We start from the raw sequence: 115,343 nt of genomic DNA on the forward strand, positions 1-115,343 counted from the left end.
CGATCATTTTCTCCACTCTCGGATATTCCAAAATGCTCTAAATATGCAATTTTGTCACCCTGCCGAATTAAAAAATCCGGTGTATATGGTTTTTTCGCATATGAAATATTATATTGATAAATAGGTTCATAGTCATAATCAATATTATTCAAATACAAAAAATTAGCAATTTCCACCTCTTGATGAGACCTTAAAATCTCATTTTGTATTGTCACTGATTTTTTTGTTCTTGTATCAATAACTACTCTTTGAAAATTCTCTAGATCGCTTCTCATCGTTGAAAAATTAGATTTGGCAATATCATTAAAAAAAGCATTTAAATCATCCCCTTCATAAGGAGCATTAATATATGACGAAAAAAACATAATCAACTTATTAACAATGCTTTCATTTTGCATAATTGAGTTACGAAAATAATCCCTGATAACAAAATACAATTTAGATTTATCAACTATATTCATTTTATCTTTTGGAGAACTCTTTTGAATTACTGCATTTCCCGTAGAATGAAATGTCGCAATAGGACATTCAATTCCCAATGCTCCCTGAATCTTTTCTTTTAGTTCTTTTACTGCTTTATTAGTAAAAGAAACTACCAAAATCTGCGAAGGATCAATCTTCTTTTTATCCACAAGATATTTAACCTTTGCGGCTACCGTTGTCGTTTTTCCCGCTCCTGCTCCTGCAATCACTAGACAATAATCTTCATCTGCCAAAACAACTCTGCGTTGGTCTTCATCAAGTAATATGGTTGGATCAATTGATTTCAAAATATTATCTAAATATTCTTTTTCGGCAATCAATTTTTCTGATACATATTTTTCATTATGTTCATCAACCAATGTTTCCAAATTTTTAAAAGAATCAACTACATACTTTGTTTCTAATAAGGAGAGATTATTACGAGAACAAAAGTCGTTTAACATTCCACTTTGTACAAGCACATCAAAATAGTTAATTACAGAATCATAATTTTTAACTTGATGCATGTAATCACTTTTGGCCAAGTATTTATCGCTATATAACAATGTGTTAATCAATTTCTTAAGTTCCAATATCTTAATAACATTGTCATCCTTTAATCTATTTTCATTTCCATTGTTCACTTGTCTCTTATTTTTCCAAAAAAATTTGTCAAATATTCCCATGTCTTCTCCTATGATGATCCTGTATGACTTCATAACACATCATCGTCATATTGATCATTACAAAGTAATATAGTATATTTGTATTGTACCACAAAATAAGGCTAATGCATATCCCCTATACATTAACCTTAATAGCTTTAACTCTCTATCATTCTCTTTTAACATTTCCTCTCGAAGTGTACATTCCCTCTACCAGATCTCCTCCTCGATCCGCAGCAGCCTGTTATATTTCGCGACGCGGTCAGTCCGGCTTGGAGCACCTGTTTTGATCTGTCCGGCATTGACGGCAACGGCAAGATCCGCAATCGTAGTATCCTCCGTCTCTCCGGAACGATGCGATATGATCGCACGCCATCCGTTTTCTTTAGTCATACGGATCGCATCCAGAGTCTCCGTCAGCGTACCGATCTGATTTACCTTAATCAGCACGGCATTTGCAGCATTTTGCCGGATTCCTTTACGGATACGCTCTGTGTTGGTCACGAAAAGATCATCCCCCACAAGCTGCACACGGCTTCCCAGAGTACGGTTCAACTGCTCCCAGTGCATCCAGTCCTCCTCTGCCAGACCATCCTCAATAGAATAGATGGGATAACGGTCACAAAGTTCCTTGAGGTAAGCGATCATCTCCTCCGGAGTCTTGTAAATCCCGGATTTCCAGAAATAATACATGCCATCCTTTCCTTCCCGGAGAGCCGCATCATACATTTCAGTTGCCGCTACATCAAGGGCGATCCGAAAATGTCTTCCCGGCTGATAGCCTGCCTCCTCAATGGCACGGATCAAAAAGTCAAGTGCCTGTTCATCCCGTTCAAATGCCGGAGCAAAGCCTCCTTCATCCCCTACAGATGTCGTATAATGTTCTGCCATCAGAATACGTTTTAAAGTATGAAATACTCTTGTTCCGGCTTCCAGCCTCTCATGAAAGCTCATAAAGCCCACCGGCATGATCATAAATTCCTGAATATTCATAGAGGAGTCCGCATGACGTCCTCCGTTAATGACATTCATCATAGGAATTGGAAGCTCTCTGGCACCGCAGCCTCCCAGATATCGGTAAAGCGGAAGTTTCATTCCGTTCGCCGCAGCCTTTGCCACTGCCAGAGATACTGCCAGAATCGCATTGGCACCCAGATGAGATTTATTGGCTGTGGCATCCTCTGCGATCATCCATTGATCAATCTCCCTCTGCCTGGAAGCGTCCATCCCCTTTAGTCCCGGCGCAATGATCTGCCGCACTGCCTTCACAGCTCCTCTTACGCCCATCCCCATATAACGGCTTTCTCCGTCCCGAAGCTCTACGGCTTCAAAGGCTCCTGTGGACGCTCCGGAAGGTACACTTGCTACTCCTCTTGCTCCGCATTTCAGGATCACCTCTGCCTCCACCGTAGGATTTCCACGGGAATCAAGAATCTCTCTTGCCAGAATATCCCGGATCTTCATCCCCTTGTCACCGCTGTTTTTTATTTCAGACATACTATTACCCCTTTCCATCACTGTTTTAATACTGGTATAACGAATAATTAATAATTGACGGTTCATGTATCAAAGATTTAATTTTCGTTGTATTAGTATCTGCAATGATGCAAAAAAAGATTCCAATATATTGCGGGAAAAATTCAAAAAAATAATAGCTCCACACTGATTTTCTTCCAGCATGAAGCTATCACTATTCATAAATATTTTATGCAGATCCACACATCAAAGTCTTCCTCCCTTGCAAAAGCATCCGGGGTCGGCCAAGGAATTTCAGCCTCTTAGTGTGTCTTATTTATTTTTCTTTTTCCCGAAACGGCCTTTTTTCTTTTCGGTAGTTTCTCCGTTTTCTTCCTTTTCCTCCGACTTTCCATACATTGCCTCGTCAAACTTCTTCAGAAGTTCCTTCTGCTCTCCGTTCATCTTCGTTGGCACCTGTACTACTAATGTGACATACTGGTCACCCCGGATGGACTTATTCCGTAGAGACGGAACGCCCTTGCCACGGAGTCGGATACGGGTATCTGTCTGTGTTCCCGGCTTTACGGTATATTCTACCTCTCCGTCCACAGTCTTGATGCGCACATCACCGCCCAACGCTGCCTGTGCGAATGTGATCGGTGCAGAAGAATAGATATCGATGCCCTGTCTCTGGAAGATTGGATGGCGGCTCACAGCAACCTCCACCAGAAGATCCCCTCTCGGACCTCCGTTTACACCAGGATCACCCTTTTCGCGGATCCGGATACTCTGACCATTATCAATACCAGCAGGCACTGTAACGGAAATCTTTCGCTTTCTGGTAATATAACCGGAGCCATGACAATCCGGACATTTATCCCGGATGATCTTACCGGTACCACGACAATCCGGACAGGTCTGCACATTTCTGACCATGCCAAATAAAGACTGTTGTGTATAAACGACCTGACCTTTACCACCACACTTTGAACAGGTTTCCGGCGTAGTTCCTGCCTTTGCACCGGTACCGTGACAGCTTTCACACTCATCCTGCAACGGAAGATCTAACTCCTTCTCCGTACCAAAGCAAGCCTCCTCAAAGGTAATGCGGATCGTATGATGCAGATTCTGTCCCTTCATCGGACCATTATTCTGTGCTCTGGAACGGCCTCCTCCAAAGAAATCCCCAAAGATATCTCCAAAAATGTCTCCCATATCCATACCGTTAAAGTCAAAGCCGCCGGCTCCTCCGCCTGCTCCCCCTTCAAAGGCTGCGTGACCAAACTGGTCATACTGACGACGCTTGTCAGGATCACTTAATACACTGTATGCCTCCGAAGCCTCTTTAAACTTCGCCTCGGCTTCCTTGTCCCCCGGATTCATATCCGGATGATACTTTTTGGCCAGCTTACGATATGCGGATTTCAATTCAGAATCAGATGCACTTTTACTGACACCAAGCACTTCATAATAATCTCTCTTCTCTGCCATAACTCTCTCCATCTCTCATTTTATCATAAATTCACACACGATTTCTGCGAACAACGAAACGCCGAAGAAACCCGGCCTTTTCAGGCTTATTTTCCTAATATATGAAATATCTTTTGTATGACGACAGACCATTAACCGGTACGTCTGCCTGCGGCATTCGCGCAATCAATGGTCTATCCCATAAATGATGCCGGGTTCAAAGATATTCCCCTGTATCATATTTTATTTAATTAGATCTCGCGGTAGTCACCATCTACGACATCATCAGAAGCATTTCCTGCTCCGGCACCTGCTGCACCACCCATGTTGCCCATATCAGGTCCTGCACCTGCGGCACCGCCGTTTGCCTGAGCCTGCTGCTCATACATCTTTGTAAATACAGCCTGTGCTGCTTCCATCAGCTTCTCCTTACCAGCCTTCAATGCATCTACATCTGCATCCGTAAGCTCCTCAGGATTTGTCTTCTCAACTAACTCCTTCAGACTGTCAAGCTCTGCCTGAACCTTTGCCTTCTCGGAAGCATCAACCTTATCGCCGACCTCATCCAGAGCCTTCTGTGTCTGGAATACCATAGAATCAGCCTCGTTGCGGGCATCAATGCCTTCCTTCCGCTTCTTATCCTGTGCCTCAAACTCAGCCGCTTCCTTGACTGCCTTATCAATATCCTCATCAGACATATTGGAGCCTGCAGTGATTGTGATATGCTGCTCCTTACCTGTTCCCAGATCCTTTGCAGATACATTTACAATACCGTTGGCATCAATATCGAAGGTAACCTCGATCTGTGGCATACCTCGACGTGCCGGAGGGATACCATCCAGACGGAACTGTCCAAGAGACTTGTTATCCTTGGCAAACTGACGCTCACCCTGAAGAACATTAATATCTACAGCACTCTGATTATCAGCAGCCGTAGAGAAGATCTGGCTCTTCTTGGTTGGGATCGTTGTATTTCTCTCGATCAGCTTTGTTGCGATGCCACCCATAGTCTCGATAGACAGTGACAACGGCGTAACATCCAGAAGAAGAATATCACCGGCACCGGCATCTCCGGCAAGCTTACCTCCCTGTACGGAAGCACCGAGAGCAACACACTCATCCGGGTTCAGAGACTTACTTGGCTCGTGACCTGTCATCTGCTGTACCTTATCCTGTACAGCCGGGATACGTGTAGAACCACCAACCAGAAGCACCTTACCAAGCTCGGAAGCTGTAATACCGGCATCGCGAAGTGCATTAGTAACAGGTGTTGCCGTTCTCTCAACCAGATCGTGAGTCAGCTCATCGAATTTCGCTCTGGACAGGTTCATATCGAAATGAAGCGGTCCATTCTCATTCATACTGATGAATGGAAGGTTGATATTTGTTGTAGTAGCGGAAGAAAGCTCTTTCTTTGCCTTCTCTGCTGCTTCTTTTAATCTCTGCAATGCCATCTTATCCGCAGACAGATCCACACCATTTGTCTTCTTAAACTCAGCGATCATATAATCTGTAATCTTCTGATCGAAGTCATCACCACCAAGGTGGTTATCTCCGGATGTTGCAAGAACCTCAATAACGCCATCACCGATCTCGATAATAGATACATCAAAAGTACCACCACCAAGGTCATAAACCATGATCTTCTGCTCTTTCTCATTGTCGAGACCATAAGCAAGTGCTGCTGCGGTTGGCTCATTGATAATACGCTTTACATCAAGACCTGCGATCTTACCGGCATCCTTTGTTGCCTGACGCTGTGCATCATTGAAATAAGCAGGAACTGTGATAACAGCCTCTGTAACCTTCTCTCCCAGATAATTCTCTGCATCTGCTTTCAGCTTCTGAAGGATCATCGCGGAAATCTCCTGTGGAGAATACTTCTTGTCATCAATGGCAACACGATAATCAGTTCCCATATGTCTCTTAATAGAAGAAATTGTCTTGTCAGCGTTTGTTACTGCCTGACGCTTTGCAGGCTCACCAACAAGTCTCTCACCGGATTTTGAAAATGCGACAACAGATGGTGTTGTACGTGCACCCTCTGTATTTGTTACGACAACAGGCTTTCCACCTTCCATAACAGCCACACATGAGTTTGTTGTTCCTAAGTCAATACCAATAATCTTTCCCATAGTTTTGTCCTCTCTTTCTCTATAATAATTCTTTTCTTTGCTCTATTATAATTAACTAACTACCTTTACCATACTATGGCGAACTACAGAATCCTGATACATATATCCCTTCTGCAGCTCCTCTGCCACAGTTCCGCTTTCCAGTTCCTCAGACTCAACGGTCATCACAGCATTGTGGAAATTTGGATCAAATTCCTGTCCCACTGCCTCGATCGGCTTTACACCAATCTCATCCAGTGCTCCAAGCATCTGCTTATAAACAAGCTCTACACCATCGGCAAACGGTGTTCCCTTTTCCTCCTCCGGCATAGATGCCAGACCTCTCTCAAAGTTGTCGATCACCGGAAGAATCTTTTCTACCACTGACTTTGCACCAACCTCAAACATCTGACCCTTTTCCTTTTCAGAACGCTTTCGGAAATTTTCAAACTCTGCAAGCTGACGCATTCTTGCATCCTCCAGCTCTGCGATCTTTTCCTCCAGCTTCGATTTCTTTTTGCCAAAGATTGATTTCTTCCCGTCTTTATCTTCCCCGGCTGCGGCCTCCTGCTCCGTTGTCTCCTCAGAAGCTTCCTCCGTCACCTCGCTGTCCTTCACAGTTTCTTCTGTGTTTTCTGTCATCTTCTCTTCTGTCATTTCCTGATTTGTTTCTTTCTCCTGACTCACCTTCTACCACCTCTCTAAACCTCTGCCTGACGGCTTATTTATTATCTTTAAATATGTCATCTAACTGCTCCATCATAGACTGCAGTGTAGCAACTACCTTATCGTAATCCATTCGCTTTGGTCCCACGATACCGACCTTTCCATAAACACCATCATCAATCCGGTAGGTCGCTGTCACCAGAGAACAATCCTTCATGGATTCCACCTGTGTCTCTCCGCCAATGTACACCTGGATCGCATGATTATCATCATTCTGACCCACAGGCTCCTGCTCGATCCATTGGTTTAAATCTTTCTTTTCCTCAAAGGCACTCAAAATCTGCGCTGCATTTGACTTATCCGCAAGCTCCGGATACTTCAGAATGTTTGTCGCACCGCTGGTGTAGATCTCCAGATCCTCATCCTCTGTCAATGCATTTCCAATGATCTCCAACACAGAATCAATCACACTGTTGTGCGCTCCCATCTGCTCTTTGATCTTCTGGATCACTGCCAGATTCATTTCCATTACATCGAGACCGTTTAAGGTTGTGTTCATAATGAAGTTTAACCGTAGAACGGTTTCCTGATCCATGGATTCCTTCATATGGATCATTTTATTTTTGACCACATTGTTGTCAAGCACGATCACTGCCAGAAGATCACTGTCATCCACCAGTGTCAGCTGAATAAACTTGACCTTTTTGGAGGCATATCGTGGTCCCGAAACCATCGTGGCATAATTGGTATTGACCGCCAGCAGCTTCGCAACACTCTTTAGCAGATCATCAATCTTTCCTGCCTTTTCCTCCAGCTCGACCTTCATGTCATGCACTTCCTGTGCTTTGTCATCCAGCATCGTGTCAACGTAGAGACGATAACCTTTGTCAGAAGGAATACGTCCCGCTGATGTGTGGGGCTGTAAAATGTATCCCATCTCCTCCAGATCAGACATCTCATTTCGGATGGTAGCGGAACTAAGATTCAGATCAGAGTACTTGGAAATCGTTCTGGATCCCACCGGCTCACCCGTCTCTAAATACGTCCGGATGATTGCCTGAAGTATTTTAAGTTTTCTCTCATCCAGCTCCAAACTATCACTCCCTTGTTTTTATTTGTTAGCACTCTTTGAGGTGGAGTGCTAACATCTAATTAGTAAGATATCACTATCATTTTTTATTGTCAAGATATTTTTGCTAATTTTTTCGGTTTTTTTTATGTTTCCTGCAAATATGCCGACATATATAATATGATGTACGAGTCAATGGCTTGACTCGCCAAACACCGACAAGCAGCAGATTTGTTTACAAATATGCGAGATTGGAGGTGTTTGCAGGATTGCGGAAATTGCATGGCAATGAAGCAATCCGTAACATCATATGATTATATATGACAAGAAGCACAGAAATGAGGAACATTATGGCAGATCCCATCATCACATCAACAAATACAGGAAACAGACGAAATAATATGGCTATGAGCAGCCAGCAGGCTGCTGCCCGCAATAATCCAGGGCAGATCAACCGCTCCGTTGGACAGATGAGCAGCTATGGCGTTGCCAGAAGCGGCATGAACCAGATCCATCAGGGAGATGTGATCCGCGGAGAAATTTCTGACCTTCGCAACAATGAGATTACCATTACATTAGAAAATAACACTCTGATCAAGGGACAGATTGCAGACAGCTCCTCCCTTTCTATTGGACAGACAGCTGCTTTCCGTCTCTCCTCCATTTCGCCTTCAGGAATTCTTCTGGATGCCATACCAAACAGCTATACCGAGACAGAATTAACTCTGATCAATAAAGCACTGGAGGAGGCTTCTCTGCCTGCTACGCAGCGTAATCAGTCTGCCGTCAAGGCCTTGATGGATAATCTGATGCCGATCAACAAGCAGTCGATCCAACAGCTTATGCAACAGGCATATGATCTGGGTACCGATGATATGGAGACTCTCTGCCTGATGAATCGCAAACAGTATCAGGTAACGGCAGACAGTGTAGCACAGTTCAGTGCATACCGGAACGGTGCCCATTCGCTTCTTTCCAGAGCAGAAACCTTTGCTGCACAGATTCCGCAGCTTTTGGAAACCTTATCAGAAAACGGTCCATCCAATACCGTTGCAATGTTTGGAGAGAAACTTTTAGCAATCGCCCTGCCGGAAAATGTATCACCTTCTGATATTCCAATAATCGCAGACTTATCCGAACAGGAGTTTACTGCCTTAAAGGATCTTCTTTCCGAAACGCCGATGACAGAAGAACAATTACAGCAATTCCAGACCGGTACCATGGCTCAAAAGGATGCTGCCCTTCTGATCCGGAAGGCCATTGCCGACAACACCATCACTCTGCCGGAAAGCTGTCCGGATACAGAACTGCAGGCAAAGTCAGAGGAAATCCTGCAGCTTTTACAGCCCCAGTCAGACATAGCCGGCAACACAACCGACGGCTCTGCCACACTTGGAACACTCGCCGCCAAATATGGTTATTCCGCTGATAATACAGTCAATCCGGAAGGCTCTGCTGCCACTGATGCCGGTCAGAAAACAGATGCCACCGATATATCAGGTAAGGATGCAGAAGCACTGTTGTCCGAAGCTGCCCGTGAAACCGAAAATGCAGATGCAAATACTTCCGTCCGCTCTTTCGCCGGCCGCCTCTTCCATAACCTGTCAGATGTCGCCAAAACATCCTTCCAGAACATCAATGAAATGTTAGCGGCTCCTCATGAAAGTTCTGCAAGTGTAACACATACTCCTGCCGTGATCGATACTCTGTTAAACAACATTACTTCATACGGCAGAGAACAGGATCAATTGTTTACTGTATTAAATCCACAGGAACGTACAGAGCTCGCCAGACACCTCCAGAATATGTCTGTTGACCGTGAAACCATCTCTCAGGTCCTTTCCGGAGATGCCACAGCAGAAGACACTCTTGCAGGTATAAAAAACGCCATTCCTCATACGGACTCTGCTTTGGCACAGAAACTTTTTCAGATGGAAGCTTTCCAGAAGCTTTTTCACAGCGTTCTAATGGAAAACTTTACCATCACCCCGCATAAGCTTTCCAAAAATGGCGAAATGGATTCCTTCTATGATTCTATGGAGCAGAAAATGAACTCCTTTGAGACGTTGATCAACAGCACCCTCTTCGGAGATGATTCCGGCCATCTTTCCGGACAGGCTCACGATATGCAGAGTAATATTGACTTTATGAAATCTTTAAACGAAGCCTTTGCCTATATGCAGCTCCCTCTCAAACTGCAGAATCAGAATGCCCATGGGGATCTCTATGTCTACACCAAAAAAGATAAATTAAAACAGGACCCACAAAGCTTAAGTCTGATGCTTCATCTGGAAATGGATCACCTGGGCACCGTAAATATCCGCCTTGAAAAAGATCACCAGAATATCAAGGCGGATTTCCATCTGGATCAGGAGGCATCCCTTCATCTGATCGAGCGTAATACACATCTGCTGCAGGACTCCCTTACCCAAAAAGGCTATACCTGCCAGATACAGGTACAGCCTCTTACCCGGAAGGAAGCTCCGGTTCAGGATTTTCTAAATGCAAAGGTGACTCCATCAGCTTCCCACGAAATGAAACGGTTCTCCTTTGATATCCGGGCGTGATTTTATCGTTTCGAATTCATCCCAAGCATTTTTCTATTCCCCAAACATAAAAGTGCAAAACCATTCTTCTCCTTTGATTTCCGTTACGAAATTTTTCTATAAACGAAAAACAGGCGATACCCTTTCATCAGGTACCGCCCATACATTTCAAAAACACTATAGAATTCCACAACGTGAATATGCAATATCAGACCACCGCTTTATTCTGCCGCAGTCCCGTTTGCTTCTGCCTCCGCCTTTCTATACTCCTCCTCGATCTCCTCGAAGATATAGTCAAAGACAGCAGGCATACCGGTGAATGTACAGCCGTAATGATACAAACCGTCCTCGCTCTTGCTCTGACGGATGATCTGAACTACACAGTTAATGGCATTATTGCTGTTTTTAAACTCCAGACGGGAGTTAAAATAAAACCCGATCGGAAGCACACTTGTAGTAACAAAGCCAATTCCGTCACGACAGATATCCGTAACTTTGATCGGTGCATTGATATTGCTGACCTTTACATTATCCTGTTTAAAAATATCGGAAACCTCCAGATTCATCTTCACCGGTATCCGGATATTTCTTCTCTGCTCTGTCATACAAACCTCTCCTATCTTCACACTATCCCAAAATTTCCATAAGAATCTTATTGACCTTTCCGGGATCTGCCTTGCCTTGCATTGCTTTCATTGTCTGTCCAACCAGGAAGCCGATGGCTTTCTTCTTACCGCTGTTATAATCCTCTACTGACTTTGGATTATCTGCAACAACCTTCTCGATCACTTCACGAAGGGCACCGTCATCGGATACGGTCTTTAAGCCCTTCTCCTCAACATACTTCTCCGGATCGATATTATTCTTGAATATTTCTTCGAAAACTTCCTTTGCCACAGAGCTGTTGATCTCACCGGCATCTGCCATCTCGATCAGCTTCGCAAGATTTTCCGGCGAGAAGGAAATATCCTCTGCCTCCATCTCATTTTCCTTCAACAGACGCATGGTTTCAACCATCAGCCAGTTAGAAACCTTCTTCGGCTTATTGCAGATAGCGGTGGTCGCCTCAAAGATGTCAGCCATCTTCTTGGTTCCCGTGATGATCTCTGCATCATACTCCGGAATGTCATATTCTTTTTTGTAACGCTCCAGCTTCTCGGAACGAAGCTCCGGCTGTCTGTCTTTTACTGCCTGCAGCCACTCATCGCTGATCATGATCGGCACCAGATCCGGCTCTGGGAAGTAACGGTAATCCTGCGCATCCTCCTTGGAACGCATCGCATAAGAGGACTCCTTATTGTCATCCCATCTTCTGGTCTCCTGAATAACCTGACGTCCTTCCTCAAGAAGCTCGATCTGACGTGCTCTCTCGCCCTCAATGGCATGAGAGATTGCCTTGAAGGAGTTTAAGTTCTTCATCTCGGTACGTGTACCAAACTCAGTCGCTCCCACTTCCCTGACAGAGAGGTTGACGTCGGCACGCATGGATCCCTCCTGAAGCTTACAGTCAGAAGCACCCAGATACTGAATGATCATACGCAGCTTCTCCAGATAAGCAATCACTTCATCTGCAGAACGCATATCCGGCTCCGATACGATCTCGATCAGAGGCACACCGGAACGGTTGTAATCTACCATTGAACTTCCGGTCCAGTCATCATGAACAAGCTTACCGGCATCCTCCTCCATATGGATCTCATGGATACCTATGGTCTTTTTGCCTGCTGCTGTCTCAATCTCAATGCCACCGTTCCGGCAGATTGGCAGGTACAGCTGGGAAATCTGATAGTTCTGTGGATTATCTGGATAAAAATAATTCTTACGGTCAAATTTGCAGTACTGGGTAATGCTGCAATTAGTTGCAAGACCCACGGCAATGGCATATTCTACCACCTGCTTATTGAGTACCGGCAGAGAACCAGGCATACCGGTACAAACCGGACATGTATGTGTATTTGGTGCCCCACCAAATGCGGTTGAGCATCCGCAGAAAATTTTTGTCTTTGTGGCAAGCTCCACATGGACCTCAAGTCCTATCACAGTCTCGTATTGTTTCATCTTTCCGGTCTCCTTTCTACTCTGCCAGAAGCGGGCTAAATGCCGGCTCTCTTGTCTGCTCATATGCGTATGCTGCCTGAATGATCTTCTTTTCCTGGAAGCAGTCACCGATCAGCTGTAAGCCGATTGGAAGTCCCTTGGAATCTACACCGCACGGAACAGAAATACCAGGCAGACCGGCAAGGTTGACAGAAATCGTGTAAATATCTCCGAGATACATCTTGATTGGATCGCTGAGACTCTGTCCCAATTTCGGTGCTGTGGTCGGAGCAGCCGGTCCAAGAATCATATCGTATTTTTCAAAGGCTTTGTCGAAGGCTTTTTTGATCAATGCTTTGGTACGAAGTGCCTTCAGATAATATGCATCATAATAACCGGAGCTTAATACAAAAGAACCAAGCATGATACGACGTTTTACCTCGGCACCGAAGCCTTCGGAACGTGTCTTTTTATACATGTTGTGAAGTCCCTCATACTCCTTGGTGCGATAACCGTACTTCACACCGTCGAAACGCTCCAGATTAGAGCTTGCCTCAGCACAAGCGATAACATAATATGCCGGAATCGCATATTCTACAAGACTGAGCTCGAACTCCTCCACAATGGCACCCTTCTCCTCCAGTTTCTTCGCTGCAGCAAGAACCGCATCCTTAACCTCCGTGTCAAGACCTTCTCCAAAATAATCCTTTGGAATACCAATCTTCATCCCCTTCACATCATCTACCAGTGCAGAGGTAAAATCTGTGTCATCACGTTCTACGGATGTAGAGTCTTTGGTATCGTGAGAAGCAATGGTCTCCAGGATCGTTGCACAATCTGTAACATCCTTTGCAACCGGTCCGATCTGATCAAGAGAAGAACCATATGCGATCAGTCCGTAACGGGAAACCGTACCGTAGGTCGGCTTAATCCCTGTCACACCGCAGAAGGAGCTTGGCTGACGAATAGATCCACCGGTATCGGAGCCAAGAGCATAGAAGCACTCGCCCGCAGCAACCGCAGCACAGGATCCGCCGGAAGATCCTCCCGGTACATGCTCTGTATTCCATGGGTTTTTCGTCTCTCCGAAAGCAGAAGTCTCCGTGGTACTTCCCATAGCAAACTCATCCATATTGGTCTTTCCGAGAATGACTGCACCGGCCTTTTGCAGATTAAGCACTGCCTCTGACGTAAATGTTGGTACAAAGTTACCAAGGATCTTAGAACTGCAGGTGGTCAGGAGCCCCTCCGTACACATATTATCCTTAATGGCAACCGGTACACCTGCCAGAGGTGATGTAAGCTCCCCTGCATCAATCTTTTTCTGCACCTCCTCTGCCTGCTTCAGTGCACCCTCCCGGTCCACTGTCACAAAACTGTTTACTTTCTCTTCCTTTGCCTCAATGGCAGCCAGAGCAGCTTCTGTCGCCTCCACCACAGAAACCTCTCCCGCTTTTATCTTCTTGCCCAGCTCTACAGCCGTAAGCTGCATCAATGACATCAAATCACCAATCCTTTCTTGTTGATTTCTACAGTTTTACTTTTCACACTTCACACTATACTGTTTTCGGAACTAAAAATGCATTTTCCTTTACTTCCGGTGCATTTGCAAGTGTTGCCTCATGTCCGTCTCCGTTTGTAACCACATCCTCACGGAATACATTATTTACCGGGAATACATGGGACATCGGCTCTACACCGCTGGTATCCAGCTCATTCAGCTTGTCAATATAATCCAACATCTCGCCCATATCCTTCTTGGCCTGCTCCTGCTCTTCCTTATTCAGCTCCAGCTTTGCCAGAATACCGACATACTCAATCGTCTCATCTGAAATTATATTTGCCATATTTATATCCTGCCTTTCCTCCGCCTGCCTGTTCGCAGACATCATATTCAATCTAAATCATTTCCGGGTTCAGACTAAAAAGCCTGTCCGTTTCACTGTCTATCTTCTCCTACGGTTCCAGACGGCTCATATCTCTTGGGAACAAGGTGGTCTCACGGACATTCTCCTCACCGAGAAGCTGCATAGTCAGACGTTCCATACCGATACCCAGTCCACCATGTGGCGGCATACCGTGCTTAAATGCACTGAGATACTGCTCCATGCCTTCCTCTGTCATACCACGCTCCTCCATCTTGGTCAGAAGCTCCGGATAGCTGTGGATACGCTGACCGCCTGTGGTGATCTCCAGACCATGATACAGAAGATCAAAGCTTAAGGTATATGTCTTATCCTCCGGATCATCCATTGCATAGAAAGGACGCTTCTTGGATGGATAATGTGTCACAAATACGAAATCCGCATCACATTCCTCTTTGTAATACTGACCGATCAACGCCTCTTCCTCCGGCTCCAGATCATATGGGTTACGGATCTCTCTGTTATATTTCTCTGCAACCTGCTTCTTTGCCACATCAAAACGCACACAAGGAATCTTGTCTGTATTCGGAAGAGTTACTCCGAGAATCTTTAACTCTCTGCTGTACTCCTTCTGCAAAAGAGCCATGGTGTACTGTAAAAATCCTGTCTCCATTGCCATAATATCCTCAAAACCGTCAATATATCCCATCTCAAAATCCAGAGAAGTATACTCGTTCAGATGACGCTTTGTGTTGTGCTTCTCTGCACGGAATACCGGAGCAGTCTCGAATACGCGGTCAAATACGCCAACCATCATCTGCTTATAGAACTGCGGACTCTGCTGCAATATTGCCGGTCTGTGGAAATACTCCAGCTTAAACAGATTGGCACCACCCTCGGCGCTCTTTGCACCAAGCTTCGGTGTATGAATCTCGGTAAATCCCTGCTCATACAGGAAATCGCGGAATCCTCTTACAATGCCCTCCTGAATACGAAATTTGGCACGCTCACGCACATTACGGAGTGATACCGGGCGATAATTCAGCTTTGCTTCCAGAGATGTTTTTAATTTCCATTTGGAAATCTGCAGAGGCATCTGCTCTGTGGGCTCAGACAGAATACGGATGGTATTCAGACGAAGCTCCACACCGTTCGGCGCACGATCCTCTTTTGCAAGAACACCCTCTACCTCTACGGTCGCTGCTTCCTTTAAAGTTTTCAGATCAAACTTGGTGACTCCTTCCTCATATACACACTGTAACAGTCCCTCTCTCTTACGGAGAACGACAAATGCCACATCACCCATATCACGGATCGTATGCACCGCACCATTGACCTTGATCGTCTTTCCTTCATAATCTCCTGCGAGAATCTCACTGATCTCCAGCGTATCCTTCTTCGCTACTCCAGTTATAAATTCCATAATAAAACCATGCCTTTCCGTATCCCTTCCGGATACTATTTTTAAAATTAAAAAGGGCAAAAAGCATTGTGCCCTCCGGGTATCGCTTTGCAATTCCCGTTGATCTTCCCTTGCGTTGCGGACATTTTCCTATACACGAAAAAAATCCCCGGAAATGATATGACATCATATCACTTCTGGGGACGGATCTTCTTCCGCGGTACCACCCGCAATTCACAGACCATCTATGATACACCTGAAAAATGATCTGCATCTCTTCACATAACGCCGTGTCCGCGCACAAGCCTACTCATTGATACCTGTTCAGCCTATGGACTCCGGAGTGTTCTCCATTCTGTCCTCTGCCGGTCATGTGCTCTCAGTCGGTGGCATCATGTTCCTGTCGAAAAGCATGGTTTCAGAACTTCGTCTCCTTCATTGTCTGTTTCATAATTCAATTAAACAATCATATATCTAAGCATACCACATACATTTTATGATTGCAAGTGGTTACTAAAAGTTACTGCCATTCCAGCCCCAGTCATTGATTCCCTGATATGTTACATAAACTGCATTTCCGGGAATTCCAAGCTCCTCCTGCAGAATATCACAGATTTTAGCCGTCATACTGTCACATGCACCGGACTGCAGGCTGCCAAACACCTTAACAGAAACAAATGCTCCTTTATCCAGCTTGTTTCCTCCCATATACAGATCATATTCATCCTCAAAGCCTACCATCAGAAAGTTCTCGGTTTTTCCCAAAAGACCAATAGCCTGACCAAGCTTAGCCTTGATCTGCTCCTTTTTGTCCTCACTCATTTTTACCGTTACTTTTGAATCAATAAATGGCATAATCTCATTCTCCCTTCAATAAATCTGTTTGTAATGTCCAAGATGTATTTTGTCCATACGTTCCGGAAAGGATCAGATCTCCGTGACGCTGTCCTTTCTGGCGGTATGGAATCCGGTCCTGCTGTGGGACAAGCTGCAGATATACCAGCTCGTCTGCCTTTAACATAATATCTCCGGAAATCTTCTTCCACTTTACTCCATCTGTGCTGTATTTCTCTGCGGCCAGCGTCATCTCCAGAAGCTTATCGTCATTTTTTCTCTGATAACGGTAAGTAACCGCCAGAAGCTGCTCCTGTGAGATCTTCAATGTCTGGTTACCGCTGTAACGGCTTAACAATCCAATACGGATCTGATCACTCTGCCCCTTTGTGGCAGACTCTGTCCATATCTGATAGCCTCCATCTGACGACAGATCCTCCATAAACGCCTTCTGCCCTTTTACATCCAGTTTCATCAGATGCTTTCCTTCATTATATCTTGCCTGGAAAGAAATCTCCTCCACAGACAGATTTGCAGAAGCCAGGAGTGTTTGACCGGATGCTGCCGGTGATAATTCCAGATAAACAGTTTTTTGCGGATCCAGTACAATATCCCCTGTCACGGACTGGAAATACCTTCCATCCATGCTGTAACGGTCTGCCTTTAGCTTCATTGCCTGATATGGCGGCTTTTTCGCCTGCTTCTGATCTGATGAGCGGCTGGCTGTGGAAACTGTAACCTCAGAGCCGTCCATCGCCTGTTGTGCATAATAATCTGCAGACATACGATACATCATTGTAATCTTCTGTGTTAGTATATCCGACAACAGTGTTAGAACACCATTTTCCTTTTTGGTGCTGGTCAGAGCCACCACAATATTGGACCGATAACTGTCCGGCTCTCTCACCAGACGAAGACTGTAAACACCCTCTGGTTCTGCAGCCTGTACCTCTATGGCATCCGAACGCTTTCCATAAACCCTCTTTCCATTAAGAAGCGCATAAGCACGGATCTGATAGAAATAGGTTTTCCCCTGCTCTACTGTACTATCTACATAGTTTTTTCCGAAATCAAACTCCTGCGTCGAGATGTCCTTTACAAGACCTCTCTCTAAAAGCTTCATATGACCGGCAGAGGTTCCACGGTAGATCTCCACTCCCTCCGGCTCAACGGCTTCCTTCCCTCCCCCTCCAAAGGAATATGTCAAAAGGATCTCACCAATCTTCTGCTGCTTTGCTTTCATCGCTTTCTGATCCCAGAATGCTCCACCCACGCCGGTGTAAATATTACACTCTGCCGTAAGCTTCTGTGGCATCTGGTCTTTGTCATAAGCAAAATGGTCCGTCTGGCTGTACTCACACGCCGCCTCAACCTTATAATGATAATCCATTCCCATGGCAGCCGTATCATCCACATAAGAGGTTTTGTCCGGCGTCAGCTCCTTTAACTTCTTCCATTCAGAACCATCATTGTCACTGCGGCACACCACATAGGAGGCTGCCCGGCTGACCTGATTCCAGCTTATCCTGACCTGAGAGCTTTCATCCATCTTTGCCGATACCTTGATCTCTTCAATAGGCCGCACGTCTGCCACCATAGACGCAGTAAATGCATCTGAAGATTTTTCTCCCTGCCTGGCCGGTTTACAGCTCACAAGCATCGTCCCACAGAGCAGACACAAAAAACCGGATATCATTATTTTCTTCCGTATCATAATAATCCCCATTTCTGTTATATTATTCCTGATTTCAGGCTTTATCCGAACAAGCCGCTAAAGAAATCTTTGACTGCATTAAAGATATTGGAAAAAAATCCTCCTACCTTTTCGGTCAGTCCTTCCGTATCCACTTTACTGAAATCAATTCCGGAATCCTTCAGCTTATTATAAATATCCTTCGCCTGCTCCTTGATAGCATCCACATCAACATCCACCTTGGAAACCTTCTCCATCATATCTGTGATCTTGTTCACATCATCCTCAGACAGATTCAGATCCAATGCATTGGCAGAAGCATTGATGGCATCCTTAATATCATCTCTGGTAGTGAGATTGTCCGAAAACACCTTCTGCTTAACTGCCGCCACTAACTGCTCTACCTTTTCGGAATCACCAATGGTGTCTGCCAGCTCTGCCGTCGTCACAAGCTCATCCGTTGCTGCATCCATGGTGGATTCGGAAATATCCTTTCCTGTCATGACGGAATATGCCTTCATAGCCCCCACCAAAGCTGATGTACCTGATATACCAAAGGGACCCACAACCGTTACCTGTGCATCCTCCAGCCCTGCTGTCACAAGAGCATTACAATACATCCCGGATGTACAATAGGTGATATTCTTAGTCTCTACCTGAATTCCACTCCCCGCTTCAGTCTTTACGATCATAACAGAGGAAAGAGCACGGGTTCCGATCACCTTGGAATCAATATAGTCTCCCAGATAATCGTGCTCCTCCTGATTGGTGATCTCAATAGTCTTGTAGTTTGACAGATCCGACTCACTGATTCCAAACTCCTGCAGCACCTTCTGCTTCTCACTTGCCTTTAAATCCTGTCCAAAAGCAATATAACGGTCATAGCTGGTGTCCTCTCCACTGACCACCGCATCTGCTGAAGCAGACTTGCCCGGCACACACAGAAGCCCTACGCATAAGAGTACGCCGAATAATATCTTCATTCCATGTTTCATTTCTGTTTCCATCCTTTCCCGAATAATCCCCTTTTCTCCCTTACCTGCCATCTACCGGCAAAAATCTTCCTACACCTTCGAGGACAGTTTACCACAAAAGCTCCCCACAGAAAAGTGGAGAGCTTCTTATTTCAGAAAAATATAATGAATTTACTTCAAAAAGCCTGCATTAAAATTCCTAGATTGCCTTTCCTGACTGAATTCTTTCCATTGCACGCTTTGTATTTTCCAGACTTCCAAAAGCAGTCAGTCGGAAATATCCTTCTCCACTTGGTCCGAATCCGGATCCCGGAGTACCTACAATGTTAAGATTTTCCAGAAGATAATCAAAGAACTCCCATGATGTCATCTTATCCGGAGTCTTGAGCCAGATATACGGAGCATCCGTACCACCGTAAACTTCATAGCCTGCACCGGTAAGACCCTCACGGATCAGCTTTGCGTTGTTCATATAATAAGCAATCTGCTCATTTGTCTGTTTTCTTCCCTCGTCTGTATATACTGCAGCACCGGCAGCCTGAATAATATAAGGAGCACCGTTAAACTTAGTACCGTGACGGCGGGCCCAAAGACTATGAAGCGTAACATCTCCGGATTTCAACTCCTTAGGAACTACCGTAAAACCAAGACGTGTTCCTGTGAAGCCTGCATTTTTAGAGAAGCTTCGAAGCTCAATGGCACATGCCTTTGCTCCCTTGCACTCATAAATGCTGTGTGGTACATTTTCAGAAGAAATATATGCTTCATAAGCCGCATCGTAGATGATCACTGCTCCTACCTTCAAGGCATAATCAACCCATACCTGAAGCTGATCCTTTGTGATCGTGGTACCTGTCGGATTATTTGGAAAACAAAGATAAATAATATCCGGTGTATCCTTTGGAAGCTCCGGCACAAAATTGTTCTCCTTTGTACATGGCATATAAATGACATCAGACCATTTCTCTGTAGCCGGATCATATGTACCGGTACGTCCTGCCATTGCATTGGTATCTACATATACCGGATAAACCGGATCACAGACAGCAATCTTGTTATCCTGACTGAAAATATCTCCGATATTACCGGAATCGCTCTTTGCTCCGTCGCTGACAAAGATCTCATCGGCTGCGATATCGCATCCTCTGTCCTTATAATCCTTCTGTGCGATCACATCACGCAGAAACTCATATCCCAGATCCGGTGCATATCCCTTAAATGTCTCCTTCCTGGACATCTCATCAACCGCACTGTGAAGTCTGTCGATTACAGCAGGTGCCAGTGGCAATGTCACATCACCAATACCAAGGCGGATAATATCCTTGTCCGGATTTGCCTCGCTGTATGCTGCTACCTTTTTGGCAATTGTTGAAAAAAGATAACTTCCCGGTAACTTTAAATAATTGTCATTAATCTTAAACATTTTATTGCCCCTTTCTATTTCAACTGTCCCCTTTATAGGACAGTTTCGATCAACATCATTCACTCACGTCCTAAAGCCCGCTTTGCAGCCTTTTTGATCATATGCTTCACTCCGGTATCCTGTTTCTTTAATTCGGCGATCTCTTCATTTTTCTGGAGAATCTTGTCTCTCTGCAAAACGATCACCTTACCAAGGATATCTACCATTTCTTCCGTGGTGTAAGTTTCTGCTTCACCGGTTCCTTCCGTCACGATCTCATCCTTAAAGAGGACACCGTCTTCTCTGCCAAGATAATCTCTGGCAACCTTTTCATTGCCCTCCCGGTACTTCTCCAGAAACGCCTGATGTTCCTCCTCTGAGAAATATCTTCCGGTGGAATATCCGCCCTCTCCAACCTTTTCCTGCTGAATTGCAGTAAGCATTGGCACAACAAAATTTAACTTTGTTGTAAAACGCGGATTGGCATTTAACAGACGCTTTGCCTCAAGACATGCGCCCTCCAGACTTGCATTTACGACATGATCCGACTGCTTGAACTCATCTGTCATTTCCAGATCAAATAAATGAAGGAAATCAGAAATAATATTACCTCCATAATACTGCTGCTTCTCATATACACGAACGATAATATTTTCTCTGCCAACAGCCGCAGCCATCTCCTCCAGACGTTTGTCATAATCCAGCTTAAAATATTTTGCTTTCTTGGATACAATATAATCACTGAAAGAAGTATTCATACACTCCTTCACCTGCTGTGCCCAGTAAGACTGGATCAGCAGATCCTGTCTGCGCAGATATACAATGATCTTCATATCTGCTCCTGCCTCTGCAAGCTTTTCTTTATAATGAAGCAAACGCTCTGTCGTAATGTCCTTATTATTCCAGATATGTTCATCTGACAAAACAAAGACCGGAAAATTATCCAGCATACCGGTCAGCTTCTCCAATGCCTGATCTGCCACCTCACGCTCCTGATCACGAAGGCGTTTGTGGTTCTCATCAAAAATATATGCATTTAAACAATGGCCATTTCGATTGGAACTGATTCCCGGAAAATCAAACCCAAGATTTGGGTAACAAACTCCCTTTTCTTTTAATAATTTGCGGTTCTTTGAACAAAATACCTGAATTGCAGAGGTACCCGTCTTAGGCGTACCTACATGAATGTATACTGTAGACATATCTTCCTCCTTTTGATTATAAAGAAAAAACCCCGAAAGCATATAGCTTCCGAGGTGCCCCTGCCAAGGATTCATCCGCATCACACACTCAATCCCTGCGCAATCGAGGTGACAGGATTTGAACCTGCGACCTCTGCGTCCCGAACGCAGCGCTATACCAAACTTAGCCACACCTCGAATTTGGTTGTAATCCCTGTATGTGAGCTTTATGACGTGCATACAAAATATAGCAGTCGTAAAACCACGCTCTATATATTAACACACTTGTTTTTTCTTTGCAAGTCTTTTTCTAAAATCTTTTCCAACATTTTCAAGGCACGTTTATTTTTTTCTACATCATGGACCCTGACAAAATCCCAGCCGGCCATTCCTGCCAGAACTGATGTCACCATAGTGCCTTCCTCTCTCTCTGTCACCGGCAGATCCAGGGTCAGTCCGATCACTGATTTCCGGGATGCTGCTAACAAAAGCGGCAGCTCAAACCGTTCAAACAGCTTCAGATGTGCCAGAATTTCCAGATTCTGCTCGTAATCCTTAGCAAAACCAACACCCGGATCAAGGATCATTCTGTCCCGGCTGATCCCTGCTTTCTCTCCAATCGCGATACTATCCTCCAGATCCAGAAGTACTTCCTCCAGAAAGTTCTGATATACCGCCTGATCCCTGTTATGCATAACGCAGACAGGCACATCATATTTCGCAACGATCTGTGCCATGGTGCCACAATCCCAAACGGATGTTTTTCCCTCCGGGGCATAAAACTTATCGTAACGAAGTCCCCAGATATCATTGGCAAGGTCCGCTCCCGCTGCCAGCGCCGCATCCATCACCGGTGCCTTATAGGTATCAATGGATACCGGAATATCAAACCGTTTCTTAACAGCCTCAATGATCCCGGTGACACGTTCAATTTCCTCCGGTACCGTAATCTTCTGATATCCCGGTCTCGTGGACTCTCCACCTACATCAATGATATCGGCTCCCTGCTGTACCATTTCCTCTACATGAAAAAGTGCTGCGTCTTTATCATTAAATTTACCGCCATCCGAAAAGGAATCCGGTGTGACATTTAAAATGCCCATAATATAAACATGACCCTGTCCGTAAGTAAATTCTCTGTTTCCTATTTTCATATCTTCTTCCTCTCTGTCATACTGCTATTCTTTATATTAGTCCCATTATTTGGACACATCAATCCGGCTCATTATCCGTTTTCTTCTTACCTGTCCTATTATCTGGACAACAGTTTCAGAAAGCGATCCTGCTTTCGGGTATCTTCCATCTCGCCCCGGACAGCATATGTCACGGTCTGGGTTCCCGGCTTTTTGATGCCTCTCATGGTCATACACATATGCTCCGCCTCGATCATGACCATCACACCCTTCGGCTTCAGATATGCCATGATATCATCTGCAATCTGTGCTGTCATCTGTTCCTGAATCTGCGGTCTGCGGGCATATACCTCCACAGTCCTTGCCAGCTTGCTTAACCCAACCACCTCGCCATCAGGAATATATCCAATGTGTACCTTGCCATAAAACGGCAGTAAATGATGCTCACAAAGAGAATAAAATGTGATATCTTTTTCAATGACCATTTCGTTATTTTGTGCCGTGAAAGTACGCTCAAGATGCTCCCTGGCATTCTGTCCCATCCCGGCAAAAATCTCCTCGCACATGGCACTGATCCTGGCCGGAGTTTCCTGTATGCCTTCCCGGTTGATATCATCACCGATTCCCTCCAGAAACAGTGTAACTGCCTGTTCTATCTTTTCTTTATCCATTTCTGCTCCAATCCACTATGCTCCTGTCACAGTTTCTTTCTAAAATCTGAACATCATTCTATCAAATATACCGGCTGGTGTCAAAAAAACGGTACACTTCATGCAAAAACGACAGACTTCCGAAAATAATGGTTTTGGTATTATGACCGTCCTTTTCTATTTTTTGAAGAGCCTGTGCCACAGTCTGACAGCTTTCCACCGGGATCTCCCTGTCATACTTCCTGCATTTTTTCTCTACAATCTCTGCCAGCTCCCCGGGATCCATTCCCCTCTCTCCTGCCGCCTGTACCGTGTATACAGATGTTGCTAACGGAAGCATTTCATCAAGAATCTTCTGATAATCTTTATCTCGAAATACCCCAAAAATATAACGGAATCTCTGCGCCGGAAAATAAATTTCCAAAGACTTTTTTAATGCAACGGCACCATCCGGATTATGTGCACCATCCAGAATTAAAAAAGGATCTTTCGAGATCAGTTCGAAACGGCCTGTCCATTTTGTCTCCCGAAATGCCGTCTGAACCGAGCTGATATTAATCTTATGAAATCCCGTCTGTGCCATGAGCTTTAATGCCTCAAATGCGATCACTGCATTTTCCGGCTGATAATATCCCAGCTGACGGATCTCCAATGGATACCCCTGATACCGGAATAACGTTTTTTCCAGAGAAAAATCCTTCTGACGGATCTGCTCCGGCTCTGCTACCCGCAGTTTTAACCCCCGGTGCTGACAGATTTCTTTAAGCATTTCCATAACTGTATTGTCCTGTCTCACCGAAACGACCGGACAGCCGGCTTTAATGATTCCAAATTTCTGATAAGCAATTTCTTCGATAGTATCTCCTAAAAATGCCGTATGATCTCTGCTGATCTTTGTAAAAACTGTCAGGGCCGGTTTCTCAATGATGTTTGTCGCATCATTTCTTCCACCCATCCCCACTTCAATCACAGCCACATCTACATGCCAACGGACCATCTGACAATACGCCATCACAGTCTCTATCTCAAATGCCGTGGGACAATCCAAACCTGCCGCCTCCATTTTGTTCACGGAAACTACAAGCTCTGTGACACATCTTGCCACTTCCTCTTCCGAGATCCACTCCACATCTGTTCCAAAATGATTTCCCGATATCCTCTGAATCTGCTCCCTTGGATCAAATAATGCAGGGGACGCAAATCTGCCCACTGAATAACCGGACATTGCCAATGCATTAGAAATATAAGCCCCCACGGATCCCTTTCCATTGGTTCCCGCAATATGTACGACCCGCAGCTTTTTCTCCGGATGTCCCATCAGCTCTGCCAGCTTCATAACCCGTTCCATCGAGTAATCACTTGCCAGTTTTTTTCGTATCTCCTCGATATATTCTACTGCTTCCTGATAATTCATCTTTATTACCATGCCTTTCCAAAACTGCCCATTCCAGACCCACAGACATACATTTATCAGATAAAAAGGACTCAGGTAAAAAGGGATAAATCCCCTTTTACCTAAGCCCCATATATTATATACAAATTTGCAACCTGCAACCGATGCAACGCATCCGGAACAGAGAGTGACCACACTCTCTTTATTTGATGATACGAACCTTTAATACGCCATCAATCGCACTAAGCTTCTGTGCGAATGCCTCTGTGGAATCAGAATCAATATCAAAGATACAGTAAGAGTAATCCCCACGACTCTTATTGGTCATATGCGCAATGTTGATTCCCTCAGAAGAAAATACTGTAGTAAACTGTGTCAGCATATTTGGAATATTCTTATGAGCAACGGTAATTCTTCCCTTTGTCTCACAGACACCTGCATCACATGCCGGATAGTTTACGGAATTTCTGATATTACCATTCTCCATGAAATCACGGATCTCTTCAACGGCCATAATTGCACAGTTATCCTCAGACTCTTCTGTAGAAGCACCAAGATGAGGTGTTGCGATGACATTTGGCATTTTAACAACCGCCGGATTCGGAAAATCTGTTACATATTTTGCAACCTTTCCGGACTCCAGAGCAGCCTTCATATCATCATCATTTACCAGAAGATCACGGGCAAAGTTTAATACAACAACGCCGTCCTTCATCTGATCAAATGCCTCTTTGTTCAGAAGGCCTTTGGTCTCAGGCATATATGGTACATGAACTGTAATATAATCACAGGTCTTATAAAGCTCATCATAGCTCTTGCATACGGTGATATCTCTGGAAAGTGTCAGTGCATTTTTTACGGAAAGGAATGGGTCCACACCATAAACATCCATGCCCAGGCGGTTTGCTGCATTGGCTACCAATACGCCGATAGCACCAAGACCGATAACACCAAGCTTCTTTCCCTTAATCTCGGAACCTGCAAAGTTCTTCTTTGCCTTCTCCATAGACTTGGAAATATTTTCGTCATCTGCATTTGCCTTAACCCAGTCAATACCACCCACGATGTCACGGGCAGCTAAAAGCATTCCGGAGATCAGAAGCTCCTTAACACCGTTTGCATTTGCTCCCGGTGTATTAAATACAACGATACCATTCTCGGCACATTTATCAAGTGGAATATTATTAACTCCGGCACCGGCTCTTGCTACGGCGCAGAGCTTATCAGACAACTCCATATCATGCATGGCAGCACTGCGGACTAATACTGCATCTGCCTGTGCAAAATCCTCTGTCTGCTTATAATCCTCTGTCAGATTGTCAAGTCCCACCGCTGCGATGGGATTTAAGCATGTATACTGAAACATTATGCATTCTCCTCCTCAAACTTCTTCATAAACTCTACAAGCTTCTCTACGCCCTCCTTAGGCATCGCATTGTAGATGCTTGCTCTCATACCACCAACGGTACGATGACCCTTCAGATTTACGAAGCCGGCTTCCTCTGCCTCTTTTACGAACTTGGCATCGAGATCCTTATCACCGGTAACAAATGGTACATTCATCAGAGAACGGTCTTCCTTTACAACAGTTCCCTTAAACATTTTGCTGCTGTCCAGGAAATCATAAAGGATCTTTGCCTTCTCCTCATTGCGCTGCTTCATTACCTCTAAGCCGCCCATCTTCTTGAGCCACTTAAATACTTTGCCGCAGATATAGATACCATATGCCGGTGGTGTGTTGTAAAGAGAATCTGCATCCGCATGAGTCTTGTACTGAAGCATGGTCGGAGTACCCGGAAGCACATCCTCTGTGATCAGATCCTCACGGATGATGACAATTACAACACCTGCAGGTCCGATATTCTTCTGAACACCACCGTAGATCACACCGTACTTTGTGACATCAACCGGCTCTGAAAGGAAGCAGGAGGACACATCCGCAACCAAAGTCTTTCCCTTTGTGTTTGGAAGCTTCTTGTACTTTGTTCCGTAAATTGTATTGTTTTCACAGATATACACATAATCTGCATCCTCCGAAATCGGCAGATCCGAACAATCAGGAATATACGAGAATGTCTTATCCTCGGATGAGGCAATCTTGTTTGCCTTTCCATATTTCTGTGCTTCTGTATAGGCTTTCTTTGCCCACTGTCCGGTTACAATATAATCAGCTACACCGTTTTTCATAAGATTCATAGGAATCATGGCAAACTGCTGTGATGCACCGCCCTGAAGGAATAATACTTTGTAATTGTCAGGAATGTTCATCAACTCTCTCAAGTCTTTTTCTGCAGTTTTGATGATGTTATCATAAACCTTGGATCGATGACTCATCTCCATCACCGACATGCCGGATCCCTGATAATCCAACATCTCATCAGCAGCTTCCTGAAGTACTTCCTCCGGTAATACGGCCGGACCAGCTGAAAAATTATAAACTCTGCCCATTTTTTATGCCTCCTTATGTAGATAAAAATTAATATTTACTGACAGCTCTGTAAAAGCAGCCGCCCATCTATAGAATACAAAATCCCCCTATAACAACATCGTATGACAACGCTTGTGCTATATTAAGATTCCGCATTTAGATCCTCTTCATCAAATACATCTTCCAGATTCTTTCCAGGAGCAACCATCGGGAATACCTTATCGTCGCTCTCGATCACACAATCGATCACAACAGGCTCTCCTGCTGCAAGTGCCTCCTTCAGCACCGGCTCAACCTCTTCCATTTTCGTGATACGGTATGCTCTGGCTCCCATAGCCTCGGCAACCTTCACATAATCCACTTTATCCTTTAATATCGTATGTGAATAACGCTCTCCGTAGAATAAAGTCTGCCACTGGCGTACCATACCCAGCACGGAGTTGTTAAAGATCAGCTCAATGATCGGAATATTACTGCGGGTTGCTGTTGCAATCTCGTTCATATTCATACGGAAACATCCGTCTCCTGCAATATTCACTACTGTTTTATCCGGATTTCCCACTTTGGCGCCGATCGCAGCACCAAGACCATATCCCATGGTTCCCAGTCCACCGGATGTGATCAATGTTCTTGGTCTGGTATATTTATAATACTGTGCTGCCCACATCTGATGCTGGCCTACTTCCGTGGAAATAATTGCCTCACCGTTGGTCAGCTCATACAGCTTTTCGATAATATACGGACCCGTCAGACGATCCTTACTGTAGGTAAGAGGTAATGTTCTCTTACGCTCCATCACTTTTTCCATCCATTCCGGATGAGAAAGCTGCTCCAGACGGGAATTGAAAATATCCAGTACAGATTTCACATCGCCGATCACACTGACATCTACAATGACATTCTTGTTGATCTCTGCGGGATCCACATCCACCTGGATGATCTTTGCCTTTTTAGCGAAATTTTTTGTAACTCCCGTAACACGGTCTGAAAATCTGGAACCGAGTACCACCAGCACATCTGCCTCTCCCACACTGAGATCAGCAGTTTTGGTGCCATGCATACCAAGCATTCCCACATAATTATCATCAGTACCCGGATACGCTCCCTTACCCATAAGACTGTCCGTGACAGGGGCATCCAGCTTCTTGGCGAACTCAAGCAGCTCCTTCTCCGCTCCGGAGATCACGGCACCACCGCCCACAAAGATCATCGGACGTTTTGCCTTGCGCATCAGCTTTAAAGCCTTCTCTACGGAAGCCGCCTCAATCTGTTCCATGGAACGCGGAATGATCTTTGGTACCTCCGGCTTATATTCTGTCTTATTGGCGGTAACATCCTTTGCAATATCGATCAACACCGGACCCGGACGTCCTGTCTGTGCAATCTTGAATGCACGTCTCAGCGCACCTGCCAGATCCTTGACATCCTTTACCAGAAAACTGTACTTTGTGATCGGCATAGTCACACCGGCAATGTCAACCTCCTGAAAGGAATCCTTGCCCAACAGAGGCACACCCACATTACAGGTAATCGCCACCAACGGAACAGAATCCATATGTGCGGTTGCAATTCCCGTAACCAGATTTGTCGCTCCCGGACCACTTGTTGCCATGCAGACACCTACACGTCCTGTCGAACGCGCATAACCATCTGCCGCATGGGATGCTCCCTGCTCATGGGAAGTTAAAATATGATGAATCTCATCCTGATGACGATAAAGCTCGTCATATATATTTAAAATAGCGCCTCCCGGATAACCGAATACGGTATCCACGCCCTGTTCCTTCAGACATTCCACTACAATCTGAGAACCTGTTAACTGCATCGTATGTATACTCCTTTCTCATTTACTAAAATAAATTACAGACTTGATTTTAAAATTGCACCCTTGTCTGCAGAAGTAACCATAGATGCATATCTTGCCAGATATCCGGTCTTCACCTTTGGCTCTCTCGGAGTCCATTTTTCACGACGTGCTGCCAGCTCCTCATCAGAAACCTTTACATTGATGGTATTGGCCGGGATATCAATAGCAATGATATCACCCTCCTCGATCAATGCGATCGGACCGCCAACGGCTGCCTCCGGTGAGATATGACCAATCGATGCTCCTCTGGATGCTCCGGAGAAACGACCGTCTGTGATCAATGCTACACTGGAACCAAGTCCCATTCCTGCAATAGCAGAGGTTGGATTTAACATTTCTCTCATACCAGGACCACCCTTTGGTCCCTCATAACGAATCACTACCACATCACCCTCTACAATCTTGCCGCCGCGGATAGCTGCGATAGCATCCTCTTCACAATCAAATACACGGGCTGGTCCCTCATGTACCAGCATCTCCGGTACCACTGCGGAACGCTTTACTACGCCGCTGTCCGGTGCAATATTACCACGGAGAACAGCAATTCCGCCTGTCGCACTGTATGGATTGTCGATCGGACGGATCACTTCAGGATCTCTGTTCTCACAGCCGGCAATGTTCTCCCCAACAGTCTTGCCGGTGGCTGTGATCAGATCTGTATGAAGCAGACCCCTTTTGTTCAGCTCGTTCATAACTGCATAAATACCGCCGGCTTCATTCAACTGCTCCATATATGTATGACCGGCCGGTGCCAGATGACACAGGTTTGGAGTCTTCGCGCTGATGGCATTTGCCATATCAAGGTTCAACTCAACGCCTGCTTCATGTGCGATTGCAGGCAGGTGAAGCATAGTATTGGTAGAGCAGCCCAGAGCCATATCTACAGTCAGAGCATTCTCAAATGCTTCCGGTGTCAGAATATCTCTTGGACAGATATTTTTCTCATAGAGCTCCATAACCTTCATACCTGCATGCTTTGCAAGCTTGATGCGGTCAGAATATACAGCCGGAATCGTACCATTGCCCTGAAGTCCCATACCGATTGCCTCTGTCAGGCAGTTCATACTGTTGGCTGTGTACATGCCGGAGCAGGAACCACAGGTTGGACATGCATGGCATACATAATCATCCACCTGTTCCTCTGTCATGGTTCCTGCAGCGTAAGAGCCTACTGCCTCAAACATAGAGGAAAGACTTGTTCGCTGACCATTGACGTGTCCGGCTAACATTGGACCACCACTGACAAATACCGTAGGAATATTCAGACGGGCAGCTGCCATCAGAAGTCCCGGTACATTCTTATCACAGTTCGGCACCATAACAAGGGCATCAAACTGATGCGCCAGAGCCATACACTCTGTAGAATCACAGATAAGATCTCTTGTTACAAGGGAATACTTCATACCGGTATGTCCCATGGCGATTCCGTCACAAACGGCGATCGCCGGAAATACGATTGGCGTACCTCCTGCCATTGCAACACCCATCTTGACAGCATCCACGATCTTGTCAAGATTCATATGACCCGGAACGATCTCATTGTAGGAGCTTACAATACCTACCAATGGCTTTTCCAGCTCTTCCTTTGTAATTCCAAGTGCATTAAACAACGAACGCTGCGGCGCCGTTGCCATTCCCTTTTTTACTGCATCACTTCTCATCTCTTGTCACCATGCCTTTCATATATACATATCCCAATTTGTAACATTTAAAGAAACATTACTTCTATCTATGTCCTATCCAATGCGCTCTGCGATCAAGTCACCCATCTTTGTTGTTCCAACCCGGGTCTTGCCCTCGTCCATAATATCCACCGTGCGGTATCCCTCAGCCAGCACTTTCTTTACTGCATCCTCAATCGCATCTGCTTCTTTCTCCAGATCAAAGGAATAACGAAGCATCATTGCTGCGGAAAGGATCGTTGCGATCGGGTTAGCAATGTCCTGTCCTGCAATATCCGGTGCTGAACCGTGACTCGGCTCATAAAGACCAAGCTTTGTTGCTCCAAGGCTTGCAGAAGACAGCATACCGATGGAACCTGTCACCATACTTGCCTCATCGGAAAGAATATCACCAAACATGTTCTCGGTAAGAATTACATCAAACTGCTTTGGATCTCTGACTAACTGCATTGCACAGTTATCGACCAGCATATTGGTCAGCTCTACCTCCGGATAGTCCTTTGCAACCTCTGCCACAACACTTCTCCAGAGTCTGGAAGAATCCAGCACGTTTGCCTTATCTACACTGCAGACCTTTTTATTTCTCTTCATGGCTACATCAAAGCCCCACTTTGCAATACGACGGATCTCGTTCTCATCATATGTAAGGGTATCAATGGCTTTCTTAACGCCATTCTCCTCGATGGTTTTACGTTCTCCAAAGTACAGGCCGCCTGTAAGCTCACGCATTACCACAAAATCAAAGCCTCCCTCAGTCAGCTCCTCCTTCAGCGGACATGCCCCGGACAGCTCATCAAAAAGAATTGCCGGGCGGATATTTGCATAAAGCTCCAGTCCTTTACGGATCTTGAGAAGACCAGCCTCCGGTCTCTTGGATGGCTCGATCTGATACCAGTTAGACTGTCCTACATTTCCTCCGACTGCTCCCAGTAATACGGAATCACAGCCCTTCGCCTTCTCCAGAGTCTCATCTGTCAATGACTCTCCATACACATCAATAGAGCATCCTCCCATTAACAGATCCTCATATTCAAACGTATGACCATAGACCTCTCCGACCTTTGCCAATACCTTTCTGGCCTCTCTTACAATTTCCGGACCGATACCGTCACCGGGAATTGATGCAATCCTGTACTTCATATATTCGCTTCCTTTCTGTCCTACATAAAAACACTAATCTATATAGTACCCATAAAATCTATTAGTGTCAACGGTCATTTATTTATCCCATATCATAATGGTCTTTCCCATGTTCTTCTGGTTGTCCAGCTCAAAGGCACGGTTCATGTCCTTAATCTCACGGATCGGGACCTGCGCTCCCACGATATTACTCAGATAATTGATGATCTCCGGATTGCTCTGATACAGAGCAACGGTTCTCTCAAAATCCTCTCTGCCGCTCCGGCTGCTTCCAAACATCCGCAGTCCCTTCTCCAGGATCATACGTGTATTGATCGGTACCGGATACTCGGATACACCGAGAATAGACATGGTTCCCTCCGGCTGGATATGATCGATCATCTGATTGATCGCACTCTGGGAAGCTGCGCCACCCACACACTCAAAGGCGTGATCTACCAACAGATCCTCCGGAATGTCATTGACATTAAATGTGGCATCTGCAAAGGTAAAGGAGGACATTTTCTCCTCACTGACACCAAAAATATAAAGCTGTGTGTCAGGGAAGGTTGCCTTAAATAAGACAGAGGTAATATATCCCAGATTACCATCTCCCCAGATACCCACAATATTGCGACGCTTATGAGCAAAACGGTCAAAACGCAGAACCGCATGCATACTTACCGATACAAGCTCCGTAAATGCGGCAATCACTTTGTCAATTGAAGGATCAAGCGGCACAACCCTGTCATGGGTCAGAACAACATGCTCCTGCATAAAGCCGTCAAAACCACTGGCGCGGAACTTGCTGGAACGCAGATAATTTTCTGCGATCACATCATCCTTCTCTACCGGAGTATTCGGGATCATGATCACACTGTCACCCGCTTTAAATACGCCCTGCGGATCATATACTACATCACCGATCCCCTCATGGATCAATGCCATCGGAAGCTTTTTGGCCAGTACTTCAGCCGGTCTTGCTCCCTGATAATAACGCTGGTCTGCGTGACAGATTGACAAATGTGTCGGTCTGACAATTACTTCATCGCCCTGAAGACTGATATCCTGAAATGCAATTTCAAATCTTCTGGGTGCCACTAAACGATATATCGTATTTAACATAAAAATCCTTTCTGCCCTTCGGCACAAACTATTTCCTGTTCATTTACTGTCCGTTCTTCTGGTCATTCAACAGAGACTCTGCTACTCTGAGATCATAAGGATAGGTGATCTTGGTATTGTAAACCTCACCCTCTACAAGATAAACCTGCTCTCCCTTGATCACGAAAATCTTGGAAGCATCGGTCAGGATCTCCTTCTCCTCTTCTGTCAGTGACTGATATAACTCCTTGAGCTTCTTGGCCCCAAAGGTCTGCGGAGTCTGCCCCTGATACATCTTGGAACGATCCGGTACCGATGTGATCACCTTACCATCTTCACTGTGTACAATGGTATCCGTTGCGGGAATCACCGTATCACAGGCGCCATACTGTAAACCGTACTTGATATTCTCCTCAATGATACGATATGTCAGGAACGGACGAACGGAATCATGGGTCACGATCAGAGTATCATCATCCAGCCCATATTTTTCCTCAATATATGCGATGGAATTCATAATAGTCTCATTTCTGGTGGAACCACCCTTCAATACCTTTACGGTACTTCCGGCCTCTCCCAGATACTTCTTCAGAAGGTTTTTGGTATGCTCGATCCACTCTGTCGGAGTCAGCACGATCAACTCCTGAAACGAATCATGCATCAAAAACTTCTCTACAGTATGAATGAGGATTGGTTTTCCTCCAATTTTTAAAAACTGCTTCGGCTTCTCAACATTTCCCATACGGCTGCCGACACCGCCGGCAAGAATTACTCCAAATACCATGTTTTTCTCCTTATCCCAGATTACTCTGCATAGTTGCTGTTAATATAATTCACTAATCCCTCTGCCTTAATGATCTTCTGCATAAACGGAGGGAATGCCTGTCCCTGATACTGTGTTCCTTTTGTCTTGTCTACGATCACACCGCTGTCAAAATCGATCTCAACCGTATCTCCCGCCTCGATCTCCTTAGCTGCCTCCGGACACTCAATGATCGGGAGTCCGATATTGATGGCATTACGGTAAAAAATGCGCGCAAATGTCTCTGCAATAACGCAGCTGATGCCGGATGCCTTAATCGCAATCGGAGCATGCTCTCTGGATGAACCACATCCAAAGTTTTTGTTGGCTACCATGATATCGCCCTTCTTCACTCTGTTTACAAAGTCCGGGTCAATATCCTCCATGCAGCTTTTTGCCAGCTCTGCCGGATCTGATGAGTTCAGATAGCGTGCCGGAATGATAACATCTGTATCTACATTATCTCCATATTTATGAACGGTACCACATGCTTTCATATTTACTTTCCTCCATATACTTTATAATTAATCACACTTTTTGAGAATTTTATATTAAAGTCCCAGATCTGATGGCTGTGAGATCTTTCCGGTTACTGCACTGGCCGCTGCAACAGCCGGGCTTGCCAGATATACCTCAGATTCCACATGACCCATACGTCCTACAAAGTTACGGTTTGTGGTAGAAACAGCTCTCTCTCCCTTTGCCAGACAGCCCATATGGCCACCCAGACAAGGTCCGCATGTCGGAGTACTTACCACAGCTCCCGCCTCAATAAATGTCTGAACAAGACCTTCCTCGATCGCCTGCATATAAATACTCTGTGTCGCCGGTATCACAATAGCTCGGATACCATCTGCCACCTTACGTCCCTTCAAAACGCTTGCTGCCTCTCTGAGATCAGAGATGCGGCCATTGGTACATGATCCGATCACAACCTGGTCAATGGTAACCTCACCAGACTCATCTACAGTCTTTGTATTCTCCGGAAGGTGTGGAAAAGCTACGGTTGGCTTTAATGTACTCAGATCAATCTTAATAACCTCGTCATACTCTGCATCCTCATCTGCCTCAAAGATCTTGTATTCCTTCTGTGAATGCTCCTTCATATATGCAATGGTCTGATCATCAACCGGGAAGATACCATTCTTGGCACCAGCCTCGATCGCCATATTGGCAATGGAGAATCGATCATCCATGGAAAGACTTGCTACGCCGTCTCCCGCAAACTCCATAGAGCGGTACAATGCACCGTCCACGCCGATCATTCCGATAATATGAAGGATCACATCCTTACCGCTGACCCATTTGGAAAGCTTGCCGGTAAGCTCGATCTTAATTGCAGAAGGCACCTTAAACCATGCCTGTCCGGTGATCATGCCACATCCCATATCGGTGCTGCCGACACCGGTAGAAAAAGCTCCTAATGCTCCATATGTACAAGTGTGGGAATCCGCTCCGATGCAGACATCTCCCGCCACGATCAATCCCTTTTCCGGAACAAGGGCATGCTCAATACCCATCTGTCCCACTTCAAAATAATTGGTAATATCATGCTCTTTGGCATATTCACGGACACATTTGCAATGCTCCGCAGATTTAATATCTTTATTGGGGGTAAAATGATCCGGAACAAGGGCAATCTTATCTTTATCAAATACTGTCTTTTTGTTTAGCTTCTCCACCTCGTGAATCGCTACCGGACCGGTTATATCATTTGCAAGGACAAGATCAAGATCCGCCATAATAAGCTGTCCGGCCTGAACCGACTCCAATCCTGCATGTGCCGCTAAAATCTTCTGCGTCATTGTCATTCCCATAATCTAATTGCCTCCATTCTCTCTTTATCCATTCAGGGGTAACCTGACAAAACTTTATATATCATACCACAAAAGGAGATTTCTGTAAATCATCCGTTCAAAACGCCTTAAAACCGATCAACATATACCACCAGTTCCACCCCCGGATGATTCTCCGCCACATGATCCTGCAGCCGCTTTACTAACTCCTTCTCCTCGATCTTACAGGAATACGGCTCCTGAATATCAAAAAACAGCTTCATATGGCCGGTATAACGTACCATCCGAAAATCATGAAGTGTCAGGGACGGATCCATCAGCTTTAAATCCGCCTCCATCTCCTTTTTCATCTTCTGCGTTTCCTCATCCTTTACCCAGATAGGATCAATATGGATCACCGCAGAGCAGCCCAGTTCATCGGAAATTTGATGCTCCACCTCATCGATCACCTCATGAAGCTCCACCAGACTTCCATCCACCGGAACCTCCGCATGCAGGGAAAGCATGGTACGTCCCGGCCCGTAATTGTGAACCACCAGATCATGCATCCCCAGAATTTCCTTCCGGGAAAGAACAATTTCATGAACCCGTTCCACAAAGCATTCCTCCGCCGGCTGTCCAAGCAGCGGATTGATCGTATCCTTTGCTGCAGAAATACCGGCATACATGATAAAGATTCCCACCAGCATACCGCACACACCATCAATCTGAAGTCCTGTAAAATGGGATACCACTGTAGAAATCAGTACCACAAAGGTTGCTACCGCATCGCTGATACTATCCAGAGCCGTTGCTCCCATGGCAGCACTGGCAATCTTTTTGCCATAAGAGCGGTTATATGTATACATATACAGCTTGACAAGAATCGAAACTGCCAGCATTACAAGCGTACCCGTATGCCAGATGACCTCCTCCGGGTGCAGGATCTTCTGCCCGGAGCTTCTCATAAGTTCCACCGCCATAACCATAATAATCATTGATACGATCAGCCCCGCTACATACTCCAGTCTGCCATGACCAAAGGGATGCTCCGGATCCGGCTTCTGACCCGCCAGACGGAATCCAAACAAAAGGATCAGGGAAGAACCGGCATCCGACAGGTTATTAAAGGCGTCTGCCATAATCGCAATAGAATGACTAAGCCACCCCACAAAAAGCTTCCCGGCAAACAGAAAGATATTGAGAAAGATTCCCACAATACCGCAAAGAATTCCGTATTGCTGCCGCACATGTCTATCCTGATACTCCCTGTAATCCGAAATCCAATGTTTTGCAATAAAGTTAATCATATCTAACCCCCTCTAAAAAACGAATAGTTGCTCTGCTGTATGTATTCACACTGCAGAACAACTATCCCAAAACAGACATCAATTCAACACGACATCTCTATCTTTATATTATTTATTCGTATGCTTCTACTTTTGCATTAATGTCATCAAACAACTGCTGCTTTAACTTCAGAACAGCATCAAACGCTTCCTCTACCGGAACCATCTCCTTGTATGACTTGTCTCTCGTTGCAAGCTCAATACAGGACTCCTTTAAGTTTCTCGGACTTACCACAACGCGGATCGGCGCACCGATCAGATCTGCATCAGAGAACATAGCTCCCGGACGTACGTCTCTGTCATCATAGATCACATCCACACCAGCCTGCAACAGCTTCTGATACATCTCATCCGAAACCTTTTTGGTCTCCTCATCATCCACACGGAGACAGCATACTTCAACCTCCCATGGAGCAATCGAGATTGGCCAGATTGGACCATACTCGTCATGCTTTGCCTCGCAGATAGACGCTGCCAGACGGCCAACACCAATACCGTAGCATCCCATGATCGGATACTGAAGCTCACCATTCTCATCGGTGTACTGCATATTCATAGACTTGGTATACTTTGTGCCAAGCTGGAAGATATTACCAACCTCAATGCCACGCTTGATCGTAATGGCCGGCTTGCCACAGCAAGGGCAGATGCCACCCTCGCGTATCTTAGAAATATCGTGATATGTCACTTCACCAAGCTCACGCTCCAGATTCAGTCCCTTATAATGATAGCCTTCCTTATTGGCTCCGGCAACCATAGACCGGATTCCCTTCAGAGATACATCCAGATATACCTCTGCCTTATCTGTAATCTGGTACGGTCCGATATATCCCGCAACAAGGCCGCAATCCTCTGTGATATCTGCCGGGTGGATCTCCTCTCCCACCAGATTACGAAGCTTTGTCTCATTGATCTCATAATCTCCTCTGACAAAAGCAACCACATAAGTATCATCAGAATTCTTCTGATATACCACTGCCTTGCAGGAGGTCTCCACATCACTCTTCAAAAATCCGCAGACATCCTCAATGGTCTTGCAGTCCGGTGTCTCAATGCACTCCAGATCCTCTGCCTGACCGGGCTGATTCTCAACAATTGTCTTTGCCGCTTCCATATTGGCACGGAAATCACACTCATTACAAAGTACGATAGAATCCTCTCCAACCGGTGTCAGAAGCATATACTCATGAGAAAGACTTCCTCCCATCATACCGGAATCCGATGCTACCGTTACAACCTCCGGAATACCTGCTCTCTGGAAAATACGGTTATACGCCTTATATGCAATCGCATAGTAACGCTCCAGATCCTCCTGGGAGGTATGGAATGAATAAGCATCTTTCATTGTAAACTCACGAACACGGATCATTCCGGCACGAGGTCTTGCCTCATCACGGAACTTTCTCTGTACCTGGTAGATCATAAACGGATATTTGGTATATGTCTGGGCATATTCACGTACCAAATGTACCGCAGCCTCCTCATGAGTCATACCGAGGACATGCTTTGCATTGTTTCTGTCGGTAAAACGTAGAAGCTCGCTTCCTACACTGTCATATCTGCCGGATTCCTCCCAGAGATCTGCCGGAAGAACAACCGGAAACAAAACTTCCTGTCCATCAATGGCATCCATCTCACTGCGGATAATATTTTCAATCTTCGCGGTAATCTTTCTCAAAGTCGGGAACTCGGAAAAAATACCATTGCCAACATATTTCATATAACCGCCCCTCACCATCAACGCATGGCTGTCAATCACACAATCCGCCGGTTTCTCCTTAAAACGTGAACCTACCAATTTTGATACTTTCATTTCTGCCTCCATTATAAGACACGCATCTGTGTCGTATTTTTTATTTAAAGGAATCCACTTCCTTTATTTTTATTTACTTGGTGATATTACTGTCCGGAAGGGAATGACGCGGTCTGTCACGCACCATTTCTGCATAATGGGCAATCTCTGCCAGCAGCTTGATCTTCTCTGCACGTGACATACTGCCAACCTTCGACATGATCGCTCCCTTTTCGGTATTGACATACTTTGGTGGAACATTATTTAACGTCAATGTCATCAGATCCCTGCGGCACACCGGACATGGACAGATTCCCAGACTGTCAATATTTTCCTCAATCTCAATCCTTACCATATCCTCCATCACATTATGAATATTTCTTCTGTCTGCGATATCAAACATATTTAAGATACGTTTTCTGACAATGTCGGACTGTAGCGGCTTCATCAGAATATCGTCCGCTCCGCAGGCAAACGCCTTTTTGATATCTTCCTGCTGATCGGAAGCTGTGATCACAAGGATCGGAATATTACGGTTCAATGCATTGGACTGGATGCATTTCATCACTTCAAACCCGTCCATCACCGGCATGATCAGATCCACTACGATCAGATCCACCTGTCCGGGATGCTGTTCCAGATAAGACAACCCCTCCACACCATTTTGTGCCGAAATACAATCGCAGTCATACTGCAGGAGATCCTGAATCAGTTCTCTCGTCACCGTATCATCATCCATCACCAACAGCTTCTTTTTCTCCATATTTTGTCCTTCCTCACCCGAAAACGCCTTTCCCAGGCTTTCTCTTTCAAAACCGGGATACCAACTGTGTCCCTATTGCAAAAAACTAAGTGAAATTATATTACATTTCCGTTTTATTGTCAAAAATGACGCAGAATCTCTTCTATTCCTCTCCCTTGTCGATAGACAAACCCGGAAAAATATTTCCAATATCACTGAGATAATCTTCGTCATATTCCTCTGAATCCTCATCCTCGTCATCTTCTTCCACATCAAAGCCCTCAATCGCACCACTCCTGATGATCTGACGACATGCCTCGGCTGCAAGCTGATACTCCTCTTCATCCTCAATAGAAGACATAGAAGCTTCCCCATCCGCATCTTCTTCATATTTCAGGATCTGCACCTCACCGGTCATGCTCTCCTCATCCGGTGTAAGCTCTGCTGCAATAATATACTCGGTACCAAGCTCGTCAATTTCAAAGCTTGCCAGAGGGGTCACCTTTGTCTCTGTTCCATCCTCTACCTCCAGAGTGATCACAACATCCTGCTCGTCTCCAAAAAACAATTCTGTATTTTCCTGATTCATCATCAACCTCTCTTTCTGCCGGAAGCTTTGCCGGCTGCCTTTTTATAATTACGAAAGCATTTTCTCATCATTCCATACTCATGGAATGTCACTTCCGTCCTTGAAAATCCGGCTCTTTCCAATATGGAAACCGCCTTTTCCAATCTTACCACATCTGAACGCCAATATCCATGTTTATCTAACCAATTTAACTGATCCTGATAATTTTTGCAATCCCCTAAGGAGTTCTGCTTCCGGGCAATTCTTTCCAAATATCTCTGATAGTCCATGATCAGCCTGTCATTCCGGCTGCCCTTCCGGAAACGGATCAGCCAGACAATCTTCTTTCCCAGACGCCGGACGATCAGTATCAGCAACACAGCCGCAACGATTCCAACCGAAACATAACCTGTCGTTTGTTTTAACTGTTCTGCAGCTTCTGAATCATTCTGTCCACCATCTCCATTTGTCGTAGAACCACCGGAGCTTTTTCCTGCTCCCAGAAAATTCAGGATCCTCTGCCACAATCCATTATCCTCCGGCTCCTCCCCGGAGGAAGGCGTAACATCGGCAACCTGCCATCCCATATCCGGATCAAATACCTCCACCCATGCATGGGCACTGGCATCCGTCACATTGGCAGAAACAACTGCTGTTTTTCCCACCTCAGAATATCCTTCATAATAATCCTCATACCTCTGATCATATTTAATGGTTCCTTCTTCGGAAATATCCTCCGGATCAATTCCGTACCCCTCTACATAACGGGCAGGAATGCCTGTATAGCGAAACGCCAGCGTCGCTGCACTGGCAAAATGTGCGCAATATCCCCGCCTGTTTTTTCCAAGAAAATAATTGATAAAATCTGCACGGTACGGTGTTGCTCCGGGCCGGTAGGAATAAGGAATATTATCCTGGAAGTATTGTGCCAGCTTCTGTACGTTATCCGGGACACTATCCATCTCGGATAATCCCGCCTCCTGACACAGCTTTTTAATCTCATCCAGATTATCTTCAGAAATATGAAGCCAGTCAGCCTGTGCCTCCTGACGGTCTGCCTCAGACACACCGATTGCTTTTCCCGACAGGGATGGATAAAAGATATACTCCTGCTGTGTTCCCGGATAAATTTTCTTATTTACCTCTTCCGAGTAATATGGTAAATATACTCCCGCTGCTGCCGCCACGTTTTTAACAATAATTTTTCCTTTTCCCGTTTTCTTTTTGTGCTTTTGATAATTTTTCTTCATCAGCCTCGTAGTAAAATCCGGCTGCTCGGCAACCTTTCTTCCCTGTTCATCTGTCTGTCTCTGCCAGCGGTTGCTGAACGGAAGATAATCGCACCCTGTAAAGGTCTTCAGATAGATCCTGTTTTGTGTGTACGGTGCAAACTCAATGGTCAGATCTGTTTCATAATCATAACGGATCGCATTGACACCACCCAGAGTGCCATTCGTCAGACCTCCCGTATTGGGATAAAAGTTAAACAGCCCCATCAGACCCAGTATGGAAATATTTTCTACAGTCTCCATGGACGCCTTTTTCAGATTACTCGTCCCGCATGCAGACTGATGAAGTGACCTGGGATATATTACAGAGCCTGCCCCCAGAATCACAGCACAGACCAGCACTGCACTGATCACGGCCCTTGCAGCATTTCTGAAATCATATACATAGGCAAATTGCTTTTTTCGTCCATCCCACTGGTACGCATCATCCTGAAAAGTCAGAAGATAATGACCGTTTCCCCGTAGCATAAAGCAGGAAAAAACACCGGCCAAAAACATTATCATATATAAAAATGACGGTTCCTGCTCCAGATAAAGAGGCATTGCAAGCACTCCTGCCCCCAGAATCACAAGCAGGGCACACCGCATTTTCCGGGAAACCATAATATTCACCAAAACACAGCAGATACATCCGATATAACTCATGGAAATCGTAACTGTCACATACGGATCATCAATCTGTTCTCCGTAAGAACGCATGGCATTACTGTCAAAAAAACCGGAAGCTGCCTCTGACAGATCATTGGCAACGGAATAAAATCCACTGTTAATGTATTTTCCAAGAAAATATCCACCTGCCGCAATCACAGCAAGAAAAAGAAGATAGCCTGTGTTCTGCCACAGCTTGCTGTAATATAAAGAAGCACAATACAGAGAACACAAAAACACGATCACATGCATAACAAGCCAGAAACATTCCACATCCAATGCAGACAGATAAGACCCCATCACACCCATAACCAGAAGATACACCACAACACCCTTTACAAAAAGTGTTTTTAACCGGTTTTCCTTGGTCAGCCGTCCCGGACAGATCGCCAGCCCCTCCGTCAGTTCCATTGAATCTGTTAACTCTTTAGCCATTTTCTCTCATCACCACCTGTATCCCGGAATCCTCATTTTCGATACTTAGATATGTCCTTAAAAACGGATAGCTGTTTTTTAAATATACTGTCTGCTGATCATTCAGCCGGACAGACAGCGGCATCGCAAGGATCAAAGCCAGCGCCCGGCGAAGCTCTTCTATGTCACTACAGTGAAACGCATCAAAGGCATATCTGTGCCCATTCCATATCAACAGACAAACCGGAAGATTCTGCCCTACAAATGACGCTGCCACATTTCCGGCACTTTGCAGTAACAGTTCCGATATATCCTTTTCCTGTGACAATGCGATCCGCAATACCATCTGAGAACCGGAAACGCTAATCCGTTCCTTAACCATCAGCTCTCCCTGCTTTGCAGAAATCTTCCAATGAATATCTCTCAGCTTATCTCCCGGAATATACTCCCGGATATCATGAACCTCCGAAAAGTCATGACCTTTTTCCCTGCTTTCCTCAGACTCAGACATTCCCGATAAAAAACCGGAGGTGTCCACGCCTTTCTCTCCGCTGATATCCGGAAGCACCGTAATCTCGCAATAACTTTCTGCCGGGATCACAGCCTCCACAATTCCAAGAAGATCCCTAAGCTTTCCTTCTTTACAACTTATATGGTATTTACCAAGATATTCTGCTTTTAACGGCAGAACTGCTTTTGAAACACCACCCGGCTGTACCGGCATAGAAATTTCCCATAAAGACTTACTCTCCCGAAATACATTTTCTGCTTCCATTGCCAGCATACAGTTCAACGCAAAATAGCGTACCCGGTGCAGCAGGCTGACCTGCAGCTCCGTCTCATCTCCCAGAACAACATTCTGTCCGTATATATATAACCTTACCTGCAGATTCCCGGCCAGATAAAACATTCCATAAACAGACAAAATCCCCACCAAAACTATAACAACAGCCGTCATCAGCAGAAAATAGCTTCTCAGCACAAAAAATGCTCCCAGATCCCCCAAAAACAAAAGCAGATAGCCCACCAGATGTACCCATCGAAAATGCAGATGAATTTTATTTTCCATAAGTACCTCCTAACAGCGGGGACTCTTTACTTGAAGAATCAGCTCCTGAATGCACTCCTCCATGCTTTTCCCTTCTGCTCTCGCTCTGGCTCCCAGCTTGACACGATGTCCCAATACATCCTTTAATACCTTCTGTACATCCTGTGCCGTTACAAAATCCCTTCCTTCAAGACGCGCTATGGCCCGTGCCATACGGAGAAGAGCGATCGTTGCTCTCGGACTGGCTCCCTCTGCAAAAAACTCCGTTTTTCTGGTTTCCTCCACCAGTGATACAATATATTCATAAATCTCGTCGTGGACGTAAATCTGTTCTGCCTCTCTCTGCAGCTCCTTCAACTCCTCAATGCTAAGTACTCTCTGTCGTTTGTCCGTCTGTTTCCAGACTTCTCCCTTTAAAATAGAAACCGCATCCCGGTGGGACGGATATCCCATGGAAAGACAGATCATAAAACGGTCCAGCTGGGATTCCGGCAAAAGCTGTGTACCGGAAGATCCACTGGGATTCTGTGTCGCGATCACAAAAAACGGGTCCGGCAGCTTCCAAGTTTTGCCCTCGACACTTGCCTGTCGTTCTTCCATAACCTCCAGAAGTGCCGACTGCGTCTTGGGCGAAGTACGATTGATCTCATCCGCCAGAAAAAGATTGCAAAATACAGAACCCGGATGAAAGTCAAACTTTCCCGTTTTGTTGTCATACATGGAAAAGCCCAAAATATCACTTGGCAGCACATCCGGCGTAAACTGTACCCTGTGATACACAAGCTCCAGAGTTTTTGCAAAAGTAGTGGCAAGCGTCGTTTTTCCTACTCCCGGTATATCCTCCATCAGGATATGTCCCCCGGCGATCATCGCCGCAAAAACCTTCTTGACCACATCCTCTTTTCCCTGAATCACCTGATTCACTTCCTGCTGCACCTGCAATAATTTTTGCTGCTCCATCTCCATCATCCTTCCAACATTTTGTTTACCAGTAATCTGTCGCAGACTCTATTTCTATCTTCTGATCTGCAGGATCACTGATTCTTCAACGAATCCAGTTCCTTTCTGGAATCCTCCGACAGGCTGTCCATCAATGTATGTCCACTCTGTTTCTGCTCCTGCAGTCGGGAAACAACACCCTTCTTTACGGACGCCACTTCCTTTTCAAACTCTCTGGCCGAGATCAGACCACATCCCTGGCCCCGGATAATGATCTGCTCCAGACCATCCGAGGTTGCCACGGTGACATCATACTTCCTGCCATTTTCATGAGCAAATTTCTCAATAAACTGATCTGCAGTTTCTGCTTCCTTCGTATATACCACATGAATATTATGGTAATCCGATATCTCAGTCGGGTGCCCTTTGACACGGTACGCATCAAACACCACGATCAGATGACATTTCCGGATTCCCTGATAATCACATAAAATATCCATCAGTCGCCCTCTCGCCCCGTCAATATTTACCTTGGCAAGCTCATTTAATTCTTCCCATGCAAAGATTACATTATAACCATCCACCAGAAGATATTTTTCTCTTTTTATGGCCGGTTTTGCATTTCCCTGTCCATATTCCCGGACCTGCGCCTGTTTTGTCTGTCTTTTTCGATGTGCGATCCCTTTATGTGGTGTAAATCCTTCCTTCCGATTTGCATAGAAGGTTCTGTCCAATATCCGGTCCACTTCATCCACACCGATCCACTGTTCGGAGCTTTCCTGTTCCCGGCTGCGGCGCATCTGATACTCCTGCCAGACCGATTCCTCATCCGGAGTTTCTCCTGAAGCACCCATCACGCTTTCGACATGCATATATTGTGGCACTTTATCCCACTCCACATAAAAGCCGGAGCCATGACTGCAAAAAACGGACCCGGTAGGATTCGCCATATCTTCCTCTGGTATATAACCAATTTCGTCCACAATCTCCTGCGCATTATGACACGGACCATATCCTCCTGTAACGCACGAGAAGCTCCCCTCTCCCCTGGTATAAGCAGCTACCTCCTTCGCATAATCCCAAAGGGTGGACACCGGCCCCCGGCCCTTAAGAAGTGCGCGGTTTCCATCAATCTCCGGTGCTTCTGTTTCCGCCTCTCTCTGGCTCATATCTGTCATAGCTCTCCCCACATGCTCCGATGGCAGCTCCAGCACAAAATCATAATAAGGCTCCAACAGAATAGACTGCGCCTGCATCAATCCCTGACGCACAGCGCGGTAGGTTGCCTGCCGAAAGTCTCCTCCCTCGGTATGCTTCAGATGGGCTCTTCCTCCCGCCACTGTAATTTTCACATCAGTTAGTGGCGATCCGGTCAGAACTCCCCGATGTGTTCTTTCCTCCAGATGTGTCAGGATCAGACGCTGCCAGTTTTTGTCCAGCATCTCCTCACTACATCCCAGTATAAACTGCATTCCACTTCCGGGTTCTCCCGGCTCCAGGATCAAATGCACCTCTGCATAATGACGAAGCGGTTCAAAATGTCCGATGCCCTCTACACGATCCGCAATGGTTTCTTTATAAACGATCTTGCCGGCACCAAAAACCACCAACACATCGAAACGTTCCCTAATCTGCCTCTGCAGGATCTCAAGCTGTACCTGTCCCATCACCTGCACCTGAATCTCCTGTAGCTCCTCCGACCACAAAACATGCAGCATGGGATCCTCTTCCTCCAGCATCCGCAGCTTTGGCAGAAACGCCGCCGGATGAACCTCCTGTGGGAGGATCATCTGATACGTCAGCACCGGCTCCAGAACAGGCTCCGGAGAATCCTTCTCCATGCCAAGTCCCTGACCGGGATATGTCCCTGTCAGACCGGTCAGAGCACAGATACAGCCCGCCTCTGCCACATCCACTGTCTCATACTTCTCTCCGGAATAGATCCGGATCTGATTTACCTTTTCTGCAATCTGCCCGTCCTCTGCATTTTTCGGCAGATAAGAAAGTACATCCTTAACTTTTAATGCTCCTCCGGTAATCTTGACATATGTCAGGCGATTTCCCTGAGTGTCCCGGAGGATTTTAAACACCCTTGCACCAAGTTCTGTACCAAATTCGGGACACATACCATAATTTCTGATTCCATCCAACAGACTCTTTACACCATCCATTTTCAGTGCGGATCCAAAATAACACGGAAAAATCTTTCTCTCAACGATCAGTCTGGCGATGTCTCTGTCCGATATTTCTCCCTGCTCCAGGTATTGATTCAATAATGCTTCTTCACAAAGAGCAGCACTCTCATAAATGCTGCTCTTGTCTTCTGTCCCGAAATTCGTACAGTTATCCGATAATTTTTCTTTTATTTCTGTCATCAGACCAGCCGGATCTGTTCCCTGCTGATCCATTTTATTGATAAAGAGATAAGTTGGCACCTGATAGCGCTCCAGAAGCTTCCAAAGTGTCCGGGTATGTCCCTGCACCCCGTCCATGCCACTCACCACAAGAATGGCGTAATCCAGCACCTGAAGGGTTCTCTCCATCTCTGCAGAAAAATCCACATGCCCTGGGGTATCTAACAGGGATATCTCCAGATCATCCGTCCGAAGCATTGCCTGCTTCGAAAAGATTGTGATTCCCCGTTCTCTCTCCATCTCATAGGTATCCAGAAAGGCATCTCTGCTGTCCACCCGTCCAAGCTTACGGATCACGCCGCAGGTATACAGCATTGCTTCTGACAATGTGGTTTTTCCTGCATCAACATGTGCCAAAATACCAATACATAATCTCTTTTTGTTCATGTAATTTAAATCCCTCTGCCACTATTACTCTAATTCTTTTAAAGCATCTACAGTAATCTCTCACTGCTCCTTCACCTTTTCAAACAATTCATCTATTCATAAACCGTTCCCATACTTCCACATCATGTTTGGCATATACTTTCGCCAGATATGTTCTCTCATTGGCATCCAGATATATTTCATACTCATATGGAAGCTCTCCTTCTGCCGGTCTGCGCAGGATCTGATAGACTGCTCCTCCCGCCATCTCCTCCATCCATTTCGGATACTCCTCCGGGGTCAGTTCCTGATCCTCCACACTCTTGGTAAAATTGCCATCGGCATCATACAGCTTATAACCTTCCTCTATGATCCGGTCAATCTCTACCTGCTGAAGCTGCAGCGTCAGTTCATTGGTTCCCATCTTACGGATATCCCGGTTACAGGAATTATCCGGCAGGATCGTAACATATCCCAGCTCCAGGTAAAGATGACCATTTTCCATATGAATCTGTCCCACATCTGCATCCTGAAATTCAAAGTTCTCCCACTCATCCACCGTACGGTATCCCATGATCGTTTCCTCATCTTTCCTTTTTCATTATTGACCCCTCTGATCATCATTTCCGTCAGAGAAGCACTGAAAATCAGAAGCTTTTAGTGATGGAACAGGCGGATACCGGTAAAGCTCATAGCTATGCCATGTTTGTTACATGCCTCGATCACTTCTCCATCACGGATAGATCCGCCCGGCTGTGCAATAAACTTCACGCCACTCCGGAATGCACGCTCAATATTATCACTAAATGGGAAAAACGCATCGGAGCCAAGAGTCACATCGGTCGCTTTGGAAAGCCATGCTTCTTTCTCTTCCTTTGTAAATACCGGCGGCTTCTCGGTAAAGACTCTCTCCCATTCTCCGTCTGCCAGTACATCCATGTAATCCTCGCCAATATAAAGATCAATGGCATTGTCGCGGTCTGCTCTCTTCATTCCATCCTTAAAAGGAAGTCCCAGAACCTGTGGAGACTGTCTTAACAGCCAGTTATCGGCCTTACTTCCGGCCAGTCTGGTACAATGAATTCTGGACTGCTGTCCTGCGCCGATTCCGATTGCCTGTCCATTCTTTACAAAGCAGACAGAATTGGACTGTGTGTATTTCAGAGTGATCATTGCGATCGCCATATCAACCTTTGCGGAATCCGGAATGTCTTTATTCTCTGTTACCACATTGCTGAAGAAATCCTTGTCGATATTTAATTCATTTCTTCCCTGCTCAAAGGTAATGCCAAATACCTCCTTATGCTCTATCGGATCCGGCTCATAATTTTCATCAATCTGGATAACGGCATAATTGCCCTTTTTCTTCTCCTTGAGAAGCTCCAGTGCCTCCGGCTCATATCCCGGTGCAATAATACCGTCCGAAAACTCTCTCTTGATCATCTTGGCTGTACAGACATCGCAGACATCAGAAAGCGCAATGAAATCACCATAAGAAGACATTCTGTCTGCGCCTCTGGCTCTCGCATAAGCAGCAGCAAGAGGCGTCAGCTCTCCGAGATCATCCACCCAGTAAATCTTTGCCAACACATCAGACAGCGGAAGTCCTACTGCAGCACCGGCAGGAGATACATGCTTAAAGGAGGTTGCTGCCGGAAGTCCGGTTGCTTTCTTTAACTCACGAACAAGCTGCCAGCCGTTAAATGCATCCAGGAAGTTAATATATCCCGGTTTTCCATTGAGTACCTGGATTGGAAGCTCGCCCTCTTTCATATAGATTTTGGAAGGCTTCTGATTTGGGTTACATCCATATTTTAATTCTAATTCTTTCATTGTCATTATCCTTTCTTGTATTTTAATTATTTATTTTTGTTGATAATGCGTGACTTGCACTTTCCTGTTGCAATATCAATATAGCGTACAAACAAAGATACCTTATTGTCCTCATTCAGACTGCTCCAGAGCATCTCCGCAAAGGCATCCATATCGTCCATCATCTCCACCAGCTTTGGCTCTCCCTCAAAGCTCGGAAGTGGATTACCATCGCCCATATATGTATGAATAAAATGTCCCTCACCGGCTACCGGATTGCTATAGGCGAATGTATAACGGTTGCAGGCATCCGGATTGCCATTATTACTCTTCAGAATGGACATCGCATAATTGTACTCCCCGTTCTCTACATGCATAATACCGGAAATTCTCGGTGTGTAGTTTGGTGCGTCCGGCTCAAACTCTCTGGTGCGGAGTGCCTGCTCAAAGGTCTGCTGCTTGTCCATAAGCTCATAAATTGTATCTGTCTGATCTCCGTTTGTCACGATGGTTTTGTTTCCAAGAACACGAACCGGTGCATAAATGATCAAACTCGGATCACTGAGCTTAGATGGATCAAACGCCTGTGTCCGGATTCCCTCTCCATCCTCTACAAAGACACGGTTACGGCTGTTTTCGCTTCTGCCCATAATGAAATATGCGGTCGCTGCATATTTGCCATTCGGAGTCTTGCCGATCACAATTCCTCTGCCCGGATACGCATTTCCTGTAAGTTCCTTCTGTAATGATAACTTCTGCATAGTAAACCTCCTATGTTCTTAAAATATAAAAACCGCCCGAACAACCCTTGCGGCTGCCCAGACGGTCGGCTTTTCCTATTCCTCATGCTTCCCGCAGGTTCTCCTGCTTGTTCCGTCAGTCACATGAAGTTCTCTTTCTATATTAGAATAACTGATTCTTGATCATTTGACAAGTCCAAACCATTATAAAATAAACATATATTTTCCATTACTACATTGTCATTTCTTTATTTGCTGATATCCTGCATGGAAATAATGATCCATTCTCCCTGCTGTCTAGTGCATGTATAGCAGTAGCTCTGTTTTACAATTTTGGAAGACTTATCCGCATAAGATACCTTAATGGCCTCCTTGGAATCTATCTGTATCTCGTACTCACCACTGACTCTCACAGCAGATGCCTCAATACTTTTTGCCTTTTCCCGGATTCCCCGTTTATGATAATTCAGTGCCAGATTCCGCTGCTGTCTATACATTTCCGAATCTTCACTCACAACCGTTTTCAGCCGGTCCGTTTTTCCGCTGTTGACTGCTTTGGTAAAGCACCCCACATAATTTTCAAAAAGCTTCTGACAATCTGTCATATCCTGCTCTGACAGTTCCCCTGGATCTGTTTTGGCTGTCATGCTTTCTGCCGGCAGTATACCACTTGTCTGATTCATTACCAGTGGATTGTCCATTAGGCGGATTCCCAAATGATCCTGAAGCTGCTCTGCCCATCCTTCTTCTCCCGGATTTTGCATTAACAGCACATTATTATCTGCAGCATTTCCTGTCTGTGTTCTTTGTTCTGCTGCTTTATCGGAATTTTCTTTTCCCATAGCCATTCCTGCCCCTGCGCTGCAGGTCAGTAGAACTGCGATGCTGACAACCGCCACCACCGGAATAGCGATCCATCTGGAATATTTCTTCGGCTGGCTGATGGCGAGAATCCTGCGTCTCATCTCCCGCCCCTTCCGGCTCATAGGCATCATAGAATAGCGGAAATCCCCCCAGTGCTGTTCTCCTGCGATCTGTATCAGAAGAGAACCATATGCAAGACGTTTGTCTTCCCCCAGCAGACGGATCACCGTCTCGTCACAAAACAGCTCCGCATCCTTTTTGGAATAACTGACAGCGATCCACACAAAGGGATCAAACCAGTACACCGAAAGCAGTAAAATCCGCAGCATTGCCCAGAAATAATCCCGGTGCAGATAATGAACATATTCATGCAGCACCATCTGCTCTATCTCCTCCTGCTGTCTGTCAAGCAGACTCTCCGGCAGATAAATAACCGGCCGGAAAACGCCATACAGACATGGTGTCTGTAACACCTTTGTTGCATAAACAGCAACATTCCCCCGGTGTCCCAGATATCTCCGATCCGCTTTCAGACGACACAGCAGACTCATATTAGACCACACAAAAAAGCAAAGCACTATTCCGGAAATGCTGATCCAGCCTGCAATACAAATCCGTCCCCACGGCAGACCTTTCAGCCTTGTGTTCCATGAAGATGTTGTATGTTTCCCCTGATACATCATCTTCACCTGTTCTGTGCTTTTTCCATTTTCAGCGGCCGGAAGCTCTATGTGACCGACGGAATTCTTTTTTCCTGCCGCTTGTGATAAATCCTTCTGACGATCCGGCATCAATGCCGCTGCAGTATCCTTTCCGGCCACCTGGGAAAGCTGTGTTTTCTCCGCTTCCGATGCTTTCCATGAAGACACCACATCTGATACCATTGTACCGATGCCAAAGGGGGTCGGAATAATATTGACCGGCACCAGAAAACGCAGTGCTGCCACCAGCCATAACGCATAAACCGCTGCATAACTGATCTTCCCGGTGAACGCCTTACGGATTCCCAGGATCATTAATACAAGAAGAGATGACTCCAGCATCCATAACCCAAATTCTGCCATTCTCTCGCCTTATCCTTTCCACTCACATTACTTCTTTTTCTTCTGCTTTTTCTGTGTCTTTTTTTCTGCTGCCTTTAAGATTTCCTGAAGCTCCTGAATATCCTCTGCCGACAGATCATCCTGACGAACAAGGGCACTCATCATCATCCCCACACTGCCATCATAAATGCGCTGCAGAAAATCTCTGGTCTCCTGCACAACTACGTCCTGCTTGTCCACTTTCGGAAAGAAATATTTCGTCTTCCCATTCTCCTCATAGCCGATGAGTTCCTTTTCTGTCATGCGCCGTACCATGGTAGCACTTGTGCTTTTGCTCCATCCGGCACTTTCCTTTAAAAGAGGAACAAGCTGCATCAGAGATAACGGTCTCTTTTCCCAGAGGCAGTTCATAACGTACCATTCACTGTTCGTTACTTTCACTTCTTCTTTCACGATTATAACCAAACCTTTCTATATAGTTCTACATTGTCAACCACATTCTATATTATATAGTTTAAGATGTCAACCACTTTCTTATATTTTTCCGTCACAAAAATTTTTTCAAAATATGGTTGACAACTTAAACCGAAAAATGTATAGTTTGGTTTACAAAGTAAAACAACAGGAGGTTGACACATTATGACTCAGACAAATGAACTTACCAGACAACATCTGCCAAAGAAAAAGGGACTTGATATGTTAAAAGGGATTGCCATTTCCGGTATCTTCCTTTATCATCTGATCCCTTCCGTTTTTCCCGGTGGATTTCTCGGTGTCCCTCTGTTTTTTGTTCTTTCCGGATACCTGATGTATACCACTTCCGTACCCTATTTGGAAACAAACTCCTTCCCGGCACTGGATTACTATAAAAAACGGATTTCCCGCCTGATACCACCTCTGTTTCTGATGGTCATGCTGACCTGCTGTGTGATGACTTTGACCCACAGCCGTCAGATGATCGGAATCCGGGAGCAGATCCTAAGTATCTTTCTTGGATATAACAACTGGTGGCAGATTGCACAGGACGCCTCCTATTTTTCCCGGCTCACCGGAGCCTCTCCCTTTACTCATCTGTGGTTTCTGGGGGTAGAAATGCAGTTTTATCTGATCTGGCCACTCCTCTTCTATTTATATAAGAAGAGCTTTCGCCTGCCTGGCAGAAAAAGAGCCTGTTTTTTCTTTCTGATACCGGCTTTTCTTTCCCTTGCAGCCATGATCTGTCTCTATCACCCCGGCAGCGATCCATCCCGTGTCTATTACGGGACAGATACCATGGGATTTACCTTGTTCCTTGGTATGTTTCTTGGAGCATTACGTCACAATTATCCTGTTTTGTGTACACCGGTCAGCAGGAAACGACAGCTTCCTGTTTTCTCCGGGATGTTTGGGATCACACTGCTATTGTTTCTGCTGGTAAAGGGCAGTAACTCCTTTTTGTATCTGGGAGGCATGTTTGTGATCAGTGTCTTTTTTGCCGTGATGATCCTCTTTACGGAAAACCAGAGGACTCTGGCTCAGGAGCTCCCCCTTGCCAGCCAGACAGCCCTCCTCGGCAAGTACAGCTACAACATTTATCTATGGCATTACCCGGTCATCGTTTTACTCCTGACCGCGTTTCATTAAAGTTTTAAAAGAACTCAATAATTCAATTAAAGAAAGGAATGTAATATTATTATGAAAAAGAAAAATAACCGTTTTATGAACTCCCTGAAATCCCTTGGCTCTGCCCTTCTGGTCATTGCCATTCTGATCGCTTCTTACGGTATCTATCATGCTCCCACATCAGATGCGTCCCAGCTAGAAGCAGAGCTTGAAAAAAATGAACAGGAGCTTGCCAGAGAAGAGGCCACCCCTGCCGGTTTTCCTTCAAAAACACCAGCCGGTACGACCGCTACACAGACCGCTGCCGCGACCGGAACTCCCGACATTTCGCAGTCCTCTTTGTCCGTCATCGGAGACTCTGTCTTTCTCGGTGCCGCTCCTGCCTTCAAAAAACTGTACAAAAATGCAGTCATCGATGCCAAGGTGTCCCGCCAGGTAGTTCAGGCACTGGATATTGCAAAAAATCTGGACAAAAAAGGAAAGCTTGGAGACACCGTCATCATTGCTCTGGGTACCAACGGTAATTTCAACTCCGCCACCGGTCAGAAGCTCATCGACTATCTCGGACCGGACCGCACCATCTACTGGATCGATGCCTACGGCCGCGATCTGCCGAGTGCAAAAGACGTCAATAACACGATCCGACGGGTAGCAGAGGCGAACAATAATGTTCATGTCATTGCCTGGTCAAAGGAAGGTCCAAAACATCCGGACTGGTTTTATCAGGATGGAATTCACCTGAACATCACCGGTCAGAAAAAATTTGCAAAATTTGTCCGGAAAAATATGATCACAGAATAAAACATCCCCTTACAGTCCATTATCATTTTAAGTTTTTTAATGAAAGAAATGTTTTTTGTGACAAAGTGCCAGCGAACTCAGGACTGTTACCACACTCAGTCCCACCACCGCCGGATAGCCATATTCCCATTGAAGCTCCGGCATATAAGTAAAGTTCATGCCATACCATCCGGCGATCAGGGTTAGTGGCAGAAATATTGCGGTGACAATGGTCAGAGATTTCATGATCTTATTCTGACGGATCTCAATCTGCGCCTGATATACTTCCCTGACCTGTGTGGAATATTCCCGCAGCATCCCGGCTTCCTGATGAAGCCGTCCGATCTTTTCCCGCAGCAGACGGATTCCCGCCAGATCTTCTCTTGAAAAGATTTTGAGATCATTTTTTTGCAGAACATCCGTCACATCCTGAAGCTGCAGATAATAATGGGAATACCGGAGGATTTCCTTCCGGCACCGTATAAGTTTCTGGTCAAACCGGCTGATATTACCGGACAGCACCTCATCCTCCAAATGAGTCAGGCGCACCTCCAGACCGGAAAGCTTCTCCAGATCATCCTTCAGCAGACACTCCATAAAGCCTACCCACACAGTTCCTGTGCCGCCTTTCTTCTGAAATGTTTTTTTCAGACGGCACAGGATATTTTTTGCCGTTTCTCCTTCTTCGATCAGATATAAATGATCCGGATCCAGCACAAAGGTAAACTGCGTTCTCTGCTTTTCCAGAACCGGCGAAAGGTACGTTCCATATAAAAAACGCAGATGTACCTCTGCTTTACAGAAATGAATCCGGGATGAGACGGCAACCGACGGATAACCCAGAGACTGCAAAAAGACATTTTCCATCGCTTCTTTCCCGCAAAGCACCGCCAAAACCGCTGCCTTCCCCCCTGCGTCTCCCTGTTTGTCTTGTTTTTCCATCGTAAGCTCTATAAGACCATTTTCTATATCATAATAACTGGCCAACTATGTCCCACCTCCCTTCCAATGATCCGGTACCTATAAATACCGTTCATCTGACCTGCGGCAATACGGAAACAGTTTACCCGATTTCCTGCAAAAATATCCCAACCGCTCCCAGAATTTCCGCTTCTGAAAATTCCTATCAGATTACCGGGAGATTTACCGCAAATTTGCCGGAAAAGCGTATTGATTTTCATAAATTTATATGGTATTCTAAAAAAGAGTGGCTTAAACAGGTCGCTTTCCGAAACAGTTTCATCATTTCCGCTGTTGCGGAAATGGTTAATCCGTACAAATTTAAAGAAAAGAGGTTAAGAAACATGGCACAAATCGATTTAAGCAAGTATGGCATTACCGGAACTACTGAGATTGTTTACAACCCTTCTTATGAGGTACTTTTTGAAGAAGAAACAAAACCGGAGCTGACAGGCTATGAAAAAGGCCAGGTTAGTGAGCTTGGTGCAGTGAACGTTATGACAGGTATCTACACCGGTCGTTCTCCGAAAGACAAATTCATCGTTATGGATGACAAGTCTAAGGACACTGTATGGTGGACTTCTGATGAGTACAAGAATGATAACCATCCTGCTACTCAGGAAGCTTGGAAATCAGTAAAAGAGCTGGCAATCAAAGAGCTTTCAAACAAGAAGCTGTATGTTGTTGATGCTTTCTGTGGTGCAAACAAGGATACCCGTATGGCAATCCGTTTCATCGTAGAGGTAGCTTGGCAGGCACATTTCGTAACAAACATGTTCATCAAGCCAACCGCTGAGGAGCTTGAGAACTTTGAGCCAGATTTCGTTGTTTACAATGCTTCTAAGGCTAAGGTAGAGAACTACAAGGAACTGGGTCTTAACTCTGAGACAGCTGTTATGTTCAATATCACAAGCAAAGAGCAGGTTATCGTAAATACATGGTACGGCGGAGAGATGAAGAAAGGTATGTTCTCTATGATGAACTACTTCCTTCCACTGGATGGCATGGCTTCTATGCACTGCTCCGCAAACACAGACCTTAACGGAAAGAACACTGCAATCTTCTTCGGTCTTTCCGGTACAGGTAAGACAACACTTTCCACAGATCCTAAGCGTCTCCTGATCGGTGATGATGAGCACGGCTGGGATGACAACGGTGTATTCAACTTCGAGGGTGGATGCTACGCTAAGGTTATCGACCTTGATATCGAGTCTGAGCCGGATATCTACAATGCGATCAAGCGTAACGCTCTCCTTGAGAACGTAACTGTTGCAGATGATGGAAAGATTGATTTCGCTGATAAGAGCGTAACAGAGAATACTCGTGTTTCTTATCCAATTGATCATATCAAGAATATTGTACGTCCTATCTCTTCTGCACCGGCAGCAAAGAACGTTATCTTCCTTTCTGCAGATGCATTCGGCGTACTTCCTCCAGTATCTATCCTGACTCCGGAGCAGACACAGTACTACTTCCTGTCCGGATTCACAGCAAAGCTTGCAGGTACAGAGCGTGGAATCACAGAGCCAACCCCTACTTTCTCTGCTTGCTTCGGTCAGGCATTCCTGGAGCTGCATCCTACAAAGTATGCAGAGGAGCTTGTTAAGAAGATGGAAGCAAACGGTGCTAAGGCATACCTGGTTAACACAGGATGGAACGGAACCGGTAAGCGTATCTCCATTAAGGATACTCGTGGAATCATCGACGCAATCCTGAACGGTGATATCGTAAACGCTCCTACAAAGAAGATCCCTTACTTCAACTTTGAGGTTCCTACAGAGCTGAACGGTGTTGATACAGGAATCCTTGATCCTCGTGATACTTATGCTGATGCTTCTGAGTGGGAGGCAAAGGCTAAGGATCTTTCCGAGAGATTCATCAAGAACTTCGCTAAGTATGAGGGTAATGAGGCAGGTAAGGCACTTGTTGCTGCAGGTCCTCAGCTGTAATCATTCCGCTGAAATGCGATAGTTTTTGCAACGTATAAAGAAACGGGTGTCCCGAATCCGGGACACCCGTTTTTTTTGTATAGAAAAATGCCCTAACAATCCGACAGAGTTTCGCTTGCGAAACTCTCCGCCTGCGGCGGGTCGCAGGAAAGCGACATCTTCCTATCCGCCGCAGTGCGATCCTCGCGGAGCGTTTTTTACTTTATAGGAAACGAGCAGTTCCTATAAAGTAAAAAACCGGCTCCATGCAAATGCATGAAACCGATTTATAAAAATCACCGAAATTTATATTCGATTATTTATTGTCTGGTGTATGCCACTCCCAGTCACGAACCTCTTCCAGATCCTGACCGTACTCAGCGATGTACTGCTTGTGCTCTACAAGCTTGTCATTCATCTTCTGGATCAGGTAAGAACCACGGTTTGCAAGCTGTGGCAGATGCATGATCGCATCCTTTACGAGATTGAAACGGTCAATCTCGTTCTGAACTCTCATATCAAATGGAGTTGTAATGGTACCTTCCTCCTGATAACCATGAACAGATACGTTCTGGTTGTCACGGCGATAGGTCAGCTCGTGAATCAGTGTTGGATAACCATGGAATGCAAAGATCACTGGCTTATCTGTTGTGAAGATTGCATTGTACTCGCTGTCACTCAGTCCATGAGGATGTTTATGATTAGACTCCAGCTTGAACAGATCGACTACGTTTACCACGCGGATCTTCAGCTCCGGAAGCTCATCACGAAGGATGGTAACGGCAGCCATTGTCTCCAGTGTCGGTGTATCACCGCAGCATGCCATAACGAGATCCGGCTCCTGACCCTCATCGTTACTAGCCCACTCCCAGATACCAACACCCTGGGTACAATGCTTTACCGCCTGCTCCATATTGAGCCACTGATAACTTGGATGCTTTGATGCAACGATCGCATTGACATAATTCTTACTCTTTACGCAGTGATCGAAGCAGGATAACAGACAGTTGGTATCCGGTGGCAGATACATACGAACAACGTCTGCTTTCTTGTTGGCAATATGATCAAGGAATCCCGGATCCTGATGTGTAAATCCGTTATGATCCTGCTGCCATACATTGGATGTCAGGATGAAGTTCAGAGAAGCGATCGGGCGTCTCCATGTAAGCTGATTGCAGACCTTCAGCCATTTTGCGTGCTGTGCAGCCATGGAATCTACGACACGGATAAATGCCTCATAGCTTGCAAAGAAGCCGTGGCGTCCTGTCAGCAGATAACCTTCCAGCCATCCCTCACACATATGCTCGCTGAGCATACCATCCATAATACGTCCGTTTCTTGCCAGACAGTCATCAGAGTCAAGAAGCTCTGCATTCCAGTCTCTGTTCTCTGCCTCAAATACCTTGTACAGACGGTTTGACATACTCTCATCCGGTCCGAAGATACGGAAGTTCTGATTTTCTTTATTTAATACGAAGATATCGCGGATATATCCACCAAGCTCGATCATATCCTGAGCCTTTGTCTTACCCGGATCTACCTCAATGCCATACTCACGGAAGTCCGGAAGTCTTAAATCCTTCATCAGAAGACCACCGTTTGCATGTGGGTTTGCTCCCATTCTTGCATCTCCCTTTGGTGCCAGCTCAGCCAGCTCAGGGATCAGAGTACCCTTCTCATCGAAAAGCTCCTCCGGACGATAGCTCTCAAGCCATGACTTCAGAAGTGACAGATGCTCTTCCGGCTTCTCCATTGTGATCGGTACCTGATGTGCACGGAAAGATCCCTCGATCTGCTGTCCGTCTACAACCTTAGGACCCGTCCATCCCTTTGGTGTACGAAGAACGATCATTGGCCACTTTGGACGCTCCGGATCATTGTTCTTACGTGCATTCTCCTGGATCGCCTTGATCTTCTCAACAGCCTGATCCATAGCCTCAGCCATAAGCTTATGCATTGTCATTGGATCATCACCCTCAACAAAGATCGGCTCCCAGCCGCAGCCTACGAAGTAGCTCTCGATCTCCTCATGAGAGATACGGGAGAAGATTGTCGGGTTACTGATCTTGTATCCGTTCAGGTTCAGAACAGGCAGAACAGCACCGTCTGTGATCGGATTCAGGAATTTATTGGACTGCCAAGAGGTAGCCAGAGGACCTGTCTCAGCCTCACCATCACCAACGATTACTGTGGCGATGAGATCCGGGTTATCAAATACAGCACCAAATGCATGTGCGATGGAATAACCAAGCTCACCACCCTCGTTGATGGAACCCGGTGTCTCCGGTGCACAGTGGCTAGGCACACCACAAGGGAATGAGAACTGCTTGAACATCTTCTTCATACCCTCTTCGTCCTGGCTGATATTTGGATAGATCTCACTGTAAGATCCCTCCAGATATGTGTTGGCGATCATAAAGTTTCCGCCATGTCCCGGACCGGATAAAAGGATCATATCGAGATCGTAACGCTTGATAACACGGTTACAGTGTACATATACGAAATTCTGTCCCGGGACGGTTCCCCAGTGACCTACGATTTTCTTTTTAATATGATCCATGGTTAATGGCTCTTTCATCAGCGGATTATCCAGCAGATAAAGCTGTCCGGCAGACAGATAATTGGCAGCACGCCAATATGCATCGATCTTGTCCAGCATCTCCTGAGATAATGGCTGTTTCTCAAGACAAGTATTTTCTGACATTTGTTACCTCCCTAAATCATTTGTTTTTTCCGTCCGCTAGTTTACCATATTTCGCCTGTGATTACAAGGAAAAAAGGCATCTCAAAACGTAGAACTTTCACGCTTTGAAACGCCTTTTTATGGCATATTTGCTAAAGTTTTCTCATTTGTTATCCTTAATGCTCATACCATCCGACGATTCCCGGTGTCAGATTGATATTGATCTGCTTTACCTCCTGATACTCCTCCATGCCATGGACACCAAGCTCCCTGCCGATACCACTCATCTTATAGCCGCCCCAAGGTGCCTCATTGAAGGTTGGATTGTAGCAGTTGATCCATGTGATTCCGGCACGGATCTCATTGATCACACGGTGGGCTCTGGTAATATCTGAGGTAAATACTGCAGCCGCTTTAACTCTAGCTGCATCTGCTTACGAAGCTTTAAATCCAGCGCACCTAACGGCTCATCCAGAAGAAGTACCTTCCCCCTCCACTCGTATGGAACCTGTCGTCGGCTCCTCAAAACCCGCGATCATTGGAAGGGTTGTCGTCTTTCCACATCCGGAGGAACCGAGAAGTGTTAAAAACTCTCCTTCCTCCACCTGCAGGTTGAGATCCTTCACCACATGATTCGTTCCATATATTTTATTGACGTCCTTAATATCAAAAAGAGGCCATTCGAAATTCGAACAGCCCCTTTGCTTGCGAATAATATACTACAATAAAACCAACACTTCAATGCCATATTTTCCCCATTTTTCTACTTCTTTCAGGTAATCATCTACTCCTGTTCCTTCACTAATTTAAACATTTGTACCCTGTTGCGGATACCTAATTTGCGGTAAATATTTAAAATGTGCTTCTTCAGAGTATTCACCGTGATAGATAACTGGTCACAGATCTGCGCATTCTCCATCCCCTGCAGCAAAAGCCCCAGGATCGTCTGCTCCCGCTTCGTCAGGTTATACTTTCTGACCGCCTCCGTCATAGTCAGCTTCTCCTGTGCTGTCATCTGATGAGTCCTTTCCTGATAAAGCCGGTACGCCATATGATCCTTGAGCATGTCCATCAGAAAAACATCTTCGTAGGTAAAGTCCTCCTTGCCGATGGTGCGGTATAATGTCACTACACCTAAGAAGGACTTATTCCTGCCAAAAATCATCTGCATGGCATAATGCCAGTTATTTGGCTGGTAAACCCTCCTGTAATACTCCGTATTGACTCTTTTTTCATCCGATATAATATCTGTCTCCCGGTAAACCATGCTGCGGCCGCTGAACATAATCCCCCTGCTGTAATCAATACTTTCATAAATATCCGACAGATCCTCATCACAATTAAAATAAACCGGCCGTTCCAACCGCTCTATCTCCTTTGCCGATGCAAGATAAAAATCAGCACTGTCAAAGTCAATCACCGTCTTGATCTGTTCCAGAAACTGTCTGCGCATCTCGTCAAAATCATTTGTCGTATAGATCTTATAAATAATACTGTTGAGTACAAGCCAGTCATTTGTTTCAAAATTTTTCATTGGCTGCCACCTCCCAAAAATTCAGAAAATAAAAAGTACGCAAAGAAGCGAACACATCTTTGCGTACTTAATTTAAACTATGTAATTATGTATGAAGTATAACACAAACAAGGTACTTGTCAAGTGTTATTTACTAAGAATTCTGTCCAGAAGTCCTGTAGACTGCAGGAACAGGATCACCATGATCACCGGCATAACAAATTTGATCATCACAATATAAAGCTGCTTTCTGGAGAATTTACCATTGGGATGCTCCATCTCCTCAATAATCCACTGTGGCTTCACAAGCCATCCAACCAGGATCGTAGAGAAGATCGTAATAAACGGCATCAGGAAGCTGTTACTGATATAATCCATAATATCTAAAAGCTGTCCTGTGGTTCCGTTTGGAAGCGGAATCTCCAGATAAAAGAGACTGTAGCCCAAAGCGATCACAGCGGTTGCCGCCAGATAGATCACACCTAACACCAGTGTCGTTTTCTTCCGCCCTGTATGAAAGATCTCCATACAATTTGCAGTAATCGACTCCAGCACGGAAATACATGAGGTCAGTGCCGCAAATGCTGCCAGCAGGAAAAATACCAGACCGATCACTCTTCCGGCAGTCCCCATGGCATAAAACGTCTTAGGAAGTGCCACAAACATCAGGCTTGGTCCTGCAGACATACCATCCATACCGGAAAATACATAGATTGCCGGTATGATCATAACACCTGCCAGAAATGCAACAACCGTGTCCACAACCTCAATCTGGGCAACAGACTTGTTCAGATCCACATCCTTCTTTACATAGGAGCCATAAGTGATCATAATGCCCATCGACACACTCAGAGAAAAGAACAGCTGACTCATCGCATCCAGTGTGACCTGTAGAAATCTTGAAACCGTCAGGCCCGACACATCGGGTATAATATATACCTTCAAGCCATCCAGACCTGTCCGTACTACTCCATCTGCTCCCTTTGATTTTAATGTCAGAGAGAATATTGCAATACACACTACCATAATAAGCAGCACCGGCATAATAAACTTACTGCAGCGCTCAATACCGCCCTCTACGCCATTGTAAACGATCAAAGCCGTTACCAGCATAAAGATCAACCCAAACCATACCGAAGAGGTATTCGTAATAAAGCTTGTAAAATAAGAATCCTTCGCTGCATCCCCACTGGCTCCGGTGAGAAATACGATAAAATACTTCAGGATCCAGCCACCGATGACCGCATAATATGTCATGATAAGCACCGGTACCATAAAGGTCAGAAATCCCAGCTTTTTCCAACCGGGACGCATGCTCTCATATGCCCTAATGGCACTCTGTCCCGTCTTACGTCCAATGGAAATATCCGTTGTCAACAAGGTAAAACCGAAGGTAAGCACAAGCACCAGGTAAATGATCAGAAATAATCCACCACCGTCTCTTGCTACCAGATAAGGGAAACGCCACAGATTTCCTACACCTACAGCACTTCCTGCTGCTGCCAGAACAAATCCGATCTGGCCACTAAAACTACTTTTCTTTTTCAATTTTTCTGCTCCTTTTACATTATTTCCGTTAAAAACTGATAAAACCCATTGTACCATATCCCCAAAAGAGAATCAACGAATATCCATTACAAACATTTTTTATCATAAAACAGGGCAGAAGACAATCCATTCACAGATCGTCTTCTGCCCGATTTCAACGCCTTCCGCTCATTACAATAAAATCCCGGTATTTACTTTGACTCCATACTGACTACAGTAAAATCCAGACCTTCGATCACATCCCGTATTACGGAATCATCCATCACTTGGTAAATGGATACGACCGCTGTCTTTTTGTTCAGATTAACCTTTGCCACGACTCCGTCCAGTTCATCCAGATGCTTCTCAATCCTGTTTTTACAGTTCTGGCAATGCATTCCTTCGATATGCACAGTAATCTCCCGCAGCTTCGGTCCGTCGATTTTCTTTTTCACCGGTTTTTCCTTCGGACCGCCACAGCAATCTCCTTCCCCTTTCATATGCTTCCAGGTACTGGTGATTGCCGGAATCAGTACTATGATCAGAATGACAACGATTAAAAGTGTTTGTGCATTCATGACATCATCCCCTTTAATCTTTGCATTATTTTTTTACAGATTTCTTTTTGTTGGACATACATGAGCGTGTACAGGATCCTGCTGATGGGCATCCAATACAATGTACGCCTCTTTTCTTCTCTTTGTGAATGTACCAGACCGCAGAACCCACGATCACAACCAAGAGTACAATTAAAATAATGTTAGCAAGCATACCTGACATAACTCATCATCCCTTTCTGATCATTAATCCAGCTGATACTCCGTATCAATGGCTCTGTTCGCCCTCTGGATCAGATATACGATAACTGCTGCAAAAATACATACTGCGATCAGACCGCCAACAAATCCTGCTCCAAGAGCACCTGTTGTGATCAGTGTACCAATCTGGTATACCAGGAAACCAACGGTAAATCCGGTTGCCAGCTGGAGACAGATACCTGCAAACAGCCACTTACCACTCTGCATCTCAGAGTTCATCGCACCAAGTGCTGCGAAACAAGGTGGTGTATAAAGGTTGAACATCAGGTATGCAAGAGCTGCTACCTTTGTGATACCCATAGCCATTGCTACCTTGTTACCACTACCTACCAGTGCAAGCTCATCTGTATCGATAAAATTGGTCAGTGCATAAACGGTTGCAAGTGTACCTACTACGTTCTCCTTAGCGATAAATCCTGTGATGGATGCTGCTGCAAGCTGCCATGCTGCGATACCGACAACAGGGATAAGAAGTGTTGCGAACGGTCCGGCAATGCTTGCAAGGATAGAAGTACTCTCTGCACCCTCTGCAACAACCTGCAGCTTCCAGTTGAAGGACTGCATGATCTGAACAACAGTATTACATACAAGGATTACAGTACCGGCTTTCTTAATATAAGCTTTACCACGGTTTAACATAGATAAACATCCAATTTTAAGACTAGGTACTTTATACTCCGGAAGCTCGATAATGAAGAATGACTTTCTGTACTTCATACCGGTAACCGCCTTTACCAGAAGAGCTCCTAAGAGGATCAAAAGAATTCCCACAAAATACATTAAAGGTCCTACCCATTTAGAATGCGGGAAGAATGCACCGGTAAACAGTGCAATAACAGGAAGCTTAGCACCACAAGGCATAAAGGTTGCTAACATCGCTGTGGTTCTACGCTCTCTCTCGTTACGAATGGTACGGCATGCCATGATAGCCGGGATACCACAGCCGGTACCGATGATCATTGGGATAACGGATTTACCGGAAAGACCTACTCTCTTAAAGATCGGGTCAAGAACGACAGTTGCACGAGCCATGTATCCACAATCCTCAAGAAGAGCGATCAGGAAGTACATAACCATTACGAGTGGAAGGAAACCAACTACGGCACCTACACCACCAATGATACCATCAACGAGTAACGCATACAAGAACGGGTTTGCATTCTCAAGAAGTCCGCCAACCCAGTTCTGGAATGTCTCGATCCATCCTACAAGGATATCTGCCAGCCATGTACCAAGTGTTGACTGTGATATGTAGAATACCAGAAACATAATTGCTGCAAAAATGATAAGTCCGGATACCGGATTTGTCAAAACTGCATCGATCTTATCTCCGACATTCTTCTCTTTTGTAAGAACCTTACGATTCTCAACCTGCTTTACGATTGCATTTACAAACTCGAAACGCTTGCGGTCAGCAGCTTCTACTTCCTTCTTATCATGAAGATTAATGTCACCCTGTACATATGGTGCTTTCTGTCCGGCTCCTTCCAGATCAGCAGCCGTCTGGATCACTTCCTTCAGACCAGTGTCTGTTGTAGATGTCGTCTTGATCACAGGACAGCCAAGCTTCTCAGACAATGTCTTCTCATCAATCTTATTGCCCTTTTTCTCATTGATATCACTCTTATTCAATGCAACAACAACCGGAACTCCCAACTCCAGAAGCTGTGTTGTAAAGAATAAGCTACGGCTTAAGTTTGTTGCATCTACGATATTGACGATCACATCCGGATGCTCATTTTTTACATAACCACTTGTAATACTCTCCTCAGAAGTAAATGGTGACATAGAATATGCACCCGGAAGATCGACTGCGATCAGCTCCTTAGAACCATTGTAGTGATCTTTCTTGACCGGATACTCTTTCTTATCTACGGTAACACCAGCCCAGTTACCGATTTTTTCATTTCTTCCCGTTAATGCGTTGTACATAGTGGTCTTACCACTATTGGGATTACCGGTTAACGCAATTCTCATAAAGAAACCTCCTTAATCAAACTATGTGTTATAGTTTTTAATTGTATGATTATATTAAAATAGCTTTCGCTAGATCAATATCAATGTTGTAGCGTCCGTCCTTAATCGACACAACGCAGTTGTTCTTTTTGCGCGATACAACCGTGATCGGCTCACCACTGTAGCATCCCAGTGAAAATAAGAATGATTTCATTTCCTCATCACTGGTTGAAATATCCTTGATCATGTACTCTGTTCCCAAAACTGCTTCATCAAGACTCATAAATAAATCCTCTCTTTACTTTGTAATATATAACTATGCTTATTCTCCGCTACCTCAAATTAGTAGTATCTATTGTGTATCAGTCTGTACTCTCTTTAGTTAGAAATCTCTAACCACCAAATAATCTAATACAAAATGCCCTCTTTGTCAATAAGTTTTAGAAAGATTCTCAATAAAAGTTCTCACTGGCACCACATATAGCAGTAAAAAAGGGAAAAACCGGCAATCCGGATGGAACTATATATTTATAAGTAATATTCCATCTGAATTGCCGGTTTTCTAATACGGCTGTACTATTTCTTCTGTCCCAGTATCACCTGAATCAGAGCTTTGTCTAACATCAATGTCCGGTTCCACGGATTTAATATAATCCCCTGTATTTCCTCTGTCTGTACTGCCTGGGTAAATAACTGCCCTATATCTGTCAGAAAAGTTGACTTTACACTGTCACTGCCCTTTAGCTCCTCCTCAAAGCTTGAAAATACGGTCCACCAGCTCTGTCCATTCTCCGTCCGGACTGCCTGAATCCGAAGCTGGTCATCCCCTTTCGGCGGTTCCACCGCAATGATGAACTGACCACCTTCCCGCATTCTCTGACGTATTACTGTCAGGGTGTGCGCCAGACGCTCCGGAGAAGCCTCCTGCTGCAAGCCTGCAATGGCAGCCTCGATCCGCTCATTTTCCTGAAGTCCCGGATCTGTCTCCTGATTTCTCTGATTTCTTTGATTCCCTTGATTTTTCTGATCGGTCATATTTTCCTCGTTGTTTAATCTCCTTTTTTAAGTTATTACATTTATTAGTTTACCACAAGATTGGTGATCCAGACACCTTTTTTCACCAGAATATGTCCAGCCACCACCTTGACCAGATCCGCAGACTGCACCAGTGCGTATACCGCCAGCACCGGAAGTGCCGTATAACTGCACAATGCAAACGCAAGACTGACGGATACCACCCAGGTAAACACGCTGTCAAACAAAAAGGTGATCACTGTCTTTCCACCGGAACGAAGGGTAAAATAAAAAACATTCAAAACTCCCTGTATCGGAAAGAATACTGCTGTGATAATAATAAACCACTGTCCTAAGTGGCGTACCTCCTCTGTGGTATCGTACAATGATGGAAACACCCTGCCAAGACTTCCCACCATCAGATTATCCACAAGACTCACCGCATTGGTAATACCGTTCTGGATCATCATCGGTACTGCCAGTGTCAATGCCTTTTTATATACAGAGCGTTCTCTCATATCTGATTATCTCCTTCAAAATCATTCTTCCGTGTTTATGCACACCACTATCATTTGAGGCGTTTTTCAAGCATAACATAATCTTAATCCGGAGACAATAGCATTATATACTTTTCAGGACAAAAAAGAGATAGCGGTCGGCCAGCGCTATTATAACAACAAAAATCCGGCCGGAGCCATAAATTGCCCCAGCCGGATTTTTATTGGGATCTACCCATTTTATTTATATAGGAGAATTTTACACATGTTCTTTGAATTACCGGACTGCCTTAAATGCCTCGGCAAGATCCTCGATGATATCATCGATGTGCTCTGTACCGATAGAAAGACGGATGGTATTTGGCTTAATACCCTGATCCAGAAGCTCTGCCTCGTTGCACTCTGAATGTGTGGTAGATGCAGGATGGATTGCCAGGGACTTCACATCTGCTACGTTGGCAAGCAGAGAGAACAGCTCCAGCTGATCGATGAAATCCTGTGCCTTCTTTGCATCACCCTTGATCTCAAAGGTAAAGATAGAACCGCCGCCATTAGGAAAATACTTCTTGTAAAGCTTCTGCTGCTCCGGATCCTCTGATACCGATGGATGATTTACCTTTTCAACCAGTGGCTGATCCTTCAGGAACTGTACTACCTTCAGAGCATTCTCAACGTGACGCTCTACACGAAGAGATAATGTCTCAAGACCCTGCAGGAAGATAAATGCATGAACAGGAGAAAGTGTTGCACCCATATCACGAAGAAGGATGGCACGAATGTATGTGACAAATGCTGCCGGTGCGCAGTCCTTTGCAAAGCTTACACCATGGTAAGATACGTTTGGCTCTACCAGCCATGGATACTTGTCGCTGGAGGTCCAGTCAAAGTTACCGCTGTCTACGATCACACCACCGATAGTTGTACCGTGGCCACCGATGAACTTTGTTGCAGAATGGATCACGATATCCGCACCATACTCGATCGGACGTACCAGATAAGGGGTTGCAAATGTATTATCTACGATCAATGGAATATTATGGGAATGTGCAATATTTGCAATGCGCTCAATATCAACCACCTCAGAATTTGGATTACCCAGAGTCTCAATCTCGATCGCTGTGGTGTTCTCCTTGATGGCTGCCTCAATTCCTTCATAATCAAATGGATCTACGAAGGTTGTCTCAATGCCGTAATCCGGAAGAGTATGTGCCAGAAGATTATAGGTTCCACCGTAAATATTCTTAGCTGCTACAATATGATCTCCTTTATGTGCTACTGCCTGGAATGCATACGTAAGTGCTGCTGCACCACTACCTACTGCCAAAGCTGCCACACCGCCCTCAAGAGCGGCAATTCTCTGCTCGAAGGTATCCTCGGTCGGGTTTGTTAATCTTCCGTAAATGTTACCAGCATCTCTGAGACCGAAACGATCTGCTGCATGCTGGCTGTTATGGAATACATAAGAAGATGTCAGATAAATCGGTACTGCTCTTGCATCTGTCACCGGATCCGCCTGCTCCTGTCCTACATGAAGCTGCTTTGTTTCAAATTTTAATTCTCTCTCTGAATATGTCTTTTTGCTCATACGATAATCCTCACTTTCTATGTTCTTTTTCCCTCGATAAGCTATGTTTGTTTTCCTATCGGTTTACTATGATTTTTAAGATGTACCTATCATACATCCATATTCCTACTTTGTCAATAGGAATATGGATATTTTTTCAAATTTTCTTTGAAATCGTTCTCAGCGCACACTTTTTCCGAACATAGATTTGTCAAACCCCTGTAAAATCAACGCTTTGATGCTTCCTTCATAAGACGTTCCAGATCTTCGTATTTCTCTATCTCATTGACGCGCCGGCGAAGAGACGCTGATCCCGGATATCCCGCCGTATACCAAGCAACATGTTTCCGCATCTCCCGCATTGCCATAAGCTCACCCTTACATTCAATGAGCATCCGCGCATGGCGAAGGATCATTACCACCATCTCCTCATGAGACGGCTTCTCCTCTTCCTCTCCTGTTGCCAGATAATGGCGGATCTGATGAAACAGCCATGGATTGCCACGAACACCCCTGGCAAGCATCAGGCCATCACAGCCGGTCTGCTTCAGACAAGCCGCCGCATCCCCCGGCGTAAAGATATCTCCGCTGGCGATCACCGGAATATCCACGGCTTCCTTGACCTGACGGATAATGTCCCAGTCTGCCTTTCCACCATAATACTGTTCCCTTGTGCGTCCATGAACTGCAATCGCTGATGCACCACAGTCCTCCATACGCTTTGCAAACTCTACCGCATTACAATCCTCCGCGCCAAACCCTTTTCGGAACTTCACCGTGACTGGCTTCCGGATCCGTCTGCTAATGGCCTTCACGATCTCGCCTGCAAGAACAGGATCCTTCATCAGGGCCGATCCCTCTCCGTTATTGACCACCTTGGGCACCGGGCATCCCATATTAATATCAAGAATATCAAAATCCCTGTGCTCAATCTGTGCTGCCATCTCTGCCATCAACTCCGGCTCCGAACCAAACAACTGCAACGCCAGTGGACGTTCCTTTTCCTCCGTCATCCAGAGCAGCTCTGTATTTTTATTCTTGTAATAAATGCCCTTGGCACTGATCATTTCCGTATAAACCAGATCGGCTCCCTGCTCCTTGCATAACAGACGAAATGGCAGGTCTGTTACCCCTGCCATTGGTCCTAATACAAGCTTTCCGGGGATCTGTACCTCTCCAATTCGAAATCCCTGATCCTCCATAATAATCTTATATTCCTTTCTCCACCCACACACTTTTGTGCTGCAGGTATACGATTCGCCATCTTTTACGCCCTTTTCTGCTTATCAAAGATAATCTGCAGACCCTTCAGAGTCAGATTACTGTCATAGATATCAATTTCCTCCGTATAATCTGAGATCATTTTTCCAAGTCCACCGGTCGCAACAACCTTGATATCCTTAAGCCCTGATTCCTCTTTAATCTTATCGATAATATACTGGGACTGTCCCACGGTTCCAAGGAAAAGTCCCGCCTGCATTGCCGTGATCGTATCCTTTGCCACCACATGCTCCGGACACTTGATCTCGATTTCCGGCAGATTTGCCGTATCGTTCCAAAGAGCATTGGCTGAAATCTTCACACCCGGACTGATCACTCCTCCCAAAAAAGCTCCGTCCCGGGTCACCAGGTCATATGTTGTAGCTGTACCATAATCTGCTACAATGATCGGTCCTCCATATAAAGTATGTGCCGCAACTGCATCCACAATCCGGTCCGGTCCAACTTCTTTTGGATTAGCTGTTTCTATCCGTATTCCGGTCTTGATCCCGGCTCCCACAATGATCGGATGGCATCCCAGGTATTTGATGATACCACTGTTAAATGAATACATGATCTTTGGCACAACAGAAGCCACAATCACCTGATCAATGGAATCTGCCGAAAACCCCTTTCTCTCCAAAATATCACAGATCATGCTGCCGTATTCATCAGATGTTCTTGATATCCGCACTGAAAAATGAAAACGTGTTACCATTTCATCTCCATCAAATACGCCAAAGGTTATATTTGTATTACCTACATCTACCGCTAATAACATTGCCTTTCCTCCTGTATTTTTATGCAATGACCTATCATCTGTATCGTGTTGTAAATCTCACCCGGTACTACTCACACTATTCGCTTAATAGACCACTGATATCTTCTTTTAAAAAGAATGCCTTGTAGTACAGCTCCAATGCTTCCAAAAGTTCCTGCTTCTCCCTCTGGATCTCCTTGATCTTTAATACACTGCCGATCTCATCAAAGAAGTAATCGTCCTCCTCCGAGGTAACGTGGAACAACAGGTTTCCCTCCTCATCAAAGCGAAGGGTCAGAATGCCTCCCACGTCCGCTGTATACAGCACGCACATGATCTGCAGTTCCTCCTGAATCGTTTCCGGCAGCTTTGCAAATTTCGGATTGAGATAATACTGCTTTTTGTAGGCATTCGCTACACTGAGTATCACCATCCCGTCTACTTCCGGTGCCGGCTGCAGAATATCATCATCAAATAAATCGTCCATTGTCTCTTCCTTCTTTTATTATTTTAAACGTATCCGTAAACGCCTCGTACAGACACCTCTCCGGATACAATCTCCTTCATGCCCTCATCCGTATCTACTAACAATGCCCCGGAAGAAGTAATTCCTCTGGCAATTCCCTTCTGCATCTTCTCCGGATCTGCTTCCTCCGCCATGCCATAAAGCACCAGAACCTCCTGGTCCTTATTGACCAGCATCTGGTCATATTCCTCCAACAGCAGAGATAAGTCTCCTGTCTCCAGATATTTTCTGTAATAATCTGTAAAAGCATTCATCACCGCTGCGATCAACGCATTCCGGTCTGTCTTCCGTCCGGTTTCCAGATAAATAGAGGTTGCCCGGTCAGCAAGCTCCTCCGGAAAGCTTTTCGTATTGGCATTGATCCCGATCCCGGGTACCGCATAGTGAATATAATCCGGCTCCGAACTTGTCTCCGTCAGAATACCACAAACCTTTTTGCCATGGATGACTACGTCATTGGGCCATTTGATCCCGGTCTCCAACTCACAGCACTCCCGAATTCCCTTTGCCACCGCCATAGCTGCCACCAGCGTCACACTTGCTGCCTGCTGCGGCTTCAGCCTTGGTCTGAGGATCAAACTCATCCATATCCCGATGCCAGGCTCTGAAGCCCACCCCCGGCCTCTACGGCCCTTGCCTGCCGTCTGCTCCTCAGCAACCACCAGAGTTCCCTCCGGCTCCCCAAGCTCCGCAAGCTGCTTTGCTCTGGTATTTGTCGAGTCCACCTGCTCCAGGCATTCTACCTTGCGGCACAGACAATCAGCTTTCAAACGGCTCTCAATATCCGCTCCTACCAGCTTATCTGCTGACTCCACCAGACGATATCCCTTTTTGGGCTGGGACTCAATCTGATAGCCTGCCTCTTTCAGCTGTGTTATATTTTTCCAAATCGCCTGCCTCGAAACGCCCAGTTTTTCGCACAAAACCTGACCGGAGATATAATCCTCTCCTGCCCCCCGAAGCATTTGAAGTATTTCCTTTTTCAAAAAATCACTCCATTATTATTTTCTCGTTGGCTCTAATGTTGCCGTCATAACCGCCTTGATGGTATGCATACGGTTCTCTGCCTCGTCAAAGACTACAGACGCCTCTGACTCAAACACCTCGTCTGTCACCTCTAGCTCACTCATACCAAATTTCTCATAAACCTGTCTGCCAATCCCTGTTTCCAGATCATGAAATGCCGGAAGGCAATGCATAAAGATTGCCTGTGGTCCTGCATTTTCCATTACCTTTTTATTGATCTGATATGGAGAAAGGGCTTTGATACGCTCTGCCCATACCTCCTCCGGTTCACCCATGGAAACCCATACATCCGTATAAAGCACATCTGCGCCCTTCGTGCCGCTCTCTACATCCTCTGTCAATGTCACAGAACCACCGGACTCCTTCGCATACTCACGACACAGTGCCACCAACTCCTCATTTGGGAAATAATCCTTTGTGGTACATGCCACAAAGTGCATGCCCATCTTAGCGCAGGCGATCATCAGGGAATTTCCCATATTGTAACGGGCATCTCCCATATAAACCAGCTTCACACCCTTTAATCTGCCAAGGTGCTCCTGAATGGTCAGAAGATCTGCCAGCATCTGTGTCGGATGATACTCATTGGTCAGACCGTTCCATACCGGTACTCCGGCATATTTAGCAAGCTCCTCCACAATGCTCTGCTCAAAGCCGCGATATTCAATACCATCAAACATTCTGCCAAGCACACGAGCAGTATCCTTAATACTTTCCTTCTTGCCAATCTGTGACCCCTGAGGATCAAGATATGTCACCCCCATGCCCATATCGTGGGCAGCCACCTCAAAGGAGCATCTTGTTCTGGTACTTGTCTTTTCAAAGATCAGGGCAATATTTTTTCCCACATAATTATTGACCGGGATTCCCTTTTTCTTTTTGTCCTTTAACTCTGCAGACAACTCCAGCAGATATGTAATCTCCTCCGGGGAGAAATCCTTTAATGTCAAAAAGTTCTTACCTACTAAGTTCATTATCGTTTCCTGCCTTTCTCTGTTATTTATCCTTACGAATCAATTCATAATAAACGGAAAATTTCCTGCCAGCAGGAGCTGTGCAGGAAATTAATCTCTTCAAATAAAATATAATTATTTATCTCCGGAAGATTTTGCAATTTCTGTCACGGAACTAACCATTCCTGCAAGTCCCTGTATCTCTGATGGAATAATGATCTTTGTCGCCTTTCCATCTGCTGCTTTCGCAAATGCCTCCAAGCTCTTGAGCTCGATAACTTCCTTCGATGCACAAGCCTCATTCAGCATGCGGATACCATCGGCGTTCGCCTTTTGCACCGCCAGAATTGCCTGTGCCTGACCCTCAGCCTCACGGATCGTTGCCTCCTTCTGTGCCTCCGCATGCAGGATTGCTGCCTGCTTCTCTGCCTCTGCCTCCAGAATTGCAGACTCTTTATGTCCCTCTGCTACGGTGATAGCAGACTGCTTCTCACCCTGTGCGATCAGGATGGCCTCACGCTTCTCACGCTCTGCCTTCATCTGCTTCTCCATTGCCTCCTGAATCGGCTGTGGAGGAATAATGTTCTTAAGCTCTACACGATTTACCTTGATACCCCACGGATCTGTCGCAGTATCCAGAGAGGATCTCATCTTGGTATTGATGATCTCACGGGATGTCAGTGTCTCATCGAGATCGAGCTCACCGATAATATTACGAAGTGTGGTCGCTGTCAGATTCTCAATCGCCATGATCGGATTCTCAACACCATATGTGTAAAGCTTCGGATCGGTGATCTGGAAAAAGATCAGCGTATCAATTCTCATGGTTACGTTATCCTTTGTGATTACCGGCTGTGGCGGAAAGTCCAGAACCTGCTCCTTCAAACTTACCTTTCTGGCGATACGGTCAATAAACGGCACTTTGAAATGAAGTCCCACATCCCATGTGTTCTGATAACCTCCCAGACGCTCTACAACATACGCCTTTGCCTGCGGTACAATATGAATGCAGGATACGGCAACAACTGCTACAATGACAAGTAAAATAATAATTGCTAATTCCATTTTTGATTCCTTTCCTTTATAAATGTGCTGATTAATCTGTTCGGAATACGATATATAGATTTTTCGCAATGCGGTCTACTCTATATCGTCCGACACAGGATTTACGATTGCTTTCACTCCCCGTATCTCCTGTATCACTACCTTCCGGCCAGCCTGGATCCTTTTTCCTTCATCTGCCGCTCTGGCAGTCCATTCCATCCCGTCAACAATGATGCATCCCGTCTCGTTGAAATTATCGATCAACTCGGTCACCTTTCCCTCTTTGCCGATCATGCTGTTGACATTTGTCCTTACCCTCGAACCGTTCAAACGTTTCTGAACAACCGGTCTGGTAAAGATCAATAATATAAACGAAACAACAAAAAACAAGACAAGCTGTACTCCCAATGGCTGTCCCAGCCATGCTGCAATAAAACTGATCAGCGCTCCTGCTGCAAACCAAATGGTCGTCAAGCCCAATGTAATGATCTCAATGATCAAAAATGCCACTAATGCGATCAACCAGAAAAAAATATAATTCTCATCTGTCCGAAAAAGCGACTGTAGCAAAGATTGCAGCCGGAATGTAAAAATTCCCGACAAACCGCTCATGGAAACACCTCCTTTGGTGTATACTACTTATTTGTATGAATATAGCATATTTCCACTGAAATAGCAATATACTCTAGTCCGTTTTTCTTCTCTGTCTTGATGCCTCATAAAGCACTACCGCAGCGGCAACAGCCGCATTTAACGACTCCACACTGCCTTCCATTGGAATGTGAATTCTTCCGCTGAGACATTTCTGCACCTCCCGGCTGATTCCATTCGCCTCATTTCCCACAACGACAGCAGACGGCTTTGTATAATCCGGATCATCATAAACCCTGCTCTCCTCCAGAATCGTTCCGTAAACAGAAATTTCTTTTTTTCTCATCTGCAGTATCGTTTCCGGCAGACTGTCTACATATATAAATGGAACACGGAAAATCGCTCCCATCGTCGCACGGACCACCTTGGGATTAAAAAGATCCACGGTTCCCTTACTCATGATCACACCTGCCACTCCCGCAGCCTCCGAAGTACGGATCATCGTTCCCAGATTCCCCGGATCTCTCAGATCATCCAGCATCAGATATAATCTTGACCGGCTGTTAAGAATCTCCTCCAAAGAATAGACCGGCATATCTACCATTCCAAGGATTCCCTGTGGTGTTACCGTATCTGCCACCTGATCAAACAGATCATCCGGCACCACATCCACCCCCACATGCCTTTCGTTTCCTGAAAATTCCGCTGCGATCTCATTTTCCGGCTTCTCCTGCCATTTTGTGATCCACAGGCTTTGCCGGATCAGTACCTGCCGGAGTTTTCCGTATTTGGCGGCTTCCTGCACAAGCTTGATTCCCTCCGCCACAAATACTCCTTCCTTTTTGCGGTGTCTGGCATTTTTCTGCAGTTTTATCATTTCTTTTAATTTCGCATTATTTTCACTGGTAATCATTATTGCCTCCATTATGATATATACATATATTTAGAAATAAAAGGTACTTTGACCCTTGCATCATATTATAAAAGGAGGGGGCAGAGAAATCAAATAATTTCTCTGCCCCTTGGCATATGTTATATGTTCTTGTAAGCATGTTCATCGGCAAAATCTTATAAAAGACCTGCACTTTCCTTCAGCGTCAGCTCATCATGGTGACATACCGACCCTTTGGTAAAGCCTTTTACACTGTGTTCCACTGCATATCCGCAGGCAGCTAAACCAGACTGAATGATCTGGCTCATCTTTTGCTCCGAAAACTGCAGCTTGGAACCATCCTCTAACTCAATCGTACAGGCATGACCACAGTCCGCTGCACAATCCATAGAACAGGAAACCTTATACATATTCTTCCTGCTGATCGCTCCGATCTCTTCTAATGTATTGATCATGCGATACACTGTCGCAGAACCGATCTTATGATCCAGCTTTGATGCCTTGTAATAAATCTCCTTACAGCAAGAACAATCCTCCTGCAAAATGATATCCAGGATCATCAGACGCTGTTTCGTAATACGGCATCCCTGTTCTCTCAATTTTTGAATGATCAAATCCTTCTGCATCATTAGAAAAACCTCCCCAATGGGAATCACTCTTTCGAGTATACCGCCTCTTTAATCTTGTAAATGAGAATGACTTATCTATCACTTACAGTAGTTAGTATATGCTAACATTTATTAGATGTCAAGAACTTTTTTCATTTTCTTTTCTTGTGTTCTGATTTTAAAAGTGTTATACTTATTTTATATGAAATGACGTTCGGAGTTTCGGACGGACTAAATGGTATGGAGGAAAATATTTATGGCAAATACCGAATCTGCTGAGAATTATCTGGAAACGATCCTGATCCTCAGCAAACGACTGCCGGTGGTTCGATCTGTTGATGTTGCGACGGAGCTCGGTTTCAAAAAGTCAAGCGTCAGCATTGCAATGAAAAATCTTCGTCAGAAGCAGCACATTACTGTAACAGATGCCGGATACATATATTTGACAGACTCAGGCCGCGAAATCGCGGAAATGATCTATGAAAGACATCAGCTCATCTCAAGCTGGCTTATCAGGCTCGGAGTTCCGGAGGAGATTGCCACAGAGGATGCATGCCGTATGGAACACGTTATCAGTAAAGAAAGCTTTGAAGCATTAAAAAAGCATGTTTTCCCTTCATAGGAAAGCATGCTTTCTCAATATATCGGGAAATTTTTCCTTTAATTTATTACGATATAGAAAAGAGGCATAATTACAATGACAGAATTTATGAGAGGCCGGAGACTTCGCACAGATGAACGTCTCCGCAAAATGGTACAGGAAACACATATGGATATCTCCGATCTGGTATACCCAATGTTCGTAATGGACGGTCAGAACAAAGTTGAAGAAATCCCATCTATGTATGGCCAGAACCGCTACACAGCAGACCGTATGGGAGAAAAACTGGAACAGCTTCTGAGGGCCGGAGTCAATAAGATCATGCTATTTGGCATTCCGGACCACAAGGACGAAGTGGGCAGCCAGGCATACGATGAAAACGGCATCATCCAGCGCGCCTTCCGGGAAGCAAAGAAGAACTATCCGGAAATGTACCTGATCGGTGATGTCTGCATGTGTGAATACACCTCCCACGGTCACTGCGGTATCATTCATAACCATGACGTAGACAATGACGCTACTCTGAAATACCTGGCAAAGATCGCCCTCTCCCAGGTGGAAGCCGGAGCCGATATGGTGGCCCCTTCTGATATGATGGACGGCCGTATCGCAGCGATCCGCCAATGTCTTGATTCCCAGGGCCACTTAAACACACCGATCATGTCCTACGCTGTAAAGTTTGCTTCTGCTTACTACGGACCTTTCCGGGATGCCGCAGACTCGGCACCACAGTTTGGCAACCGACGCACCTATCAGATGGATTACCATAACCGCCGGGAAGCTGTAAAAGAGGCACTCGCCGATATTAACGAGGGTGCAGACATTATTATGGTAAAACCTGCTATGATCTATGGTGATCTGATCCGTGAGATCAAGGACCGGACAAATGTCCCGATGGCTACCTACAGCGTCAGTGGTGAATATGCTATGATCAAGGGAGCGGCAAGTCTCGGTCTGATCGATGAGGATGCCATTATCTGCGAAACAGCGATTGCTGCAAAACGTGCCGGAGCTGATATCTATATCACCTATTTTGCAGAGGAACTGGCTGGTTTTATTAAACAGGGACTATTATAAAACTATAATAACTTTGGCAGGCTGGCTGCGAGACAAAGTGCTCCCCAGCCTGCTTTTTTATCCGGTACACTCTCCTGCCCCGGCAGCTTTCTTGCCCCTTTCATCAAATATGCCCTTATCTTCTCTCCATATAGATATGGATCATTGCCCTGCACAATCCCCCATTCCATCATTAATGCCGCTGAACCGGCCGCAAAGGGCGTTGCAATTGAAGTTCCGGTCCGGGCTGTATATCGTTCCCCCGGCGCAGCCGTAACCACTTCTACCCCCGGTGCCACAAGGGTTGGTGCCATCCTTCCATCCGCTGTATTTCCCCGTCCGGAAAACGAGGCAACCACATCATTTGACACCTGATATGCTCCCACCACCACAATACCATCAGCTGTAGCCGGTATCGTCATGGTCGTATCCGGCTCCGGCTCCAGAAATCCTGTGGAAAGACCAACCAACTCCGTGGTGGGAAGCCACAGCTCTACCACACCTCCCGTAATCTTCTCCGGGATCAGCCACAAACTCCATACCCCCTCCGGCAGAACTCCTTCCTGTCCCTCCGTGGGCAGCCACTCCATATAAATCTCCTGCCAGATCTGCGCTGGCGTCGGTTCCCCGTAATACACATAAATCCATGTTCTCTGCAGTTCATATCGCCTTACTTCCCTTGTCTCTTCGATCAATATCCTTGTTCCGTCGGGAGCTTCTAAAAACACCGTAAAATCATCCGTATATTGCTTCCACATCTGCAGACTTAAATTTTTCTCCCCCGCTCCGATCACAAACCGGATCTGCCGGGGTTCATTTTCTAACCGCACTCTGGCATGATGTCTGGCATCCCCTTCATTTCCCGCCGCAACAGATATTACACTTTTCCATACACCTGCCAGTTGAGAAATATATCCCTCAAACAAGCTGCCGCCATCATGAGCACCATTGTTATTACCATAACTGACATTCAGGGAAACCGGCATTCCAAATGATTCCGCCTTCCGTACCATATAATCCAATGCCTCCATCAACTCCGTGGTTCTTGAAAAACCTTCTCCGCCGGTACTTAGCTTTACAAAAAGAATGGGACTTTCTATCGCAATTCCCCGATACCGGTACCCTGCAGACCCTGCACCGTTTCCCGCTGCCACGCCCGTTACTGCAGTACCATGACCGGAACCTGTATCTTGCGGAAGAGAAATATCTTCCCTTTCTCCCAAAAGAACCTGATCAATCTGCTCCTTTGTCCACTCCACTCCCTGACGATATCTTTCCGGAGCTTCCAGCCCCACAGATGGATCCGGTATTCCACCCTGATCCCATAATGCCAGAATGCGTGTCGTACCATCCGGATTGCGAAAAGCAGGATGAGTCAGATCAATTCCGGAATCCGCCACACCAACGATCACTCCTCTGCCGGTCAGACCGTTTCTTAAATCTCCTGCCTCGTACTCCTGATCCACACTTAAATTCCCCTGCACAGAATTAATACAGGAGGCCCCTCTCCCTGCATCCAGAGAAAAATAGACCTCCTTAGGCTTTTCCATATATTGTATCTGTGGCAGTGCCGCCAATGCCTCCAGCTGTTCCTCCGGAACACGCACGATCCCGTATTGATGGTAAAGTGGAATCACCTGTACTCCCGGCAGCCGGCGTTCCACCTCATACAGATTTCCATAATACCTCACGATCACCCGCCAGGTCGCCGTACTCTCATCATATCCTGTATTTAATGTATTGCTCTGCTCCCTCTCCCGCTCCGGGAGATCCAGAGCAAAACGAAATTCCGAATCCAGCTTTTCATCATTTTCCATAACAGGGTTCCTTAGAGAAATCATTACAACATTATACTCATTATGACAGTCAATAATAACCATATATAACGATCAGTTATTGCTTATTTTTTAGTAATAACGACAAAACTTTAGGTCTTGCACCTTTTGCATATTTAAATTTCAATGCATGCCTTATGATCTCCGGTAAATAATATTTACCATTATCAATAATTAAAAATCCCTCCTGACTTAATAACTTCTCCTGCTTTTTGTCCCAATTAAATGTATCCGAGTGAAATGGTAAAATTTTCAATTCGTCCGGAGCATCCTCAATTTTTTTTAAAATCGGCTGTAACGCCGCCATTTCCTGTTTTATTTCTTCAATTTTATCTTTCGAACATCTCTGCACTGCCTCTTTAATCTCAACGGGCATAATATATCGATCTGTGTAAACTTCTCTGCCTGCATTCTCTGTTGCATATTGTAGGAAACGAATAATATCTCGCGCCTGTAACTGAGAATTAAAATCAGATAATGCAGCAAGTATCCAACGTGAAGAATATGCTTCATTCGAATTTATTTTTCCGAGTTTTACTCCCCAAAGACGATTTAATTCTTTTTCTACAACATCTTGTGATATATGATCAAAATCAATCGATTGGCAAAAATCAGGAACCGCTTTAACAACCAGCCACAATGCAAGCCTTAATGCTTCTTCGTGGGACCATTTTAACGCAATTGACAGATATTGTTTTTCAAATTGTTCATAATTGGTCCGTATAGAATTATTCGCCAAATCATTTCTCAAAAAAACAAGTAATCCTATATTTTTATACTTTATTTGTAAATCTGTAATAACATCCTGAATTAACCCCTGTATGGCATATCTCTCATTTTCATTATCAAAAGTATTTTGCAAAATTTCCTCTAGTCCATCGACTAAAAATAACACACGTTGATTTGCATTTTGCAGTTCATCATCAATTTCCTCTAATGATTTTCCGTCATGAAATACATTTTTTATACTTTCAAGCCAAAAAGCTACCCAATCTACTTTATCTCTTTTCTCTTGAACAAGTCTCTTAATTTCTGATATATTATTATACCAATATAAAGTGTCCTGCCCTATAATCCCCTTTAATTTTTCAAAATTTTCAGTAACTGTTTCTATTATGCTTTCCCTTATTTCTGCTATATTTTTAGGTGACATTAACGGTAAAATATATGTTTCCGGCATATTTCGTACTGTTCCAAAATTACCAATAAATCTTTGCCAGGTCTTTTCACATATCAATTTTTTGTATAAAAAGGTTTTTCCAGAGCCCTTTGCTCCCAATATAACTGCCTGTGGAACTACATCTGTATACTTTCTAATCAAATTGCTGATCGGCTGTGTCAGCAAAGCTGCAACCTGACCATTTCCTTCTGCAACAACCTGTTTTTCTGCCAACTGATTTATTTTTTTGACAACAGCTTCTCTATTTTTTATACCTTTGTCCGTTGTCATCGTTGTGCCATACCGATTCATTACAAAATCGTTAATATTTTTATACATCTGTCTTTCTTCCAATTTCTTCATAATTTGTTGAAACGATGACAAATGAATCAATTCGCTTGCGAACGGCAACTCTGTAATTATCGAATCCGTATAGGAAATGTTATTTTCAGCAACATCATACTCCTCTAACAAACTGCTCTTTATTTGGGTAGTATCCAATCCATCAGGAATCATTGTCAATAAAATTTCCGGTACAATACTATTTTCTGCTATAGGTAAGCCTTTACAAATCTGACGCAACAACATTTTTGTTCCTTGCACAGATTGAAACGAAGTTGATGTAACAATATACTTTTTTACACGGGGATCAAAAATCAGAGGGGCGGATGTTTCACTAATACCAGCGCGCAAATCTACTAGCACAGCAGATGCACCTGCTTTTTGTCCAATTTCTGATAATTTTTCTGCTAATACATATTTTCTTTTATAACTTTTTGCAATACTTTGAGGTTCAGAATATACATCTAACAATTGTGCTTCATAACGGTACGTCGGAAGCACCATATGTCGTACTCTCACTTTACCTGTGTCTATTTCCATGACGGATTCGCGAATAAGATCAATTACATTATCGAAAACATTTTTTTCTTTAATTTCATCGCTTTGAATTAATTCTAACAAATCAAAATAACAAAAAGCATCACACTCTGTATTCATATCACGCATTAACCACGTTATTCCAGGAGCCTCAATATCTGAATCTACAATCAATAATTTTTTACTAGGGTTATTTGCAGACCAAGCTTTTGCAAAAGCTAATAACGACAGTGTTCTTCCCACTCCACCTTTATACGAATGAAACGCAATAACCGGGCAGTCTTTCAAATCTTGATTGTTTAAAATATCATCTTCATATGACTTTTTATTATACACTACATTGCTAAACAGCGGTGTTACCTTAACCTGTTTTTTTGCATACTCATCCACATTAACAATAACATGTATTTCTGTATTAAATTTGTCTAATACAATTGTCCTTTGACTTTCATTATAGTTTTTTCCAAAAACATTTTTAAGTTCTAAATACGCTTTTTCTTTATTTTGCAGCTCGTCTACCGTAATAACAATTTCTTCTGTATATACGTCTATATTCACAATACTTGATGTATCTTCATCACAAAGATATCTCTTCATTTTTCTTTCTACATCTTTCCAAGTATACAGCAAATCCATATTATATTTCCTCCTCTAGCCAATCTGCAATCTTTGACAATTCTAATTCAAACTGTTGACTCTTAAAATAATTTTTGTCATCCAATTCAACAGCATACCGGCATAACTGATGAAAATTTTCTGCATCAATTTGGTCTCCATGTTTCGTTTCAAAAATCGGGAATTTAAACTTAGTTTGTCCCAATTTTTTTAAGAGTTTACGCAAATCGTGACTATATAACACACCTTCAATTTCCTCATCCATCGACGTCTTTTGTGGATTAACTATTCTAAATTTATCTAGTAATAAAAATTTCAACCCGCATTCCACGGAATAATTCAACAACAAGCACCGGCACAATCTGCTATCATTGTTTTGCTTTAGTAATTGATATGTTTTATATTGTTTTTTATATCCATTTTTATAGTCCCTTCTATCTGCTGTAACCCTTTTCCCCATTATCTCATCCTTCCCTGGTATATAGACAAACTGCCTGGATCCGGTCACAAACCAGTCTCCAGGCTTCTATTATGTCAATTCATTATCATCATTTCATCAAACATAGTTCAAAGACTACTCAACCGTTACACTCTTTGCCAGGTTTCTCGGCTTATCCACATCAAGTCCTCTGGCCACAGATACATAATATCCCAGAAGCTGCAGTGGGATCACTGCCAGACTTGCTGCAAAATGAGGATCTGTCTTTGGTACGTATACCACAAAGTCAGCCGTATCCTCAATCGAATAATTTCCAAAATTAGTCAGCCCCATCAGAGAAGCTCCACGGCTCTTGCACTCAACCATATTGCTGATGGTCTTCTCATACAGGGAATCCTGTGTCAGAGAACCGATCACCAGTATACCATCTTCGATCAGACTGATCGTACCATGCTTCAACTCCCCTGCCGCATACGCCTCAGAATGAATGTAACTGATCTCCTTAAGCTTCAGACTTCCCTCCATACAGATTGCATAATCAATGCCACGTCCTACAAAGAAAATATCACGGGCATTGGCCTGCTTGGACGCAAACCACTGGATGCGTTCCTTATCCTCAATGATCTTGTCAATCTTCTCCGGAAGGGTCTTCATTTCCGTAATATATCCCTGATACTGCTCCTCCGTGATCGTCCCGCGCACTCTCGCGAACTCCACAGACAACAGATAACCTGCGATCAGCTGTGCGCTGTACGCCTTCGTAGTTGCCACTGAGATCTCCGGACCTGCCATCGTATAAAATACATTATCCGCTTCTCTTGCAATGGAAGAACCAACCACATTCACAATACCCATGGTCTTTACTCCCTGCTCCTTTGCCAGACGAAGACCCGCCAAAGTGTCTGCCGTCTCACCGGACTGACTCACCACGATCACCAGATCGTCCTTATTCAGGATCGGATTGCGGTAACGGAACTCCGAAGCCAGCTCCACACGGACCGGCACACGCGCCAGATCCTCCATAACATACTGCGTCACAACACCGGTATGATAAGCGGAGCCACAGGCAACAATATAGATCTGGTCGATTCCCTTAATGTCCTCCTCCGAAAGACCTACATCCGACAGATCAATCCTGCCATCCTTGATCTTGGAATTCATCGTATCCAGGATTGCCTTTGGCTGCTCATGAATCTCTTTCATCATGAAATGCTCAAAACCTCCCTTTTCTGCGGCTTCCGCATCCCACTTAATCTCCACCAGCTCCTTCTCAATCTCATCTCCATCCAGATTGTAGAAGGCTGCCTTGCCATCTGCCAGACGGCCAATCTCCATATTGCCGATATAGTATACATTTCTCGTATATTTCAAAATAGCCGGTACATCGGAAGCAACATAACAGTTTCCGTCGGACACACCGATGATCATCGGACTATCCTTACGAGCCACATAAATCTCATCCGGATACTCTGCAAACATCATTGCCAGAGCATATGATCCGCGGATACGAACCATGGCGTGATTAATGGCATCTACCGGCGTATGCTCATACTTCTTATAATAATAATCTACGAGCTTTACAGCAACTTCCGTATCGGTAGAAGAATAAAACTCATATCCCTTTTTCAGAAGCTTTACCTTTAACTCCTGGTAATTCTCAATAATACCATTGTGTACCCCAACCACATTACCATCGTCACTGACATGAGGATGCGCATTGGTCTCTGACGGTTCCCCATGGGTTGCCCATCTGGTATGACCAATACCACAGGTACCCGGTACCGCATGACCATCATCTGTCTTCTCGATCAAACCTTTGAGACGTCCCTTCGCCTTCACGATCTTTACCTTGTCTGCTCCGTCACGTACTGCGATCCCGGCAGAATCATAGCCTCTGTACTCGAGCTTTGACAGACCATCCAAAAGGATTGGGGCTGCCTGTTTACTCCCGATATAACCTACAATACCACACATATTTTAATCTCCTTTAATCCATACTAAACTTATCATACTGTATCGTATGATAGAAATGTAAATAATGATCTATTACCTGTAAATATACCGATTGGTTATTCCGATATTTACGGATATATTGAATAATCAATCCATATATGGAGTAATTCTATCATTGTCACGCTAAAATAGCAAGGGGACTTCACAATTTCCCGCAGTCTTCTTTGCAGGATTATAATACATATGTTACAACTGACATCCACACTACTTTTTACTTCTCCTTTATCATGTCAAATGTTTCACAACTCCCTGCACATATTCCTCAGATAATTCCAGCTTCTGAGCAATTTCGGAGATTGTCAGTTTGAATTCACAATAGAGAATTTCTATTTTTCCTTCTAATTTTCCCTCCATCCTACCCTCAATTTTGCCTTCGGCTTTTCCGACTTCTAAACCTTCATTGTATTTCTCGCGATACTCCTGCTGCAATGTCATATACTCGAGCCTCCATTTCTCATTTCGGCGGGCAGACTGCACCGCATCATCCAGCTCTCTCGTAAACTCATCACTTGCAGTCTGACCATCTATATATTCCAACAACCGTTTCATTTCCAGACTCACGTCGTCCATCGTTCCTTTTGTATTTAGAATAATTTTAATGGTCTCGTCTCCAAATGTCAACAACGGTCCCTGATCACACAGGTACTTCTAAAATGAAATTTTACTATACTATTCCATTATTTTCACAATTATTAATACTTATTATTTTTCTTTTATATATTTTTTCATATCCTTAAATAGGCTCCATATCATTACTATCATTATTAATCCAATTGGAAATGCAAAAATAATGCTTATAGACTGTATATTACTCATCGAACTTTCAGAAAATACAAGAGCAATAGGAAGTACAATTAATAACAAACACCATAATAATGACATTAAATTATCTACCTTTTGAATCAACAGATTAAACGGTTGTTCATGTGTTCCTACCGTTACAAAAATCATTTCCTCACCCCTACTTAGAATATGCTACCAAGATTAACTGCCTTGGGATAAACTTTTTTCTGTTCTTCCCACAGTACAACAAACTTGTCCACAATGGGATAAACCAACTTTCCTGTTATTGTCGGTTTGTCAATCCGATCAAAGACCTCAATATATATCAGTTTTGTGCCCATCAGCTTACCGATGTAAAAGAACGGAACTGCAACCGCCGCACCACAAGAAATAATCAAATCCGGTTTTTCTTTATGCAACACATTCCATGTAATCTTAATATTTTTAATAAGCGCCTTCAAACTTCTGTTGGTTGGATAATAACATGGATACATTTTTTCCTCCTGAAGCAGACTCCTTGCATCTTCCTTATCAAAAGTAACCCAAAAATGATCTTTGTCTTTCCAAAACGGCTTTAACATATATAAATGTGTCAGATGTCCTCCTGACGAACCAACCAAACATACTTTCATGTTTACTAAACTCCTTCATAATTAGTAAAAAGAGCGTGCTCCGCCACTCACCAACCACCCTCCGGCAGTCCGCAATTACGACTTCGCTCACGCTCTTTATCCTCCGTCCTACGCCGAAGCGCGACACTCGTCACTCCATCGATACGACTTCTTCCATATAAATAATGTAAGTATCCGAATAAATTCCGCCACTTACATCATCTTAATCCATCAAGTTACCTCAATCTCTTCCCGTGAACACGTCACTTTCGTTGCCACGCCAAAGAGTTCTAACTCAATTGTCCATTCATCCCGCTCAGGATCTGCCGCCAGCAGGTTTCCTGTCATTCCTGCAAAGGCACCTTCCAGTACCTTGACCTGACCATTTTCCAGACCTGTGGATGTCTGATACTTCTTGATATTCTGCTGTTTCATCTGGTGAAATTCTTCCTGACTGACTCTGTGAACGGCGCCAAACCCCACTTCCACCGGGGTCATCCCGCCAAAGACCGGTATTTCCAGCTTGGCGATCCGTCGATGCCTGTCCACCGTTTTGATACAGCCTTGATAATGCTTCAGGGGGCCGGAGGTGATACAGACCTTTTCACCAATAAGAAATCCTTCGGAATATTGTACGATATGCTGGTCATCCATCATATCCGATAAAAACTTCTGCTCCTCCTCCGTAATCGGAGAGATAGCATCGGCATCACGCAGGACTTTGGTGTATTGATGTACTTTCTTCACCCCTTCCAGAATCGGTTCGATACGATCGGTATCTACAAATATGTAACCTGGAAATAGTGTCCTTGCTACATCATGCCACTCCTGCTTGAAATGCTTCTTTGATATATACTGAGGCACGAACATCTCAACATAGTCCGCAGGATCAATATATTGACTGCATTGCTGCACGCATTTCTGCTCGGTTCCGGACATTGTATGAATGACATACCACATAATCCGGTCTCCTTCCTCCCTATTTTACATACAACATAATATCAATTATGTGAACATTTCTTAAACACTAAAACGATAACACACTTAATTTGAATTTGCAACACTTTTCTGCCTGATGGTGCAAAATTGCGCAAAATGCACAAGAAAAAGACAGTTTCTGTCACGAAACTGTCTTGATTTTTATGATGTTATAAATCTTTTTTATAATTTGCCAATATTTTCCTATCAGATCTTATATTCCCCAGACGCTCAATTCTCCCTCTGCATCATAATACGTCATCACAAAGCTTGGTCGGACTTTATACGTTAAAGACAGATCTTTTAACTGATACGGCTTAAAAATCCCCTTCATTTCATTCAATGCCAGAGAATTGCATATCTGATTAGCGTACATAACATCCATGGCATTGTGCCCATCCGACGCCATCATGTCCAATGCATACACATCCTTCCCCAATTGTACCACTGTGCTGATTCCGCTTTTTCGGAATTTCTCGACATCTTCGTCTTTCGAAATCACCTCTTCCACTCCGGTAATTCCTCTCATACGATACGGTTCAAATATCTCTTTCCAGTTATTATGTATTATATGTAATAATTGAAATGTCGAGAACACATGTTTTTTGTTATGCGGAAGTACATCAACCATATACACATGGTCTTCTGTAACCACAGCAAAAAGCAGCATGTCTCCCTTCTTTTTTTCCGGATAAAAATGAATATGATGTATTTTCCAGCATGTCAGTAATCTATCTTTAAAGCCATTTTCATCGGCTTTTTTACTCAAAAAACCGTTCATATCCTCCCCACTTTCAAATTTCCCTTTTATTTCATAAAGCCTCGTTTTCCATCCGGCATATTCCGCGGTATTCATTTTCCGCAGCAACTCCGGAGCAATGGATACCCTTCTTTTCCCCGGAATAATATGCTTTCTCAAAACTTCAAAATAATCCACCATCAGCAAATGAAAATCAATTGTATCACTAAATTTCCATTTTATTTTATTCATCACATAATAATCTAATATACGATCTTTTAGATTGGCCCTTATTTCATTAACTTCCATTATTTTCCTCCATTCCTGCGACTTACGTCAGTATATTGTTTTATAATACTTTTTACAAGTCATTATATCATTTTAGGTATATGATGCAAAGATGAAACCCTACATACTACTTTTCCTTGTAATATTCTCCCAAATTTGTGTTTCTTTTTTCTATTATTTGACGGGAAATGTTCTTCCCATATTATTTTTCCTTGGTCACTTTTGTCACTTTTTTGTTCATTTTTTGTTGATTTCTACAATAGTTTTCTCCGGCTCTGCGTGCTATAATCACTTTCAATTTCAGATATTTCTTATCTGTCAGTAGTTCGAGATCTATAAATTCTCAATTCAAATCTATTTCAGACAAATTCAGTATCTTTTGTCATTGACACCCACTGTTCGAAAGGAGTAAAATCTATGAAAAGAAAAAATAAGAAAATCCAGAAATCCAGCAAAAACGGACACAGGCAATGAAGCATACCTTGCAGCAGCCCTCCTTAACGCCTCCGGCGAACTGGCTGTATAAGGACCGGCTGTTTCACCTGCTGTTCTCGGACAAGGCAGCGCTGTTATCTTTATATAACGCCCTCAACGGAACCCATTATGACAATCCGGATGATCTTGTCATCACCACTTTGGAGAACGCGATCTACATGGGCATGCATAACGATGTATCCTGCATTTTTTCCTCCAGAGCTGGAGTTAGCGGTCCGGGTACTGAATATCAATCCCAGTCACAATGCGGCACTGCTGGAAAGTTGTACCACGCTGAAACAGTATATGGCGTTTGTCACGAAGGTTCGGGAATGTATCGACATACTTACCGCCAAAACAATCAACAATCCACCGCCATATATGGACCGGCTGCGAATTGCCATATCAGAGGCAGTAGATTACTGCATCGCACAGGCTATCCATAATACCATCACTATGCTGCAAAGCTCTGCGAGATTTATCAGATATCAGAGACAAGCGCAATGACTTATCTCCAAAAATAAAAATCCCGATAATTTCTAATACCAAAAAAGACATACCAGCGAATACTCCTATCTGCTAATATGCCCTTTCCTTTTATTTATTCTCTTCCCGTTTTTCTTGTACCCTTTACTGCTTTCCGGTACTTCCAAAGCCTCCTCTGTCTTTCCCCATCAGCTTTTCTACCTCATTGAACTGGATCTGAGGCTGATTTTTCATAATGCGGAACTGACAGATTCTGTCATTCACATGAATCTCGGTATCCCTCATGGCAATCACCGGCATTCTCCACATATCATTATCACCACAATAAGAACCGTCCACGATGCCACAATGATTTGCCTGGATCACACCGAAATTTTTATATGTGCTGCTTCGCGGAACAATGTGCGCCTCATATCCTGCTGGAAGCTCCATTGCCACCCCCAGAGGGATCAGTGCAAAGTCTCCTGCCTTTAATGTGACATCCTCTGATGCACGCAGATCGATCCAGTCAGATTTACCGTCAATATATTCTAATTTATCAATCTGATCTGTGAAATATTTGATTTTAATGGTTTCCATAATTTTAATTATCCTCTCTGATTGTTAATTTTATGACTGAAACTTCCCACACCAAATATCAGACTCCTGTATCATTCCCTGTGAAAAGTCCAAATTTATTATACTGATTTTGAAGACATATGGCAATACGATTGGCCGATGCAATTTCCCTGATTTGCCGATTTTTTCCATAAGCCTGCCATTGCAGGCAGTCTATTACGCACCTTTGCGTTCTTCCGGCATAGAATAGTATGTAATGACTTTTTATAATGGAGGAGCTTTATGTCTCAATTATATGCCACGCAGCAGGATCGTCCGGATACCGGGCAGTTGCTTGTAAATGTCAGCTCTATGATCAGTTCCCGTGCCGTTTCAAATGCAACGGTACAGATCATGGACAGCAATGAGCCGGAACAAGTTCTGGAGGAGCTGACCACGGATTCAAACGGCCAGACGGATACGATTGATCTGCCGGCACCTCCTTTGGAGTACAGTCTGAAGCCTGTGTCTGCCCAGCCATACTCTGTATTTAACCTGAGAATTACCGCCCCCGGCTTCGAACCTACTGTTATTTCCGGTGCTGAGATCCTTTCGGGACAGATTTCGTTGCAGAATATTTCGCTGATTCCGCAATTTGAAACACAAAATGATAACAGCGAGCTTTTTGTCATTCCCCCTCATACCCTTTATGGAGATTATCCCCCAAAGATTCCGGAAAGTGAAGTAAAGGACGTCAGTGAAACCGGAGAAATTGTATTAAGCCGTGTGGTAATCCCCTCTGGTGTGCGATAAAATGATGCGACGTACCCCGGAAGCGTCCCACTTTGACGTAGATTGTGCTTCTCCCTGCAACCACTCCCCGTTTTCCGGAACAGCCTTCTCGCTGACCGATTTTTCTTCCCGTCGCCGGGAATTTTCATCCTGTTGTTCCGAAAAGTCTTTGCGGTACACCATTCCGCTTTTCCTATATTCCTGTGGCGTCTGTATTCCTTTTTGATTTATAATATCCGCAATCTGCCCATATGACATTTCTTTTTGCCGGAGAGAGACCATCAGAGAAAGAATATCTTCGAGCTGATCATCCGGAACTAATTTTCTCTTTCCGTCCCGCCTGTCTATCCTCCACCCATAAGGAGGTACACTTCCCAGATATTCTCCCTGTGCTTTTTGATGCTGTTTTACCAGACGCACTCTCCGTCCAATATCCCTGGCATACCACTCATTCATCAGGTTTCTCAGATTTCCCGCAAGGCTGCCCGGCATTTCATATTTCCATTCATTTTGGACATCTCCATATTGATCGCTGATACAGATCACTCTTACTCCCAGCATGGGAAATATTTTTTCGAGAAATTCTCCCGTTTTCAGATAATCCCTGCCAACCCGTGACGCATCCTTGCAGAGAATACACTGAATTCTGCCGTTCTGCGCATCTGCAAGCATCCGTTGAAACCCCGGACGTTCAAATTTCGTTCCACTATACCCCATATCCGCATAAATATCATATATCCTATATGTATTTTCTTCGCATCCCATAGGATGATCTTCTTTTCTCCCCGAAGATGTATTCCTCTGACGGATCCATTGCTCAGCCAAATGGATCTGTTGCTCTATACTCTGATCCTTTTCATTACCATGCTCCACCGACAGTCTGGCATAAATACCTGTCATGATCTCCACTGGACTCTCCCCCTGTCTTTCTGCTCCGGTATATAATATAGATTGCCTTCCTCTCCAGCCGGATTTCCTTCACCAGCAGCACATTTAACAGACGCCTCTGCCATACGGCAGTGGCTGATTTTGTGCCGTTATCTCCCCCATTTATTTCTAAAACAGTCCTCTCTTTTTCCAGATTGTCATACTTCTTTCCCCTTATCCGTTCCTCCCATTCAGCAACCTCATTTTGAAGCACCATTTCCACTATTTCCGCGCATATGCTCTGCTGCCTTCTACTCAACCCATATCCTGCCAGTTCATCACAAAACACATGTCCTTTCCTGCAGCGGCTCCTGCACACACGCAGAGATTCCACTACGTCATAGACCCATTTTGGAATAATAACAGGCAGAATGTTTTCTACCTTCTCCCACTGCTCCTCCGGTAACGGAATCCGTTTATCCAGCTTATAGCTGATCTTGCGGTTCTTCCCCTGGATCATTACACCCGTATACATTTCATTGGACAGGATCCGGCGCACCGTCTGGGGCGTCCATAATCCTTCTTTCTCTGCAAACCCACTCCGATATCTGCTGCCACTGGCCTGTTTGTATTGATACGGACTTTTGATCTGTCCATTATTTAGTACACCTGTAATATTTTCTGCCGACATACCGCTAAGCCGCAGCCAATAGATCATCTTTACAATCTCCGCCGCCGGTTCATCCGGCTCCAGCCGGTGAATATCTCTGTCACTTTTTTTGTATCCATAGCAGGCGAAAGCCCCGATATATTCCCCTGTGGCGCGTTTTGTCCTCTGCTGCCACCGGACCTTATTGGATATATCGCGGCAATACGCATCATTCATAAGATTCATCACAGGGAGAAGCAGGGAATCCTCCATAAAATCACTGGATGCACTGTCATAGTGATCCGCAACGGCGATAAAACGCAGCCCCATCTGAGGAAAGATCTCCCGCAAAAAATATCCGGTCTGAATATACTCCCTGCCAAGACGGGACAGATCCTTACAAAGAATGCAGTCAAAATTTCCCGTTGCTGCCGCCTGCATCATCTCCCGAAATGCCGGCCGTTCATAGTTACTGCCACTCCAGCCGTCATCCACCCATTCCCCCACATAGGTCATGTCCTCCCGGTCCTCCAAATACCGCTGCAGAAGCATTCTCTGGTTCTGTATACTGTTGCTTTCTCCGTTTCCGTCTTCTCTGGACAGACGCAGATAAAAAACACAGCGTATCATTCCTGTTTCTCCTCACTCTCTGCCATTTCCACAAGACTGCGGTACCGCGCACTGCGGCATGCTTCCCGGTAGAGAGCATATGCCTCTTCTGTCGTTGGCCCCTCCTTTGCATAAGAAATGTACACATCATACCCTTCATAATTTCCTTTATAGATATACTCCTCCATCCCAATTCCTTCCCTCATATCATCTTTTCACATAGCGGAGTTTCGATAAAACTCCCCATATGAATCCTATAAGACTCTCTGTGTGATCTTGTCTTAATATATGATGTTAATCCCCAAAATATCTCTAAACTTCCTCTTCCGGCTGTATAAATAAAAGGGCATGTCCAAAATTCAGGACACACCCATAATAATATTTCTAATATTCAATAACTCAAATTTTCCACACGAAGCAGCAAAATACATCCATTATTTTTAAAGCCCGCATCACTCTTTCCTCAGAAACCTCCGTATCTCCTCCCAGGCTTCTCTTGACTCTGCCAGCTTATCCATACTGAGCTGAAATACATGAAACATTTCCGGATAAACAGTTAAGGTTACATCACAGCCTGCTTTCTTTGCTTTTTCCGCCGCCACCACAGAATCACTGAGCAACATTTCCAGACTCCCCACCTGAAACAGCATCGGCGGCAATCCGGTAAAATCTCCAAAAAGCGGCGATATATATGGCAGCTTCGGGTTTTCTTTCCCCACATATTCTCCATTATAGATCATACTCTCTCTTGTATTGCCAAACAGAGGATCCTTCTCATAATTTTCCTGATAAGATGGGCCGGATGCCGTCAGATCCGTCCATGGTGACATCATAATCAGCTTCTGCGGCAATGGCATTCCCTGATCTCTGAGATACATTGCCAGTGCCAGCACCAGACCCCCTCCGGCAGAATCCCCCGCCAATATGATCCGGTCTCCGGTAAATCCGGAATATAACAGCCAGCGATAAGCCTCCAGTGCATCCTGAAATGCTGCAGGATAAGGATGTTCCGGTGCCACGCGGTAATCCACGGAAAGTACTCGATACCCCTTGATCCGGCTGTAGCGGACAGCAAAATCCCGATAAGCATTACGGATCTTTGCGATATATCCACCCCCGTGAAGCTGCAGGATCACCTCGCCACAATCCTCTTCCTTTGGTGTCAGGAGCTCCATTTCAAACTGTCTCATATGAATAGGCAGATTGATATATTCCTCCGGGCAGTGCCATGGTGCCTCCACCAGATTTTTACGCAGGGTTCCATCCTGAATCTTTGGTCCCAGCATCTTCTGGGCGGTAAAAAAACGGATCATATCCGTCACGATCCTGCCTTTCACGCTCATATGCAGTCTCCTTTCCGTAAAGTCCTACTCCTCTGTAATATACTCGTCAACATAGCCGGTTATTGTAATTTCCTGTTCTGTTGCGTTCAGATTATAAATGAAATTTCCTTCGTATCTCATTCTCAGCCTTTCTTCCTCCAATGATCATGGTCATGACCCATAAAGTAAGATAGATTCCAAAGACAACACAGGCCAGGATCAGATTTCCGTTTTTCCCCCTAAAAGAGTAGATCAGAAATGCCAGACTAAATATCCCCATAAACACCTGCATCGTCAGATAATTCTGCCAGTTTGCAAAATTGATGATCATACAAAGCAATATGATCGCTGCAAATCCTAAAAGGACACATGGAAATCCATATTTTACTGACCATCCATGAAATCCCAAGGAATAATCAATCCCCAGCAGCAATAAAAACACAGCCGCCGCCTGAAAATACAGCTTGGTGATATGTCCCTTTCTGCGGCTGAGCATCTGCCACAGACTAAGGAGTACATATGCTTCTGCCGCACCCGAGATCAATGACCAGCGTACCTCCGGCGAAAATATCCTGTTCAATCCCAAAAGCAGTGCCTCGATCAGCACGCAAATATAAACACAGATCCAGAATACCTTCCTGCGCACCTTTCTTTTGGCCGCAATATTAGGAAAAGAATCCTCCTGTCTGGCCGGCTTTTCATCCACATGAAGAACGCTGCTGCATAAAGGACACACTTCACGTTCTCCCACGACCTCGACACCACATCTTTTACAATATTTCACGCCCTAACGCTCCCTTCCTGATTTATAAGTTGCTCTCCACAGCAGCCTTAATGCCATCCTCCGCCAATATCCGGAAGAATCGCTTCTGTACCGACACATCTCTTAAGATCGTACAGAATGCAACCACCATTTCATCTCCGTATGAACATACTGTCATCTTGGTATTTTGCCCCTGAGACACGGAAAGGATCGCCGCAAACCGTTTGATATATGGTTCGTATGCCTTATCTGCCTTCATCACTCCCAGATTGGTCATAGTGGTGGTCGTAGCCCTGGCACTGACCTGATAAACCCACTGCATCACAAGCTTTTTGAGTACCAGCGGAACCGCCCGGAGCATCAGATTTTTCTGATTGGACACATTATAGGAAAATAATTTTTCCAGATGCTCCTTATTGATCTGTTGCCGCAAAGCCTCCACAATGATCTTCTCTACCTCATCTCTGGTATAGTCCTCCTGATCCGGCCGCAGGACTGCACTGACCATGGCAAAAAAATTCCTTGTGGTAATAGATTCAAAATAAGGACGCAGATTCACCGGCACACAGAGAACCACCGGCTTGTCCGATACCGCTCCATGAAGATATTCCCGGTATATGCTATAGGCATAAACTCCCGCCAGATATTCATTGATGCTGACATTCCTGCGATGTGCTGCCTCCTTGACCTGCGCAAGGGGCAGGTATCCCTGAATCACACCAAAGGCACCATCCCTGAGCTTCTCTCCCTTCATATGAAATGCCGGCTCTGATTTGTACCCCTTGGGCTGCCCCTTTCGAAAATTCTTTAAATAGCTGTCTTCCGTGTTTAATGAAGTCAGCTCTGACAAATGATCTCCCATCTCATCACAGATCTCCGGATGTGCCAGACGCAGATACTGGCAAGCCAGCTCCTTTAAGAAAGTGACTCCTCCCATTCCATCGGCAAGCACATGAAACACTTCCAGATTGATTCGTTTTTTGTAGTAACTTACCCGGAATAAATACTGATTATTGAGCTGAGGCTCCATCTTGCGGCATGGGTATTCGCTTTCCCGTTCCACTCTCGGCGCCGGTTTCCGGTTTGTCTCAAAATAATACCAGAATGCTCCTGTCCGAAGACGGACATTCATAGAATCAAATAACGGCAGGATCTTGTCCAGTGCCTGCTGTAACAGTTCCGGATCAATTTCTTCATCTAAGGTCAGAGACAACCGATACACATTGGTCATCCGTTCCGTAGCGATTACCGGAAACAGATTAGCCGTATTATCCAGTCTAGACCATTTTAACTCCCTGCGGGAAGATTGTTCTCTCATATGAATTCCTTTCTTTCACACTCCAGCCCCCGAATATGTAATCGTACATGACGGACCGCCCAGCGATTCCGGAGCACAAAACTATTATGTCAAATACAAGGATTACATCAAAAATGTCGCTTCCAGTGAAATATATGCCACCTGGCCGGAAGCAACTTTGCTTGCAAATATCCTGGCAATCCAGTCCATCACCTTAAACCGGGTTTACACCGAATGGTATCGCAACCGCGGTTATGACTTTACTATTACCAGTTCTACTGCATACGACCAGAAATATATGCCCGGCCGTAATATTTTTGAAAGTATCTCTCAGGCAGTAGATACGATATTTTCCAATTATATATCCAGACCGAATATTACGCAACCTCTTTTCACACAATACTGTGACGGAAAACGGGTGTCCTGCCCACGCTGGATGCGCCAGTGGGAGTCCAAAACACTGGGCGATCAGGGCTATTCCGCCATTGAGATCCTCCGCCGGTTCTACGGGGATTCCGTTTATATCAATTCTTCTGAGGAAATTTCCGGTATTCCGGCCTCCTGGCCCGGCTATGACCTGACGATTGGTTCCACCGGAGAGAAAGTGCGCCAGCTCCAAAATCAGCTCAATACAATTTCCAAAGGATACCCATTGATCCCGAAGGTAGCCGCAGATGGTATTTACGGCGAAAATACCGCAGAGGCGGTCCGTACCTTCCAAAAAGTATTTAACCTGCCACAGACCGGCGTTGTGGACTATCCGACCTGGTACAGGATCAGTGATATTTATGTGGGAGTATCCCGGATCGCCGAGCTCTCTTAGCCATATTTCGCAAGTCTGTTTTGGTAATGCCTTATCTCATCCGATCAAACAATAAGCCTCAGAAAAACAACGATCTCCATTGCTATTTGTTTTCTGAGGCTTTCCAATCAATAATCTCTTTTATTCCGGTTCCCCAACCATTTGGGATGAAATATCCTCCAGCGCTTCATCTCCACAAATGATCGGCAATACCTGCTGGTGGTTAAACAGATCTACTTCATCCCAGCTGCCGCCATCCTCACCATCAAGGGTCCACTGCACCTCATCATCACAGACGATATGAAGATGTCTGCTGCTGCAGCGGAACATTTTGGTTGCATCCAGATGCTTTGTCAGAAGAGCATTTAATACCTCCTGCAGCTCCAGCGCATTTTTCAGATCCCGGATAAACAGCACCTCAAAAAGTCCGTCATCCATCTTGATATCTTCTTTTTTATAAGCTTTATAACCGGCCACCGAAACAGAATTGCTCACAAGTCCCAGCACAAAATCATCCTCTACGACACCCTCATCATAGGTGATACGCATATGATGAGGCTTGATCTCTGCCAGATGCTTCAGCCCTTCAATAAAATAAGCCGTCTTGCCAAGCATGTTTTTCCACTCCTGCGGTGTCGTGTAGGATACCTCGGTAAAGGCACCAAATCCGGCAACATAAGTGAAAAATTTATCATTGAAAGATCCCAGATCACACCGGAATACCTTTCCCTGTGTCACAAGCTCTGCCGCATGACGCATAACCTTTGGAATCCGCAGACTGGAAGCAAAATCATTGACCGTACCTGCCGGAATGTATCCACAGATCGGCTTTTCATGGAGCCGCATCATACCATTTGCCACTTCATTCATCGTGCCGTCTCCACCGGAGCATACCACATAATCATACCGGGAGCCGTACTCGATCACTGCGTTTTTGGCATCATTCTGACGATTGGTTGCCATCAGCGTCACAATAAAATCAGCTTCGCAGAACACCTGAATAATGTCAGCCAGTTTATTCTTGATCTGCTCCTTCCCCGCCATGGGATTATAGATAAATAATAATGTTTTTCTCAGCTTTTTCTGCTCTCCATCGTAATGTTTTTCCATATATTTACCGTATCCTTTCTGCAATTTCCAGCTTTGTCCCTGTTTCTGTTCCGGAAATTTTCTGCTTTTGGGAAGACTGCTGTGATATTCATAACATCACTGAATAAACATCGCATCCCCAAAAGAGAAAAACCGGTATTTCATCTCAACTGCTTCCTTGTATGCTGCCATAATATTTTCCTTCCCCGCTAACGCGGAAACCAGCATCAGAAGTGTGGACTCCGGCAGATGAAAATTAGTGATCAGGCAGTCTAACACCTTGAACTGATATCCAGGATAAATAAAGATATCCGTATCCCCTTCTGTCGCTTGTACCACGCCCTGCCCGTCTGCAGCGGACTCAATGGTACGACAGCTGGTGGTACCCACACAGATCACTCTGCCTCCCTGCTTCTTCGTTTCATTAATAATATCTGCCGCTTCCTGAGAGACATGATAAAACTCCGTATGCATATGGTGCTGTGTCACATCATCCACCTTGACCGGGCGGAATGTTCCCAATCCGACATGAAGCGTCACACGGGCAATTTTAACGCCCTTCTCCTGAATCTGCTGCAATAGCTCCTCCGTAAAATGAAGTCCCGCCGTCGGTGCTGCCGCAGACCCCTCATACTTGGCATAAACCGTCTGATAACGGTTCTTGTCCTTGAGCTGATGGGTGATATACGGTGGCAGAGGCATCTGTCCCAGCTGATCAAGAATCTCCTCAAAGATTCCCTCATATTCAAAGCGGATCAGACGATTGCCCTCGTCCACAACCTCCTGTACCTCGGCATGCAAAAGTCCCCCGCCAAAGGAAAGACGCATTCCCGGTCTTGCCTTTTTGCCCGGCTTAACCAATGTCTCCCAGACATTATCTGTCTTTCGCTTAAGCAGAAGTACCTCTACCTTTCCACCTGTTCCTTCCCTCTCTCCGATCAGACGTGCCGGGATTACCTTTGTATTATTGATAACCAGACAGTCTCCCTCATGAAGATAATCAATAATGTCATGAAAGATCCTGTGCGTGCGTTCTCCTGTTTTTTTATCTAAAATAAGCAGTCGCGAAGAGTCTCTCTGCTCCAGCGGATCCTGTGCGATCAGCTCCTGCGGCAGCTCATAATCAAAATCTGCGGTCTTCATATCCGTACTTCCTTTCCAACATCGTATATCTATAAATAATACTATTTCTCCCGCAAAAAATCCAGCCTTTTGTAAACATTAGGTAAATTCTCTTAAAGGCACGGTAAAATGTCGAATTATCTTCCAAAAATGCTAGTTATTTTGTCAAAAATAACGTACAATAATGATAATGACGAAAATTCCATAAGGAGGATTTCAGATATGGCTATCACAACATTTGCAGCCATCGATGTGGGTTCCCACGAAACATCGCTGCGTATCTATGAGGTATCCAAAAAGTTCGGGATCCGTGAGCTTGACTATGTACATCATACGGCCCGCCTTGGATATGAAACATACTCAACTAAACATATCAGCTATCATTCCATTGATAAGCTCTGTACTATATTAAACGGCTTTAAAGATAAAATGAAAGAATACGGCATTTCTGATTATATGATCGCCAGCACCAGTGCTCTCCGGGAAGCAGACAATAATCTGATCGTGCTGGACCAGGTCCGCCAGCGCACAGGCTTCCGTATCAAGATCTTAAGTAACTCCGAGCAGCGTTATCTGTGCTATAAGTCCATCGCCCTGAAAGAAAATTCCTTTCACCGGCTGATCCAGAAGGGGACTCTTCTGGTAGATGTGGGCGGCGGCAGTATGCAGCTCTCCCTGTTTGACAAAAACAACCTGATCTGTACCCAAAATATCCTGCTTGGCTCTCTCCGTATCCAGGAGTTTTTACAGGATATGCAGAAGCATACGGACAATTACCAGAACCTGGTATATGAATATATTTCCAATGACCTGCATACCTTTTCAGAGCAATATCTGAAGGATCACAAGGTCAAAAATATCATTGCCGTCGGAAATCAGCTGAGAATCTTTGTAAAATACTTATCTGTCCACAATTTCGGTCACTTACAGCCGACCGACAGCCGCGGAAAGAAAAAGGATTCCGTAAGCCGGCAGGAATACGACGAATTCTACGATGCCATCTCCTCCCAGCATCCGGAGGATCTGGCAAAGGAGTTAAATACCTCGGTAGATCAGGCTTCCCTGCTTCTGCCCACTGCCATGATCTATCACAATATTTTCGAAGAGACCGGTGCTGAGCAGATGTGGCTTTCCGGCATCACTCTCTGTGAGGGAATGGCCGCCGACTTCGCCGAGCGCAAAGAAAAGATCTCTCCGGCCCACAGCTTTCTGGATGATATCATCCACACAGCCCGCAGCATTGCGGATCGCTATGGCTGCAGCAAAAATCATTGCGACTACGTCGAAAATGCGGCCCTGAAGATCTTTGATGCCGTGAAACGCCAGCAGAATATGACAAAGCATGACCGGCTGCTCCTGCAGTTGTCTGTGATCCTTCACAACTGTGGCAGTTACATCAATCTGAAAGAAGTTGGTGAAAATTCCTACAAGATCATTATGTCCACCGAGCTTATCGGTATCTCCCATAAAGAGCGTATGATCGTGGCCACGGCTGTCCGCTATCTCCGGGATTATTTTCCGGAATACAGCCAGCTTCAGGACAGCTTTGATAAAGAGGAATATGTCCGCATTGCAAAGATCAATGCGATCCTGCGCCTGGCAGATGCCATGGACCGCAGCCATAAGCAGAAGTTTACGGCGATCACAACCACTCTGCGCAGTCAGGTGCTGACTATCACAGGCAGCACCTTATATGACATTACTCTGGAGCATGGAATCTTTCAGAATCATTCCGACTTTTTTGAAGAAGTCTTTGGTATACAGCCGATCTTGAAGCAGAAGAAAACCATGACACCAAAACATATCGAATCCACCAAAGGAAAGAACGGAGGCAGACCATGAGCAAATCAACATATTTAAAACCGGAATATTTCTATAATAGAGAATTAAGCTGGCTCTCCTTTGACTATCGTATTCTTGGAGAAGCCCAGGATAAAACCATTCCTCTTCTGGACCGTTTGAAATTCTTAAGCATCACTGCATCGAATCTGGATGAATTTTACATGGTGCGTGTAGCTTCCCTGAAGGACATGGTTCACGCAGAGTACGATAAAAAAGACATTGCCGGTATGACTCCAGCCAAACAGCTTGAAGAGATCGGCAAGGTCACCCATGAATTTATGAACGATCAGTACCGTACCTACAACAACAGCCTGATCCCTGCACTGAAAAAGGAAGGCATTGCGATCCTTTCTCATTATGAGGATCTGAGCCAGAAGCAGGCAAAATTTGTAGATAACTATTTTAAATCCGAGGTTTATCCGGTCCTTACACCAATGGCGGTAGATTCCTCCCGCCCATTTCCTCTGATCCGGAACCGTTCCCTAAATATCGGTGCCATACTGAAAATGAAAACTACTGCTGCCGGTGCTTCCGGAAACGGTCATTTCCGTGAGCTTTATATCACCCACAACGGTACCAAAAAGGATGGTGCTTCCGATACGGATTTCGCTACAGTCCAGGTTCCGTCCGGTCTTCCAAGAGTCGTAGAAATTCCTTCCGAGGATGGCTTTGACCGCACCTATATCATGCTGGAACAGATCATCGAGCGCAATATCCACCGCCTTTTTATGAATTATGAGGTACTCTGTGCCTTTCCATACCGCGTGATGAGAAATGCCGATCTTACCATAGAGGAGGACGAAGCCGCCGATCTGCTGATGGAGATTGAAAAGCAGATCAAGCGCCGTCAGTGGGGTGAGGCGATCCGTCTGCAGGTCGAAGCCGGTATCGACAAAAAACTTCTAAAGGTCTTAAAAAAGGAGCTTCGCATCAAGGAGGATGATATTTTCCATATTAACGGTCCTCTGGATCTGACCTTCCTGATGAAGCTTTCCGGCATGGAGGGCTATGATGAATTAAAGGTTCCAAAATATACACCGCAACAGCCAAAATGGCTGAACAGCGAAGACAACCTTTTCGCACAGATCCGGGATCATGACGTCCTTCTGCATCATCCATATGAGACCTTTGATCCGGTAGTAAATTTCGTACGGGAAGCAGCCAAGGATCCTGATGTCCTTGCGATCAAACAGACACTTTACCGTGTCAGCAGCCACTCTCCGATCATTGCCTCTCTTGCAGCGGCTGCCGAGAACGGCAAACAGGTTACCGTTCTCGTGGAGCTGAAGGCACGATTTGATGAGGAAAATAATATTATCTGGGCAAGAAAACTGGAACAGGCCGGCTGCCACGTTATTTACGGTCTGGTAGGCTTAAAGACCCACAGCAAGATCACCCTTGTGGTCCGCCGGGAGGAAGACGGCATCCGCCGTTATGTCCATCTTGGCACAGGTAACTACAATGATAGTACAGCAAAGCTTTATACAGATATGGGACTTCTCACCTGCAATAAAGCCATTGGCGAGGATGCCACTGCTGTCTTTAATATGCTTTCCGGTTACTCGGAGCCTGCTGTCTGGAATAAACTGGCCGTAGCTCCTCTGTGGCTGCGTGACCGCTTTACGGAAATGATCCGCCGGGAAACAGATTTTGCCAAAGCCGGTAAAAAAGCATTCATCAAGGCAAAGATGAATTCCCTGTGTGATGCCAAGATCATTGCATCCCTTTATGAGGCTTCTGCTGCCGGAGTTCAGATTGAGCTGGTAGTCCGCGGCATCTGCTGTCTCAAAACAGGCATTCCCGGTGTCAGCGAAAACATCCATGTCCGCTCTATCGTCGGTGATTTTCTGGAACACAGCCGTATCTTCTATTTCCATAATAACGGTCATGAGGAGGTCTATATGGGAAGTGCCGACTGGATGCCGAGAAACCTTGACAAACGAGTAGAGATCCTCTTCCCGGTAGAAGATGAAACATTGAAGCAGGAGGTCATTCATATTCTGGATATCCAGCTGCAGGATACCTTAAAGGCTCATATCTTACAGCCGGACGGCAGCTATAAGAAACAGGATCTCCGTGGCAAAAAGAAGCTCTGTGCACAGGATTATTTCCGTCAGGAAGCAATCCGCAATGCAAACCAGCGCAGGAAAGAACAGAAAGCCCGCCGTACCTTTGAACCAATGACCGGCGATACAGAAGAATAAAATCCGTACAATATAATATTCTAAAACTTCAAAAGGATGGCTGCACAATCGTGTAACCATCCTTTTAAAATTATAAACTTTTCGCATAGCGGAGTTTCGAAGAAACTCCTAATATGAACCCTTTAGGGTTCATTATTTACATAAAATCCAGCAATGACATCTGGTTAGTATGTGGCATATCTCCCAGAAGTCCCAGTTCAGCCATAGTATCTACTGTCGTGGCACTGACCTTACAACGGTTCTTGAAATCCTCTCTTGACAAAAACTTTCCCTTCTGTGCCTCTGCCTCGATCATCTCCGCTGCGACATTCCCCAGTCCGTCAATCGATGAGAAGGACGGCATCAGCTTGCCGTCAACAATCTGAAAACGGGTCGCCTTCGACTTGTACAGATCAATCTTGACAAATTCAAAGCCGCGGGCATACATTTCCTGCACAATCTTCATATCCTCCAATGTGGACTTCTCTTTATCAGTCAGACTGTCGGAACGCTTGTTGTAATCTGCCATATAATACTCCAGCCGTTCCTTTCCCAGACACATCAGCTCATAGTTAAATGCCGTTGCACGAATACTGAAATAGGCTGCATAATAAGCAAGAGGTCTGTGTACCTTAAACCACGCTACACGCATCGCCATCATAATATAGGCTGCCGCATGGGCTTTCGGGAACATGTACTTAATACGCTGGCATGACTCAATATACCAGTCCGGCACATCACATGCCTTCATATCAGCGATCATACTGTCATCCAGTCCCTTTCCCTTTCGTACACTCTCCATGATCTTGAAGGAACGCTCATTCTCGACCCCCATCCGGATCAGATATGTCATAATATCATCACGGGTACAGATTGCCGTAGACAGAGTACAATATCCCTGCGAGATAAAGTACTCCGCATTGTCCTGCCACACATTGGTTCCATGAGACAGACCGGAGATACGGACCAGATCCGAAAAACTCTTTGGTTTGGTCTGCTCCAGCATGTTCATAACGAAATGGGTACCAAGCTCTGGAAGTCCCAGACTTCCCAGCTTACAGCCCCCGATATCCTCCGGTTTGATGCCAAGTGCCCGCGGCGACTCAAACAGAGACAACACATCCTGATCATCCATACGGATCGCAGCAGCATCCACATCCGTCAGATCCTCCAGCATTCGTATCATGGTTGGATCCTGATGCCCCAGAATATCCAGTTTTAACAGGTTCGAATCAATCTTATGATAATCGAAATGAGTCGTAATGGTTCTTGTCTTCATATCATTGGCAGGATGCTGCACCGGCGTGAAGGTGTAAATCTCCTCTCCTACCGGAAGAACAACGATACCGCCGGGATGCTGTCCTGTTGAGCGGCGCACTCCAACGCAGCCGCTGGCGATCCGTTCAATCTCTGCCGTCCTCTTGGATTCCCCATGCTCTTCATAATACTTCTTTACATATCCGAAGGCCGTCTTCTCCGCCATAGTACCTACTGTTCCGGCACGGAAGGTCTGTCCCGCTCCAAAGATAACCTCGGTATAGTCGTGGGCATTACTCTGATATTCACTGGAGAAGTTCAGGTCAATATCCGGCTCCTTATTTCCCTTAAAGCCCAGGAATGTTTCAAATGGAATATCGTGACCATCCTTTAACAGCATTTCTCCGCACACCGGGCATTTCTTGTCCGGCATATCGCATGCAGAGGAACCGGCATAAGCCTTTACCTCATCAGAATCAAAATCATAATAATGACATTTGCCACAATAGTAATGTGCCGGCAGCGGATTGATCTCACTGATCCCCGCCATGGTCGCAACGAAGGAAGATCCGACTGATCCACGGGAACCTACCAGATAACCATCCTCCACAGACTTCCATACAAGCTTCTGGGCGATAATATACATTACGGCGTATCCATTACTGATAATGGAGTTCAACTCACGCTCCAGACGCTCCGTTACGATTTCCGGCAGATTCTCTCCATACATGGAATGCGCTTTATTATAACAAATATCTCTCAGATCCTGATCGGAATTTTCAATCTCCGGTGGGCATTTTCTCGGACTGCACGGATGAATGTAATCAATCATATCGGCGATCAGGTTTGTATTGGTGATCACGACCTCCTCTGCCTTTGCGGCACCAAGATACTGAAACTCTGACAACATTTCCTCGGTGGTCCGGTAAAAAAGAGGTGCCTGCTGATCTGCATCAGAGAACCCCTTACCCGCCATAATGATCCGGCGGTATACCTCATCCTCCGGATTTAGGAAATGTACATCACAGGTTGCCACAACCGGCTTATGATACTCCTCTCCCAATGCCACGATCCGGCGGTTGATCTCCATCAGATCATTTTCATCCTGAATCTGTGGATATCTGTCATTGTCCCTGATCATAAACTCATCATTGCCCAAAGGCTGGATCTCCAGATAATCATAGAACCGCACCAGACGATCGATCTCCTCGTCCGTCTTGCCCTCCAGAATTCCCCGGTAAAGCTCTCCTGCTTCGCAGGCAGACCCCATGATCAGTCCTTCCTTATATTTCAGATAAAGACTCTTTGGCAGCTTCGGCCGGCGGTTAAAATACTTTAAATGAGACTCAGAAACGAGACGGTACAGGTTGACACGACCAATCTCATTCTTTGCCAGAATGATCGCATGATAAGAAGGAAGCTTCCGGATCACCTCTTCCGTTGGCCTGCCAAACTCATTGAGCTGTGTCAGGGTTGTGATTCCCTTCTCCTCCAATCTCTTGCACAGACGTAAGAAAATCTCCGCTGTCGCCTCAGCATCCTCCACGGCACGATGATGGTTCTCCAGAGAGACACCTAACTCCTTTGCCACATGATCCAGCGTATGCTTTCCCAGATGAGGCAGAAGTGCTCTCGACATGGATACGGTATCCACCACGGTAAAATCAGAATCAAGTCCCTGATCTTTTGATTTCTGATGGATAAATCCCATATCAAAGGATGCATTATGAGCTACCATTACACAGCCCTTACAAAACTCCAAAAACTCCGGCAGGATCTCCGTGATCAGCTTTGCTCCATGCACCATGCTGTCATTGATCCCAGTCAGCTGTTCGATCTTATACGGGATCGGTCTCTGAGGATCCACAAAGACACTGTAACGGTCCACAATGGTCTGATCAACCACCTTGACCGCACCGATCTCGATAATCTCATTATTCTTGGCTCCGATGCCTGTGGTCTCCAGATCAAACACTACAAACGGCGCACTTAAATCCTGCCCTCTGTCATTTTCCACCGTTTCGATGAGATCATCTACCAGATAAGCCTCCACACCATAGATCAGCTTCAGGTCATCATCCGGCTTTAGTGCATGATCGGCATCCGGAAAGGACTGTACCACACCATGATCGGTAATGGCGATTGCCTTATGCCCCCACTTCAAGGCAGTTTTTACATATGCCTTGATATCCATAACAGAATCCATCTCACTCATTTGTGTATGGGCATGAAGCTCTACACGCTTTCTTCCCTCATAATGATCCATACGATACACCCTGGTATCGTGACCCGGTTTCATTCCACGCACAGATCCAATGCTGATCTCATGGCTGAATTTATCTCTGAGAGGCATTCCCTTTACAATCACAAATTCATTTTTCTTGAGCTTACCGCTGTCCTCAATCTCCGCATGCTGCTCCGGCTGCATAAAGATCTTCACTGAAATCGTATCTGTAAAATCTGTAATATTGAACATCAGAAGAATCTTACCGCTACGAAGCTCCTTTGCCTCTACACCGGTAATCATTCCTTCGATCACGACTTCGTCCATCTCATCCTGAATATCCACGATCCTGACGTGATCTCCCTCGCAGTTTCTGCCATAGAAGCATTCCTCATCGATGTTGCCACGGTAACCGCCTTTTTTCTTCCAGCCGCCCCTGCCACCATAGCCGCCATTTCCATAACCGCCACTATTTCCATAGCCACCACCGTTATTGGTGCCAGCATTCCCGCGCCCCTTGGAGCCACCGCTGTTTCCTGCCACCGCTGTCTTCTGCTGTGTACCCGGTACATTATCCTGTCCCGCCTGCATCGCCGCACTGGCAGCAGCTGCCGCAGCCGCTTCCTCATTGGCTTTATTCTCCTCCGGCTTCTTTTTCTTTCCTTCTGCCGCTGCACCATCATCCCACGGCACTTCGCTGTTATGCTCCGGTGCTGCGGCTGTTCCATTTCCATCCGAACCTGCTGCAGGCTTTTGCTGCGGCCGGTGCTCCAGACGCACATATTCATATTCCGGAGAAGGGGCCTCCAGAGTGGAGGCTTCCGTATAATTGATCTCAACTTCAATATGAAATCCTGCCTTGTCTTCAAAAATCTCCTGAAGTCTCCGGGTAAGCTTGTCCTGTCTTGCCCGATACATGGAGTCGTCCTCACATGTCACCGTCAGCATAGAACCGTTCATCTCCGCCTGACCTCTGTAAAGAATATTGAAGTCAAGGATATTATCCTCCTTCAGGATCTCCATAATACTATCCTGATACTCCTTCCAGAAATCCTCAGGACGATACTGTTTTGATAAATTATATCGATCATCTACTCTGACCGAAAATCCCACCGGTCCCATAACCGTTTCCAGATTATGGCGTACCAGACGGATCTCACGATAAGGAATGATATGACTGCTCTTTAGATTGACACACATAAGCTTTTTATTACGATACAGCTGTATCCGGTCTACCATGACATCCGCAAAGAGATTTTTCTGACGGTCTGTCATTTTCATCCCTTCAAAGGTATCCAATAATGTCTGTTCCATTCCTTATCACCTCATACCGATCTATCTTTTACCACAATACCGTCACCTTGTGGCAAAACGGTATTATTTTTCTTTCGCTTTCTGCATCTGAACTAATTCATCATGGAGTGCATTCAAAAGCTGATCCTCCGGAAGTTTTTTTACAACCTCTCCCTTTTTGATCAGAAGACCTTCTCCTTTGCCTCCTGCAATTCCTATGTCTGCTTCTCTCGCCTCTCCCGGTCCATTGACAACACAGCCCATAACAGCAACCTTTACATCAAGATCCATATCACGGACCATATCCTCCACCTTGCCTGCCAGTCCGATCAGATCAATCTGGGTTCTTCCACAGGTAGGACAAGACACAACCGTCACACCACCCTTACGAAGCCCCAATGTCCGAAGGATCAGACGTGCAGACCGGATCTCCTCCTGAGGATCTCCGGTCAGGGAGACACGGATCGTATCACCAATGCCCTGATACAAAATATTTCCCAGACCAATGGCAGATTTGATATTGCCGGACAGAACGGTTCCGGACTCTGTAATCCCCACATGAAGCGGATAATTTGTCTTCTGCGCGATCAGTTCGTGTGCTTTGATACACATCAATACATCAGAGGACTTGATACTGATCACCAGATTATCGTATCCCATATCCTCGATCAGTTTCACCTTGCCAAGAGCACTTCGTACAATCCCCTCTGCAGTTACACCACCATATTCCTGTATGTACTCCTTTTCCAGAGAACCACTGTTGACACCCACGCGGATCGGAATATTCCTCTCCTTTGCCACATCCACCACGGCACGGACACGATCATTATCTCCGATATTGCCCGGATTAATGCGGATCTTGTCTGCTCCATGCTCCATAGCTGCAATCGCCAGCCTGTAGTCAAAATGAATATCCGCCACCAGAGGAATATGGATCTGCTTCTTGATCTGCTCCAGTGCCTCTGCCGCCTCCATCGTCGGCACGGCACACCGGATGATATCGCAGCCCAGATCCTCCAATTTATGAATCTGGGCTACGGTTGCTGCAACATCCTCTGTCTTTGTATTTGTCATAGACTGGATTGCCACCGGATTTCCTCCGCCGATGGCAACGTCTCCGATATGAACTACTTTTGTATGATCTCTGTACATTTTCATCACACCTTTCCCTATTAATGTATAATCTTCCAAATATCATTAAACATGATCAGTACCATCAGAATCATCAGCAAGAAGAAACCGATCACATGAACAAAACCTTCCTTCTCCCGATCCACCGGCTTGCCCCGAACCGCCTCAATCAGGATAAATACAAGTCTTCCACCGTCCAGCGCCGGTAATGGCAGAAGATTCATCACTCCCAGGTTGGCACTTAAAAGCACGGACATATAGAGCATATTGATAATGACTGTCTTTACACCATACTCTACACTCTGGTCAATTACACCACCTACGGCATCCACGATACCAACGACACCGGATACATCATTGCGGGATACTTTTCCCCGCACCAGCTGTCCCAGACTCGCTACGGTAGTCTCAATCCAGTATTTCACCTCTATCACGCTATATTTGAGAACTGCGGCCGGTCCCTTCATCTCATTTTTGGATGCGGCAAAGCCCAGCGTCTTTCCCTCATATGGCTTTGGTGTCACCTGGAAGGTTTTCTCTTCGCCTTTCCGGTCAACGACAAATGTGACCGCTTTGCCTGTTTTATATTTCTCCATAATACGGCTCAGCTCTCCGCTGTTTGTTACCTTCGTCCCATTGACCTCCAGGATCGTATCCTTTTCCTTCACGCCAGCTTTCTTGAAGGCTCCATCATCCGTAACCTCGGAAACCTCCGCCTTTGACTTTTCATCAGAAGGATAACTAAATCCAAACAGATATGTCTTGTAATCCGGATCGATCGAAAGCGTCTTTTCCTTTCCGTCCCGTTCCACTACGACTTTTACCGTATCTTCCGTCAGCGGATGAAGCTGCAGATACGTGGTGATCTCTCTTCCGATGGAGATTTTATGTCCGTTAATACTCCGTACCATATCACCCTCCTGCACTCCGGCAGCCTCTCCCGGCTGTCCCGGCAGCACTTGTACTACCTCCGGCATATCAATGCCGGCGTTCCCAAGAATGATAATGGAGAACACAAATGCCAGAATAAAGTTAAAAAACGGACCTGCAAAGATGACGGAAAATCTTGCCCACACACCTTTGCTATTGAAAGATCCCTCGGATTCATCCTCCGTATCCTCTCCTACCATAGCACAGGAGCCTCCGATCGGAAACAGCTTCCATGAATACTTCGTGATATGAGCCCAGTCCTCTCTCTCCTCAAACAGCTTCTGACTGCAAAACAACTTACAGGTCATTCCCTTGTCTGTCTTGCAAAAGGTGATGATCCTCGGTCCCATTCCCACCGAAAACTCTGTGACCTCCACTCCGTTTTTCTTTGCGAGCAGAAAATGTCCGAACTCATGAACCACCACGATAACGGTAAATATCAACAATGCCGCAACAATATTCATTCCAACAACCAGCCTCTCTTCTCATTATTTATGCGTAATTTCTACATATGTCGAAGTTTCAAAGAAACTCCTGATATAAACTCCTTAGAGTTCTTTTTCTTTTTCAATTTTTGCATATACCTCTGCCTCCACCGCAAGAATCTCATCCAGTGAAGGATTGGAAATCTTATGATGATCATTCATACATTTCTCAATGATCTCAGGAATATCCAGGTAACCGATCTTTCGATCCAAAAACATCGCAACTGCTTTCTCATTGGCAGCATTAAACACCGTCGGCATACTGCCTCCCTGACGTCCCGCCTCATACGCCAAGGCAAGACCACGGAAGGTTTCCGGATCCGGCTTTTCAAAGGTAATATCTGTAAGCCTCGAAAAATCAAGACGCTCTCCCGGCAGATTTCTTCTCTGGGGATATGTCAGCGCATACTGGATCGGAAGCTTCATATCTGGTGTTCCAAGCTGCGCCATCACTGCACCATCTACAAACTCTACCATAGAATGAATCACACTCTGAGGCTGGATTACTACCTGAATGTGATCATAATCCACATCAAACAGCCAGCGGGCTTCCATTACCTCCAGTCCCTTATTGACCATGGTGGAAGAATCAATCGTGATCTTGCGTCCCATAGACCAGTTCGGATGTTTTAATGCATCTTCCACGGTAACGTGAGCAAGCTCTTCCCGCTTTTTTCCCCGGAACGGTCCGCCGGATGCCGTCAGCAGGATCTTACTGATCTCCCCATGATGCTCTCCGTTCAGACACTGAAAGATTGCCGCATGCTCACTGTCTACCGGTGTCAGAAGTACCTGATGCTGTTTAATCATCGGCATTATAATATGTCCCGCTGTCACCAGCGTCTCCTTATTGGCAAAGGCAATGTCCTTGCCATTTTTGATTGCCTCGATCACCGGACGGATTCCGATCATCCCTACCACAGCAGCTACCACCACATCAGCCGATGCCACTGTTGCACAGGCGGTCAGTCCATCCATGCCATACAGCACGGAAACATTCTCGTCTGCTACTCTGCGTGCCAGCTCTCTCGCCTTCTCCTCCCGGTAAATACATACTACCTCCGGATGAAACTTGCGGATCTGCTGCTCCACCAGATCAATATTACTTCCGGCAGCCAATGCCACCACTTTCATATCCTCGTTATTCTCTACAACCTCCAGCGTCTGTGTTCCAATGGAACCTGTAGAGCCCAAAATTGCTAAATGTCTCACTTGGATCCTCCCATTGTAAATAATTCCCTTATCTGACTACAATCATAAGTTGAAATTGTGATTTTCTTCTCTGACTGCCTATAGCAGAATTGCAAGAAGATAAACTAAAGGTGCCGTAAATATAATACTGTCAAAACGGTCCAGAATGCCACCATGACCCGGTATCAGCTTTCCATAATCCTTAATATCATAATTACGCTTAATTGCGGAAGCTGTCAGATCTCCAATCTGGGAGATTACGGAACCAACACCTCCGATCATTGCAAACTGCCACCAGAATTCGGTCTCCTGACGATAAAATGCCAGTGCGAACAGAAAGCCGATCAGGGCAGCACCAATAATCCCGCCCAGACAACCTTCAATGGTCTTATTCGGACTCAGCTTCGATGGCAGTTTATGCTTTCCAAACAGCTTTCCGGCACAATACGCACAGGTATCAGACCCCCAGGAAGCCACAAAGATCAGCCATACTGTCAGGATCCCCCCCTCCAGATAACGTACTTTAAAGATAAAGGACATCATCAGAGTCACATAAACAAGTCCGAAAAACAATAAGGTCATCTGATCCGAATGATATTTTGGATAAGCGATCACATAACACGCCATCATTACCATCAGAGTAAGAATCAGCCATAATATTAAATATTCATAATATCCGTCTAATATGAGAATATCCAGAATCACACTGGATATATATCCAATCACGGCAGGAGGTGTTTTTTGAAGTCCTGCTGCACGATAAAGCTCAAATAACCCGATCAGCGAAATCGCTGTCACTACCCAGAATAGCGGCCATCCGCCGTTTACCATCAGTGCTATGGTGATCGCCACCAGCACGATCCCGCTTGCCAATCTTGTCCAAAACATTACAAATACCTCACCTTTCCGATCACACTAAATTCCTCCGAATCGTCTGTCTCTCGACTGGAAAAACTCAACTGCCTTTTCCAGTTCTTTTTTATTGAAATCCGGCCACAGGGTGTCCGTAAAATAAAACTCTGCATAAGCAAGCTGCCACAACAGATAATTGGATAATCTCTGCTCCCCGCTGGTCCGTATCATCAGATCCGGATCGGGAATCCCTTTGGTATCCAGATATTCAGCAATCTTTTCCTCTGTTACCTCCTCTGCGTGAAGCGAGCCATTCTCAGCATCCTGTACCATATTATGTACTGCTCTGCGCAGCTCATCCCTGCCGCCATAATTGAGGGCAACCTGAAAATGAAGTCCGGTATTGCTTGCCGATACCTCCTCCAGCTCTTTGATCTTTGCCTGCAGATCCGGTTCCAGACGGCTGATGTCACCGATCACACGCACCTGCATATTGTTCTTTTTGCTTGTCTTAATACAATCCTTCAGATAGCTGTGAAGAAGCTTCATCAGGGCATCTACTTCCTCCTGTGGTCTTGACCAGTTTTCTGTGGAAAACGCATACATAGTAACATACTCAATTCCCATATTCCATGCTGCCTCACAGATCTTTTCCACATTTTTGCTGCCGGCGGCATGACCGGCATTTCTTGGGAGCATACGCTTTTTGGCCCATCTGCCGTTTCCGTCCAATATGATTGCCACATGTCTTGGCACTGCTTTATTATTCTCACCCATAGGTCTACGAATCCTTTCTCTTTCTCTTGATATCTATGTCAAAAGACAACTTGATGTAAATTTCTGAACTTAGAAAACACAGGGACAGACAACCGCCTATCCCTGCTGAAAAATCTTATACTGTCATAATTTCCTTTGACTTATCCTCAACCATGCCATCTACCTTTTTGATATAGGTATCTGTGAGCTTCTGGATGTCATCCTGCAATGTCTTCTCCTCATCCTCAGAGATTTCATTTGCTTTCTGCTCCTTCTTGATCGCATCGTTAGCATCACGACGGATATTTCGAATAGCTACCTTCGCATTTTCACCCTTCTTGCGAACATCCTTTACTAACTCCTTACGACGCTCCTCCGTAAGCTCCGGGAAAGTCAGGCGGATTGCCTTACCATCATTGTTTGGTGTCAGTCCGAGATCTGATGTCATAATCGCTTTCTCAATCTCCTTGATCAGGCTTGCCTCCCAAGGCTGAATCACCAGAGTACGTGCCTCTGATACCGAAATGTTTGCCACGCTCTGCAGATTGGACTGTGTACCATAATAATCTACGGTGATCTTGTCCAGCACATGCGGATTGGCACGTCCTGCACGGATCGTTGTATACTCACCGGACAGGCTGTCCAGTGTCTTGTTCATTTTGTCCTCATACTGTTTTAATTCCACGCTCATTGTAATCCTCCATTTAATTATGCTGTCACAAGGGTGCCGTGAGTGGTTCCCTGTACTGTATTAACGATACTGTTTTCCTCATTTAAACCAAAGATCATCATCGGCATATGATTTTCCATGCACAGAACGGCTGCTGCCAGATCAATGACACCAAGTCTCTGGTTGATGACCTCATTGATATCGATCTCATCATACTTTTTGGCATCCGGATTGACTGCCGGATCAGAATCATACACGCCGTCAATAGACTTGCCGGACAGAATAATGTCCGCTTCCATCTCCACTGCTCTCAATACAAGAGCGGTATCTGTTGAGAAGTACGGATGACCGGTACCACCGGCAAAAAATGTTACAACTCCCTGCTCCATGTACTTCACTGCCAAATCCTTTGAGAAGAGCTCGGTAAAGGAGCTGCAGGCAAACGGTGTCAGCACAGCTGTCTGAATCCCGACAGAACGGAATATCTCAGAAACATAAATGCAGTTCATTACGGTAGCAAGTGTACCGATCTGATCTGCTTTGGTGCGGTCGATGTTCTTGCTGGTACGTCCTCTCCAAAAGTTACCGCCACCTGTTACAACACCGATCTGGATTCCCTGATCCACAAGCTCTTTCACCTGTCTGGCAATCTCAAGACAGGTTGCCTCGTCAAAGCCGGTCTTGTTTGGACCGGCAAGGGCTTCACCACTTAATTTTAATAACACTCTCTTATACTTTGCCATAATTTTTGTCCATCCCCATATTATTTATCTTCAAAAAACTCATCCAGGTTCACACCTGCATAGTTCAATGAGCAGTATCCATCTACAACAGCTCCTGTATTGACCTGAATGGATTTCGCCTTGATACTTCCCTGTACAATAGCTGTAGAATCCACGATCACCGGTCCGTTGACATCAATATTTCCCTTGACAGCACCGGCTACTGTTGCGGAAGTACCCTCGATATCTCCGATGACTACAGTGCCGCCGGATATCTCTACGGCACCCTCACTCTTAATATTGCCCTCCAGACGCTTGGTCTGTACCAATACGTCAGAAGCAGACACATTACCGGAAATCGTACCATATACGGAAACTCTGCCGAGACAGTCCACATCACCGGTAATGGTACCCATAACCTCCAGAGATCCCTCGGAAGAAATGCCACCATTGATGGTTGTTCCCTTAGTGATCACGGTCACATCATCGTCATCCGTATCAATCTGCGCTGCCCTGACCTCCGGCTGACTTTCCTCTACAGGAGTCTCCTCCTTGGCTGCCTTCAGGATATCCTCTACAGATAACTCCTCATCAACAGGCTCCGGCTCCTCTTCCTCTCTGGCAGCCTTCAGAATATCCTCCACGGAAAGCTCCTCCTGCTGCTCTTCCGGCTCCTCTGCC

At 45.2% G+C, this 115,343-nt stretch carries 98 protein-coding genes, 1 tRNA gene, 3 pseudogenes and 1 riboswitch (1 of these 103 running past the window's edge); of the genes and pseudogenes, 11 read left to right on the top strand and 91 right to left on the bottom strand.

Translation table 11 applies throughout. The annotated features are described in order from the left end of the window. The 6 genes from H8704_RS04835 to hrcA all read right to left on the bottom strand — a co-directional run. The coding region (locus tag H8704_RS04835) for a UvrD-helicase domain-containing protein (RefSeq protein WP_249297545.1) at positions 1 to 1,148 on the bottom strand (1,148 nt) is incomplete at its 3' end. Positions 1,149 to 1,337: 189 nt separating this feature from the next. Beyond that, on the bottom strand, positions 1,338 to 2,624 hold the full coding sequence (gene eno / locus H8704_RS04840; RefSeq protein ID WP_243101631.1) for a phosphopyruvate hydratase: 1,287 nt from the start codon (positions 2,622 to 2,624) through the stop codon (positions 1,338 to 1,340). 291 nt (positions 2,625 to 2,915) lie between these two features. Continuing rightward, positions 2,916 to 4,076 (bottom strand): molecular chaperone DnaJ, encoded by a 1,161-nt coding sequence (gene dnaJ / locus H8704_RS04845; RefSeq protein WP_022463913.1) that lies wholly within the window; start codon positions 4,074 to 4,076, stop codon positions 2,916 to 2,918. A 230-nt stretch (positions 4,077 to 4,306) separates the two neighbouring features. Further along, positions 4,307 to 6,190: a molecular chaperone DnaK gene (gene dnaK / locus H8704_RS04850; protein WP_022463914.1), complete on the bottom strand. Its 1,884-nt coding sequence runs from the start codon at positions 6,188 to 6,190 to the stop codon at positions 4,307 to 4,309. 51 nt (positions 6,191 to 6,241) lie between these two features. Beyond that, entirely contained in the window at positions 6,242 to 6,826 is a 585-nt protein-coding gene (gene grpE, locus H8704_RS04855) for a nucleotide exchange factor GrpE (RefSeq protein ID WP_249297620.1), read from the bottom strand. A 64-nt stretch (positions 6,827 to 6,890) separates the two neighbouring features. Further along, entirely contained in the window at positions 6,891 to 7,928 is a 1,038-nt protein-coding gene (gene hrcA / locus H8704_RS04860; protein ID WP_022463916.1) for a heat-inducible transcriptional repressor HrcA, read from the bottom strand. A 326-nt stretch (positions 7,929 to 8,254) separates the two neighbouring features. Here hrcA and H8704_RS04865 point away from each other — a divergent pair, with 326 nt between their 5' ends. Beyond that, on the top strand, positions 8,255 to 10,471 hold the full coding sequence (locus tag H8704_RS04865; RefSeq protein ID WP_249297546.1) for a flagellar hook-length control protein FliK: 2,217 nt from the start codon (positions 8,255 to 8,257) through the stop codon (positions 10,469 to 10,471). A gap of 200 nt (positions 10,472 to 10,671) precedes the next feature. On the opposite strand, the gene H8704_RS04870 is transcribed toward H8704_RS04865, so the two are convergent. The 36 genes and pseudogenes from H8704_RS04870 to H8704_RS05045 all read right to left on the bottom strand — a co-directional run bounded on the left by H8704_RS04870 (position 10,672) and on the right by H8704_RS05045 (position 52,272). Beyond that, positions 10,672 to 11,055 carry a PilZ domain-containing protein gene (locus H8704_RS04870; protein ID WP_249297547.1) on the bottom strand — a complete coding sequence of 128 codons (384 nt, stop codon included), beginning with the start codon at positions 11,053 to 11,055 and terminating at the stop codon, positions 10,672 to 10,674. 22 nt (positions 11,056 to 11,077) lie between these two features. Next, positions 11,078 to 12,508: an Asp-tRNA(Asn)/Glu-tRNA(Gln) amidotransferase subunit GatB gene (gatB, locus tag H8704_RS04875; protein WP_022463919.1), complete on the bottom strand. Its 1,431-nt coding sequence runs from the start codon at positions 12,506 to 12,508 to the stop codon at positions 11,078 to 11,080. A gap of 16 nt (positions 12,509 to 12,524) precedes the next feature. Continuing rightward, complete coding sequence (gene gatA, locus H8704_RS04880; protein ID WP_118676288.1) at positions 12,525 to 13,988, bottom strand: Asp-tRNA(Asn)/Glu-tRNA(Gln) amidotransferase subunit GatA; 1,464 nt, start codon at positions 13,986 to 13,988, stop codon at positions 12,525 to 12,527. 55 nt (positions 13,989 to 14,043) lie between these two features. Further along, positions 14,044 to 14,334: an Asp-tRNA(Asn)/Glu-tRNA(Gln) amidotransferase subunit GatC gene (gene gatC, locus H8704_RS04885; protein WP_022463921.1), complete on the bottom strand. Its 291-nt coding sequence runs from the start codon at positions 14,332 to 14,334 to the stop codon at positions 14,044 to 14,046. 109 nt (positions 14,335 to 14,443) lie between these two features. Next, complete coding sequence (aspS, locus tag H8704_RS04890; RefSeq protein ID WP_249297548.1) at positions 14,444 to 15,775, bottom strand: aspartate--tRNA(Asn) ligase; 1,332 nt, start codon at positions 15,773 to 15,775, stop codon at positions 14,444 to 14,446. Positions 15,776 to 16,267: 492 nt separating this feature from the next. After that, positions 16,268 to 16,609 (bottom strand): phenylpyruvate tautomerase MIF-related protein, encoded by a 342-nt coding sequence (locus tag H8704_RS04895; protein WP_118676290.1) that lies wholly within the window; start codon positions 16,607 to 16,609, stop codon positions 16,268 to 16,270. A 4-nt stretch (positions 16,610 to 16,613) separates the two neighbouring features. Beyond that, on the bottom strand, positions 16,614 to 18,302 hold the full coding sequence (locus tag H8704_RS04900) for a fibronectin type III domain-containing protein (protein WP_249297549.1): 1,689 nt from the start codon (positions 18,300 to 18,302) through the stop codon (positions 16,614 to 16,616). A 41-nt stretch (positions 18,303 to 18,343) separates the two neighbouring features. Then, positions 18,344 to 19,327: a DUF1002 domain-containing protein gene (locus H8704_RS04905; RefSeq protein WP_022463926.1), complete on the bottom strand. Its 984-nt coding sequence runs from the start codon at positions 19,325 to 19,327 to the stop codon at positions 18,344 to 18,346. Positions 19,328 to 19,454: 127 nt separating this feature from the next. Next, positions 19,455 to 20,678: an LL-diaminopimelate aminotransferase gene (locus H8704_RS04910; protein ID WP_249297550.1), complete on the bottom strand. Its 1,224-nt coding sequence runs from the start codon at positions 20,676 to 20,678 to the stop codon at positions 19,455 to 19,457. Positions 20,679 to 20,737: 59 nt separating this feature from the next. Then, positions 20,738 to 21,859: a hypothetical protein gene (locus H8704_RS04915; RefSeq protein WP_249297551.1), complete on the bottom strand. Its 1,122-nt coding sequence runs from the start codon at positions 21,857 to 21,859 to the stop codon at positions 20,738 to 20,740. A gap of 103 nt (positions 21,860 to 21,962) precedes the next feature. Beyond that, positions 21,963 to 22,036: transfer RNA gene (locus H8704_RS04920), tRNA-Pro, on the bottom strand. A gap of 71 nt (positions 22,037 to 22,107) precedes the next feature. Next, the gene (gene folP / locus H8704_RS04925) at positions 22,108 to 22,992 is read right to left on the bottom strand and encodes a dihydropteroate synthase (protein ID WP_249297552.1); all 885 of its coding nucleotides are present in this window, start codon (positions 22,990 to 22,992) and stop codon (positions 22,108 to 22,110) included. Positions 22,993 to 23,090: 98 nt separating this feature from the next. Beyond that, on the bottom strand, positions 23,091 to 23,642 hold the full coding sequence (gene folE / locus H8704_RS04930; protein ID WP_022463930.1) for a GTP cyclohydrolase I FolE: 552 nt from the start codon (positions 23,640 to 23,642) through the stop codon (positions 23,091 to 23,093). A gap of 61 nt (positions 23,643 to 23,703) precedes the next feature. Next, positions 23,704 to 25,035, bottom strand: a complete 1,332-nt coding sequence (locus H8704_RS04935) for a bifunctional folylpolyglutamate synthase/dihydrofolate synthase (protein WP_249297553.1) — start codon at positions 25,033 to 25,035, stop codon at positions 23,704 to 23,706. Between the two features lie 181 nt (positions 25,036 to 25,216). Further along, a complete protein-coding gene (locus H8704_RS04940; RefSeq protein ID WP_022463932.1) occupies positions 25,217 to 26,380 on the bottom strand; it encodes a phosphoglycerate dehydrogenase in 1,164 nt (387 codons plus the stop codon). After that, positions 26,380 to 27,462: a 3-phosphoserine/phosphohydroxythreonine transaminase gene (gene serC / locus H8704_RS04945; RefSeq protein WP_022463933.1), complete on the bottom strand. Its 1,083-nt coding sequence runs from the start codon at positions 27,460 to 27,462 to the stop codon at positions 26,380 to 26,382. Before serC ends, H8704_RS04940 begins: the two co-directional genes overlap by 1 nt. Positions 27,463 to 27,584: 122 nt before the next feature. After that, entirely contained in the window at positions 27,585 to 29,267 is a 1,683-nt protein-coding gene (ilvB, locus tag H8704_RS04950; RefSeq protein ID WP_022463934.1) for a biosynthetic-type acetolactate synthase large subunit, read from the bottom strand. Between the two features lie 35 nt (positions 29,268 to 29,302). Then, positions 29,303 to 30,970, bottom strand: a complete 1,668-nt coding sequence (gene ilvD, locus H8704_RS04955; protein ID WP_249297554.1) for a dihydroxy-acid dehydratase — start codon at positions 30,968 to 30,970, stop codon at positions 29,303 to 29,305. A 75-nt stretch (positions 30,971 to 31,045) separates the two neighbouring features. Then, positions 31,046 to 32,131 carry a 3-isopropylmalate dehydrogenase gene (leuB, locus tag H8704_RS04960; RefSeq protein ID WP_118676306.1) on the bottom strand — a complete coding sequence of 362 codons (1,086 nt, stop codon included), beginning with the start codon at positions 32,129 to 32,131 and terminating at the stop codon, positions 31,046 to 31,048. A 78-nt stretch (positions 32,132 to 32,209) separates the two neighbouring features. Next, positions 32,210 to 33,235: a ribitol-5-phosphate dehydrogenase gene (locus tag H8704_RS04965; RefSeq protein WP_118676308.1), complete on the bottom strand. Its 1,026-nt coding sequence runs from the start codon at positions 33,233 to 33,235 to the stop codon at positions 32,210 to 32,212. A gap of 43 nt (positions 33,236 to 33,278) precedes the next feature. Beyond that, the gene (locus H8704_RS04970; RefSeq protein ID WP_249297555.1) at positions 33,279 to 33,998 is read right to left on the bottom strand and encodes an IspD/TarI family cytidylyltransferase; all 720 of its coding nucleotides are present in this window, start codon (positions 33,996 to 33,998) and stop codon (positions 33,279 to 33,281) included. Positions 33,999 to 34,018: 20 nt separating this feature from the next. Further along, on the bottom strand, positions 34,019 to 34,513 hold the full coding sequence (gene leuD, locus H8704_RS04975) for a 3-isopropylmalate dehydratase small subunit (protein WP_022463939.1): 495 nt from the start codon (positions 34,511 to 34,513) through the stop codon (positions 34,019 to 34,021). 54 nt (positions 34,514 to 34,567) lie between these two features. Beyond that, positions 34,568 to 35,833, bottom strand: coding sequence for a 3-isopropylmalate dehydratase large subunit (gene leuC, locus H8704_RS04980; RefSeq protein WP_249297556.1), 1,266 nt, complete (start codon positions 35,831 to 35,833; stop codon positions 34,568 to 34,570). Between the two features lie 107 nt (positions 35,834 to 35,940). Beyond that, positions 35,941 to 37,101: a cation diffusion facilitator family transporter gene (locus H8704_RS04985; RefSeq protein ID WP_249297557.1), complete on the bottom strand. Its 1,161-nt coding sequence runs from the start codon at positions 37,099 to 37,101 to the stop codon at positions 35,941 to 35,943. A gap of 112 nt (positions 37,102 to 37,213) precedes the next feature. Beyond that, positions 37,214 to 38,953 (bottom strand): proline--tRNA ligase, encoded by a 1,740-nt coding sequence (locus H8704_RS04990; RefSeq protein WP_249297558.1) that lies wholly within the window; start codon positions 38,951 to 38,953, stop codon positions 37,214 to 37,216. A gap of 73 nt (positions 38,954 to 39,026) precedes the next feature. Then, the gene (locus tag H8704_RS04995; protein ID WP_022463943.1) at positions 39,027 to 39,695 is read right to left on the bottom strand and encodes a response regulator; all 669 of its coding nucleotides are present in this window, start codon (positions 39,693 to 39,695) and stop codon (positions 39,027 to 39,029) included. Between the two features lie 142 nt (positions 39,696 to 39,837). Further along, a complete protein-coding gene (locus H8704_RS05000; protein WP_022463944.1) occupies positions 39,838 to 40,263 on the bottom strand; it encodes a DUF1292 domain-containing protein in 426 nt (141 codons plus the stop codon). A gap of 2 nt (positions 40,264 to 40,265) precedes the next feature. Further along, positions 40,266 to 42,614 (bottom strand): transglutaminase-like domain-containing protein, encoded by a 2,349-nt coding sequence (locus tag H8704_RS05005; protein ID WP_249297559.1) that lies wholly within the window; start codon positions 42,612 to 42,614, stop codon positions 40,266 to 40,268. 346 nt (positions 42,615 to 42,960) lie between these two features. Next, a pseudogene (locus H8704_RS05010) lies at positions 42,961 to 43,662 on the bottom strand (DUF58 domain-containing protein); the annotation flags it as partial. Positions 43,663 to 43,671: 9 nt separating this feature from the next. After that, positions 43,672 to 44,601 carry an AAA family ATPase gene (locus H8704_RS05015; protein ID WP_118689364.1) on the bottom strand — a complete coding sequence of 310 codons (930 nt, stop codon included), beginning with the start codon at positions 44,599 to 44,601 and terminating at the stop codon, positions 43,672 to 43,674. A gap of 74 nt (positions 44,602 to 44,675) precedes the next feature. Further along, positions 44,676 to 47,381, bottom strand: coding sequence for a translation factor GTPase family protein (locus H8704_RS05020; RefSeq protein WP_249297560.1), 2,706 nt, complete (start codon positions 47,379 to 47,381; stop codon positions 44,676 to 44,678). 88 nt (positions 47,382 to 47,469) lie between these two features. Further along, positions 47,470 to 47,934 carry a hypothetical protein gene (locus H8704_RS05025; RefSeq protein WP_249297561.1) on the bottom strand — a complete coding sequence of 155 codons (465 nt, stop codon included), beginning with the start codon at positions 47,932 to 47,934 and terminating at the stop codon, positions 47,470 to 47,472. An 83-nt stretch (positions 47,935 to 48,017) separates the two neighbouring features. After that, the gene (locus tag H8704_RS05030) at positions 48,018 to 49,193 is read right to left on the bottom strand and encodes a phosphoribosylaminoimidazolecarboxamide formyltransferase (protein ID WP_249297562.1); all 1,176 of its coding nucleotides are present in this window, start codon (positions 49,191 to 49,193) and stop codon (positions 48,018 to 48,020) included. 26 nt (positions 49,194 to 49,219) lie between these two features. Further along, on the bottom strand, positions 49,220 to 49,933 hold the full coding sequence (locus H8704_RS05035) for an IMP cyclohydrolase (RefSeq protein WP_022463951.1): 714 nt from the start codon (positions 49,931 to 49,933) through the stop codon (positions 49,220 to 49,222). Between the two features lie 48 nt (positions 49,934 to 49,981). Continuing rightward, positions 49,982 to 50,066: riboswitch (ZMP/ZTP riboswitch) on the bottom strand. 94 nt (positions 50,067 to 50,160) lie between these two features. Further along, entirely contained in the window at positions 50,161 to 51,840 is a 1,680-nt protein-coding gene (locus H8704_RS05040) for a M56 family metallopeptidase (RefSeq protein WP_249297563.1), read from the bottom strand. 27 nt (positions 51,841 to 51,867) lie between these two features. Then, on the bottom strand, positions 51,868 to 52,272 hold the full coding sequence (locus H8704_RS05045; protein ID WP_022463953.1) for a BlaI/MecI/CopY family transcriptional regulator: 405 nt from the start codon (positions 52,270 to 52,272) through the stop codon (positions 51,868 to 51,870). A gap of 186 nt (positions 52,273 to 52,458) precedes the next feature. Between H8704_RS05045 and H8704_RS05050 the strand changes: the two genes are divergently transcribed. Further along, on the top strand, positions 52,459 to 53,442 hold the full coding sequence (locus H8704_RS05050) for an acyltransferase family protein (RefSeq protein ID WP_249297564.1): 984 nt from the start codon (positions 52,459 to 52,461) through the stop codon (positions 53,440 to 53,442). A 51-nt stretch (positions 53,443 to 53,493) separates the two neighbouring features. Next, on the top strand, positions 53,494 to 54,222 hold the full coding sequence (locus tag H8704_RS05055; RefSeq protein WP_249297565.1) for an SGNH/GDSL hydrolase family protein: 729 nt from the start codon (positions 53,494 to 53,496) through the stop codon (positions 54,220 to 54,222). Between the two features lie 36 nt (positions 54,223 to 54,258). On the opposite strand, the gene H8704_RS05060 is transcribed toward H8704_RS05055, so the two are convergent. Continuing rightward, positions 54,259 to 55,188, bottom strand: a complete 930-nt coding sequence (locus tag H8704_RS05060; RefSeq protein WP_022463956.1) for a magnesium transporter CorA family protein — start codon at positions 55,186 to 55,188, stop codon at positions 54,259 to 54,261. A 317-nt stretch (positions 55,189 to 55,505) separates the two neighbouring features. On the opposite strand from H8704_RS05060, the gene pckA reads away from it, so the two are divergent. After that, positions 55,506 to 57,110 (top strand): phosphoenolpyruvate carboxykinase (ATP), encoded by a 1,605-nt coding sequence (gene pckA, locus H8704_RS05065; protein WP_118676408.1) that lies wholly within the window; start codon positions 55,506 to 55,508, stop codon positions 57,108 to 57,110. Between the two features lie 295 nt (positions 57,111 to 57,405). On the opposite strand, the gene H8704_RS05070 is transcribed toward pckA, so the two are convergent. The 21 genes and pseudogenes from H8704_RS05070 to H8704_RS05170 all read right to left on the bottom strand — a co-directional run bounded on the left by H8704_RS05070 (position 57,406) and on the right by H8704_RS05170 (position 76,339). Then, positions 57,406 to 59,793 (bottom strand): phosphoketolase family protein, encoded by a 2,388-nt coding sequence (locus tag H8704_RS05070; protein WP_249297566.1) that lies wholly within the window; start codon positions 59,791 to 59,793, stop codon positions 57,406 to 57,408. A 155-nt stretch (positions 59,794 to 59,948) separates the two neighbouring features. After that, the gene (locus H8704_RS05075; RefSeq protein WP_022465362.1) at positions 59,949 to 60,143 is read right to left on the bottom strand and encodes an aldehyde dehydrogenase family protein; all 195 of its coding nucleotides are present in this window, start codon (positions 60,141 to 60,143) and stop codon (positions 59,949 to 59,951) included. 135 nt (positions 60,144 to 60,278) lie between these two features. Beyond that, positions 60,279 to 60,437 (bottom strand): annotated as a pseudogene (locus H8704_RS14225) (ATP-binding cassette domain-containing protein); the annotation flags it as partial. A 119-nt stretch (positions 60,438 to 60,556) separates the two neighbouring features. Continuing rightward, a complete protein-coding gene (locus tag H8704_RS05085) occupies positions 60,557 to 61,306 on the bottom strand; it encodes a helix-turn-helix domain-containing protein (RefSeq protein ID WP_249297567.1) in 750 nt (249 codons plus the stop codon). 126 nt (positions 61,307 to 61,432) lie between these two features. Beyond that, the gene (locus H8704_RS05090) at positions 61,433 to 62,890 is read right to left on the bottom strand and encodes a sodium-dependent transporter (RefSeq protein WP_408611190.1); all 1,458 of its coding nucleotides are present in this window, start codon (positions 62,888 to 62,890) and stop codon (positions 61,433 to 61,435) included. Positions 62,891 to 63,024: 134 nt separating this feature from the next. Continuing rightward, positions 63,025 to 63,390, bottom strand: coding sequence for a heavy-metal-associated domain-containing protein (locus tag H8704_RS05095; protein ID WP_022465366.1), 366 nt, complete (start codon positions 63,388 to 63,390; stop codon positions 63,025 to 63,027). A 25-nt stretch (positions 63,391 to 63,415) separates the two neighbouring features. After that, positions 63,416 to 63,592: a FeoB-associated Cys-rich membrane protein gene (locus H8704_RS14365; protein WP_334299398.1), complete on the bottom strand. Its 177-nt coding sequence runs from the start codon at positions 63,590 to 63,592 to the stop codon at positions 63,416 to 63,418. 23 nt (positions 63,593 to 63,615) lie between these two features. Continuing rightward, the gene (gene feoB / locus H8704_RS05105) at positions 63,616 to 65,607 is read right to left on the bottom strand and encodes a ferrous iron transporter B (RefSeq protein ID WP_249297568.1); all 1,992 of its coding nucleotides are present in this window, start codon (positions 65,605 to 65,607) and stop codon (positions 63,616 to 63,618) included. 49 nt (positions 65,608 to 65,656) lie between these two features. After that, complete coding sequence (locus H8704_RS05110; RefSeq protein WP_249297569.1) at positions 65,657 to 65,869, bottom strand: FeoA family protein; 213 nt, start codon at positions 65,867 to 65,869, stop codon at positions 65,657 to 65,659. Between the two features lie 293 nt (positions 65,870 to 66,162). Next, positions 66,163 to 66,621 carry an SseB family protein gene (locus H8704_RS05115; protein WP_249297570.1) on the bottom strand — a complete coding sequence of 153 codons (459 nt, stop codon included), beginning with the start codon at positions 66,619 to 66,621 and terminating at the stop codon, positions 66,163 to 66,165. Positions 66,622 to 66,665: 44 nt separating this feature from the next. Then, on the bottom strand, positions 66,666 to 67,118 hold the full coding sequence (locus tag H8704_RS05120; protein ID WP_249297571.1) for an MATE family efflux transporter: 453 nt from the start codon (positions 67,116 to 67,118) through the stop codon (positions 66,666 to 66,668). A 256-nt stretch (positions 67,119 to 67,374) separates the two neighbouring features. After that, entirely contained in the window at positions 67,375 to 68,682 is a 1,308-nt protein-coding gene (locus H8704_RS05125) for an O-acetylhomoserine aminocarboxypropyltransferase/cysteine synthase family protein (protein WP_022465371.1), read from the bottom strand. 206 nt (positions 68,683 to 68,888) lie between these two features. Continuing rightward, the gene (dusB, locus tag H8704_RS05130) at positions 68,889 to 69,863 is read right to left on the bottom strand and encodes a tRNA dihydrouridine synthase DusB (protein WP_249297572.1); all 975 of its coding nucleotides are present in this window, start codon (positions 69,861 to 69,863) and stop codon (positions 68,889 to 68,891) included. 65 nt (positions 69,864 to 69,928) lie between these two features. Next, positions 69,929 to 70,702: a type III pantothenate kinase gene (locus tag H8704_RS05135; RefSeq protein ID WP_118676364.1), complete on the bottom strand. Its 774-nt coding sequence runs from the start codon at positions 70,700 to 70,702 to the stop codon at positions 69,929 to 69,931. A 76-nt stretch (positions 70,703 to 70,778) separates the two neighbouring features. Continuing rightward, a complete protein-coding gene (locus H8704_RS05140; protein WP_118676412.1) occupies positions 70,779 to 71,114 on the bottom strand; it encodes a DUF6145 family protein in 336 nt (111 codons plus the stop codon). 77 nt (positions 71,115 to 71,191) lie between these two features. Beyond that, the gene (locus tag H8704_RS05145; RefSeq protein ID WP_249297573.1) at positions 71,192 to 72,193 is read right to left on the bottom strand and encodes a biotin--[acetyl-CoA-carboxylase] ligase; all 1,002 of its coding nucleotides are present in this window, start codon (positions 72,191 to 72,193) and stop codon (positions 71,192 to 71,194) included. Positions 72,194 to 72,208: 15 nt separating this feature from the next. Next, a complete protein-coding gene (gene argF, locus H8704_RS05150; protein ID WP_022465376.1) occupies positions 72,209 to 73,207 on the bottom strand; it encodes an ornithine carbamoyltransferase in 999 nt (332 codons plus the stop codon). A 114-nt stretch (positions 73,208 to 73,321) separates the two neighbouring features. Then, positions 73,322 to 74,251 (bottom strand): SPFH domain-containing protein, encoded by a 930-nt coding sequence (locus tag H8704_RS05155; RefSeq protein WP_249297574.1) that lies wholly within the window; start codon positions 74,249 to 74,251, stop codon positions 73,322 to 73,324. Positions 74,252 to 74,326: 75 nt separating this feature from the next. Beyond that, positions 74,327 to 74,842 (bottom strand): NfeD family protein, encoded by a 516-nt coding sequence (locus tag H8704_RS05160; protein ID WP_249297575.1) that lies wholly within the window; start codon positions 74,840 to 74,842, stop codon positions 74,327 to 74,329. 73 nt (positions 74,843 to 74,915) lie between these two features. After that, positions 74,916 to 75,734: a TrmH family RNA methyltransferase gene (locus H8704_RS05165; protein ID WP_249297576.1), complete on the bottom strand. Its 819-nt coding sequence runs from the start codon at positions 75,732 to 75,734 to the stop codon at positions 74,916 to 74,918. Positions 75,735 to 75,889: 155 nt separating this feature from the next. Further along, a complete protein-coding gene (locus H8704_RS05170; protein ID WP_249297622.1) occupies positions 75,890 to 76,339 on the bottom strand; it encodes a transcriptional repressor in 450 nt (149 codons plus the stop codon). Between the two features lie 238 nt (positions 76,340 to 76,577). Here H8704_RS05170 and H8704_RS05175 point away from each other — a divergent pair, with 238 nt between their 5' ends. Beyond that, entirely contained in the window at positions 76,578 to 76,943 is a 366-nt protein-coding gene (locus H8704_RS05175) for a metal-dependent transcriptional regulator (RefSeq protein WP_022465381.1), read from the top strand. 75 nt (positions 76,944 to 77,018) lie between these two features. Then, positions 77,019 to 77,999, top strand: a complete 981-nt coding sequence (hemB, locus tag H8704_RS05180) for a porphobilinogen synthase (protein WP_249297577.1) — start codon at positions 77,019 to 77,021, stop codon at positions 77,997 to 77,999. Between the two features lie 2 nt (positions 78,000 to 78,001). Here the strand turns inward: hemB and H8704_RS05185 are convergent, their stop codons facing one another. From H8704_RS05185 to H8704_RS05225, 9 genes are all read right to left on the bottom strand, one after another. After that, entirely contained in the window at positions 78,002 to 79,795 is a 1,794-nt protein-coding gene (locus H8704_RS05185) for a S8 family peptidase (protein ID WP_249297578.1), read from the bottom strand. Positions 79,796 to 79,871: 76 nt separating this feature from the next. After that, complete coding sequence (locus H8704_RS05190; RefSeq protein ID WP_249297579.1) at positions 79,872 to 82,487, bottom strand: KGGVGR-motif variant AAA ATPase; 2,616 nt, start codon at positions 82,485 to 82,487, stop codon at positions 79,872 to 79,874. A 1-nt stretch (position 82,488) separates the two neighbouring features. Continuing rightward, the gene (locus H8704_RS05195) at positions 82,489 to 82,926 is read right to left on the bottom strand and encodes a hypothetical protein (protein ID WP_249297580.1); all 438 of its coding nucleotides are present in this window, start codon (positions 82,924 to 82,926) and stop codon (positions 82,489 to 82,491) included. Positions 82,927 to 83,040: 114 nt separating this feature from the next. Then, on the bottom strand, positions 83,041 to 84,879 hold the full coding sequence (gene glmS, locus H8704_RS05200) for a glutamine--fructose-6-phosphate transaminase (isomerizing) (protein ID WP_249297581.1): 1,839 nt from the start codon (positions 84,877 to 84,879) through the stop codon (positions 83,041 to 83,043). A gap of 264 nt (positions 84,880 to 85,143) precedes the next feature. After that, entirely contained in the window at positions 85,144 to 85,488 is a 345-nt protein-coding gene (locus H8704_RS05205) for a hypothetical protein (RefSeq protein ID WP_249297582.1), read from the bottom strand. 132 nt (positions 85,489 to 85,620) lie between these two features. After that, on the bottom strand, positions 85,621 to 85,869 hold the full coding sequence (locus H8704_RS05210) for a BCCT family transporter (RefSeq protein WP_283241948.1): 249 nt from the start codon (positions 85,867 to 85,869) through the stop codon (positions 85,621 to 85,623). Positions 85,870 to 85,883: 14 nt separating this feature from the next. Continuing rightward, a complete protein-coding gene (gene pssD, locus H8704_RS05215) occupies positions 85,884 to 86,333 on the bottom strand; it encodes a PssD/Cps14F family polysaccharide biosynthesis glycosyltransferase (RefSeq protein ID WP_249297583.1) in 450 nt (149 codons plus the stop codon). 210 nt (positions 86,334 to 86,543) lie between these two features. Then, positions 86,544 to 87,272 (bottom strand): antiterminator LoaP, encoded by a 729-nt coding sequence (gene loaP, locus H8704_RS05220; RefSeq protein WP_249297584.1) that lies wholly within the window; start codon positions 87,270 to 87,272, stop codon positions 86,544 to 86,546. A gap of 232 nt (positions 87,273 to 87,504) precedes the next feature. Continuing rightward, positions 87,505 to 88,338 (bottom strand): hypothetical protein, encoded by an 834-nt coding sequence (locus tag H8704_RS05225; RefSeq protein WP_249297585.1) that lies wholly within the window; start codon positions 88,336 to 88,338, stop codon positions 87,505 to 87,507. Positions 88,339 to 88,986: 648 nt separating this feature from the next. Here H8704_RS05225 and H8704_RS05230 point away from each other — a divergent pair. Continuing rightward, on the top strand, positions 88,987 to 89,298 hold the full coding sequence (locus tag H8704_RS05230) for a hypothetical protein (RefSeq protein ID WP_249297586.1): 312 nt from the start codon (positions 88,987 to 88,989) through the stop codon (positions 89,296 to 89,298). A 123-nt stretch (positions 89,299 to 89,421) separates the two neighbouring features. Here H8704_RS05230 and H8704_RS05235 read toward each other — a convergent pair whose 3' ends face one another. Further along, positions 89,422 to 89,856 (bottom strand): dUTP diphosphatase, encoded by a 435-nt coding sequence (locus H8704_RS05235; protein WP_249297587.1) that lies wholly within the window; start codon positions 89,854 to 89,856, stop codon positions 89,422 to 89,424. 261 nt (positions 89,857 to 90,117) lie between these two features. Between H8704_RS05235 and H8704_RS05240 the strand changes: the two genes are divergently transcribed. After that, complete coding sequence (locus H8704_RS05240) at positions 90,118 to 90,627, top strand: carboxypeptidase-like regulatory domain-containing protein (RefSeq protein ID WP_249297588.1); 510 nt, start codon at positions 90,118 to 90,120, stop codon at positions 90,625 to 90,627. On the opposite strand, the gene H8704_RS05245 is transcribed toward H8704_RS05240, so the two are convergent. The 6 genes from H8704_RS05245 to H8704_RS05270 all read right to left on the bottom strand — a co-directional run bounded on the left by H8704_RS05245 (position 90,592) and on the right by H8704_RS05270 (position 96,134). After that, positions 90,592 to 91,506 (bottom strand): recombinase family protein, encoded by a 915-nt coding sequence (locus tag H8704_RS05245; protein WP_249297624.1) that lies wholly within the window; start codon positions 91,504 to 91,506, stop codon positions 90,592 to 90,594. The genes H8704_RS05240 and H8704_RS05245 overlap by 36 nt on opposite strands. Further along, positions 91,466 to 92,752, bottom strand: coding sequence for a recombinase family protein (locus tag H8704_RS05250; protein ID WP_249297589.1), 1,287 nt, complete (start codon positions 92,750 to 92,752; stop codon positions 91,466 to 91,468). Before H8704_RS05250 ends, H8704_RS05245 begins: the two co-directional genes overlap by 41 nt. Then, positions 92,749 to 92,919, bottom strand: coding sequence for a hypothetical protein (locus H8704_RS05255; RefSeq protein ID WP_022465923.1), 171 nt, complete (start codon positions 92,917 to 92,919; stop codon positions 92,749 to 92,751). The genes H8704_RS05250 and H8704_RS05255 overlap by 4 nt, the downstream gene beginning before the upstream one ends. Positions 92,920 to 93,183: 264 nt before the next feature. Next, positions 93,184 to 94,074, bottom strand: coding sequence for an alpha/beta hydrolase (locus H8704_RS05260; protein WP_249297590.1), 891 nt, complete (start codon positions 94,072 to 94,074; stop codon positions 93,184 to 93,186). 91 nt (positions 94,075 to 94,165) lie between these two features. Then, complete coding sequence (locus H8704_RS05265; RefSeq protein ID WP_249297591.1) at positions 94,166 to 94,837, bottom strand: DUF6320 domain-containing protein; 672 nt, start codon at positions 94,835 to 94,837, stop codon at positions 94,166 to 94,168. Positions 94,838 to 94,859: 22 nt separating this feature from the next. Beyond that, positions 94,860 to 96,134 carry a hypothetical protein gene (locus tag H8704_RS05270; RefSeq protein ID WP_249297592.1) on the bottom strand — a complete coding sequence of 425 codons (1,275 nt, stop codon included), beginning with the start codon at positions 96,132 to 96,134 and terminating at the stop codon, positions 94,860 to 94,862. A gap of 28 nt (positions 96,135 to 96,162) precedes the next feature. Between H8704_RS05270 and H8704_RS05275 the strand changes: the two are divergent. After that, a pseudogene (locus tag H8704_RS05275) lies at positions 96,163 to 96,936 on the top strand (peptidoglycan-binding protein); the annotation flags it as partial. 120 nt (positions 96,937 to 97,056) lie between these two features. Here H8704_RS05275 and H8704_RS05280 read toward each other — a convergent pair. Continuing rightward, positions 97,057 to 98,025, bottom strand: coding sequence for a diacylglycerol/lipid kinase family protein (locus H8704_RS05280; protein WP_249297593.1), 969 nt, complete (start codon positions 98,023 to 98,025; stop codon positions 97,057 to 97,059). Positions 98,026 to 98,121: 96 nt separating this feature from the next. Beyond that, the gene (queA, locus tag H8704_RS05285) at positions 98,122 to 99,147 is read right to left on the bottom strand and encodes a tRNA preQ1(34) S-adenosylmethionine ribosyltransferase-isomerase QueA (protein ID WP_118677819.1); all 1,026 of its coding nucleotides are present in this window, start codon (positions 99,145 to 99,147) and stop codon (positions 98,122 to 98,124) included. 201 nt (positions 99,148 to 99,348) lie between these two features. Here queA and H8704_RS05290 point away from each other — a divergent pair, with 201 nt between their 5' ends. Then, positions 99,349 to 100,968, top strand: a complete 1,620-nt coding sequence (locus tag H8704_RS05290) for a Ppx/GppA phosphatase family protein (protein WP_022465916.1) — start codon at positions 99,349 to 99,351, stop codon at positions 100,966 to 100,968. Beyond that, positions 100,965 to 103,172, top strand: coding sequence for an RNA degradosome polyphosphate kinase (locus H8704_RS05295; RefSeq protein WP_249297594.1), 2,208 nt, complete (start codon positions 100,965 to 100,967; stop codon positions 103,170 to 103,172). Before H8704_RS05290 ends, H8704_RS05295 begins: the two co-directional genes overlap by 4 nt. Before the next feature lie 136 nt (positions 103,173 to 103,308). Here the strand turns inward: H8704_RS05295 and H8704_RS05300 are convergent, their stop codons facing one another. The 9 genes from H8704_RS05300 to H8704_RS05340 all read right to left on the bottom strand — a co-directional run. Then, on the bottom strand, positions 103,309 to 107,946 hold the full coding sequence (locus H8704_RS05300; RefSeq protein WP_249297595.1) for a PolC-type DNA polymerase III: 4,638 nt from the start codon (positions 107,944 to 107,946) through the stop codon (positions 103,309 to 103,311). 63 nt (positions 107,947 to 108,009) lie between these two features. Further along, the gene (gene ispG, locus H8704_RS05305; protein ID WP_022465912.1) at positions 108,010 to 109,077 is read right to left on the bottom strand and encodes a flavodoxin-dependent (E)-4-hydroxy-3-methylbut-2-enyl-diphosphate synthase; all 1,068 of its coding nucleotides are present in this window, start codon (positions 109,075 to 109,077) and stop codon (positions 108,010 to 108,012) included. A gap of 20 nt (positions 109,078 to 109,097) precedes the next feature. Then, complete coding sequence (gene rseP, locus H8704_RS05310; RefSeq protein ID WP_249297596.1) at positions 109,098 to 110,450, bottom strand: RIP metalloprotease RseP; 1,353 nt, start codon at positions 110,448 to 110,450, stop codon at positions 109,098 to 109,100. 84 nt (positions 110,451 to 110,534) lie between these two features. Beyond that, the gene (locus tag H8704_RS05315; RefSeq protein ID WP_249297597.1) at positions 110,535 to 111,683 is read right to left on the bottom strand and encodes a 1-deoxy-D-xylulose-5-phosphate reductoisomerase; all 1,149 of its coding nucleotides are present in this window, start codon (positions 111,681 to 111,683) and stop codon (positions 110,535 to 110,537) included. A 78-nt stretch (positions 111,684 to 111,761) separates the two neighbouring features. Then, positions 111,762 to 112,550, bottom strand: coding sequence for a phosphatidate cytidylyltransferase (locus H8704_RS05320; RefSeq protein WP_249297598.1), 789 nt, complete (start codon positions 112,548 to 112,550; stop codon positions 111,762 to 111,764). A gap of 27 nt (positions 112,551 to 112,577) precedes the next feature. After that, on the bottom strand, positions 112,578 to 113,291 hold the full coding sequence (locus H8704_RS05325; RefSeq protein WP_022465908.1) for an isoprenyl transferase: 714 nt from the start codon (positions 113,289 to 113,291) through the stop codon (positions 112,578 to 112,580). 115 nt (positions 113,292 to 113,406) lie between these two features. Further along, positions 113,407 to 113,961, bottom strand: a complete 555-nt coding sequence (gene frr / locus H8704_RS05330; protein WP_022465907.1) for a ribosome recycling factor — start codon at positions 113,959 to 113,961, stop codon at positions 113,407 to 113,409. Positions 113,962 to 113,978: 17 nt separating this feature from the next. Next, complete coding sequence (gene pyrH / locus H8704_RS05335) at positions 113,979 to 114,683, bottom strand: UMP kinase (protein WP_118677805.1); 705 nt, start codon at positions 114,681 to 114,683, stop codon at positions 113,979 to 113,981. 20 nt (positions 114,684 to 114,703) lie between these two features. Further along, positions 114,704 to 115,343: the 3' portion of a polymer-forming cytoskeletal protein gene (locus H8704_RS05340; RefSeq protein WP_249297599.1), read on the bottom strand. Its footprint extends 164 nt past the window's final position; 640 of the gene's 804 nt are visible here — the last part of the coding sequence; its start codon lies off the right edge, out of view; the stop codon is at positions 114,704 to 114,706.

Origin of the sequence: Jutongia huaianensis, assembly GCF_014384985.1 — a bacterium.
GTDB classification, from domain to species: domain Bacteria; phylum Bacillota; class Clostridia; order Lachnospirales; family Lachnospiraceae; genus Jutongia; species Jutongia huaianensis.

Bases quoted from the DNA above. Each gene is read 5' to 3' on its own strand.
- H8704_RS05160 (WP_249297575.1), bottom strand. From the start codon at position 74,842: ATGAGCGGTTTGTCGGGAATTTTTACATTCCGGCTGCAATCTTTGCTA.
- H8704_RS04940 (WP_022463932.1), bottom strand. From the start codon at position 26,380: ATGTTTCAGTATACATGCTTAAATCCCATCGCAGCGGTGGGACTTGAC.
- H8704_RS05235 (WP_249297587.1), bottom strand. From the start codon at position 89,856: ATGGAAACCATTAAAATCAAATATTTCACAGATCAGATTGATAAATTA.
- H8704_RS05295 (WP_249297594.1), top strand. From the start codon at position 100,965: ATGAGCAAATCAACATATTTAAAACCGGAATATTTCTATAATAGAGAA.
- H8704_RS05110 (WP_249297569.1), bottom strand. From the start codon at position 65,869: ATGAGTCTTGATGAAGCAGTTTTGGGAACAGAGTACATGATCAAGGAT.
- H8704_RS04910 (WP_249297550.1), bottom strand. From the start codon at position 20,678: ATGTTTAAGATTAATGACAATTATTTAAAGTTACCGGGAAGTTATCTT.
- H8704_RS04915 (WP_249297551.1), bottom strand. From the start codon at position 21,859: ATGTCTACAGTATACATTCATGTAGGTACGCCTAAGACGGGTACCTCT.
- H8704_RS05185 (WP_249297578.1), bottom strand. From the start codon at position 79,795: ATGGAAAATGATGAAAAGCTGGATTCGGAATTTCGTTTTGCTCTGGAT.
- loaP (WP_249297584.1), bottom strand. From the start codon at position 87,272: ATGTGGTATGTCATTCATACAATGTCCGGAACCGAGCAGAAATGCGTG.
- H8704_RS05155 (WP_249297574.1), bottom strand. From the start codon at position 74,251: ATGGAATTAGCAATTATTATTTTACTTGTCATTGTAGCAGTTGTTGCC.
- glmS (WP_249297581.1), bottom strand. From the start codon at position 84,879: ATGTGTGGTATTGTAGGTTATATCGGGAGTAAACAGGCAGCCCCAATC.
- H8704_RS14365 (WP_334299398.1), bottom strand. From the start codon at position 63,592: ATGTCAGGTATGCTTGCTAACATTATTTTAATTGTACTCTTGGTTGTG.
- H8704_RS05025 (WP_249297561.1), bottom strand. From the start codon at position 47,934: ATGGGATACCGTACGGTGGATGAGTGGGAGAACTTTGAATTTCAGGAT.
- H8704_RS05230 (WP_249297586.1), top strand. From the start codon at position 88,987: ATGTATCCTGCATTTTTTCCTCCAGAGCTGGAGTTAGCGGTCCGGGTA.
- H8704_RS05125 (WP_022465371.1), bottom strand. From the start codon at position 68,682: ATGAGCAAAAAGACATATTCAGAGAGAGAATTAAAATTTGAAACAAAG.
- H8704_RS05085 (WP_249297567.1), bottom strand. From the start codon at position 61,306: ATGAAAAATTTTGAAACAAATGACTGGCTTGTACTCAACAGTATTATT.
- H8704_RS04905 (WP_022463926.1), bottom strand. From the start codon at position 19,327: ATGGCAGGTAAGGGAGAAAAGGGGATTATTCGGGAAAGGATGGAAACA.
- hemB (WP_249297577.1), top strand. From the start codon at position 77,019: ATGACAGAATTTATGAGAGGCCGGAGACTTCGCACAGATGAACGTCTC.
- leuC (WP_249297556.1), bottom strand. From the start codon at position 35,833: ATGGGAATGACAATGACGCAGAAGATTTTAGCGGCACATGCAGGATTG.
- H8704_RS04990 (WP_249297558.1), bottom strand. From the start codon at position 38,953: ATGAAAGTATCAAAATTGGTAGGTTCACGTTTTAAGGAGAAACCGGCG.
- H8704_RS05005 (WP_249297559.1), bottom strand. From the start codon at position 42,614: ATGGCTAAAGAGTTAACAGATTCAATGGAACTGACGGAGGGGCTGGCG.
- H8704_RS05140 (WP_118676412.1), bottom strand. From the start codon at position 71,114: ATGGTGATACTCAGTGTAGCGAATGCCTACAAAAAGCAGTATTATCTC.
- H8704_RS04935 (WP_249297553.1), bottom strand. From the start codon at position 25,035: ATGAATTATCAGGAAGCAGTAGAATATATCGAGGAGATACGAAAAAAA.
- serC (WP_022463933.1), bottom strand. From the start codon at position 27,462: ATGGGCAGAGTTTATAATTTTTCAGCTGGTCCGGCCGTATTACCGGAG.
- H8704_RS05090 (WP_408611190.1), bottom strand. From the start codon at position 62,890: ATGGTACAATGGGTTTTATCAGTTTTTAACGGAAATAATGTAAAAGGA.
- feoB (WP_249297568.1), bottom strand. From the start codon at position 65,607: ATGAGAATTGCGTTAACCGGTAATCCCAATAGTGGTAAGACCACTATG.
- H8704_RS05325 (WP_022465908.1), bottom strand. From the start codon at position 113,291: ATGGGTGAGAATAATAAAGCAGTGCCAAGACATGTGGCAATCATATTG.
- ilvD (WP_249297554.1), bottom strand. From the start codon at position 30,970: ATGAGAAGTGATGCAGTAAAAAAGGGAATGGCAACGGCGCCGCAGCGT.
- H8704_RS05020 (WP_249297560.1), bottom strand. From the start codon at position 47,381: ATGAACAAAAAGAGATTATGTATTGGTATTTTGGCACATGTTGATGCA.
- H8704_RS05015 (WP_118689364.1), bottom strand. From the start codon at position 44,601: ATGGAGCAGCAAAAATTATTGCAGGTGCAGCAGGAAGTGAATCAGGTG.
- H8704_RS05120 (WP_249297571.1), bottom strand. From the start codon at position 67,118: ATGAGAGAACGCTCTGTATATAAAAAGGCATTGACACTGGCAGTACCG.
- H8704_RS04965 (WP_118676308.1), bottom strand. From the start codon at position 33,235: ATGTTAAATACGATATATCGTTTAGTGGCACCCAGAAGATTTGAAATT.
- H8704_RS05040 (WP_249297563.1), bottom strand. From the start codon at position 51,840: ATGGCAGAATTTGGGTTATGGATGCTGGAGTCATCTCTTCTTGTATTA.
- H8704_RS05225 (WP_249297585.1), bottom strand. From the start codon at position 88,338: ATGGAAGTTAATGAAATAAGGGCCAATCTAAAAGATCGTATATTAGAT.
- H8704_RS05260 (WP_249297590.1), bottom strand. From the start codon at position 94,074: ATGAGCGTGAAAGGCAGGATCGTGACGGATATGATCCGTTTTTTTACC.
- H8704_RS05205 (WP_249297582.1), bottom strand. From the start codon at position 85,488: ATGGACGACGTGAGTCTGGAAATGAAACGGTTGTTGGAATATATAGAT.
- H8704_RS05050 (WP_249297564.1), top strand. From the start codon at position 52,459: ATGACTCAGACAAATGAACTTACCAGACAACATCTGCCAAAGAAAAAG.
- H8704_RS05000 (WP_022463944.1), bottom strand. From the start codon at position 40,263: ATGAATCAGGAAAATACAGAATTGTTTTTTGGAGACGAGCAGGATGTT.
- grpE (WP_249297620.1), bottom strand. From the start codon at position 6,826: ATGACAGAAGAGAAGATGACAGAAAACACAGAAGAAACTGTGAAGGAC.
- H8704_RS04900 (WP_249297549.1), bottom strand. From the start codon at position 18,302: ATGATACGGAAGAAAATAATGATATCCGGTTTTTTGTGTCTGCTCTGT.
- H8704_RS05320 (WP_249297598.1), bottom strand. From the start codon at position 112,550: ATGTTTTGGACAAGATTGGCAAGCGGGATCGTGCTGGTGGCGATCACC.
- H8704_RS05195 (WP_249297580.1), bottom strand. From the start codon at position 82,926: ATGGGGAAAAGGGTTACAGCAGATAGAAGGGACTATAAAAATGGATAT.
- dusB (WP_249297572.1), bottom strand. From the start codon at position 69,863: ATGGAGGATCAGGGATTTCGAATTGGAGAGGTACAGATCCCCGGAAAG.
- dnaK (WP_022463914.1), bottom strand. From the start codon at position 6,190: ATGGGAAAGATTATTGGTATTGACTTAGGAACAACAAACTCATGTGTG.
- H8704_RS05240 (WP_249297588.1), top strand. From the start codon at position 90,118: ATGTCTCAATTATATGCCACGCAGCAGGATCGTCCGGATACCGGGCAG.
- rseP (WP_249297596.1), bottom strand. From the start codon at position 110,450: ATGAATATTGTTGCGGCATTGTTGATATTTACCGTTATCGTGGTGGTT.
- H8704_RS04985 (WP_249297557.1), bottom strand. From the start codon at position 37,101: ATGATTAACTTTATTGCAAAACATTGGATTTCGGATTACAGGGAGTAT.
- H8704_RS04865 (WP_249297546.1), top strand. From the start codon at position 8,255: ATGGCAGATCCCATCATCACATCAACAAATACAGGAAACAGACGAAAT.
- H8704_RS05300 (WP_249297595.1), bottom strand. From the start codon at position 107,946: ATGGAACAGACATTATTGGATACCTTTGAAGGGATGAAAATGACAGAC.
- H8704_RS05255 (WP_022465923.1), bottom strand. From the start codon at position 92,919: ATGGAGGAGTATATCTATAAAGGAAATTATGAAGGGTATGATGTGTAC.
- H8704_RS05190 (WP_249297579.1), bottom strand. From the start codon at position 82,487: ATGGATTTGCTGTATACTTGGAAAGATGTAGAAAGAAAAATGAAGAGA.
- frr (WP_022465907.1), bottom strand. From the start codon at position 113,961: ATGAGCGTGGAATTAAAACAGTATGAGGACAAAATGAACAAGACACTG.
- ispG (WP_022465912.1), bottom strand. From the start codon at position 109,077: ATGTACAGAGATCATACAAAAGTAGTTCATATCGGAGACGTTGCCATC.
- gatC (WP_022463921.1), bottom strand. From the start codon at position 14,334: ATGGCAAATATAATTTCAGATGAGACGATTGAGTATGTCGGTATTCTG.
- pckA (WP_118676408.1), top strand. From the start codon at position 55,506: ATGGCACAAATCGATTTAAGCAAGTATGGCATTACCGGAACTACTGAG.
- leuB (WP_118676306.1), bottom strand. From the start codon at position 32,131: ATGAAGTACAGGATTGCATCAATTCCCGGTGACGGTATCGGTCCGGAA.
- H8704_RS05210 (WP_283241948.1), bottom strand. From the start codon at position 85,869: ATGATTTTTGTAACGGTAGGAACACATGAACAACCGTTTAATCTGTTG.
- H8704_RS05270 (WP_249297592.1), bottom strand. From the start codon at position 96,134: ATGAGAGAACAATCTTCCCGCAGGGAGTTAAAATGGTCTAGACTGGAT.
- pssD (WP_249297583.1), bottom strand. From the start codon at position 86,333: ATGAAAGTATGTTTGGTTGGTTCGTCAGGAGGACATCTGACACATTTA.
- argF (WP_022465376.1), bottom strand. From the start codon at position 73,207: ATGAACTTAGTAGGTAAGAACTTTTTGACATTAAAGGATTTCTCCCCG.
- H8704_RS05070 (WP_249297566.1), bottom strand. From the start codon at position 59,793: ATGTCAGAAAATACTTGTCTTGAGAAACAGCCATTATCTCAGGAGATG.
- H8704_RS05175 (WP_022465381.1), top strand. From the start codon at position 76,578: ATGGCAAATACCGAATCTGCTGAGAATTATCTGGAAACGATCCTGATC.
- gatB (WP_022463919.1), bottom strand. From the start codon at position 12,508: ATGAAACAATACGAGACTGTGATAGGACTTGAGGTCCATGTGGAGCTT.
- dnaJ (WP_022463913.1), bottom strand. From the start codon at position 4,076: ATGGCAGAGAAGAGAGATTATTATGAAGTGCTTGGTGTCAGTAAAAGT.
- ilvB (WP_022463934.1), bottom strand. From the start codon at position 29,267: ATGCAGTTAACAGGTTCTCAGATTGTAGTGGAATGTCTGAAGGAACAG.
- pyrH (WP_118677805.1), bottom strand. From the start codon at position 114,683: ATGGCAAAGTATAAGAGAGTGTTATTAAAATTAAGTGGTGAAGCCCTT.
- H8704_RS05115 (WP_249297570.1), bottom strand. From the start codon at position 66,621: ATGACCGATCAGAAAAATCAAGGGAATCAAAGAAATCAGAGAAATCAG.
- H8704_RS05165 (WP_249297576.1), bottom strand. From the start codon at position 75,734: ATGATTACCAGTGAAAATAATGCGAAATTAAAAGAAATGATAAAACTG.
- H8704_RS04870 (WP_249297547.1), bottom strand. From the start codon at position 11,055: ATGACAGAGCAGAGAAGAAATATCCGGATACCGGTGAAGATGAATCTG.
- eno (WP_243101631.1), bottom strand. From the start codon at position 2,624: ATGTCTGAAATAAAAAACAGCGGTGACAAGGGGATGAAGATCCGGGAT.
- H8704_RS05135 (WP_118676364.1), bottom strand. From the start codon at position 70,702: ATGTTATTAGCGGTAGATGTAGGTAATACAAATATAACCTTTGGCGTA.
- H8704_RS05245 (WP_249297624.1), bottom strand. From the start codon at position 91,506: ATGACAGGTATTTATGCCAGACTGTCGGTGGAGCATGGTAATGAAAAG.
- H8704_RS05030 (WP_249297562.1), bottom strand. From the start codon at position 49,193: ATGAAAGAATTAGAATTAAAATATGGATGTAACCCAAATCAGAAGCCT.
- H8704_RS05290 (WP_022465916.1), top strand. From the start codon at position 99,349: ATGGCTATCACAACATTTGCAGCCATCGATGTGGGTTCCCACGAAACA.
- H8704_RS05250 (WP_249297589.1), bottom strand. From the start codon at position 92,752: ATGATACGCTGTGTTTTTTATCTGCGTCTGTCCAGAGAAGACGGAAAC.
- H8704_RS05055 (WP_249297565.1), top strand. From the start codon at position 53,494: ATGAAAAAGAAAAATAACCGTTTTATGAACTCCCTGAAATCCCTTGGC.
- H8704_RS04995 (WP_022463943.1), bottom strand. From the start codon at position 39,695: ATGGAGAAAAAGAAGCTGTTGGTGATGGATGATGATACGGTGACGAGA.
- H8704_RS05035 (WP_022463951.1), bottom strand. From the start codon at position 49,933: ATGCAGAAGTTATCATTACAGAAGGAACTTACAGGAAATGCGTATCCG.
- folP (WP_249297552.1), bottom strand. From the start codon at position 22,992: ATGAAAATAGGAAACAGAGAATTTACTTACGGACAGGGTCATGTTTAT.
- H8704_RS05170 (WP_249297622.1), bottom strand. From the start codon at position 76,339: ATGCAGAAGGATTTGATCATTCAAAAATTGAGAGAACAGGGATGCCGT.
- H8704_RS05280 (WP_249297593.1), bottom strand. From the start codon at position 98,025: ATGGAAAAACATTACGATGGAGAGCAGAAAAAGCTGAGAAAAACATTA.
- queA (WP_118677819.1), bottom strand. From the start codon at position 99,147: ATGAAGACCGCAGATTTTGATTATGAGCTGCCGCAGGAGCTGATCGCA.
- H8704_RS04895 (WP_118676290.1), bottom strand. From the start codon at position 16,609: ATGCCATTTATTGATTCAAAAGTAACGGTAAAAATGAGTGAGGACAAA.
- aspS (WP_249297548.1), bottom strand. From the start codon at position 15,775: ATGGAATTTATAACTGGAGTAGCGAAGAAGGATACGCTGGAGATCAGT.
- leuD (WP_022463939.1), bottom strand. From the start codon at position 34,513: ATGAAAGCATGTGGTACCGTTCATAAATATGGAGATAATGTAGATACA.
- gatA (WP_118676288.1), bottom strand. From the start codon at position 13,988: ATGTCATTGATGCAGCTTACGGCTGTAGAGCTGGGCAAGAAGATAAAA.
- folE (WP_022463930.1), bottom strand. From the start codon at position 23,642: ATGGATAAAGAAAAGATAGAACAGGCAGTTACACTGTTTCTGGAGGGA.
- H8704_RS05095 (WP_022465366.1), bottom strand. From the start codon at position 63,390: ATGAATGCACAAACACTTTTAATCGTTGTCATTCTGATCATAGTACTG.
- H8704_RS04970 (WP_249297555.1), bottom strand. From the start codon at position 33,998: ATGGTATTTGGAGTAATTCTTGCCGGCGGTGTCGGCAGCCGTATGGGA.